We start from the raw sequence: 111,826 nt of genomic DNA, 5'->3' as shown, positions 1-111,826 counted from the left end.
TCGTGCCGAGCAGCAGCGTGGTCCCCATGTTGGTGCCGTTGCTGGGCGTCCCGTCCGCCATCGGGTGACGCACCTCGACACGCACATACGCGGAGAGCTGGGCCGTAGTGACCCACTTGTGGCTGCCCTGGCCCGAGGCGGGGAGGGTGACCTGTTGGGTCTGGCCTTCATCGGTGATGATCCGGAGCACCCCATTCGGAACGCCGGAGACATCAACACTGACGATAACCTGCGCGTCGGGGGCGACGTCCAAGCGCTCCCCGACACCCGCCTTGCGTCCGCCGGCGGCGACGGTGAGCTCCAGGGAAATATCGGCCGATTCGGCGATCCAACTGCGGCCGTTACGGATCCCGTCCAGTACCGCGTCATGGGAGAGCGCGGAGGCGTTTACGACGTTGTGCGGCAGGCCGATGACCTGGGGTGCGCTGTGGGCGTCGCTGTTGCCCATGGCCGGAACCCAGCGCGACCCCGTGCGCACGGAATGGGCGAGCATGCCGTCCCAGGTATTGATCGCGTACTCGTCGTCCGCGGTCCACGGGCCCGTCCACACTTCGACGGCGTCGGCGTCGTCATAGCCGAACTTCCAGCGGCACGCGACATACGGGCAGTAAGGGTGCGCCGGGACGACAAGGCCGCCGGAGGCGTGGATGTGCTGGGCTTCCTGTTCGAAGCCCTTGTCCCGGGCCCGGTAACGCCAGTCGATCCAGTCCCCGGCCTCGATACCGAGCGCCAGGTAGTGGCCGTTGCGGGTGGTGACTTCCTCACCAGTGAGGATGAGCAGGTCATCACCGGCCAGCGGACCCCAGACACCGTGGGAGGCCGGGGTGTTGTGGTCCGTGCTGATCATGAAATCGAGCTTCGCCGTGCGCGCTCCCGCTGCGACCTCGGCCGGGGTGCGCTTGCCGTCAGAGTAGATGGTGTGCAGGTGGGCATCGCCCCGATACCACCCGGCTCCCCGGCCTTTGACCTGCTTTGGCGGGTACTGCGGCTGGAACGGCTTGCCGTCGGGCCCGTAGTCGAGAGTGACGTTCACGGTGTAGTCCATGCCCTGTTCGGCCACCTGGTAGGGCCCCAACGCGATGTTCCAGGTGCCCTTACCGACAGGACCGGGAAGATAGCCGGGCGTGGCCTCGGCGGCACTGATGAAGAATTCGGTCCGGAATCCGCCGGACCAGCCGCGAAAACCCTTGCCGGCCAGGTCGGTGCCCTTCTCATCGAAGATCCCGATGTCGCAGGAATTGGACAGCAGCCCTGCAGCGACCGCTGGCTTGCTGTAGCTGTAGGAGACGCTGATCTTGTTGACCCCGGCAGGTACCTGCACCGGCAGGTACACAAAGTCAGCAGCGCCAGGGTCCAGATGGCCGGTGATGGTCTGGGTCTTGCTGGTGCCGGTATCTGCGGCCGCAAACGACATCGGCGCCAACGTCACCGCAGCACCGGCAAGGGCCGCGGCCAGGAAACCGCGGCGGGAAGCGGACAAGGAAACACTTTCGCCCTCATGGGCTTTACATGGTGAAGTCACCGCCTGAGTCTCATCATGCGGACTTAACCCGGGGCGCCGGGACAATGAACGGAACCTGAACCGCGGACATTAATTGGGAGCGGCCTAGCAGTTCTACCCCGTCGAATCGGGGCACGTGATAAACGAGGAGACGTCCTCGGTATCCCAAAAGCCGCTTGGTGACTCCTGAAAAAAGCGCTCCCGGTTCGCCATCTTCCGTTCATCACGCTGCAGCCAGCGGTTAACTACTCGGCGGTAACTATGGAGAGCACTTTAAGACCCCAACCTTAAGAGGCTTCCCCCATGGGCATATCCATCTCTCGACGCCTGCTCGCCACGGCCGCGTCCCTGGTCCTGTTAGCTGGTGCCGTCGCGGGCACCACTGCCGCACAGGCCGACGGCCGCAGCGGCACCCAGGGTTATAGCGGGTCCGGGCACCATGCCCCGGATACCGACCTGGCAGAAGACTTCAATGCCGTTACCCGCAACACGGACTGGCAGCAGACGTCGAGACTTAAACTAAATTTCCCCACCTTCCATACAGAGGGCATCGCCTACAGCCAGGACCATATCTTCCTCTCAGCGGTCCAGATTCTCGAGCCGACCACAAAGTTCCCCACGCCGCAGGGCGGTTACGACCGGACCCCCGGCAAGGGCATCGGCCACCTGTTCGTCATGGACAGGGCAGGCAACCTGCAAAAGGACATCACCCTAGGCGAGGGCGACATGTACCACCCCGGGGGCATCGACTTCGACGGCACCAATGTGTGGGTTCCCGTCGCCCAGTACCGGCCTGACAGCAGCGCAATCATCTACAAGGTTGACGCAGCCACCCTGGACGTTCACAAGCAGTTCGAGGTCAAGGACCACTTCGGCGGCATAATCTTCGACAAACAGACCGGCCACTTGGTGGGCAACACCTGGGGCTCGCGCCGATTCGCAGAGTGGGACCTTCAGGGCAAGGAACTATCCACGTGGGAAAACCCCAACTACTTCATCGACTACCAGGACTGCCAATACGTGCCCAACGCCAGAATGCTCTGCGCCGGGGTTACCAACCTCCCGCAGACACCGGCGGCCGGCGGCACCGGGGCCACCTACGAGCTTGGCGGCATGGCCATGATCGACCTCAAGTCGCACGGGGTTATCCGCGATGTGCCGTTCCAGAAGTGGTCCACGGCCGGGCACGTTGCCACCCGCAACCCGTTCAAGATGACCGCCGCGGGCAGCCACCTCACCATGAAGGTCGCACCCGATAACGGCGACGAAGGCAACGGCACGGAAATCCTCACCTACGAAGCCGACGTCGCCGCCGCCAAGTAACACCCACATCACCGGAAGCTCCCCGCGACAACGAAGGAACCCACATGCACTTTTCCAGGCGCAACTTCTTAGGGGTGGTGGCAGGTACAGCTGCCGCCGCCGTGGCCGGCGGCAGCACCTTGAGCGCAGCATCCGCAAGCACCCCGGGGTTACCGGCCCCGGACGCGTCCGGTATCGACCACATCATCGTGGTCATGATGGAGAACCGCTCCTTTGACCACTTTGTGGGCTGGATGCCGGGTGCGGACGGGAAGCAGGGCGGCCTTGGCTACACCGACCGCTACGGCATCCCGCACTCCACGCATCACCTGACGGACTTCCAGGGTTGCGGACACCCTGACCCGGACCACTCCTATGAAGGAGGCAGGATCCAGTACAACAACGGTAAAAATGACGGCTGGCTCCGCGCCGGCGAAAATGACGAGTTCGCCGTTGGGTACTACGACTCCACCGACCTGGACTTCTGGCGTCAGGCCGGCCCGGACTGGACCGTCTGCGACCGGTACTTCGCAGCAACCATGGCCGAGACCTACCCCAACCGCTTTTACCAGCACGCGGCGGCCACCGACCGCATCCACAACTCCACCGCCACCAGCACGCTTCCAACTATTTGGGACCGGCTCGCCGCAGCCGGCGTGTCCGGCAAGTACTACTACGGCGACATTCCATTCACGGCACTTTGGGGCACGAAGTACCTGGGCATCTCGCACCCTTACGCCGACTTCCTTTCGGACGCCAGTGCCGGAACTCTGCCTTCCGTGTCCTTTGTCGACCCCCGGTTTACCGATGAGGGCTCCGGCACCTCCGGGGACGACCACCCCCACGCCGACATCCGCTCAGGGGAGACATTCCTGACCGAGGTCTACAACGCCGTCACGTCCGGCCCCGGGTGGGCCAACACCCTGTTGGTGGTCAACTACGACGAATGGGGCGGCTTCTACGACCATGTGCCCCCGGCGACGGCCCCGGACACCAGCGCGGAGACGGCACTGCGGGGCTTCCGCGTTCCCAGCCTGGTGGTCTCACCCCTCGCCCGGCGCCGCTATGTCGCCCACGACATCTACGACCACACCTCGGTCCTAAAGGCCATCGAGTGGCGCTGGAACCTGGCGCCCCTCACTCCCCGGGACCAGGCCGCCCGGAACATCGCTGAAGTCCTGGACTTCAGCACGCCACCCAACCTCGCTGCTCCCACCTACCTCGTCCCGCCCTTCGTGGCTGGGCCGGCATGCACCCCGGTCGGTCCGCCGGAAGCCGAGGAATGGTCCGGCCTCAGAGACAAAGCCCTCGCCGATGGATGGAAACTCCCGTGAACCCCAGCACCCCAACACCACCAGCATCAACGGCCGTCTGCGAACGGCCCGGGCGGCGGCGTCGCGCCATGACACGCGTTGCGTTCATCGCCCTGGCCATGCTCGCAGCAGCCTGCCTGACGTACGGAATGCAGGTGTCCACGACCCGGGCCCCCGGCGGTGCCGCCGTAGCGGCGCCCGCTTCGTACCCGGGCTACCTGCCCGGAGCCAACCACGTCTTCGTCATCAACCTCGAAAACAAAGGCTACGACGAAACCTGGGGCCCGGCGTCGGCCGCTCCTTATCTCTCCCAGACGCTCCGCAACCAAGGGGTACTTCTGAACCAGTACTACGGGACGGCACACAACTCCCAGCCGAACTACGTCGCGCAGATTTCGGGCCAAGGGCCCAACGCGCAGATGCAGGCCGACTGCCAGACCTACTCACCGTTCTTGGGCACGGGCACAGCGAGCCCGGGACAGGCCGTTGGCGACGGTTGCGTCTTCCCGGACAGCGTCCCCACCGTCGCAGGCCAGTTAACGGATGCGGGCAAAACGTGGAAGGGCTACATGGAGGACATGGGTACCGCCTGCCGGCACCCTGCGCTGGGCGCCGTGGACGACACCCAGAAGGCAAGGGTGGGTGACCAGTACGCTGCGCGACACAACCCGTTCGTGTACTTCGCCGGGATCACCGGGTCCCCCGACTGCGCGGCGAACGACGTCGACCTGACCGCCTTGAAGACGGACCTCGCCTCGGCTGCCACCACACCAAACCTGTCGATGATCACCCCCAACCTGTGCCACGACGGGCACGACTCGCCCTGCGTCGACGGGCAGCCCGGCGGGCTGGCCAGCGCCGACGAATGGCTTAAACAGTGGGTTCCGGCCATCACCTCCTCCCCTGCGTTCAAAAAAGACGGAGTCCTGGTGATCACCTTCGACGAATCGGACGGTCCCCAGTCCGACGCCAGTGCCTGCTGTGGTGAGGGCCCAGGCCCCAACGCGGCCTTGCCCGGCATCACCGGCTTGGGCGGCGGAAGGGTGGGCGCCCTGGTGCTGTCCCCGTTCACCAAGGGCGGCACATGGTCCACTACGCCCTATAACCACTACAGCCTGCTGGCCAGCATCGAGGATACGTTTGGCCTGTCGTACCTGGGTTACGCCGGCGCACCGGGGCTGAACCGGTTCGGGCTCGACGTGTACAACGCTTCCAGCTAGCTCGCTGGCCATGCTGACGAAGTAAAGGACACCTTGGTAGACCTGTACCGCGAAGCTTGCGCCGTTTCGATCGCAATCTCCTGGGAGCAAATACAGAAAACGGGGCTAGGGCAGCTGTTCAAGCCGCAGGAGTGCCTGCGGCGTATGCCAGAGGACATTCTTCATCCATTGGCTTCCGAGTCCCCAGCTTTCGAGTACCTGAATCTGGTGGCTGTAGGAGTAGGGAATCGAAGGGAAATCCGTCCCGAAGACTACTTTGTGGGACAGTCCAGCAAGGGTGTCCACATAGCCGGCCGGGATTGGGGCGACCTGCTCCATGTAGGAGGTGCCCACCATGGTGGTGTCGAGGTAGACGTGAGGATTGTGTGCGGCAAGTTCGGCGAACTCCCGGTACTCCGGCAGGCCTGCGTGGGCGATGATGAGCACCAGTTCGGGGTACCTCTTGATGAGTTCGCGAATGGGTTCAGGTCCGGTGTATTCCCCGGCGTGCGGACCGTTACCGCAGTGGATGACGACCGGTGCACCGGAGTCCTCGATGAGCTTCCAGGCCGGTGCAAGCTCAGGGTCCAAGAGCGAGAACGCTCCGACCTGGATGTGGACCTTGAAGATCCGGGCTCCTTCTCTCAAACTCTGCGCGACGACGGTATCCACCCCTGGCTCTGGGTAAAACGTCGCGGAGTGGATGGCGTCCGGGTGGCTCGATGCGAATGCTGCCGAGTAGTCGTTGAGCCACTGCGCCATGCCGGGGCGGTGCGCATAGTTCAGGGTGGTGAATGCCTTCACTCCCATACCCCTCAGCGTCCGCACCCGTTCCTCTTCGGACGTGCGATAGGTGATGGGCCAGGCGGGAGCTCCGCTGTCCGCAACGCGATCAAAGAAAGCCCACACCTTTTCCAAGACCTGGGAAGGCATGAAATGCACATGGAGATCGATAATCCCCGACAAGCCCAGCGACTCGAGGTACGGACGGATCTCCATGTCTGACTGCGGTGCCAGAGCCAAGCCAAACCTCCTGCGTTCCATGTCCCATCGGCGTCCGGGCGTTACCACCCCCAATGGAGCCCGCCAAGCAAGAGGACTCCTGCACAGGCGTGGCAAACCGTTGCCCAGCCAAGCATATGTAAAGCGCCACACTACTATCGCTCATGTCAGGCACGGGCCAGGAGAAGTTGCCGACCCGCCTGCCCGCGCCTCACGGGACTGCATGTCCAGTCTTCAGGCTGGCTCATCTCGTTGGTCTCTCCAGGGTTGCGGTGGCAATCGCACTGGCAGGCCACGCCCCGGTCCGCGATGGAAGGGGTGTGACTCCTGCAGTCACAGATACTGTGGCGAGCGAAGCAGGGGTTAGCGCCGACCAGTGGCAGAGTGACTACCCAGGCTCTCGAAGGTAGCTTCTCCAGCCTCAGCGGAATCTCATCTGCCTGCGAGGCGGGGACAATGCCATCGCCCGTGTCGCCATGCGGACGCCCCACAGGGGCTGTTCTTCACATAGCGTGGGGGCAGGGGTTGCAGCTGCGCCCGGGACTGGAAGGCGGAGGACAAACATGGATTACATAAAGCTCGGCAACACGGGCATGGACATCTCGCCGCTTGCACTGGGATGTATGACGTATGGGGATCCCGGGCGGGGTCCCCATCCGTGGACGCTGCCTGAAAGTGAGAGCCGGCCGCTGATCCGCCAAGCCGTGGATGCCGGCATCAATTTCTTCGACACCGCGAACGTCTACTCCAACGGCTCCAGCGAGGAGATCGTGGGCAAGGCGCTGGCCGAGTTCACCCGTCGCGAGGAAATCGTTATTGCCACAAAGGTCCACGGCGTGATGCGACCGGGCCCGAACGGAAGGGGACTCTCGCGCAAGGCCATTTTCGCGGAGCTCGACGCCAGCCTGACCCGGTTGGGGACGGACTATGTGGATCTGTACCAGATTCACCGCTGGGATCCAGCCACGCCCGTCGAGGAAACGCTTGAAGCCCTGCATGACGTGGTCAAGGCCGGCAAGGTCCGCTACATCGGGGCCTCCTCGATGGCCGCATGGCAATTCAGCAAGGCCCTGTATCTGCAGCAGATCAATGGCTGGACCCGATTTGTGACGATGCAGGACCACTACAACCTCGTATACCGGGAGGAGGAACGCGAAATGTTTCCCCTCTGCGCCGACCAAAAGATCGGGGTCCTGCCCTGGAGTCCGCTGGCTCGGGGCAAACTGACCCGGGACTGGGACGAGAAAACCAATCGTTCGGAGAAGGACGAGTTCGGTAAGACGCTCTATAGTGCCGAGAGCGGCGACCGGGCGGTTGCCGACGCCGTGCGCGTCATTGCCGAACGCCGAGGGGTGCCGCGCGCCCAAGTGGCCTTGGCTTGGGTCCGCTCCAACAGTGTGGTCAGCGCGCCTATCGTCGGGGCGAGCAAGCCACAACATCTCCACGACGCTCTGAGCTCTCTCGAGCTAACACTCACACCGGAGGAAAAGTCCGAACTTGAAAATCCGTACGAGCCGCACGAAGTCGCGGGATACTGATCCCCCGGAACACCGTGGGAACTACGCGAACAGTGCGCGGGTAAGCCACTAACCCTTGTGCGCCAGACTACCCATCCTAAACAACTCATTTCAGGCTGGTGCACCTGGCGTCAAGCAGAGCGGTGAACCACACCGCCTTTTCGCAGTCGACACCGAACGGGCAAACCTACAGAAATGCTTAGGGCTAAAGGCGGTGACATGTGAAGTTGCATGAGCCCCTTGGCGCGGAACCCTCATTCCCGATGTCGTCCTGTTCACTTTCGCCGACTTTACATTGGGTTGACGTGCACGATGATGACCTGGGTGTCCTTGGCCCCGTCATATCGGAGGTCGTAGGTGACTTGGAGCCCGGTACTGGTGCCGGTGCCGATCGCGAATTCACTCTTCTGATCAGGCTTGGCGGAGATGCTCTGGATCCAGTCCTCAGCGGCTTCGTTGTTGATGCCGTAGCGGTCGACCCCGTCGCGGATGATGGTGGTGTACTCGTTAAGTGATTGGGCGGTGAGGAAGTAGGTGACCTCGCTGAAGTTTGAGCCGGTGTTCATGCCGTTCATGCGGAGTCGGTCTGTTTGTGCGGTGACCACGCCCGTGGGCCCTTCAATGATCACGGACATCGTGCCGTCCTTGATGCTGACATCCGGCGCCTGGCTGCTGCCATCTTCCAGCCCGACGCTGTCCTTGGAAAGCCAGCCGGTCGTCATGTCGAAACTGGCAGACTTCGAGGCCTTGATCTTCTCGATGCCGGCCTTGTCCAAAGTTGAAAAAGTCCTGGCTCCGGCGTCCGGCGCGTATGTGCCAGTGGGTGTGGGGCCCCCGTCAGTGGCTGCATTTGTGGCGGACGGCGTGGCCCTGCCGTAGGGCACAACGCAGCCGGTCAGCATCAGCGGCGCGGCAATCAGTACGGCAGCAAGGCGTTTCATCGTTCCCCCAGATTGATGATGTCTCGTCCCAGACTACCGGCCGCGTCCCGCAGCCCCTGCCGGCCAGCCCGGCTAGGCTCCTTGGATGACTGGCGAAGTTCGGAGTGTGTTTCTCAACGGCACGGTCGGATCCGGGAAGACGACGACGGCCGAAGCCCTGCACCGGCTTCTGACAGACGACGGACTCAGCAGCGCGATGGTGGACATGGATCAGCTCCGCCGATCCTGGCCGGCGCCGCCGGAGGACCAATTCAATCAGGAGCTTGCGCTCCGAAACCTACAGGCGGTCGCCGGGAATTACCGTTACAGCGGTGTCCGACGGCTGATCCTGGCCGGGGTTATTGAACGCGCAGCTGATGTTTATCGCTACCGTGAGGCTCTTGGTGGCGGCGAGCTATCGCTAGTCCGTCTGAAGCTGCCCATCAACACTGTCCATGAGCGGCTGCGTCATCGGCATGATGCTGGCGGCCCTGAGTTGATGTGGCATCTGGACCGCAGCGTGAAGCTGGAAGAGATCCTGAACGAGGCCCAGCTCGACACACATGTCGTCGAGCTGGGCACTGAAAGTCCCATGGAGGCAGCCGGCATCGTTCGCTCCCTCATCGGTTGGTAGTCCTCCTGCAGACCGGCATCAATGCCGGTCCTGGGACTTGGAGTTTGAAGTCTTGGCTGGTGAGCCAGCAGGGCCAGCTGGGTTGCCTGACATGGCCCGACCACAGCCACCAGCGCTGACTGGAGGACGCCTCGGGGATCTCGGCCTGATCGAAAAGCCGGCGCAGTACCGCTTCCTAATCTATGCCTCGGGCCGGGACCGGATGAGGGACCTGGTCGGCACAGAAGTGGTGGAGCGGTACCTGGTACGGGCCTGGCAAGCCGAATAGGCCTGCACGTCAGTCCTTCACAACTCTGCCCTACCGCTCCGAACGTTCGAGCTGCGGACTTTGTTTCGTCGTCTCCTCCGCAGCCTGGAAACAATGAGGATGAGGCCAAGAGTGGTGAAGACTGCCGTCAGGATCAGGCCGACACCACCGAGGAACTCGCTGTTGCTTTCATAGCCGAGCACGACTGCCTGCTCCGGGTCTTGTTCGCGGTACGCGACGGTGACCTGTTCACCGACGGATGGGTGCTGCTCATGATCCACGGGGGCATTGGCGTATCGGCTAACGCCGTCGGCCGCCACATACTCAACCGTGATGTCCCGGTTCGATGCCTTCCTGGCGTCACTGAAGTAGGTGATGGTCCCGGAGACCTGGACGCCAGTGCGGGCGAGCTCTTCGTCGGCATCAACCTGCTGATAGCTGGCCGCCATCAGGCCCGGCCCCGCCAGCATCAACACGGCAACGAACATCGCATTCACCATGCGGTGCAGGCGGGACTTGGGCTTTTTGTTCATGGCTTCAGAATTCGTCACGGACCTATTCTTCCGGACAGCGTCCACCCCCATAGCGGAGAAGTGGCTGCTGTACCCCGACAAAGGGGGCACCGGAGGGGGCCGTTCCCCCTCGACCGAGCCCTCAGGGCGGGCCTAATCTTTCCTCGCGGGACTCCGAAACAACAACGACCCCGGGAGCAGATCATGGCAGTAGCAATCATCATGGAGTTCGACGGATCAACCCTCGAACAATATGACGAGATTAACAAGAAGATGGGGTTGGCCCCCGGCGGTCCAGGTCCCGAAGGATCAATTTCCCACTGGGCCACCGCAACCGACAATGGCTTCCAAGTCACGGATGTCTGGGCGAGCCGCGAGCAGTTCGACGCCTTCGCCCGGGACACGATGGGGCCACTGAGCATGGAACTGGGATTCGCGGCGCCACCGAAGATGACCTTCCTCGACGTGCATAACTACTTCACCCCCAACACCACGGTCTGAAAGCTCCATTGGGCTCGCAGCTCTCAAACCCTGGAAAAGACGGGTCAGCCTAGCGAGATCCGGACAGATAGGGGACAGCCATGGATCTTTCCCTGGCAGCGGTGGTGTACATCGCGCCGCTCCCAACCGCAGAGCGCGCAGTGCGTTGCCGGACGCGCCAGTAGTGGCGCTCCGGGGATCCGATCCTGTGAGTGGACGAGTGGACCACTTCAGGAAGCGGATAGCAAGTATGTTGCACCGCGTAGCTTGGGCCATCGAACCTTTACACGTGCGTGCACTGACGTCCTAAAACGGGCATATTCCCGGTCCCACCCCCCCAATACATTTCCACCGACATGAAAACTCCGCTATTCCCCTGTCCGGATGAGGCCCTGCACGGGGCTTTGCTCCGCGGTCAACTCGCCAGCGACCTGCGCCAAAATCAGGACGCGGAGCGGGTCCTGGTGCATTAGTTCTTACTTCAGCTGCTGCAACATCTATTGCGTGTGCACTGCCGCTCTATTGCGTATGCACCGCTGCGCGCCCGTTAAGCGACAGCGATTTATGGTTTCCAGGGCGTGATGTGGACGTTGGCAAAAGCGCCGGTCCCCCACGTGGACCCACCGGGGCTGAGGTTGATGACATCGACAGTGACGCTGCCCGCGCGCAGGTCGAGGGCCCGGCTGGAAGGTTCGGCACAGGCGAACGCCTCGGAAAAGTGCACCGGGTCGACCGGAGCCCCCGGCTGATACTGGCTGAGGACGAGTCTGGCGTTGGTGGTGCCGCTGCAGGCTGTGGTGATGACGTAGGTCCCCCGCAGTGCTGAGCAGGGCCATGGCTGCCGGAACAACCCTCCAATAACCCCGGCGCACTCCCCAAGTTCTGACATAGCCCGAGCCTACGCCAGGCTGCTTCGTGTAAGGGTTACCCGCCCGGCTGTACCTTCAACGTAGGATCGACCCTAAATCAACACATTGGGGGACGCGTGATTTTTGCCGGAAAACAGTCATGTCGAAAGCGGAGCAGCTGGGATAGTTACCGGCGGCCGGGGCTTGTCCTCAATGCGGCTCCGGCGTGAATCACGACCAGCAGCAGCCGCCGTATCCCCCTCAACCGCACCGCCCTCCTCTAAGCCACGCCGAGTCGGCCCCGTATCAGCACCGGCCGTACTACGCAGACCCGCAGCCCGGGTGGCAGGGGCCGCCACCGCAGAAAAAGAAAAGCAGAACAGCCTGGATCGTCGCTGGAATTGTTCTGGTGGTGGTTCTGGCGTGCATCCTGGGATTCACAGCCTGTACAGCGCTCATGCAGAGCATCAACGGCGGTGGCGGCTCCCAGGCCGAGAAAGCCGCGGCGATGATGGCCCGGGCAGACAAGGTTCCGCAGAAGGACTGGGTCGAGGTCTACCGCGAGAACCCCAAGGTCGATCCCGGGTGTCTCTCCATCGACACCTCCTGCCTCCGGCTGAGCGCCAGGTGGACCGTGGACCACAAGGTCAGCCTTGACGAGGTGGCGGCCAGGTTCGGCATGAAGTCCGGAAAGGCCGGCCCGGTTTCGGGGCTGTACATGGGGTGCGTCAGGAAAGCGTTCGATGGCACCAGCGAGGAGTCGCTCTGCATCGACGAGTCCGCGGAAGGATCAGACTCCTACGACGTCACCATTCAGATGCGACATCACTAGGACCGCAGCTGAGGCACGAGTCCGCCAACGGCCCTTCTCGATCGGCCGGCACCTGTCAGCGAAAGCGGCCAGGAAGTCCCGGAGCTGAGCAGCTAATGCAACCGGCCGATCCCCGGCAAGTCCACTGACCATTGACCGCCGGCCAGGAACGTTCGGCTTTCAACCATTGGAATAGGCACTCGTGGCCCGACCGGGGAACAGAAATGATGTAGCTCACGCTCCGGCAAGGCCGGCCGACTGGAAAGAAGGAAACCATGTCCCTCAGCGTTGAGGAAATGAACAAGCAGCTCCCGGTGGCAAACGCGCTGCCCGGTGAGGCGGTCCCGTATTACATGGCGTCGGGCGAAGGCGCGCGCTACGAAATCAACGGCCAGTTGGTCACGGTCATCGCCCGCGCCGCCGACACCGGGGGCATCTTCAGCGCAGCCTACGTTTCCGGCGGCATGGGGTCCGAGTCCCCGTTCGTCAGCCACAAGATAGAGCACAAGACGCTCTATGTCTTCGACGGGATCCTGCATGTCTGGCTGCCGGGCGAAAGCCGCATCCTCACCCCCGGCGACTCCGTGGTCATCCCCCCGAACACCCCGCACGCCTACCGGATGGCCAGCCACTACACGCGCTTCCTGAACGGATGACGCCCGGCGGCGGCGAGAAGTACTACGAGCGGGTGGGCACCCCCATCGACTCCCATGTCCCGCCGGTCCGGCCCGGGCACAAGGCCAGCCTGCAGGAGCAGGCCGAGGTGGGAGCGGAGTTCGGCATCACCTTCCCCGACGTGGAGCGCGTGGCGCCGTCGTTCAAGCACGACGCCGGCCTGCCGCCCACGCAGAGCCCGTACTTCCTCAGTGCCGGCGAGGGTGAGCGGATGGTCAGCTACCAGACGATATTCACCTACTCTCCCGGCCCCCCAACACGGGTTCGAACTACTTCGCGGTCCACACCAAAGGAGCCAAGTCTCCCTACATTCCGCTGCACTTCCACTCGCAGCACACGGAAAACTTCCTGTGTACCGAGGGCCGGATGTGGCTCTACGCCAACGGCCGCGAAGTGCTCCTCACCAAGGGCGACTTCCTGCACGCACCCGCGGGGACCATCCACTCGTTCGCGCTCGATGCCCCTAACACCCAGATGGTGGGGTTCCTGACGCCGTCCGTGTTCAACGGTTTCTTCGAGTACTTCAACGAGCCCACCGAGGACTACATGTACACGGAGGGCGGGGAGCCCTACATGGACATGGAAGGCTTCGGTCGTGCCCAAGCCGAGATGGACCTGACCGTGGTGGGCCCTCCACCGCAGCGCCGCGCAGCCCTGGACATCCCCTAAGTCAATCCAACACAGAAGGCCCGGACTTCCGCGAGGAACTCCGGGCCTCCTGGTCTTTAAAACCCATCGATTGCTGAGTAACTGCCGTTTTGAAGCCCCAAAACGGCGTTATCTCAGCAATCGATAGGGGGGTGGGCTACGACGTGGTGGAGGTGGATTGCCTGACCAGTTCGCGGCCGTAGTCGTTGCCATTGGGGGTTCGTACCAATGTGTGCATGTGGAACGGGGCAGGTTGTTCGTTGCTCAGGAACACGCCGGTGTGGTGGTCCAGTTCCAGGATGACCACGGGGCTTTGCAGCGGAAGTAGAAGGCCTCGTCTCCTTCCCAGCCGCCAATCCAGCTGAAGAAGGTCTCGCCGTAGTGCTCCCGGATTTCCCGGCGGCGCGCGGCGCGGGGACGATCACTTTGACGCCCCGGTGCGGGCCGGCGTCGATCATGTCCGGTTCGGCCCCCATGAACACCGGCGAGAGTACCAGTTGCGAGCCTGCCACCAGGCAGTTCAGCACCGCGTGGTGTCCAAAAAGCTGCCACCCCCATGGTTCCGTCTCGGCGTACAGGGCGAAGTTGTAGCTGAACTCGTTCATGAGCAGCGGCAGCTCCACCAGGTCGCCCAGGAAGCCGTTGATCCGCATCAGGTTCCGCACCAGCTCAAAGCCGGCCGGGCTCAGCGAAGCCTTCCAGGCACAGGCCAGTGCGGGTATTCGGACGCACTTCCCGGGGTAGGCCACGCCTGGTCAGTACGCCGACCGCGCGTCGAAGGCCGCCGCTGATTCCCGCAGCAGACGTGCCACCGTGTCTACGGGGGTGCTGGAACGCCGGCGTCCGTCGAACCGCCGCAGGACAATCCGCCGTGTCCCCAGCCCGGGAACGTCAAGGATGTCCACCCCTTCATGGGCCACGCCGGCCAGCGCCAGCGTGGGCACGATGGCAATTCCTTCGCCGGCAGCGACCAGTGCCAGCGCCGTCAGCGTCTCCTGGTACTGGTGCGCAGTCTCCATACTGGCGCCCGTTGAATGGCGCAGCCGCCCCAATACTACGGAGTTCGCGGCCGCGGAATCCACCCCGAGCCAGGGAAGCGGCAGTCGGCCGAGGTCGACACTTTCAGTGCTAAGCAGCGCTCCGGTGGGCACCGCCAACCTCCACGGTTCATCCAGCAGTGGTTCCTCGGTCATTCCTGCCCCTAGTGAATGCTGGCCGGCGGTGGTGGAGTCGTGTTCCACCACCACGGCGTCGAGCTGGCGTTGCCGGAGCAGCCGCACCAGCGCGGGAAAATCATCCTCCACGATCCGGATCTGGAGCTGCGGATACTGGCTCCGCCACTCAGGCAGCCGGGGAATCACCACGGTGCGGATAAAGCTGGTGAAGCCGCCCAGCCGCACCACGCCTGAAATGTTGGCCCCGCTCTCCATTCGGGTCCGGGCGACGCTGAGGGCGCGTTCAATCTCTTCGCCGGCTTCTGCCATGGCGAGGCCTGCGGGAGTCAGCACGGATCCCTTTGGCGTGCGGACCATCAGCGCATGCCCGGTTTCCCGCTCCAGCTTTGTGATTTGCTGGGACACCGCGGAGGGCGTCAGGCGGAGTTCATCGGCGGCCGCAAGCACGCCGCCCGTTCGGGCAACAGCAAGAAGCACGAGCAGGCGGCGCGGGTCCATTTTCATGTTAAGTAGTTCTAAACCAGGCGTGCAGAAGAATGCAATTGAACTACATCTCCTTCGGCCGCCAGAATTGCCGTTAGGTAGCGACTTGGGAAGGGCATGATGGAACTGGTTTGGGAAATGGCCGGCTGGGCGGGCGCAGCGATGATTCTGAGCGCCTTCCTGTCGGTGTCCATGGGATGGCTGAAGGCAGGGAGGGCTTTCCAGACTGCGAACCTGGTGGGCGCCTGTGCTTTCATCCTGAACGGGGCCTTTCACGAAGCATGGCCGTCCGTTGCCACGAACGCTGCCTGGTTCCTGATTTCCGCCGTATCGCTCCTCAGGATGCGTGGCGGGGCCGGCAGGCCGGCAGCGCGCGAGGAACCGGCACTGCAGCTTCCCGGGGTTTCGGAAACCACTGGTCAACTTGCAGTCGTCGAAACGCCGCGGGCGGCCTGACCCATTCAGCACCGTCTGCACGGGCCGGGCGACGTGAAAGGTGCTACCCATAATTGGGGGCGACGGATCCTCTATGTAGCGTGCGGCCGGGAGGCAGACTGCCTTGTTCCCTGGCGGTTCGAGACACCGGGTTTATGAGACACACGGATCTCAGATGTGGCGACCATTTCCGTTGTCCGGTAGGGGATCCCGTTACCGGACGGCACCAGCATAGGCAGAGACTTTCAGACCGGAGTATTGCCTACGGGCTGTTGTGATCGACGATCGTAGGAAGCAACGCGTTGAGTGTCGTTAGAGCCGACTTGCAACGCTCGGGCCTCAGCGAGGTGCAAGTACAACTCGATCTGAACGTCCCCTACGCTCCATTCGGCTGCCCGGATCCCGCGCGGGTCTGTCCTCTCATCGGATGGCTGAGCACAAGAGCTTCATCGTCGCCCCACACGGCGGAGACTGCCTAATTGTGGCCTTGAGCGTGCAGCACGCCGCCCTCAGAACCAGGCGGTGATGGGATAACGCGGCGTCGCTTCGCCTTCCTGGACAGCTGCCGCCCAGAGAGATCATCGGTCCGAAGGCCTCCCAGTTGTCGAGCCGTTCCCGGCTGAACAGGTTGCCGCTGGCGTCCACGGCGTAAACCCCGAAAACCTCCCCGCCCGTCTGTGACAGCAAGACAGTCGTCTGCACCATTGGTGATGGTTCCCCTGGGAAGGTTGTCCCCGGCTCCTGCCACCAGGACGCAGCGCTCCTCCGGCAGTCCCGGCGCGAGGACCTCTTGACCGGGCAGGTACATGTCGAGGGCCGGTATGGAAGTCCTCGTCATGGAGCCCATGTGTGCGGTGGGCACGACCCACCTGCCCGCTCCCCGTTTACCGGTAGAGTCCAGATCATGACTTTGGGGGAAGCTACAGCCGAGCACACCGACGAAACGGCTCGGGCCTACGGGTACGCCCAGCGCCGGTCCTGGATTTTCTGGGCCTGGTGGTACGGCGCAGTCCTAGCCGGCACTGGGGCGGTCGACGCAGTTCTCCTGGCCATCTTCGGGCAGAACCCGGAGCGGGGCGTCACTATGGTGTTCATCGGCGCTGCCGTTTCGGTTCTCGGCTGGCTGGTCACCCTGGGTCTCCGCTTCTCCCGGAAGCCGCCCAAGCCGGCCACCGACCTTCTTCGCTTGGAGCAGGGCATCCGGATCAACCCCGGAGTGGTGAAATTTCTGGTCGTGGCTGCGGTCCTTATTCCGGTTGCCCTGGCCCTGTTCACGCCCAACGGCGCGTCCCCAGAGACCAGTCCGATTCTGGGGTTCATCGGCGCCTCCATCCTTGGCCTCGCGGCCGGCATGGCCCGCTCAGGGTGGCTCTTCAGGAACAGCAACGAGATTTACAGGCGATGGCTTCAGCGGCAACAACTGCCCCGGGGTTAGTCCCTCAGGTAGTTGACCCAGTAGTTAACGTTGTCTACCGCCCGGAGCCGAGCTGCGCCGAGATGACGACGTCCGCCACTGCAGTTTCCGCGATGAGTACTCCCAGGGTGGTTCGCCATGACTTCCTGGGTCGCACAGCAATCGAGGCAACGGAGGCTGCCATCACGGGGACCGGGAAGACCACTGCTGCAGCGAGAGCCCACCGGGACGTCGTGAGCCTGTCCTGCCAGTACGCGGCGGAATGCTGCTCCGAATACCAGTTGAAGCCGGCCATCCAGACGAAAAGTGTCGAGCCAACGGCGAGCAGGAGCATGATCGCGAGCATCATCGCCGTCACTTGCCCAGCTGGCGTCAGGTAGGGTGCCAGGAAACGAATCATTGGGGGAATGATGAAACTGATCCGATGCGCGCTGCTCTCCGGACTCTTGGCAGCGGTACTGTCCGGCTGCACGTACACAGATTCAGTCCAGGGGCAGGAGCCCCGGCCAGTCGAAACGTCTCCGTTTTCCTCCACTTCCCCGGCTGTGTCCGCCACGATGCAGGGGTCGTTCCAGTCCCTGGCCGCGGCTACGTCTGGCACAGCCACCCTCGAGGTCAACGAGACCGGCGCAGTTCTGCAGCTCGAGGACATGGCAACCGAACCTGGCAAGGATTTGCGCGTCATGCTCAGTCCCGGAACTCTTGCCGGCGGCGGAGGCGGGCTCGAACTGTCCTCGACGAGAATGATCGAGCTTGGCCCGTTCCGAACCGGCGGCATCCAGCGCTTCGAAATGGACGGGCCGATGTGGGCTGCCATGCAGGAACCGGTGCGAAGCGTGCTCATCTACGACTACTCGGCCAAGAACACGCGCGGAGCCGCGGTCCTTAGTGAAGAGAAGTGAAGGCTCGGGCTATCGCCGGGGTGAACCCTGCCCCGTGGACATCGGCTGCCGTGTGCATCATGGTCGTTGCGATGGCGCTGCTGGTTTTCGGCCTGTCCCAGGTCCCGCCGAAGCTGCTGCTGCCCGGCTATGCGGCAGCCTACCTGCTGATTGGGGTCTGCATCTTCGCTCCGCTACCCGGGATAGCCCGCTCAAGCCCCTGCAGCTGCTGAAGTTCCTTGGCCTCCTGGTGCTGAGCCTGGTGATCTTTACGTTCAACGCCATCTACCCGCTCCCCAGTGTGGGTCTGTTCGTGCTGCCGGTCTTCACGCTGGTCCGGCTCGCTTACCCGGCGTACCGGTCCCGGCCGCTGCAGGCCGGAGTCGAGTTGCTCCTGGGCGTCGCCACCGTCTGGATTGCCTTCGCCATCCCAACCCCTGAAGGGGCGTGGTCCTCGCCCTGGATTCACGCCAGCGGGGCCGCGACGGTGGGTTTGATGATCTCATTTTGGGCTTGGCGGCTCCCCGAGCGCGCAGGCCAGACACAGTTCAATAACAGGGCTGCCGTCTAGGTCAGAAGTTCTTGCTGCCAGCTCATCGTGGACGGACACTTGGTACACCGCGTTATGCAGCCAGCCCTACGGTAGCCACCACGAGCCGGGGCACCATGTTCAACGCTGATCATCACTCATCCCCCAATCTTCCGCTGCTGCGCCACGCACCTTCCCGGCGACTCCGGTCATGACCACGGCACAGTCGGTGGCGCTCATCTTCGTGGCCGCCTTCGTATGGATCGGTCTGACCCTGTTTGTTCTCCTGACGTTGCGCCGCAGGCGGAAAGGCTCCTCGGTCGTCGCTGCCGCCCCGCGGCCCCACTCCATAAGCTACCGGCCACACCGGCCGTGGCGGCGGGTCCGTTCCGTCACCAACCAGAGCCCCCTGCCACGACGCAGACTGCGGCTGCGCAGAATCCGCCATTGATCACTCAGCAAGGAAGCAATCATGGACGATCCTCGCCTACGTCGCCGGGTACATTGCGACGATGGGCGGAGCCTTCCTCCTCTACCTGCCGGTCATCATCTTGATCGTCGCCCTGCTCGTAGCCGGCGGCATCCTGCAGCTGTTACTGCTTCCGTTCATCGCCCTGGTCAGGAGGATCCGGCAAAGGCCGCCACCGGATCAGGACCCGTCCTGGTTCCTGGACCGCGGCCGTAAGGACGAGCTTGAGGACGGGACCAGAACGCAATGAACACTGGAGAGATGTCCGCAACGACAGTAGACAGCACCGCCCTATGCCGCAGTAACCGCATAGGGTGGAGCCCTGCATACCCGAAACGCAGGTCAAGAGAATGCCCCTAAGCTGATCGATATATGGGCAACCCGCTCCAGTAACAGGCCGCGATTGAAGACGTATCGTGGACGCATGTAGGTCCTCGTGCAAGTCATCGTGGCTGTAGTTCAGGACCCTCTCGAGGCTGTAGGTGACCTTCATTTGCACAAGAACTCAGGCGATCACCAGGACGAAGAGTGATCTCAGTCAAGCCGGTGCGGCCCAGATGGTGACCGGTAAGGGATCCCTTGTCGGGCACTCGCGTCGGCGATAAGCTCCTCAACCAAAACACTAAATCCATTCGATAGCAATACTGGTTTCCAGGGTTATGGTGAATAGGTGCCCCGTATACTGCACTTGCCTTTGCTGCCGCTTCTACTCGTGGCGACGTCTTCTCTTACCGCCTGCTACACGCCGTCGTGTTCGGCATCGCTTGAACCGAACATCCTCACGCTTGATTTCTCGGCGGTAGGACGGCACGCTGACGACTTGGAATTCGAGGTTGACTGTCCAGGTAAGACTGAGTGCTTTGAGAAATCTGCGGGGGTCCGATTTGACGCTGTCACCCAAAACGCCGTCGAGGTGTGGCCTGGGGTCAGCAGCGTCCACGTCGTTGTGTATGAAAAGGGCGGGGAGTCAGCAATTCTTGAGAAGACTCTAGATCCAGTCCCGTGGGATCCACCCACTAAGCCCAACAGCTGCCCGGTAGCTGGCAAGGCGGTGCTGACGCTTTAGGACGTACGAGTCCTTTCGCCTCACATGTAGGCATACGCGAGGAGCGGGGATAGACGCGTTCTTCCAGTTTCACGTAGCCGCACGGAAGAGGATCGTCTACGGGCATGCTTGAAAGAGCACTAATTCCGATCGCCCATCATCGGCTCTCACATCGCGAATCGCCGGGAACTGACCAACGGACTGGAAACCCAGTGCCTGGTGCATTCGAATGGGCGCCACGTTGTGTTCGTTCGCGAAGTAGTAAACGGTCGAGGACCGTGTCCATATCCACTCCATGCGTGCGCGGGTGAGTGCAGACCCGATCCCTCGCCGGCGGGAATTCGGAGGGACGACGACACCCCCTAAGTAATGGCCGGGCACTTTGCCATCCGGTTCGCCATGGAAGTAAGTCTTGGCGACGCCGACAACCTCATCTTGGATTGTCGCGACCAGCACGATCCGCTCGCTTAGCGGGGTAATCATTTCCGAAGTCCAGCGTGCACGGTCGCTGGCATCGCAGATCGCGCCCACATTTCCCAGGTCACCCAAGGTCGCCTCTCGAATCTGCATGTATCGAGCTTAGTAAGAGGGTTTGCCAGGGCCGCTACGGGATCCCTGATCGTGCAGTTCACTACTCCGGTTCAATTTGTGCCGGCAGGCAACGAACTTCTGCTTGCGTCAATCCAGGCCCAGTCACTTGCCTAGTTCTTTCGAGTAGCACATGGACGCTCCATCTCGGCGGTCTAACCTGAAGCCTCTGGACTCGTAGAGGCGCTGGGCATTCTGCTGGTGCGCACCGGTGTCCAGAACGATTTGTTTCCACCCCTCGCGGACTGCGGTTTCGATCGCCGTGCGGAGCAGGTTGCGTCCCAATCCCTGGCCACGAAACTCGGGGCGAAGGTACATCCGCTTCAGCGTTGTCACGCCGTCTTTGGCGGAAGTAAGCGCAACGGAGCCGACAACGGATGCCCCCATTCTGGCTACCCAAATATGACGATAGAACGCGGGCGGATCTGCCAGATCGGCATCTAGAACGGGATCATAGGAGTAACCGAACTCGGCGTGAACATCGTTGACCAGATTCACGAATCCGTCGTGATCCTCGTCCGAGTATGTTTTGAAGACGGGCATCTAAATGAACTCAATCTTCACCTGAATTGCCGGCCGCTAGCTAAAGGATCCTCTTCGGCAGAACCGGGTTTGAACGCCCATTAGCTGGTCACTTCACGCCAACAGGATGTAGCGGCGTTCCGGCCGACCTGCTGAATTGCGGACTTGAACGTCGCAAGTGGGAGTCCGGCCAGCATTTTCGTAGGAGGCAATCGCCCTCCTGTTATCGGCGATAACCCAGAGTTCCATAGGGGTCTGTGTTTTGGTCGAATGGGCCCGAAGATAGTCAAGGAGCTGTCGGGCAAGTCCCTTGCCCCACTCGTCCGGGTCAACCGCGAAGTAAAGCACTTCCGATACATCCTCATGCGGCAGAACAATCGAGAACGCGGCGGGACGCCTCCCGCTTTGCACCATAAGTAGCAACGCTCCGCTTTTTGATAGCGCTGATTCAATACCCGGTAACTTGTCTTCGAGCGGGGAAACAATGCGAAGCTGGTCCCGCGCGGCGGTGGCACGAGCCCAGATTTAGGAATGTTCAGTACTGGCCCTTGATGACGAAGTAGGAGCCGCGAATGGTGCCCGCGAGCTTGGACTTCTGCCGGGCGAACTTGAAGCCGGCCAGTTCCTCCGGCACCTCCATGCCGTCGGACAGTTTGAACCCGACCGCCCGCTTGCCGCCCTCCTCGAGGCCGTACATGACGTTGATGGAAAGTCCGGATTCATAGAAGACATACGCCATCCGGAGCCCGTCCACTTCGAAGGAAGCGACCTCCAAGGGCGTGGACGCGATTACCAGGTTCCGCTCCGAGGACAAGATGTTGTTGATGTACTCCAGCGTCTCCGGATCATCCTCCGCCGCGGTGACGGTGAAATCATGGTCGTATTTGTTCTTGTAGTAGCGCGCCTCGTTGGCACGCAGCCCGGCCAGCGCCTCCGCTACTGGCGACGATTCCAGACCGGTGGTGGACACGTTCTTGAAATCCACGGTGTACGGCATGAGTCCTCCTGGGTTGGGTCCTGTCCTGTCTGTCCTGTGCCACATCGTTGCAGATCAGCGAGCCTGTTGCATCCGGCACGCAGCCCCCGCATCACAGGGACCGGATGCGGCCCCCGCCGATGTCCACTTCGGTCAGCCGCACCGTTCGTCAGGGGTGGTGCGGCCAGTGGAAGGCCAAGTAGTCGCGGCCGCCGGACGTGCGGAGGATCATTCCGTGGCCGCCGTCGCTGGCCCACAAAGGTTCAGGGTGCTGAATCCAGGGACCCCTGACGGTTCCGCTCGTTGATTCGGCAATGCCCATGGCGTATCCGGCTTCGCCGTGGCTCGACCACAGCATCAGCAGGGTTCCCTCTGCGGAACGGGTGACGAACGGGGCCATGCAAGCAGCTCCCCCAACGTGCCAAGCCAAGGCTCCCGGTCCGCGTCTGTGAGCGGAATACCGGCGCCCATCTTTTCCTTGTTGGCGGCCGGGTGGAAGTCGTCGCCGTAGAGGAACGGCTTGCCCAGGCGGCGGCCCAGGAGGGCGCCGACGGTGGACTTGCCGCAGCCGGAGACGCCCATCACCACAAGGGGCGGAAACTGCGTGCTCCCCGGGCCTCCCCATCGCCGAAGCTGAGCAGCACCTTGCCGGAGCTGGTGGAATCCTTGGCCACCTCGAAGGCGTGCAGGGCATCCGCCAGCGGGAACTGGTGGGTGATGACGGGCTCGATGTGCAGGGAGCCGTCGGCGAGGGCAGCGATCACCTGGTCGATTTCATCGTTGAAGCGGAACGAGCCCCTGAGGTCCAGTTCGCGCGTGATGGCCAACGAAATGGGCACCGGCTGCATACCGGTGGGCAGCAGCCCCACCATTACTACGGTGCCGCCGCGCACCGCGCCCTGGATGGCCGAGGCCAGTCCGTGGTGGTTGCCGGAGGATTCGATCACGACGTCGGCCTCCACTGCGGCGATGGCTGCAGTGTCCGCGGCGTTGATCACTTGGTCAGCCCCCACGGCCGTGGCAATTTCCAGCGGCTTGAGGTGGAGGTCGACGGCGGTGATCCGGGCCGCGCCGGCACGCTTCAGGACGGCGACGGCGAGGGCGCCAATGGGGCCGGAGCCGATGACCAGTGCGGTCTTTCCGCGGACATCACCGGCGCGGGAGACTGCGTGCCAGGCGACCGAAGCAGGTTCGATCAGGGCCGCCGTGCGGAGGTTCGTGCCCTCGGGAAGGGGCCGGAGCATCCGCACCGGAAGTGTGACGTACCGGCTGAAGGCGCCGTCGGTGTGGGGGTAGCGGGCAGCGCTGCCCAGGTAGGTGCAGCCCGGCGAGAGGTTGGGCCGGTCCGCGGGATACTTCGCAGCGCCGGGGCCCGGGGTTGCGGGGTGGACGGCGACGGCGGTCCCGGCCAGGGGACCGGCGCCGTTCACTGCCGGGCGCACCACCACACCGGAGATTTCGTGGCCCAGGACCAGCGGGGCCTTGAGGATGGACTCCCCCGCGGCGCCGTGCAGCCAGTAGTGCAGGTCCGACCCGCAGATGCCGCCGTACAGGACCTCCACTACCGCTTCGTCGGGAGCCGGCTGGGGCAGCGGCACCTCGTCGATGCGCAGGTCACCGGCGGCGTGCGCCACCAGGGCCGGGCCGGTTTCCGGGAGTTCTTCAGTCATTGCAGCCACTAGACCACCACCGTCATTCCGCCATCAATGAAGATGGTCTGGCCGTTCACGAAGTTGGAGCCGTCAGAGGCCAGCCACACCACGGGGCCGGCCAGGTCCTCCACCGTGCCCCAGCGGTGGGCCGGGGTGCGCCCAAGGATCCAGGAGTTGAACTCCTCGTCGTCCACCAGGTTCTGCGTCATTTCGGTGTGGATGTAGCCGGGGGCAATCGCGTTGATCTGCAGACCGGAGGCGGCCCATTCGGCGGTCATGGCGCGGGTGAGGTTCCGCAGCCCGCCCTTAGCCGCGATGTACGGGGCGATGGTGGGACGCGCAAGGTCCGTCTGGACCGAGCAGATGTTGATGATCTTGCCCCGGCCGCGGCCGATCATGTGCCGGGCGGCTTCCCGGCCCACCAGGAACGCGCTGGTGAGGTCCGTGGAGAGGACGCGTTCCCAGTCCGCCACGTCCAGATCAAGCATGGGCACGCGGTGCTGGATGCCGGCGTTGTTCACCAGGATCTCCAGCGGACCCACGTTCTCCTCGATCCACAGGATGCTCCGGGCAGCGGCGTCGTCATCGGTCACGTCGAAGGCAACGCTGTGGATCCGGCCCGGCGGAAAATCCGCCGCCATGGCTGCGGCGGCATCCTTCAGCCGCTCCTCGTTGACGCCGTTCAGCACCACGGTGGCACCGGCGTCGGCCAGCGCCTTGGCAAGGGCCGAACCGATGCCCCTGCTGGAACCGGTGACCAGGGCTACGCGCCCGGTGAGATCAAACAACGCGCTCATGCGAAAGGTCCCTTCTGGACGAGGTTGTCCGGGGTTTGGCCGTCGGCCAGCGCCTGAAGCTGCTGCTTCAGCAGTTTGAGGATCCGGGGTTCGAAGGCTGAAGCGTTGCCACCAACGTGCGGGGTGATGAGGGCGTTCTCCGCCGACCACAGAGGATGGCCGGCGGGAAGCGGCTCGGGATCAACGACGTCGATGGCGCACTGCAGGCGGCCGGACACCACTTCGCGGGTCAGCGCCTCGGTGCTGATGACGGCACCGCGGCCCACGTTCACCACCAGGGCGCCGTCGGGCAGGGCGGCCAGGACTTCCTGGCCCACCAGGTTGTGGGTGTTGTCGTTCAGGGGAAGGACGGAGACCAGGATGTCGTGGTCTGCGGCGAGGGCCATCAGCTCATCCGGTCCATGGACCTGCCCGTCGGCGTCGGTGCGTGCCGTGCTTCCCACCCGGGTGAGGGTCACCTCGAAGGGCTCCAGGCGGCGGCCCAGTTCCTTGCCGATCCCACCGATGCCCAGCAGCAGGACTTTGCGGTCGGCCAGGGACTGTCGGCGCTGCGGCTTCCAGCTTTCAACCTGCTGGTCCTTGACGGCCTGGTCGATGCCGCGCAGCTTGGCGAGGATGAGGCCAACGGCCAGCTCCGCGGTGGCAGCTGCATGGACGCCCGAGGCGTTTGCCACTGCGGCGCCCGGACCGGCAGCCTCGCAGACGCCGTCGTACCCCGTTGACTGCGTCTGCACGAACGTAAGGTTCGGGACCGTGCCCAGGGAACCAAGCACTGCCCCGGCATTGATGTACGGGAGGATCACGCCGTCGATGCTGCCCAGGTCCTCCCCCGGGGCGTCCTTCATGTCCCAGACCACGCCGCGGAGGCTGCCGGGAAGCGGCGAAAGATCGGCCAGGAGCTGGGAGTCCGGAAAACTGACGGTGTGCACGTGCTGCATGTGGTGGAGCCTGTCGGTTGGTGGTGGATGGGGGGTGTCAGGTGGTGGGTTCGCGGCGGTCGAAGGTCAGGCCGCCGGGGACCTGGAAGGTGGGCATGAGTTCAAGCATGCCAACATTTACGTGCCGCGGCGTCTCAATGGCGTAATCGAGGGCGTTGACGATGTCATCGGTGGTGAGGGATTCGTAGCCCTCGTAGTAGGTTTGCCAGGCTTCTTCCATGGCTTCGGGGCTGCCGCCCATGTTCCGGCCGAAGATCTCAGTTTCGACCCGGCCGGGGCAGATTTCGGTGACGCGGATGCGTTTGCCCACGGTGTCGTTGCGGAGTTGGCGGGAGATCTGGTGCACGGCGGCTTTGGTGGCGTGGTAGACGGTGTGGCCGTAGAAGTTGTAGACCCCGGCGATCGAGCTGATGTTCACCACATGGCCGAGGTCGCGTTCGACCATGCCCGGCAGGACCAGGCGGGTGAGTTGCAGCAGGCCGCGGAGGTTGACGTCCACGAGTTCGTCGATGTCCTGTTCGGTGGAGTCCAGGATGTTGCCGGGCCGGGAGACGCCGGCGCAGTTGACCAGGACGTCCACTTTCAGGCCGCGGACGACGTCGGCCAGGGCGGGGGTGTCGGTCAGGTCCACCACGTGCGGGACTGCTCCGGTCCGGTCCGCCAGTTCAGCGAGGCGTTCTTCGTTGCGGGCCACCGCGTGCACGGTGAGGCCGCGCTTGGTAAGCCGTTCAGCGATGGCAGCCCCCATCCCGGTGGACGCTCCGGTGACAAGGGCAGTGGTGTAATCGGAAAGAGGCATTGTTGACATGAAATGGAGGCCCGCATCCTCATCCCACTGTTGTCAACACTAGAAAGAGAAAACGCCACGACCCGCGGAAACACCGTGCCCGAGGTGGGACTCAAACTATATTTTCGGCCTTGCAAACACTGGGTGCTCCCGAAAACACGCGGAATCCGGGAAAGTTCGAAGGCTCTACGAAGCAGTCCAAGACGAAGAGTGTGGACACCGTCCACACTTCCTTTTCGTTCAGCTCCATTTTCCTCCAACGGAAGTAGCCATATTGCAAGCAACACCCACGCCCTAGTGGTTATCGCGACGCGGTCCGGGCAACCCGACGTCGATCAAGCCGGTAGGGGCGATTCGTCGTCGGCGGCGGAGGCGGTCGATGCAGGCGTCGTGTCTGCAGCAAGGACCTGGCGGCGACGGTAGATCTGGATACCAATAGCCACCGGTATAGCAGTAACCGCGACTGCCCGCATCCACGGCCTGTCCAGAACATGACCAGTGACGGCATCCAGGGAAACCCGCCCCGGTCCCCCGATCGCAAAGGACGTGGCCGCAAGCCCGAGCACTGCCGGGTATTCCAGGCCTCCGTCCATGGCAAAGAAGCCGTTCGGCGCGTGAACGCTGGCAGCGACCCCCATGGTCGTGGCGGCAGCCGCTCCGGCCGCCGGCGTGGCGAAACCCAAAGCAAGCGCCAGTCCGGCACCCGCTTCGCCGAGACCGGCCAACATGGCACTGGTCTTCGCAGGGCGGAAGCCCATGGCATCCATGCCCTTGCTCGTCTCCTCAATACCGCCGCCGCCAAACCACCCGAAGAGTTTCTGCGACCCATGTGCGACGAGGACACCGCCAAGCGCGGCACGGAACAAGGTACGGGCCGCGGTAGTGGCTGCCGGCGTTACATTTTCATGACTCACGGTGATGAACCTCCCGGTCAATAATGCGGATCAAGCCTTCGGGCCATTCTAGGACAGCCCTTCCGGATCCCGTCGGCGACGTCGTCCTCGTAAGCCCTTGCTGCTCCTGGAGAGACTGCAGGGGCGACGCTGCCATGGCGACGGGGCACCCCGCTCACGGTACCTCTGCGGCGTGCTGGATCCGCGCGCCGTGGCAAGCGGATCCCTCCTCGTCCCCGGAATGGTGCTCCTGCCAGACGCAGGAGTCGACGTTCACCGTGTAGACCACGTGCTCGCCAAGTGCTTCTTGGGGACACGCGGGGCCGAGGGGCACCACACTCGGGATGTACGATGTAGCCCGCACCCCACGCGAGACAGTACATCCAGGGAGGCAGAATGAACACGGCTTTGTTAGAGGGCAAGGTCGCCATCGTTACTGGCGGCGGACGCGGACTCGGGCACGCAATGACACTCGGCCTGGCCCGCGCCGGCGCCTGCGTCGTCATCTCGGCCGCACGTGAGGGGCATGAAATCGGCAGGGTCGCCGATGAGATCAATGTGATGCTCGGAGTTCGCCGCGTGCTGGCGGTGCAAGCGGACGTAACCCAGGAAGCCGATTGCCGGCGCCTTGTCGACGAAGCACTCGCTACCTTCGGTGGCCTTCACATCCTGGTCAACAACGCCGGACGCGGCATGAAATACGTGAGCCCGACCTTTCTGACCGAACCTACGCGGTTCTGGGAAGTCGACAGTGACACCTGGCGGACTATTATCGACACCAACGTCAACGGTCCGTTCCTGATGACGAAGGCGGCCGTGCCGCACATGTTGCACCAGCAATGGGGCCGCATCATCAACATCACCATGAACCACCAGACCATGCGCCGCCCGGGCTTTTCGCCCTACGGCCCATCCAAGGCCGCGCTCGAATCCGAAACCGTAATTTGGGCACAAGACCTGGCCGGATCGGGCATCACTGTCAACGGTCTGCTGCCCGGCGGCGCCACGGATACGGGCATGATCCCCGATGGTGTGTCCGAAGCAGTGCGCAGCCAATTGCTCCGGCCCGAGGTGATGGTGGACCCGCTGCTCTGGCTGGCCTCAGAGTCCTCGGCAAATATCACAGGCACCCGCCTGGACGCGGCGCGCTGGGACAGCACCCTTACGCCTGACCGGGCCGCCGCAGCGGCGCTTGAAAACGCGGGCTGGGCTACCCAGTCGGCGGACTGATAGTTGATTCGCCGCCGCTCCCAGGTGATGGGCGCAGTGGTGCTTGAGAGCGGGCGTCCCGTGCTGGAGGGGCTCTAATACCTAGGCGGCAGCCATATTCTTCGGGCCGGGTTTACGGTTCTCTTGGCGTAATTGCCGGTAACGGTGACAGTGCAAGCAGACCCCCTGCCGGCCCCTGCTGAAATGTTACGGACCGGTAGCCCTCGACTTCCTTAATAAGGGTACTTAGTATTAAGGACCGGTACTACCAATTTCGCGAAGGGGTCGGCCAGCTGGTTCGCTAAAGCAGCCTTCCACCTTAAATTCTTGGACCTCCCGGCCATCTGGGTAGACCCAGAGGTCCCCTACACATCCCACTCCCCCGTGACTGACACGCGCTTACCTCGATGACGCGCGCCTTGGAGCGCACATGTGCGTGGCCGCGGGGTGGACATAGGAAGAGAGCGAACAATGAAGGCAGTAGTTTACAAAGGACCGAACGACGTCAGTGTCGAGGAGATCCCCGACGCCAAAATTGAGCACCCCGCCGACGTGCTGGTGCGCATCACCTCAGCGAACATTTGCGGCTCGGACCTCCACATGTATGAGGGCCGCACCAGCTTTGAACCGGGCCGCTCCTTCGGGCACGAAAACCTTGGGGAGGTGGTCGAAGTCGGACCGGCGGTGAGCAAGGTAAAAGTCGGGGAGCGTGTGGTGCTGCCGTTCAACGTCGCCTGCGGATTCTGCAAGAACTGCGAACGTGGCTTCACGAACTACTGCCTCACGATGCAGCCCGAACCAAAGCTCGCCGGCGCCGCTTACGGCTTCGCGGACATGGGGCCCTACCAGGGCGGCCAGGCCGAATACCTGCGCGTGCCATACGGGGACTTCAACTGCCTGCGCCTGGGCGAGGACGCGGCGGAGAAAGAACTCGACTACGTCATGCTCGCGGATATCTTCCCAACGGGCTGGCACGCCACGGAGATGGCCGGGGTTTACCCGGGCGACTCCGTTGTCATCTACGGTGCCGGTCCGGTAGGAATCATGGCCGCCTACTCAGCCATCATCAAAGGCGCCGGCAAAGTCATGGTCGTGGACCGCCAACCCGACCGCCTGAAGCTCGCCGAACAGATCGGGGCCATCCCTGTCAATGATGCCGAAGTAGATCCTGTCGAATTCGTTAAGGACCAGACCATGGGCTTCGGCGCAGACCGGGGCTGTGAATGCGTTGGCTACCAGGCGCACGATCCCGGCGGAACCGAACATCCCAACATGACCCTGAACCGGCTGGTGGACTCCGTGCGGTTCGTTGGCGGCCTCGGCGTGGTTGGCGTGTTCCTGCCCCAGGACCCCGGGGGCCCGGACAAACTCGAGCAGCAGGGCCAGGTGGCCTTCGATTACGGGAACTACTGGTTCAAAGGACAGACGATGGGCTCAGGCCAGTGCCCGGTCAAGAAGTACAACCGGGCCCTGCGTGACCTCATCGCCGGCGGAAAGGCCAGTCCCTCCTTCATCGTCAGCCACGAGCTGCCGCTTGACCAGGCCCCCGAGGGCTATAAGAACTTCGACAGCCGCGAAGACGGCTGGACAAAGGTCGTCCTGCACCCGGCCGGGGCCTGAGAGAGGCCCGGAGAGGAGAACGTCCATGTCGAAACGACCAATTCCAGGGATTTGGTATCGATGAAAGCAATGGTTTACCGCGGCCCGTATAAAGTACGGGTCGAAGAAAAAGACATTCCAAAAATTGAGCACCCCAACGACGCGATCGTGCGCGTCAGCAGGGGCGCCATTTGCGGCTCCGACCTGCATCTTTATCACGGCATGATGCCGGATACGCGGGTGGGGATGACCTTCGGGCACGAGTTCGTCGGCACCGTGCATGAGGTGGGATCCTCCGTGCAGAACGTGGCGGTGGGCGACCGGGTGATGGTTCCGTTCAACGTCTACTGCGGCTCCTGCTACTTCTGCGCCCGTGGCCTGTACTCCAATTGCCACAACGTCAACCCCAACGCGACGGCGGTGGGCGGCATCTACGGCTACTCCCACACCTGCGGAGGGTACGACGGCGGCCAGGCGGAATTCGTGCGGGTCCCCTTTGCTGACGTGGGGCCCTCGAAGATCCCGGACTGGATGGACGAGGAAGACGCTGTACTGCTCACCGACGCCTGCCCCACGGGCTACTTCGGTGCCCAGCTCGGGGACATTGCCGAAGGCGATACCGTGGTGGTGTTCGGCGCAGGCCCGGTAGGCCTGTTCGCGGCCAAGTCCTCCTGGCTGATGGGGGCAGGACGGGTGATCGTGGTTGACCACCTGAACTACCGGCTGGAGAAGGCCCGCAGCTTCGCCCACGCCGAGACGTTCAACTTCGCCGAGTACGACGACATCGTGGTGCACCTGAAGAAAGAAACCGACTACCTCGGTGCCGACGTCGTTATCGACGCCGTCGGAGCCGAAGCGGACGGCAACTTCCTCCAGCACGTCACCGCATCGAAACTCAAGCTGCAGGGCGGCTCCCCCGTCGCGCTCAACTGGGCCATCGACTCGGTCCGCAAAGGCGGCACAGTATCCGTAGTGGGCGCGTACGGGCCCATCTTCAGCGCAGTGAAGTTCGGCGACGCCATGAACAAAGGCCTCACACTGCGGATGAACCAATGCCCGGTCAAACGACAATGGCCACGCCTGTTCGAGCACATCCAAAACGGTTACCTCAAACCCAGCGACCTGGTCACGCACCGCATCCCGCTGGAACACATCGCCGAGGGCTACCACATGTTCTCCGCCAAGCTGGACAACATCATCAAGCCCCTCGTTGTCGCCGGCCAATCCTGAAGGGACAACACACCATGACAGAGCCAGCCACACCCTACATCCCCAACAAACGCCGGCCAATGAGGTCACCCGAAGACCTGCGGGCACAGATCCCGGGATGGGGTGCCGACCTCGACCCAGCCGACCGGCCCTCCTACCCCCGCGAGCAACCCGGCATCGAGACCGGCGCGCGCTGGGACTTCCCCGAACGCCAACCGGAAAAGTGGCCCCGGGAACGCTCCGTCGAGCACGCCTTCCTCCCGCCGGTCTTCGGAACCTCCGCCCCTCCCGCCGGGCTCTCCGGAGCCATCCGGCGATACGCCTACAAATACAGTGAAGGCCGGGCCGCGCACTGGCTGCTGCTGATCGGCGCTGACCGGGTGGACGCCTGGGAACACCACCTGAAGTCCCTCGCCACCCCGCACCCCGACAACCCCGTCACCGAAACCGGGGTAGTCAGCGAACTCCGCCGGGGTGGCTTGAGCTCACGCTCCGGGCAAAACCGCTCGGACGTGAACCACCAGTGGATGGACCCGATCATCGTCGCTGGCCCCTGGGTGATGGCAGCCGTAGGCATCGCAGCAGCCTACAAAACCCTAAGAAAGGAACGCACACAACCCGACACCCGCCCCGCCGCGAAGGCGGAAAGCCAGCACTAACAGCACCGAAGTGCGCCGATATCCTGCCGCGGTGACCCACGCGAAGTGGGCACCGCGGCAGGAGTCACCAAACAGCGGACTATCGGCCCCTCACTGTCAATCGAGTCTGGAGGGCAGCTTCTGCAATGTCGCACATTGACCGCAAGGCCCTGGTTTCAGCCGTCATCGGTCTAGTTACCGCACTCGTCCCGGCGCTGCTCGGCGCCCCCGAACTCGCGCCCTTAATCGGATGGTCTGTCGCCGGCGGCGTCTTCCTGACCTTGGCATGGACAAAGGCATGGCCCGCCGGTCCGGAGGCTACGGGTGAACTCGCCCGCCATGAAGGCCGATCTCGACGACTCGTTGACTCCCTCATCATCGGCGCCACGTTCGTCAGTCTCGTGGCAGTTGTCTTCGCCTTGATCCGAAGCCAGCAAAAGGATTTCATCGGCGTGACCGCAGCGCTCCTGGCAGCACTCGGCGTGGTGCTCGCCTGGGCACTCGTCAACACCGTCTACGCCTTCAAATACGCCCGGATGTACTACCTCGACGAAAACCACCACTTCCGCTTCAATCAGGACGAGGAACCGTCCTACAGCGACTTCGCCTACGCAGCCTTCTCAATCGGCATGTCCTACAACGCGAGCAACGTCAACGAGTCCTCCACCCCCTCCCGCAGGATCGCCATGGGCCACGCCCTGCTCTCCTACTTCTTCGCCACCTTCGTCGTCGCCGTGGCAATCAACCTCGTCGTCAGCCTCGGCCAGTCCAACTGACTGCGACAAGGGCTGGGCTTCGGTCCTCACTCACGCAACCCCTACTCCGGAAGTGCTCTGGGCGGGGAGGCAGCGACCTCCGCGTGGGTTTCCCTAGACGGAATGTTCAGTTGCCGGCCTGCCCCACGTACAACAAGTGTGGGTGCTATCGGTGTACGGTCCACCTCCCTGCCCTCCATGGCACCGACAAGCACTTCCATGCTCATCAGTGCCAATGCGGTGAAGTCCTGGCGGACGGTGGTCAGCGGTGGCAGGAAATCGTCTGAACCTTCAATATCGTCGAAGCCAACGACACTTACGTCGTCCGGGACGCGGACGCCAGTCTCGGCGAAAGCCCGGATGAGGCCGAGGGCGGTGTGGTCGCTGGCTGCGAAAATCGCTTGGGGCACCTTGCCCTCGCGGCCATCGGCCACGACGGCCCCATCTGCATCGAATGGGAGGACGCCGGCATGGACGCCTCCACGACGCCCCAAACCCGGCTACCGAGGAGGGATCGGCGGCCCAGCTTTACACCTCCCACTCAGTGAGACAACACTTCTCTTTGTGACTTCAACGAACCCGGCACCCGCCGACGGCATGATTGCGCGCGTCTCAATGATCCTTGACGTGTTCACCCCCGAAGAACCGGTGCTGACGGGAGGGGAAATCGCGCGCAGGGCGGGACTTTCCCGCGCCACCACGGCGCGGATACTCTCACAACTCGCCAAGCACGATTTCGTCAACCGGGTACCGTCCGGATACCAGATTGGCATCCGGTGCTTTGAACTGGGGCAGATGGCACAGCAGCCCAAGGACCTGCGGCGGCTAGCCCTGGGGACAATGTTCGACCTTCGGCGTGCCACCGGCCTGACGGTCCAGTTGGGCGTCCTGGAAGGTAACGACGTGGTCTATATCGAGATTCTGCGCGGCCAGTACCGGGACCTGACCATCCCCTCGCGGGTTGGCGGACGGGTACCGTCCTACGCGACCGCCGGCGGCAAGGCACTGCTTGCCCACTCGCCTGACCATCTGGTCGAGGGTCTCCTGAACGGCGAGTTGGAGAAGATCGGCCCTGGCACCATGACCCATCCACAGGAGCTTCGCGCCGAACTGGACCTGGCCCGGCGTGAGGGTATTGCCTACGAGCGGGAAGAATCCCACGCCGGCCTTGCATGCGCGGCCAGTCCCATCCTCCGCGGTGACGGGACGGCTGTGGCCGCCATCTCCATCACCGCGCCGGTAGGGGTGGTGGAAATGAGGCTGGTTGGTCCCGCTGTCCACGCAGCCACGTTGGGATTGAACCGCCAACTGGCGGCAGCGCCGCATTGGGCCACGTTATAAGTGCCTCATTCAGTGAGACGCAAATTTTGAACGACGGCGGCACGCACCAGATGCTTGTCACAGTCCCCGTGATCCGAACCACGGAGGTGTGAGAACCAAGCAAGGAGGAGTGACCGGTGAAGGCCGCAATCATGAACCAAGCAGGCGCACCGCTTGCAGTCGTCGAGCTTGATCTTCAGGCGCCTGGCCCGGGCGAGGTCCGTGTGCGCGTTGACGCGGCGGGCATCTGCCACAGTGATTACCACTACATGGTCCAGGACCTGGCGTGCCGGACACCGATCGTGCTGGGCCACGAGGGCGCGGGCATTGTCAAGGAAGTCGGGCCCGGGGTCACCCATGTCCAGCCCGGGGACAAGGTCATCCTGACCTGGCGGCCGAGTTGTGGCAGGTGCGAGTACTGCACCAGTGGCTCGCCTGCGCTCTGCCGCCTCGGCGCGGTGCACGCTACCCACAACGAACTGCTGCGCGGCGGAACGCGGCTGTCACACGACGGGCAGCCCGTCCACCACCTGATGGGGGTGTCCTGCTACGCGGAGGAATGCGTCGTATCCGGCGAATCCGTCATCAAGATCCCGCAGGAGGTTCCAGTCGATGTCGCAGCCATCATGGGTTGCGCAGTGGTCACGGGGATGGGCGTGGTGCTGAATGGAATGGGCGCTCCGGCCGGGGAATCGGTTCTTATCGTTGGAGCTGGCGGGGTGGGGCTTTCGGCGGTCATCGGCGCCGCAGCAGTCGGGGCGTACCCGGTGATCGTTGCCGACATTGACGACGAAAAGCTCGCGAAGGCGCGCGAGCTTGGGGCAACCCACACGATCAACACGCGCGAACGCGACCTGGCGGGGAGCGTGCACGAGATCACCGGCGGAGGCGCTCACTGGGCTGTCGAGGCCATCGGCCGGCCGCAGACCATCCGCGAGGCGGTGGTGGCACTTCGCCCCCGCGGCACGGCGTTCGTGGTGGGACTGTCCAACGCCGAATCCGAAATCAACGTGCCGCTGAACCAGGTGGTCCAGCAGGAAAAATCGGTGCGCGGAAGCCTGTACGGCTCTTCCAACCTCTCAGTGCAGATCCCCCAAATCCTGGACATGTACCTGGCAGGCCGCTTGCCGCTCGGTGCCCTCATCGGGGAGAAGTTCAGCCTGGACCGGATCAACGAAGCATTCGAATCCTTGACCAACGGAAACATCGGCCGTTCGGTGGTCCTGATGGGCAGCAATTAAGCAGATGGCAGAAGTCATGTCGTACCTACTCCCCTGGTACATGAATAGGTGTAGGCCACCGCTGGCCCACCCAAGGAAGCCGGAACGAGGACCACAAGAAGTCAGTCACAGCAAGCGGAAGTCCCCCCAGCTAGGGACTTGGACCGCCACCCCATCCGCCTGAATAGGCCACCGCGGCAGCCAGGCTAAAGCCCGGACCAATAGCGTCAGAGGCGCCCCAGCGCAAGCTTTGTCAACACATTAAAGCAAAAAAGCCCCTGACGAGGGGATATCCTGTGCCCGAGGTGGGACTCGAACCACATTCCCGCCATTGAAACAGAGGGAACCCGCGGAAATATGCGGAATTCGGGGCAGTTCGAAGGCTGTTTGGCCCCGTACGAGGTGAAATGTGTGGACATTGTCCGCACCCCCTTTCGGGGCGCTGGAGGGTTACCGCGGCACCAGATGCCTGGAGATCTCGGCGGCAGAGTCCAGCAAGTCGATAGTGCCCGCGGCGACTCCGACGACGATGTCGAACCCTTCATCCGTGGTGAAGTCATGCCGGTAACCGTTGATCCACAGCAGCAGCACCATGAGCGTCCACGCAGTCTGTTCGTTGCCATCGATGAGTGGATGGAATCGGGCGACCGACTCCAACAAGGCTGCCGCCTTCACCGCGAGCTCCGGATAAGCTTCCGCGCACGTACGGGTACAGGGCATTGGTGTGCCAACAATGATGAAGAAGACTCCTCGGCGACTGTGACCTGACCCGCCAAGGCAGTTGGGCCAGGGAAAAATTGGCGTCGGTTAGCACGTCCGATCAGAACTGCAGGGTCGGAACATTGCAGCTGAGGCAGCCCATGGCTTGCCCATTTTCGCGCAAGAGCATACCCAAGCCACTGCAACCATGGCGATCATCCATTCATCCTGATCACCGGGTCCCGGGGGTAGTTGGGCCAGCCCCAAGAAAGGGTAGTTTACGACTGTAAACAGGTATTGACGAGTGGTATAGCCGGGAGTATTTTGCCGCTGTGGAGTTCCGGGGGCCCACCTTATGGAAGGCACTCAGATGGCATGGCAACTTGAAGGCACGTACTTCGAAAACTGCAACTGCAACATGATCTGCCCCTGTACGACCTCCGGTCTTACCGAGCCCGGCACTAGGGACCGCTGCAACGTCATGCTGGCTTTCCACGTCGACAGGGGCGATGTCAACGGTGTTGACGTCAGCGGCCTGAACGTCGCCGTCGTCGCCGATGCTCCAGCCCTGATGAGCGACGGCGGCTGGCGAATGGGCGTGCTGATGGATTCAGCGGCTTCACAGGAACAAGCTGACGCCCTTGGCGCAGTGTTCGGCGGCCAACTCGGTGGACCAATGGAGGGCCTTAGTCCCTTGGTCGGAGAAATGCTGGGCTTGGAATCGCGGGCTATCACTTACGCCAATGACGGACGCGAGCACAGCGTCCAAATAGACGACGCCATCAACGTCAATATCGAGGACTTCGTTTCCCCCTTTGATGCCACTGGTGCCGGTGTCAAAGTCAGCGGGGTGGGCTTCCCCGCCGACACCTTGGCTGCAGGGCACGCAACCGCCTCCACCGTGAACATCTTCGGCCTGTCGTGGGACAACACGGGGAAGAACTCCTTCTCGGCTCCTTTCGCCTGGTCCGCCTGAGGTGCCAGGGCGCGCGTACCCGGCGGTCCGCAGCCAAGCTGCCCTGTTGGCGCTGCTTGGCTGCGCCTCCGCCGCCTGGTACTTCACCATCCTGGGACTCAGGGACATGCCTGCCGGGCCCGGGACGATGGGTCTTGAGCTTGGCGGGTTCCTCGCGACTTGGACTCTCATGATGGCCGCAATGATGCTGCCTGCGCTGGCACCATTGACCACCATCTACCTGCGGTCGATTCGCACGACCCGAAGCGCACTGGTCAGAGCGGGAAGAACCGCCGGACTCGTTACCGGGTACCTGGCGTCCTGGGCTCTCTTCGGAACTGCCGCTTTCGTCGCTGCACTGCTGGCCTCTCAGCTGGCAACGACGGCGCCCACGGTGGCGCCGTGGGTGGGGGCAGGGATAGTCGCGGCCGCAGGGGCTTACCAGCTCACGCCGCTTAAGGACTATTGCCTGAGGCAGTGCCGCTCACCGATCTCTTTCCTGCTCCACACGTCCAATTACCGCGGCCCGTTCCGGGACGTTCGTGTGGGCGCCTACCACGGCGTCTACTGCATCGGGTGCTGTTGGGGCCTGATGGTTGTACTGACTGCAGTCGGCCTATCTAACCTTGCCTGGATGGTCGTTATCGCCCTAACCGTGCTTCTGGAAAAGACCTGGAGCCAAGGCCGCACAGTAAGCAAAATCGTCGGTGCCGCGCTCATCGTCTTTGCGGTCTTCGTGCCGGAGAATCCCGCACTCCTGCCCGGACTGTATACTGCTGCACCAATGTAGATTCACCCCGCGCCGAGCGGATCGACCGAACCGGTCGAGGCAGTCGCAGGAAAGTTGGCAGGCCTGCCGCAGCGGCGGGAGCTGAGCCTCGACGTACACCAACCTCGCGTCTGGATCATCACGCATGCTGTGTCTATGTCCAGACCCTGATGTAGTCGATCCGGATGGCAGCGGCGGGTCCGTACACTGGTGACCCCGACCAGTAACCCACGTTGATGACCAGGAAGTGCGGGGCTGCGCCGTCGCGGGTTGCGTAGGACTGCACCAGCCTGCCGTCGAAGTAGATGTCGTTCCGGCCGGCTTTCCGGTGCAAGCCATAGGTGTGGAACTGCCCTGCCCAGCAGCCAGGGATGCTGGCAGTGGTATTGGTGGAGGGCGAATGGTAGTTGGAGTGCATCGTACCGGACAGGGGCTCGGCTATGTCGTTCTCGCCGTGGCCGGGCCAGGACTGTCCGGTTGTCCACCAGGCAGGCCAGTTGTGGATCGTAGTGCCGCAGGTTCCGGGAAAGAGGATCCTGGCCTCGTAAAAACCGAGCCCAAATGTGGCCCCTGCGTGCCCGGCGACCCCATCGCCGGGATTAGTCGAGACAAGCGCGCCCTTTCCGGGGCCGGACATCTGCAATCTCAACTCACCGCCCGTGACGCTCACATTGCCAGAGCATGTCAGGACCTTGTTCATCTTGGAGCCCGCGCAGTCCTTGAACCAGTACGGTGTCCAGACCGTCCGGTTCAACGTGTCGAAGTTGTCTTCAAACTGCAACGTCCAACTCCCAGGCACCCCAATTGGCGTCGTCAAAACGCTGACGGAGGATGAAACGGCCGCCGCTGATACTGCACCCACGGCGACAGGGGGCGGGGTGGTCGGCCCTGGCTCGCTGCCGGCGGCAAGTCCCACGCTGGCCGACAGCAGGAGGTTCAGGAGCCCTGCCGTGAGGCTCAGGCAAGCCTTGGCGATCCCCATACCACTCTCCCTCAGGTCCGATCCACGACACTGACCATTGGCCAGCAGCGGCTCGGCACGCGTATTCAAATCGAAAACTTGCCAGAAACTGCTTTCCTACAGGAGGGCTGGGGCCAATCCTCCAAAGAAGATGCCAATCGACGACTTCGTTCCCGATACCTGCATCGGTTCCACCCTGAACCTGGCTAAAGCCCGAAGATGGGGCGGGAGCCTCCGGCAGCAGCCAACATACACCGCCTCGGACCCCGCCATAAGGGTTCCCCGTACCGCATCCACGTTCTACGTCTCCCCGGATTGCTCCGGTAGGCTCCAGGGGGCTTGCCCCCTATGCCCCGACCCTGCTGCTGGGCCGGCACGAAAGCGGCCCCTCCTTCCGGAAAACCAACGGCGGCGGTGACCGATCTTCAGAGTCGCACGCCGCTACGGGCACCGCGATTTTTTGGGTATTCCCCTACGTCCCGGACGGGGGCAAACTGCGAATGCGCGGTCCCCCGCGCAATGATCACCTAGCAGGAGGGCGTTCCAATGAGCAGCTTAGAATCCTTCAGCGGAGTCGGCGTCTATGAGATGCAAAGTGCCGCGGCCAGGGAAGTCAGGCGCATCATGGCTGAGACCGGTGGCGACCGCCTCAAAGCCGACAAGATGGTGCTAACCAAACTCCACGAGCTCACATTCATCACCGAAAAGGAGTTGCCGGTGCTGAACCACATTTGCGAGCTCGGCCACGCGGCGGCTGGCGGGAAGCACGATGCTGCCAAGGCGTATCAGGAAGTCAAGAAAGCGTATGAGGAACTACTGGTCAAGGGCGGCGCGAGCCCGGTTACCCTCGCCTACGCTTCCGGAGCCGTCGGATCCTACGTGTCCGACGACGACGAGTCCGACGGGTCAACAGTGGTCTACAAGAAATCAGGCGGTAACTGGCAAGGCACCCTTGCCGGCGCCGGTGCAGTCATCGGTGGTTACTTTGGAGGTGCGGGCGGAGCCGCTGTGGGCGCCGCTATCGGAGGCGTGGTCGGCAAAATCGTCGACGACTGCTAAACCGGCGAAGCGACAACGAGCCCAGCAAGAGCGAACTGGAACCCTTTGACCTTAAACATCAATAGTAAGTAGCCTTACCAAGGGCGTGGTGTCCAGCAGTGGGCGTCGCGTCCCGTCCAGCCAGCTCAGCACCAGGCCCTGTTCCGGTTCTCTCCATTCGTCCAAACGGCAGAAGACTCCGGCGTCCGTGTCCTCCTGGACGGAAACCCGGACACCCGCCAGCCCGGCTACTTCTACCCCACCGCCCTCGGTGGCGACAACGACAACCCGCTGGTGGCCGTGGAACAGTTCGGGCCCGCCCTGCCGATCGCCAGGGGTGGGTGTACGGCTCCACCTCGGTCGTCTCTGTGGGGGCGTGATGTCCTTCAGCTCGTCGTCCCACTCCCCCAGGCCTTCACTGACTGAGAGCACCCGCGGCGATCCACCGGTTCCCGGCTGCGGCTGCGGGCTTCGTCGCCGGGTCGTGGGAGCTGATGGAGGCCAGGACTGCTTCAGCGTGCGGTCCGTTCATCCAGGGCATTTTCTCCAAGAGTGCGGCGGGGGCGCCGGGAGGCGAATGAGGTCGGATAGCGCTCTTGGAGGTGCTTTGCCACACGAAGGACTAGGTGTACTGCCCAGGGACGTTGGTTCGGTGAATGTGATGACTCGCTGGAGTCGTTGAGCCAAAGGTGAGGACCTCCGGTTGCACAGTGGAGTTGCTTAGACAACCGCTGCAGCGACCAGGAGGTCCTCATGTCCCACGCTAATGCCGCTTTGACTCCACGCCAACGTTTACGCGTCGCGCGTCTGGTCGTGGACCATGGCTGGCCGGTATCCCGGGCTGCCGAGCAGTTCAACTGCTCCTGGCCGACCGCGAAACGGTGGGCGGCCCGTTACGCCGCGATGGGTGAGGCAGGTATGGCTGACAGGTCCTCCCGCCCTTACAGGGTGGCGAACCGGACGCCGCAGCAGCTGGTGCGCAAAGTTGTGCACCTGCGCTGGAAGCAGCGGCTGGGCCCGGTCGCGATCGGAGCGAAACTGGCCATGCCGGCCTCGACGGTGCACGCGGTCTTGGTCCGGTGCCGACTGAACCGCCTTCATCACGTGGACAAGCGCACCGGAGAAGTCATCCGCCGCTACGAACACGAGACTCCCGGAGCGATGATCCATGTCGATGTGAAGAAGCTCGGCAATATCCCCGACGGCGGCGGCTGGCGTTACGTCGGCCGGCAGCAAGGAGGCCGGAACCGGGCAGGAACCCCGGACAAGCCGCGCAGCAGAAACCGCGAGCCGCTGATCGGGACCGCCTATGTCCACACGGTCATCGACGACCACTCCAGGGTCGCCTACGCAGAGATCCACAGCGACGAAACAGCGGCCACCGCAGTAGCGGTCCTGCAAAGAGCTGTATCCTGGTTCGCTGCCCGCGGCGTCACCGTCAAACGGGTCCTCTCCGACAACGGGGCGGCCTACAAATCACATCTCTGGCGCGACGCCTGCCGCGAGCTGGACATCAGGGCAAAGAAGACCCGGCCCTACCGCCCCCCAGACCAACGGAAAGATCGAACGCTTCCACCGAACCCTCGCCGACGGATGGGCATTCAAACGCTTCTACGCCACCGAATCAGCCCGCAGAAACGCCCTCCCGGCATGGCTGCACCACTACAATCACCACAGGCCCACACCGCAATCGGAGGCCACCCGCCCATCAGCCGCTTAATCAACCTGCCTGGGCAGTACAACTAGGCCTGCGGCAGAGACATCTCCACATTCTCGGCGGTGATATCGTCCGTGCAGACGGTCAAGTCAGTGTCGCTCTCCGGCATAAAAGTGGGGATTGAATGACGGACCGCCAAAGGAGCTCTTGCGAGCTGAAAGACCCAGTGCTTAACTGTTCGGTTAATAAACCTTTTGGGATATTAGCGGTATGGAGTTTGGCACGACTTCTGAGGATCGACTCGACCGTGCCTTCGCGGCCCTTGCGGATCCTACGAGGCGAGCAATCCTTTCCGTCCTGGCACGGGGTGACTCTTCGCCCATTACTCAGCCATCGTCGGCCGCGGCTTCCGGACACATGAAGGGCCAGAAGGTCGCTGCGCATGCCGCCGCGGCCAGCTACGCTCTGCACCTACTGCAGCGCAGCGCGCAGCCGCTCTGTGAGGTCGTCGAGGGATTCGCGCCATTGGGGTTCGTCGGCGCCGTCCCACAGTTCGGCCAGCTCGGACTGCTCCCCCGCGACCCGTTCGACAGCTTCAAGGGCCATTTCGACGTCCTCGGCGGTGATCTCGGGACCGTGGGCGGTGACCCAGTCGGCGACGTTCTCGGGCAGGTCGCCCAGCGGGTTGCCCTGGCTGGCGGCGGTGATCTCCGCGGCGGCGAGGGCAATCGCCCCGTCCGGCGCCTCGACATAGCCAAGGCCCGCCTTGGCCAGGGCCTTGCGTACGACGTCCGCCCCGCCGGCTTCGAGCTCCTCCAGCCAGTCCAGCGCGTCGTCGTTCTCAAACGGCAGATAACCCCATGCGCCCATCGTCGTCGTCCCTCTCGGTGGCTGGCTGCGTTCTGGCACCAATATGGCAGACCCTGGCGGTGACGCAAGGAATTCGGCCGTCTATTTGGACGAACAGTCATCTGGAACGAAGGTTACGGCCCCGCGGAGGGTGGTGACGGTTAGGCTGTGGCCAAGTGCTTGAGCCATCTGTTGAGACGAAAAGAGATGCCTTGAATTCTGCAAGGAAGACCGCGCTCACCGCGGGAGTGTTCTACCTCGCTACCTTTGCCAGCTCCGTTCCTGCCGTCTTCCTTCTGGGACCTGTGCTGAGCGATCCGAACTACGTCACCAGCGCCGGCAATGACACCAGCGTGATCTGGGGCTGCCTGCTCGATCTGGTCAATGCCGCAGCCTGCGTGGGCACCGCAGTGGCCCTGTTCCCAGTGGTTAGACTGCAGAATGAGAGCCTCGCGTTGGGCTTTGTCACCTCGCGCATGTTCGAAGCCGCCGTTATCGCCATCGGCGTCGTCAGCCTCCTGGCAGTGGTGACCCTGAGGCAGGCAGGAACTTCCGGAACGGACCACAGCTCACTGATCGCAGCCGCCCGGGCACTCGTGGACGTGCGGGACTGGACGTTCCTCATCGGACCCGGGATGGTCCCGGCCGTCAATGCACTGCTGCTGGGCTACCTGCTGTTCCGCTCAAGGCTCGTACCGCGCATCATCCCTGTGATGGGCCTCATCGGCGCCCCGCTACTGCTCATCTCAGCAATAACAACCATGTTCGGCATCAACGACCAGGTTTCCGTCATGTCGGCGGTTGCGACCCTGCCAATCTTCCTCTGGGAACTGTCACTGGGGCTCTATCTGACCTTCAAGGGATTCAAACCGGCAGCTGTCCTCGACGGGGCTCATTCGACACATTCTCGCCGGGGACGCATGTGACGACGTTGGACCAGCTTCTGGCGGTAGCCGCCCGTGTGCTGGTGGCCGGCCTGGCCGTCTTCCAGGGTGCGCTGATCGCGGGGCGCCCCGCTCGGAGCGACTCACCGCACGAACACGTCCTTCCAGACGGCCAGGCGACCGACGGCGGCGGCCAGCCCGACCGTTGCCCAGAGAGCCAAGGCCTCCAAGGACCAGCCGAACCCGAGCAGGGACCCCAGCGCCCAGAAGCTGAGTGTCGGGACCACGAAGAATGCGGCTACGTGGAGCCACTGGTTCCGGACGGGCCGGAGCAGGTGGCCAAGGATCCAGCCCAGGGGCAGGCCGATGACGAATGAGACGCCGTACCCGTACATCAGCACCATCAGGCCCAGGTTGAACCAGAACCCCTGCGAGGTCGCGGCGAGGACGGCGTACAGGCCGATAAGCCACAGTGTCGTGGTGATCGCCCACCCCTTGAAGAGCGCCGGACCGGTAAGGATCACGCCCCTTCGGAGCAATCCGGACCGGGCCAGCATCTCCTCATTGTGCGAGTAATGGGTCATCGTCGCCGCCACTTCGCATATAGCCCGTCAGGCCTTGGTCATCATTCGACAGCATCTTCGGGACCGACCACCAGGATCTTGTTGCCACATGTCAGCTGGAGCCCCTCCGTCGCTGCTTTAAGCCTGCAATTCGAGTCTTTCACACGTGGTCCTCCGGAGAGCTCGGGGGGCGCTGCGAACCCACTTGTAGTGGCGTGCGTCGTACTCGGTGTAGATGTCGACAGCTTCGCCGTCGAAGCCGTCCTGGGTGACCAGGACTGATTGTCCATCCGCTGCCGTGATTTTCACGGTGTCACTGACCCCGAATGCGCCACGCGCCGCAAACAGGAACATGAGTCCGAAGTACGGCGTGGCGGCAACGGCCGCCAAGCTAGCACTTTTAGGCAACATCTCAATCGGAAGGAGCCATATCGCGCCCCATGGGTCTCACGCCGTCGCCTTCGAAGACCTGGTCGACGTCCTCGTCACCGAATCGCCTGTCGCTTCGATGGAACGCCTTTCAACGATCCGAACGCCAAGGCTTGTGGCATTGATCCACGCCATTCAGTCGCTGCTAGCCAACGTAACCGATGTGCACCGCGATGCAGTCGAGTCGGCCATCGAGGCTGCAATTGCGCCACGGGCACATGCTAGGACCCTTGCCTGTAAGCCGGTCCTTTACCGGGCAACGGTTAACGCTGAAGCACTGCGACACCGTGGCCCGCTCTCCCTCTACGCTGAACCTGCAAGGGAATGTGCCTGCGACTTCGTCGGTGCAATACTGCATTAATGAACATCCAAGAGTGGTGGCCATCGGTCGACGCTGAAACACGCGACTGGCTCATCGAACACAACGGCGAGCCGCTGCCACCGGACGTAATCGCCGGCATCATGACGGCTACGGACGGCACAACCGCTTCCGATTGGTGGGCAGGCGAATCAGAAGACGGCCCCCAGCTTTCCGACCAGGCTGTGGATTGGATCGAGGCTACCGCCAACGACGAGGAAGCGACAGACGGCTAAAATCTTCTGCCGCGTCCGGCTGAGATGCGGCTAACCAGACAGCAGAACTCCGCCGTCAGAGGCTGAGGGAAGCACCCGTATGCTGTTCAGCCCCAGACTGCGCCGGATATGACCACAAGGAACCCACGCTCAGCCCAGCAATCAGCTACCCGCGAAAAGTACGCTGCAACTTTGGTGACTACCGACGCCAGCTCCTCGATGTAAAGCAGACGTAAGTGTGCACACCCTATACACCCCCTTTGACCTGACGAACCAAGCGTTCGCAGCTTCCGTGAGCCGCAAGAAGAGCCCTCCCAGGACGATTCCCGGCAGAGCCGCCGAAGTCATGTAGTACCCGTCGGCCGGACACATGAATAGGTGTAAGCAACCCATGGCTTACCCGAGAGAACCGGAACGAGGAACCCCAAGAACCGACTCAGAGCAGGCGAGAGCCCCCACCAGCCAGGGATTTGAACCCGCCACCCCCACACCTGAACAGACCACTGCGGCGGCCAGGCCAAAGTGCGCAACCGAAAACGTCAGCGCGACGCGACAACAAGCTTTGTACACACGTCAAAGCCTATTCGCCCCTGACGAGGGGATATCCTGTGCCCGAGGTGGGACTCGAACTACATTCCAACCCTTGCAAACACTGGGAACTCCCGAAAACACGCGGAATCCTGGCCAGTCCAAAGGATGTCTGGCCCAGTAGGAGACGAAAAGTGCGGACAGTGTCCACACTTCAACAGAGTAAGTCCCGAGCATCTCCAAGAACCATCCCGATCCGTGCTGACGTTGCTCTTCAGTCTCTCCCGGGAGACTTCTGTGTAAGGCGTTCGCCTGCCTCGCCGGCGCACCATGCATGCATTGCCGAAGCGGACAGAGTCCCAGCAATGGGTTTACATGGCCGGGTGGGAAGCCTAGCGGCGGCACCCAACCGGACGCCGCCGTCGTCGTCTTTAAGCTTCCGCTGCCCTACACGGCGGTGTATCCGCCGTCGGCATTGATGACGGATCCAGTCAGCGCCGACGAACTGTCGCCCGCGAGAAAGAGAACCACGTTGGCGATCTCCTCGGGCCGAAGCAGCCGCCCGATGGGTTGTTTGGAAATCATCTGGGAGCGTGTTTCTTCCGGTAGCTGGGTCAGCAACGCCGTGTCCACGTAGCCAGGTGACACGGCGTTGAACCGGATACCTTCCTTTGCGTACGTCAGCGCTGCCGAGCGGGTGAAGTTGACGACGGCTGCCTTTGCTGCGGAGTAGGCATTACTGTTCGGTTGCCCCACATGGGCCAGAATCGATGCCATATTGATCACTGAGGCTGTCCCCGGTCCTGCATAGCGGCGCCGACCCTCGAGGATGGTGGCCACGGCCCATTTGTTGCAGAGCGCCACGCCGCTGAGGTTGACGTCCAGGACGCGCTGCCACTTGGACAGGTCCAGTTCGTGAACGGCGGCCTTCACTTCCGGAATGCCGGCGTTAGCCACCAGGACGTCCAGGCTTCCGTAGGTAGCGGCCGCCGTTTCCATCAGGGCGCGGACCGACTCTTCGTCGGTCACGTCCGTGGGGACAAACTGCGCGTGCCCGCCACCGGCTGTGATCTTCGCAGCCACGCCGGCCGCCTCGCCGATGTCTCCGATGGTCACCGCGTAGCCAGCCTCCCCAAGCTTCAGGGCGATGGCTTCGCCGATCCCGGCGCCTCCTCCGGTAACCACCGCGGATCCAGCGCTATGCACGGTCCACCAGCTCGGAAGTCCGGCCGCGCGCGGCGGCGAGCTTGGCAATATCCCGGCCGGCCCGGTACCCGAAGACCAGGGCGGGGCCGATGTGGGAGCCGTAGCCTGGGTACCCGCCGCCGAAGACGCTCACCGCCGCCGAGCCGACGGCGATCAGCCCCGGAATGGCGGTGCCCTCCTCGGTTTCCACCTCGGAGGACCCATTGACGCCAATGCCGGCGAAGGTGCCCAGATCGCCCATCTGGATCTTGGCCGCGTAGTACGGCCCCTTGCCCACGATTGCCAGGTTGGGGTTGGGCTTGTGGTCCATGTCGCCGCGGAAGTTGTTGTACAGGGTGGAGCCGCGGCCGAATGCCGGGTCCTCGCCGCGTTCGGCAGCCGGGTTGAACTCAGCCACGGTGGCCTTGAGCCCATCGGCGTCGATGCCGAGCTTGCCGGCGAGCTCTTCCAGCGTGGCGCCTTTGACCAGGTAGCCAGTCTTGTAGAAGTAGCCGCGGGGCATGGGCCAGGGCTTGGCATAGCCGATGCCGTACTTGTGCATGGTCCTGGCATCGCCGATGACGTAACCGAAGGTCTTGTCCTCGTCTTGGTTGTGCCCGATCATGGCGCCGCCGAAGTCGTGGTAGCTGAGGGCCTCGTTGCCGAATCGTTTGCCGTGGCGGTCCACAGCGATCAGCCCTGGCAGCCCGATGGCCCGGAGGTGCGGGAAGAGCCGCTCCTTGCCGTTGAGGTATTGGAAGACCGTGACAGGCGCCCAGGAGCCCACGCTGAACACCGAGTTGTCGATATATCCGCCAGCGCTGAGCGCCAGGGTGGCGGCGTCGCCGCCGTGGCCCACGGTGGGAGTGAAGTGGTCGTCCCCGTCGGCGTCGTGCGGGAAGTACTGCCGGCGCAGTTCCTTGTTGCCTGAGAATCCGCCGGCAGCCAGGATGACCCCCAGCTTCGCGGTCACGGTGGCGGCACGCTGGCCACCTATGACCGCCCCGGTGACGGTCCCGGCGTCGTCCCTTGTCAGCGAAAGCGCCGGCGAGGAGTTCCAGAGCCGGACACCCAGGTCATCGGCACTTTTAACCATACGCGTCATCAGCGCATTGCCGTTGGACCGGAGCACCGGCCGCTTGTACCGGGCTGCGTCGAACCAGGTCCGGAGCAGCTTCTTCGCTACGTATACGAAGGATCTGAGCGACTGGTTGACGTGGAAGAACTCGTTGATATCCGGGCCCACCTGCGGCATGTAGCCGAACACCGTGTAGGAGCTCATGTACGGCTGCATCAGGAGGCGCTTGTCACCGAGGACGCGCGCGTCAACGTCCTGCGGCAGGATCGCCCGGCCGGAGAGCCTGGCCCCGGGCAAGTCCATCTTGTAGTCCGGGGATTTCTCCGGGTACGTGAACTTCACGTCGGTCTCGTCCTCGAAGAACGCGAGGGCCTCGGGCACGGTATCCAGGAAGCTGCGGACTCCGGCCTCGTTGAACGTGTCCGGTGCGAGGTTCTTCAAGTAGGTTTCCGCTTCCTCGCGGCTGTCCCCCTGTTCCACGCCCTGCTTGTTGCCGGGGACCCAGGCCCAGCCGGCCGAGATCGCGGTGGTTCCGCCGAAGTACTGCTCCTTCTCGGCGACAATCACGGTCAGTCCCTGCGATGCGGCTTTCAACGCTGCGGCCATCCCGGCCACACCGGACCCGATCACCAGGACATCACACACAACACTCTTACTCATGGTTCTTGCTCCGTTCAGTGGCTGCGCCTCGGTGCGGCAGCCGGGTGGAATGCCAGCCCCAGTACAGCGGTGGTGGGGAAGCACCACAGCCGCGATTACCATTGATCGGGAATCCCAAGGAGAATCAGTGGCCAATTCCGCATCCGGCGAGTCGATGATCGCCCGCTTTGTCAGGGTGGTGAGCGCGTTCGATGACCGCCACCAGACCATGACCGTCGCCGAACTGGCCCGCAGGACCGGGCTCCCGGTCACCACCACGTACCGGCTGGTCAACGAACTGCTGCACGAGCGCCTCCTGGAGCGCGAGCCGGGCGGCGCCGTGCATATTGGAACAAAAATGTGGGAACTGGCATCCCGCGGCTCCAAGATGGTGGGCCTGCGCGAGGCGGCGCTGCCGTTTATGGAGGACGTCCAGTCCGTGGTCCAGCACGCCACAACCTTGGGCATCCTGGATTCGGACGAGATCCTCTACATCGAACGCATCGGCACCCATGCAACGGTGGTGGACATTTCCAAAATCGCCGGCCGGCTCCCGCTGCACGCCACGTCGTCGGGACTGGTCTTGCTGGCCCACTCCCCAGCCGCCTACCAGGACAAAATCCTCGCCAGGCCGCTGTACAAATACACCGACACCACCCTCACGGAGCCGATGGTGCTGCGGCGCCACCTGGCCGATATCCGGCACCGGGGCTTCGCCGCCATGCCCGGCGTGATTGTTCCCGAGACCACCGGCATTGCCGTGCCGGTGTTCGGACCGGACAACACGGCAGTGGCAGCCCTGAGCGTCATCGTGCCGCGGACCGAGGAGAACGACTCCGCCCGGGTGCCGGTGCTTATGGCCGGAGCCCGCGGGGTTTCGCGCGCCCTGGGCTGGCGGGGCGAGCTCAAAGGAACTGTCCGCCGAAGCCAATGAAGCGACTGATTACCGTTCATCGGTAATCCTGTGGTTCCGCTCACAGCACTCCTGCCACGGTAGCTAAGGCGCAGCGACGAGGCTGCGGATTGACGAGGAGCGGAACATGAACATCACGCACGGACGGGTCGCCGGCAAGACGGCGGTCATCACCGGCGGCCGGGGGGACCTTGGCAGCGCCACGGCGGCGCTTTTTGCGGAACACGGCGCCCGGGTTGCCAGCCTGGACATGGCAGGGGCACCGGCCGTTGCAGCCCATGAAAACGTCCGGGAGTACGACGTTGACGTCACCAGCGAGGACAGCGTTGCCGAGGCGATCCGCCGCGTCACCGAAGACATCGGCGCACCGGACATCCTGGTCAACGCCGCAGGCATCATCGGGCCCGCCGGGCCGTCCCACACCGCCTCCGGCACGGACTTCGACACCATCTTCAACGTCAACGTCAAAGGCGTCTGGCTGATGACCAAGCATGTGGTCCCCGGCATGATCGAAAAGGGCGCCGGCAGCATCATCAACTTCTCCTCCATCCACGGACTCACCGGAGGCAGCAGCGTGCCCCTGTACCACGCCACCAAAGGTGCCGTCCGGCTGCTCAGCAAGTCCGATGCCGCCGCCTACGGAGCCCACGGCATCAGGGTCAACTCCATCCACCCCGGCTCCATGAACACGCGGATGAGCCGGCGCTCCGCGGAACAATCCACGGTTGGCCCCGAGGCGTACTACAAGCAGCTGCTCGGCTCCAACCCGCTGCCCCGGCAGGGGGAACCGGAGGAAATCGCCTACGGCGTCCTGTACCTGGCCTCGGACGAATCCCGTTTCACCACCGGTTCGGAACTCGTGATCGACGGCGGTTACACCGCGGTCTGAGCCGCCCACCCTTGCCGCACCGCCTCCTAACGCGCGGCACTGAACATCTCCCGAAAGGCATCACCATGAAAATCGTCAGTGGAACCGCAGCGGAAACGTACGACGTCGTCGTCGTGGGTTCCGGCGCCGGCGCCCTCACTGCGGGGGCCACCGCAGCCCGGGCCGGCAAATCTGTAATCATCCTGGAAAAGAGCGACCTGCTGGGCGGCACCTCCGCCGTGTCCGGCGGCATGCTGTGGGTGGCGGACAACCACCACGCCCGCGACGCGGGCGTCACCGATTCCAAGGCCGCGGCAGCCGATTATGTGCGTGCGGTGGCCAGGGGCCGCGGCCGCGGGGAACTGCTGGATGCAGCGTTGAACTACGGGGACCAGATGCTGCAGTTCGTGGAGGACGAGTGCGGCGTGCGCTTCATTTTCCTGGACAACTTCCCGGATTACCGCCAGGACCTGCCCGGCGCGCTCGACGGCGGACGCACCATCGAACCGGAACTCTTCAACAGCGGGGATGCCCTGGGTTCCCTCACCGCACATGTCCGCACGGACGGCCGCGCTCCGTTCACAATGCAGGAGTACGAGGCCTGGGGCGCTTTCACCAGGTTCCCCTGGGCGGAGCTGGACCAGCGCCAGAAAGACGGTTTTGTGGCGAAGGGCCAGGCGCTGGTGTCCATGCTGCTGGCCAGCCTGGTCCGGAGCGGTGCGGCCCTGGCCACGGGCGCCCGCGGGCACCGGCTGGTGACCGACGGCGGCCGGGTAACTGGCGTGGAGCTCGAAACCGGCGAGATCATCCGGGCCAACGACGGCGTGGTGCTGGCCACCGGGGGCTTCGAATGGGACAAGGCCCTGGCCGATTCGATGCTGGCCTCACGGCTGTACACCATGTGCTCGCCGCCTTCCAACACCGGTGACGGCCTGCGGATGTCCCAGCGTATCGGCGGGCAGACCCGCGGCACCCGCGAGGCCTGGTGGGCACCCATGTCGGTGACCGGCGATACCCGGGACGGGCAGCCGATCGGCACCCTCCTCCGGTTCGAACGCCAGGGCCCGGGATCCATCATGGTGAACCGGCACGGTCGCCGCTTCGCCAACGAATCCCAGAACTACAACGACCTGGCCCGGTGCCTGCAGTCGTGGGACTCCGCCGCGAACCAGACCCTCAACACCCCCGCCCATGTGGTCGTGGACCACGCCTACATGGAGCGCTACGGCATCCTGGCCCACCGCGCCGGCCAGCCCACGCCGGCCTACCTGACCGAGGCGGCCACAGTGGAAGAGCTCGCCATGAAGATCAACGTTCCCGTCCGGAACCTCGTGGAGACTGTGGCCCGGTTCAACGGCTTCGCCGCCCGGGGCGAGGATCCGGACTTCGGCCGCGGCGAGAGCGCCTACGACAAATACTGGGGAGACGCGGACAACGCCTACCCCAACCCGTCCCTGGCTCCGCTGCAGACCGGACCGTTCTACGCCATGGAGGTGGTCAACGGCGCGTTCGGTACCAACGGCGGCATCGCCACCGACGGGCTGGCCCGCGTGCTCGACGTCGACAACCGCCCCATCGAGGGCCTGTTCGCCGCCGGCAATACCACCGAGAGCGCCTACGCGGCCGGTTACCCCGGCGCAGGCGCCACCCTGGGGCCCATCATGACCATGGGTTACCTCGCCGGGCGGACCATCGCGGGCCAGGATCCCGAGTACGTCCCGGGCTCATTGGCTGGCGGCAACCACGCAGCGGAACTGGTAGGTGCCTGAGATGATCCGCCACACTGTCCTGTTCAAGTTCAAGCCGGACTTCCCACCGGAGGACAAGCAGACCTGGATCGCCGGACTCAACCGGATGCGCGGCAACATCCCGGGCATGCTCAATCTGGCACACGGACCGGATGTGCTCGGTACCGAGCGGTCCTTCGATTACGCCATCGTGGCGGACTTCGAAACCGTCGAGGACATCGCCGTGTACAACACGCACCCTCTCCACGAGCCGCTGAAGGCGTACTCGTTCCCCAACAGCCTGCACATCCTCTCGGTGGACTTCCACCTCGAAGATCCCCAGCCGGCTCCCGCCAAGACACCGTTGTCTTAAGGAGATTCACCATGCACATATCACCCGACACACGTACCGCCCCGCCGAAGACGCCGCGGAAGGCGGCCCTGGCATCCTTCCTGGGCAGCACGCTGGAGTATTACGACTTCTTCATCTACGGAACCGCAGCCGCCCTGGTGTTCCCGCACCTGTTCTTCCCGTCCGACGACCCCGCCGTCGGCCTGATCGGCGCACTGGCCACCTTCGGCGTCGCGTACGTGGCACGGCCGGTGGGCGGGCTGGTCATGGGCCATTTCGGCGACAAGCTGGGCCGCAAGAGGATCCTGCTGCTCACCCTGGGCATTATGGGCCTGGCCTCGCTGGGCATAGGCTGCCTGCCAACCTACGATCAGGTGGGGGTCTGGGCCCCCATCCTGTTGGTAGCAGGACGCCTGGCCCAGGGTTTCTCCGCCGGGGCTGAGTCCGCGGGCGCCTCCACCCTCACGCTGGAGCACTCCCCGGACGGAAAACGTGCCTTCTTCACCAGCTTCGTGATGATGGGCTACGCCTCCGGCATGGTCCTGGCCACCCTGGTGTTCATTCCGGTGAGTGCCCTGCCGCAGGACGCCATGATGAGCTGGGGCTGGCGCGTCCCGTTCTGGCTCTCCATCGTGGTCCTCGCCGTGGCCTACTGGGTGCGGACGCACCTCGACGAGACCCCCGTCTTCGAGGAAGCGCAGGAGCAGGAACAGGTCGCACCCATGCCCGTCAAGGAGGTCCTGAAGTTCCAGGCACCGGACGTGCTGCGCGTGGCGGGCATGTCCATCATGGTGGTGATGCAGACGGTGTTTACGGTCTTCGGGCTGGCCTACGCCACTTCCACGGCGGGCTTCGACCGGTCCTCCATCCTGACGGTCAACGCCGTCGCGATCGGGCTGTCCATGCTGGTGATGCCATTGGCTGCGACGCTCGCGGACCGGATCGGACGCCGTCCGCTGCTGCTGGCCGCCGCGATCGGATGTTCCGCAACGATTTTTGTATACTTCCTGGCGTTGTCCTCGGGCAACATCGTGCTGGTGTTCCTGGCCGCGTTCCTGAACATGACCGTGCTGTACTCGGCCTACAACGCCGTCTGGCCGGCCTATGTGGCCGAGCAGTTCGCCACTCCCGTGCGCTACACGGGCATGGCGCTGGGCAACCAGCTGGGCCTGGTGCTGGCCGGGTTCGCCCCCATGATCGCCAGCATGCTGCTGACGCCGGGCCTGACGGGCTGGATGCCCGTGGCTGTTTTTGCGACTGTCTGCATGCTCATTGCCGGCGTCTGTGTCTTTTACTCACGCGAGACGTACCGAACGCCCATTGAAAGCCTGGGCGCACCGTATCTCGAGGGCACTGCCTTGCGCCGGGAACAGCATGCCGCCGCCAAGGTGGAGGCGGGACTGGACAGCCCTGTCCGCTAGGCACCACACCGCAAAATGACAGTGCCCCCGTCGCCTTCGTGGCGACGGGGGCACTGTCATGGGAGCCTATTCCTCCGGGGCCAGGGTGACGGTCATCCCGTCCAGCCGGTCCTCAAACGCGACCTGGCAGGACAACCGTGAGCAGTCCTCCCTGAACCCTTCGGCGTCCACCAGCAGCTCGGCCTCGTCCTCGTTCCGTTCACCGAGGCTGGTGACGATGTCGCCGTCCAGGAAGACGTGGCATGTGGCGCAGGAGGCTGTGCCGCCGCAGGACGCCAGCACTGGGAGGTCGTGGTCCCGCAGGGCCTCCATCAGGCTTTGCTCCGGCTCCCACTGCACGGCGTGCTGCTGGCCTTCGCGGTCCACTACGGTCAGGGTGTTGGTACTCATCTGGTGCTCTTTTCTTGGAAGTCTTGCGGTTATCAGGCCAGTGCTGCTGCGGTTTGGCGGGCGTCAGAACGCGAATGTTCGCCGGTTGCGGTGTCCTCGAGTTTCACGGCCGGGTCCGCCACCAGGGCGGGGTCCAGCAGCCGCCCGGCGGGGATGAGTTTCTTGGCCGGGCGGAAATCGGCCAGTCCGCCCACGGTGTCCACGGCGGCCAGCCGGCCCTCGCGGAGGTACACCACAGAGAATTTCCCGGTGTCGGGATCCCCGCGCACGATGACTTCATCGTCCGGGTGCATCACCCCGGCGGTTTGCAGCCGGACACCGTGCTGGACGGTCCAGAACCACGGGACCTCCGCGGTCCGGGGCTGGCTGCCGAGGATGTCGCTGACCAGGGCCTCCGCCTGGGCATTGGCGTTCTGGATGGATTCCAGCCGTTGGCTGGCGCCGCTGAACGGGCTGGTGAACCGGGTGACGTCCCCGGCGGCGTAGATGCCCGGAATGTTGGTCCGGCAGTGTTCGTCCACCAGGACGCCGTCCCGGCAGGCCGCCCCGGCGGCTTCGGCGAGCTCCTGGTTGGGCAGCACACCGATGCCGGCCACCACCACGTCGGCCTCGAAGTGCCGCCCGTCTGACGTCACGACCCGTTCCACCCGGCCCTCCCCCTGCAGTTCGGTCACGGCGGCGCCGAATTCCAGGTTGACGCCCCGGTCCCGGTGGAGGCCCTCGAAGAAGGCGGACACGGGTGCGGAGGTCACCCGCTTCATCACGCGGTCCTGGAACTCCAGCACCGTGACGGAGCATCCGTTCTTGACGGCGGCCGCGGCCACTTCCATACCGATGAAACCGGCACCGATGATCACCACTTTCGCGCCGGGAACCAGCGCGCGCTGGATGGCCAGCCCGTCCTGGTAAGTCCGGAGGGCAAGCACCCCGTCAAGCTGTGCACCGGGCACGGGAAGCTCGCGGGCACGTGAGCCGATGGCGAGCACCAGCCGGTGGAACGGGAGCCGGCTGCCTCCTGCAAGGACCACTGCCCGGGCGGCGGGGTCAATCGATTCGACGGTATGCCCCGTGATGCGCTCCATCCCCCTGGCCTGGTAATAGTCTTCCTTGCGGAGGAGGGCTGTTTTGTCTCCGGAACCGGGCGTGAGCAGTTCCTTGGACAGCGGGGGCCGCTCGTAGGGCATCCCGTGCTGGGCATCGATGAGGACGATCCGGCCGTCCCAGCCGCCGGTCCGCAGGCCTGCTGCCACGGCAACGCCGGCGTGTCCGCTGCCGACAATAACGATAGGATCCGTGGTTTTCTCAGTCATTGTGCTCCTCCAGGAAGACGTGCATGCGGTGGGGGCCCGCGTTGGTGAGGTTGTTGCCGCGAACCCACTCAATCGGGTGGGCTGGGTCCAGCGTGACCGAGGCCAGGCGCTGGGCCAGCACTTCGGCGGTAATGGTGGTTTCGAGGTGGGCCAGGGGCTGGCCCAGGCAACTGTGCACGCCGTGGCCGAAGCCCAGGGATTTGCTGTTGTCGTGGTCCATGTCGAAGGTGTCGCCGTCGTCGAAGAGGTCCCGGCTGGCCGAAGCGTTGAGCAGGCGAACGATGCTGCCGGCGGGGATGGCCACCCCGGCCACTTCCACGGCTTCGGTGGTGATGCGGCTGGCGCGGTGGACGGCGCCGCTGTGCCGGGCCAGTTCCTCGGCGAACTGTGCGGCGTCGGCAGGGGTCTCGCGGATGCGGGTGAGCAGACCGGGCTGTTCGGCAAAGATGCGGAAGGCATTGGCCAGCAGGATGGTGGTGGTGTCGTGTCCGGCGATGAAGACGAACGAACACAGTTCCTTGGCTTCCTGTTCGGTGAGGATGCCTTCGTCCTTCCACATGCGGGCGATGTGCCCGCCCATGGACGGGCTTTCCTCCGCGTAGAGGCGCTCCAGGGTGTCTTTCAGGTAGGCCCAGAAATCGTGGGCGCTGTCCTTGTCGGTCCCCGTGCCCGGGGCGTTCCGGGCGAGCCGTCCGAAGTAGGAGAAGGTCTCATCGGACCAGAACTTCATCTTCTCGTAGTCCTGGGCGGGGACGTCCAGCAAGGCGGAGATGGTGGCCATGCTGAGCTGGATGGCGTACTCCTCCACCACTTCGCCGCCGCCCTTGGCGAGAAGATCGTCGAGCAGCGCGTTGGCCGTTTCCCGTATTCGGTCCTCAAACAGTTTGATGGCCTTGGGTGTGAAGGCGGTGGCCACAACCTTGCGCAGGCGGTTATGGTTCGGCGCATCGAAAAGCGTCAGGAAGGTCATCGGCGGCGGCGAGACCACTTCCGAAGAGAAGATCTTCGGGGCCCGGAAGGCTTTGCGGACATCCTCGTAGCGGGAAATGAAGTAGACATCTGAGACCGGTGACCAGCACCGGAGAACGGGCGCGTTCTCGCGCATCCACGTGTAGTGGGCGTAGGGGTCCTCCTGGGAGCCGTCGTCAACAACCTTGAACGGCTCCAGGCCGCTGGGCCACTGCAGTTCGTGGGAGTAGGGCAGGCTGCCTTCCTCGCTGCGTGGAAGGTGCGTGTCGAGCGTCGTTGCTGCGAACATCGTGGTCCTCTCATGTGGGGCTTCGTCACCGCCGGCCGGGCGGGGGTGATCGGGAGCGGGGAAACAAGTGAGGCGGGACCGGTCTGGCGCCTGTCAGGGCACCGCGAACAGGGCAACCGTTCGGCTGGTCCGCCGGCCCACGCCTCGTTTCCACTGTGAGGGGCGCCACGCGGGAAAGGTCGACTGCGTCCATTCAACGGACGCACTGGTTCGGAATTTTTTTGGCTACGCTCTCAGCCGTCGCTGCTGAACGAAGGCCGGCGAACCGGAGCCAGCGTCCGGGAAATTCCGCGGGCCGCCGTCATGAGGGCAGGCACGATGACCTGGACGTCGCCCTCATCACGCGGCACGATGGCGCTGAGCGCCGCCACAACGGAGCGTTCGGGCCCGAAGACAGGAACGGCGATGCCAAGCCATTCGGAAACCCCGATTCCCGGCAAGGCGACGAATCCCCGCTGCCTAACCTCAGCAAGATGCCGCCGGATGAGTCCGGGATCTGTTGGCGTTTCGTCGGTAAGCTTTGTCAGCCGCCCGGCGAGGAAGGTCTCCTGGAAGGCGGGCGAGGAATGGGCCAGCAGCACAAGGCCGGGTGAACACGCATTCAGCGGCAGACGGTCCGTGATCCGCGCAGCGTCCAGAATGGAATCCCGTGCCGACATGCGCTCGACGTAGAGGGCTGACCCCTGGTCCAGAACTGCCAGTGTGGTGTGCTGGCGGACAACGGAGAGAACATCGTCCATAAACGGCAGTGCGGCTTCGCGGACATCCATCGCCGATTGGGACCGAGTGGCAATTTCCCACATGCGCAACCCGATCTGCAGTTCACCGGAATCGGAGCGGCGGATCAGGCCGTAACCAATGAGTTCCTCAACGAGCCGATGCGCCGTGGATCGCGGCAGGCTGGTGCGGGCGGCCAGGCGCGACATCGTCATGGTCTGCCGGTCGCGGTCAAATGCCTCGAGGACACGGACCACCCGGCCGATCACCGAATCTCCACTGCGAGAATTGGCCACGCCATTGCCCTTTCCACGGACAGATTGGGACCCTGCCAGCCTTGGCAAACTGGCCGCGGGCCTTCAACTATACGTAGACCGCGTGGCCCCACCAATAATGGGGACTGCAAACCGGCGCTGCCAATCACGGGTAGCAGCGAAAACGTTTACGCCTGATTGTTGGCTTCGTCAGGGGCCGGTCCCCGGAGCGGTCTTAAATGAACCGCTTCCCGGTCCGACTTATGAGCATTCGGTGTTTGTCACCTCCCGGATGTTCGAGGCGGCTGTCATTGTTATTGGCGTCGTCTGCCTGCTGGCGGTCGTAACGCTCCGGCAGGCAGGAGCTTCCGGTGCAGATCCTGGCACGCTGGTTGGTGCCGGTCGGGCACTGGTGGCAGTGCGGGACTGGACGTTCCTTCTCGGGCCCGGGACGATCCCGGCCGTCAACGCGCTGTTGCTGGACTATCTGCTATTCAGGTCCCGGATGGTGCCGCGTATTATTCCCATCCTGGGACTCATTGGCGCTCCACTGCTGCTCGCCTCGGCTATCGCGACCATATTCGGCAACAATACCCAGGCTTCGGTTCTGTCGGCCGTTGCGACCCTGCCAATTTTCCTTTGGGAACTTTCCTTGGAAATCTACCTGACATTCGAAGGATTCAAACCCGCGCCGAACATAGCTCACGGTGGCGCCGTTACGGGGAGTTGAGGGCCACCGGTCGGAGTGGAGATACCCGTACCATCAGGGCTTGATCCTGACGTCGCGTCAGGTCCTAGGCTATGAAACATGGTGGAGACCGGCGGGCAGCTTTGGAGCATTGGCGAACTGGCCACATTGTGCGGGGTAACTGTCCGGACATTGCACCACTACGACCAGATCGGACTATTTCGCGCAACAGGGCGAACCGACTCCGGGCACCGGCGGTATTCGGAGGACGATGTTTGCCACCTCTACCGCATCAGGGCGCTACGGGCACTGGGCCTGTCACTGGAACATGTCCGCCAGATCCTGGCGTCATCGCCAAGCGATGTCGGCGCGGTGCGACAACTCCTCGCCGCCCAGTTGTCGGCACTACACCAACAAGCGGAACAGGCGCAGCGTCTCCAGCACCAAATCCAAGCCCTGCTCGACAACATGGGCAGCACCACGCCGGGGGCGGATCACTTCATAACAATTCTGGAAGGGATGACCATGTACGAGAAGTACTTCACCGAAGAACAGCGCACCGAACTGGCCCAGCGACGGGCTGAGCTCGGCCCGGTCGCCATCAACGATGCCAAGGCCGCCTTTGAAAGCCTTGTTGAAGAAGGCCTGGGCTACTTGTCCACAAATACCCCCGTGGACGACCCGGCAGTACGGGACTTTGCCAGTCGTTGGGATGAGCTCGGTTCCCAGTTCCACAGCAATGACGCGACCAAGACTGCGGCGCGGAGCATGTGGCAGGACAACAGTAGAGAGCTGAGCGCCAGGCTCCCATGGCCCGAAGACCGGATCCAGGAACTAGTCACCTATCTCCAACGGGTCCGAGACACGGGCTAGAGATGGACCTCCGGCTGCGTAGAATGTCAAGGTTTGTCAACGCCCAAAGTCAAACACGGCCTTGACCTGCGGAAACACTGTGCCCGAGGTGGGACTCGAACTACATTCCCGTCCTTGGAAAACACTACGAACCCGCGAAAACTTGCGGAATCCGGAGCAGTTCGCGGGCGGTACGAGGCACTCCGCTACGAAAAGTGTGGACATTGTCTACACCCTCCGCTGGGGCCAATTTCTCGAACTAGGCTGGTCGTCTTCTGGGCGAATTCATGCCCGCCGATCTGAATAGAAATTTCCATCTTCGGCAGCCGAGTCGGAAACGCCTCCTACCCGGCTAAAGGCAATCACTGGCCGTTAGCGCGGCCTGGGATCCAGCGCCGCCATTTCCGGGGCCTGGCTCCGCGCTTCATCCAGATACGCGTACGCAGTCACTCGGGAGATATCGAGGCGCGCGGCGATTCTCTCGACACCCTTCCGCATTTGAAGCACGCCCTGCTGATCCAGCTTCCTGAGCACAGCAATACGGTCATCGCGGCTCATTTGCTCCACAGGTTTTCCAATCTCACGGATGGCTTCTGCGATCATCACGTCCATCACAGCCACCAGGTCCCGGCCGAAGAACTCATTGGGCTGCTCGGCGGAGTTCGAGGACTCCTGCGGCAGCAGCCCGTCGAGAAGCGCTTGAGCTTTATGAATTGCGCTGAAGTCCACATTCACGCACAGTGCAGCGATGATTCGGCCGGCCGAGTTGCGGAAGTACACCGACGAGCAGCGCAGCTGTCGTCCGTCAGCCGTGATGCCACGGTAACCAAATGCATTGTGATCTCCGGACTGGTCGTGGAGCACCCCGACGCCCAGGCTCGAGGACGGGCCTCCGACCTCACGCCCCGTGACGTGGCCGTTTTCGATCGCCGCGATGGTGTGGCTGAGGTCGGGCTCCGGCGCCGAGAGGTCATGCAAAACTACTTCGCAACCTGGGCCGGCAGCGGCGGCCATGGCGTGCATCACAGGGCGAAAAACCTCAAGGATCTCATCCACGGAGTCATAGGTCCCCATACGAGCCAGGGAATTACTCGCCGCCGCGGCGGAGCTCGTTGTCGTCATCGCGTCCTCGCTCATAGCTCAGTCCTACAGTGCCATCCATCTCACATACAAATTGTAAGAATCATAGACAGAATGTTCAACGGCTGTTAGCTTGGACATCGCCGTAGCGGGTTGCGGCCCAACAAATTTCGCTGGCGGGCAAGGAGGCTCCCATGACTGAAACCAAGCACATGCAGGGAACATCGTGGAAAACGACGACATCGGCAAAGCAACGCCGGACCATAGCCGGTGGCGCCATCGGCACCTTGATGGAGTACTTCGACTACTACCTGTACGGTCTGGCGTCGGCTACCGTTTTCCCCGCAGTGTTCTTCCCTGAAGACAACCCGGTGGTGGGAACGCTGTCGTCCTTCGCCAGCTTTGCGTTCGGCTTTCTTCTGCGCCCTGTCGGCGGCCTGGTGTTCGGCCATATTGGCGATCGCGTCGGCCGCAAAACGACACTGATGATCACCGTCATCGGCATGGGAATCTCCACTGCAGCCATCGGCCTGATCCCCTCGGCAAGCGCCATCGGGATCGCAGCGCCGATTCTGCTTCTCCTCTTCCGCATGTTCCAGGGTCTCTTCGTCGGCGGCGAGATGGGCGGAGCGGCAACACTTGTCGTCGAGCACGCACCTGCTGGCCGACGCGGCCTTTACGGGGCGCTGCTCATCAGCGGTGCCGGGATCGCCAATGTGGCTTCAGCGGGTCTGATGGCTGCATTCGGGGCCGGTTCCCACTCGTTCTTCATCACGTGGGGCTGGCGGATCCCGTTTGTCTTTGCCCTGGTGCTCGCCATCGTTGCCATCGTGCTGCGCTCCAAGCTGGAAGAATCCGACGAGTTCAAAGAACTTGCCGCAACCCGCACTCTCAAGCGGGAACCCCGCAAATCGCCCCTCAAAGAGATCTTTCGGCACCCGAAGAACGCCATTCTGGGCATCCTTATCGGTCTCCCGCAAAGTATTGCCGGTTACATCGTGCTGACTTTCGGCCTCGCATACATGGTGTCCAAGGGAACCCAGGCACAGGTAGGATTCATCGGCACCATGATCGTCGGAGTTCTGCAGATTTTCGCCGCCCCCATGTGGGGAAGCCTGTCGGATAGGTTCGGGCGACGCAAAATCTACATCATCGGCTGCATCGGCTTTGCACTCCTTATATACCCCGCCCTCGCTCTCTACGGCACCCAGACAGCAATCCTCATCTGGCTGGGCATGATCATCGGATTTGTCATCCCCGGTGTTGCCATGCAGGGCACCCTCCAGACCATGCTCGTCGAGATGTTCGACGTCGAAGCACGCACCACGGGCGTCAACATTGGCTACCAGATTTCCAACACCATCGGAGGCGGTTTCGCGCCCCTCATCGCCACCGCCCTCGCCGCGGCCTTCGGCAGCGTGTGGCCGGTCGTCATCTATGCCGCCGTCATCGCCCTCGTCGGCGTTATCGCCACCGCGTACGCTTCGTTCCGCCCCGACGTCGAGAACGCAGGACGTCTGCATCCCATCACTTAGTCCGCCTGACTAAGGCACCGTCCACCCACGTAAGTTCAATCTCCTCACAGAAAAGGGTCCATCCATGACTTCCACGTCCAAAACAGCTTTCCACACGCCCAGGGCTCCGCAGCCGGCCGGCCCCTACAGCCAGGGCATCGAGGCCAACGGCTTCTTTTACACCGCAGGTTTTGGCCCGCAGGACCCGGCCACCGGAGCGGTCCCCGACTCTGTTGCCGATCAGACACGACAGGTGCTGCGAAATGTGCAGAGCATCCTCGCCGAGCGGGGACTCACGATGGACGACTGCGTCAAAACAACCGTGCACCTCGCGGATCTGGCAGACTTCGCCGAATTCAACGAAGCCTACGAGGAGTTCTTCTCCCAGCCCTATCCGGTGCGCACCACGGTCGGATCACAACTGGCCAACATCCTCGTCGAGATCGACGTCGTCGCCGCTGTCCCAGCAGCCAAGTAGAACCACGAAGGGCGAGCGATGACACGAGGGCTTTTCCTGGAGCAGCTAGGGACTGAACGTTTGTCCCCCCGCGATAAGGGAATCCCCAGCCGCGCCTTCGGCATGACGGTGACGGAGTTCCTCGCCACAGGGCCGCGGCTCTCGGAGTTCTGGACACCCATCGTCGCACTGGATGATGAGGCGATCCGGCACAACCTGGACCTGATGGCGCAGTGGTGCTCGGCGCGGGGGCTATCGCTCATGCCGCACGGCAAGACAACCATGGCCCCTGAACTGTGGCAGCGGCAGCTCGACACAGGAAGCATTGGCATCACCCTGGCCACCATGGGACAGGTCCGCACCGCGCGCTCCTTCGGGCTGGACTCCGTCATGCTTGCCAACGCCGTCGTCGACGAGCGTTCGCTGCGCTACCTCGCCGCCGAACTAGCCGACCCGCAGTTTCGCTTTGTCTGCTGGGCCGACTCAGTGGCGACGATGGAGAAGATGGAGTCCACCCTCCGTGACGCCGGCATCACCAGGCCGATCGACGTCTGCGTCGAACTCGGCGCGCCAGGCGGACGAACCGGTGCACGCACCGTCACCGAAGCGATCGAGGTCGCCAGGCGTGCGGCCGCTTCGGATGTCGTCCGCCTGGCCGGCGTCGCCGGATACGAGGGATCCCTCGGCCACGACCGCTCCGATGCGACATTGGACGCTGTGGGGGACTACCTCAAGCGGCAAGTTGAGCTGCACCAGGCGCTGAGCGGGCTCTACGACGACGGCCCCATCTTTGTCACCGCAGGAGGAAGCGCGTACTTCGACGTCGTCGCCGACGTCTACGGGAAGGCCATGGGAGCGGACCCCCGCACCCTCTGGACGCTCCGGAGCGGCGCCTACATCACCCACGACGACGGGTTCTACCGCCAGGTCTCCCCGCTCGACGAGGGAAAAGCAGCCTGCCAGCAGGATGATGGCAAGTTCCGCTCGGCAATGCGGGGCATCGCCCGCGTGGTCTCGCACCCCGAGCCAGGCCTCGCTCTCATCGATGGCGGCAAGCGCGACTTCCCCTTCGATGAGGGGTTGCCGATCCCCCGTCGAACTGCCGCAGACCTTGACGGAACCTGGACCCCGCTCATTGACGCATCGATCACCGCCATGAACGATCAACACAGCTACCTGCAACTCACCGGTCAAAACGTCGACCTAGGCGCGGTGATAGCGATGGGCCTGTCACACCCGTGCACGACGTTCGACAAGTGGCACTACTTGCCCATGACGGCGGGCCCGGAGAACGACCTTGTAGTCGAACTCATCCGCACCTTCTTCTGATAACCACCTTCGAAAGGGACCCCATTATGCGTTTCGTGATGCGCGGCGGAACAGTCGTCGACAGCGAGGGCATGCGCCACGCCGACATCGCGGTCCAGGACGGCATCGTCACCGAGGTGGGTGAGGTCCTTCCCACGCCGGACGATCAGATCCTGGACTGCCAGGGACGTTACGTGCTGCCCGGATTCATCGATGTCCACTCACATGCCGACGGATTCATCGAAGACGAGGCTGTGCAGCGTGCGCTGCTGAAGCAGGGGGTGACGACGGTTATCGCCGGGCAGGACGGCGTGTCCTACGCGCCAGGAAGCGGCGCCTACGCAAGCGAGTATTTCGCCGCCATCAACGGCGACCATCCGCACTACGCCGGCGGCGGCGTGGCCGCGTACCTGAAGGGGGTCGACGGAAGGTCCCGGCTGAACTTCGCTTATCTTGTACCGGGGGGAACGGTGCGCTCCGAAGTGTGCGGGCGATCGAGCGCCCCTGCCGACGAGTCGCAGAGGGCACAAATGGCCGCCCTCGTGGAAGAGGGCCTGCGGGAGGGCGCCGTGGGCCTTTCCACCGGGTTGGACTACGTGCCCGGAATTTTCGCCACGGCCGACGAGATCGCTGCATTGTGCGCTCCGGTGGCGGAAGCCGACGGAATCTACGTCACCCATATGCGCGGCGGGTACGAGGCGAACTCCGGCGCCGGTGTTTCCGAGATCGTCCACATCGCTGAGGCCTCGGGAGCGCGGGTGCACATCTCCCACTTTCACGCTGACGCGGACGTCGTCGACGAACAACTGCGATTTCTCGGCAGCTCCGGCGTAGACGCAACCTTCGACGCTTACCCCTACACCCGTGGATGCACGCTGCTGGCCATGCCGTTGCTGCCACCGCAGCTTTCCATCCTGCCGGCGGAGACTGTCGTCAGTGTCATCAGCGATCCCCTTGAGCGGGTGCGTCTGCGTCAGGACTGGTTCCCCCGGGTCCGGAACAACGCCAGCCTCGGACCCCAGTGGCCGTCAATGATCACCCTCGGTCACATCGCCGCACCAGAATTTGCATGGGCCCACGGACTCACACTTGAGGCCGCCGCCGCGCAAGCCGGCACCGACGCCATCGAATTCGCCCTGGACCTGCTGGCCGCTTCCGGCCTCGAGGTCAACGCCATCATGGCCGTGCCGCACCAGCGATCCGTAGCCGATCTCGCCTCCATCTTTTCCCAGGACGGCCACATGGGAGGATCTGACGGCATCTTCATAGGAGCCCACCCGCACCCTCGCGCACGCGGCACCTTCGCCCGCTACCTGCGGGAATATGTACGGGAAACTGCCACCTGGTCCTGGCCGCAAGCGGTGCAACACCTGTCGACGGGACCGGCAGCCCGTTTCAGTCTTGGTCAACGCGGCAGGATTGCCGCGGGCTGGGTCGCCGATCTTGTCGTCGTCGACCCCAGCACAGTCACCGATACTGCCACCTACGAAAGCCCCCTTGGTGAAGCAGCAGGAATCGACGACGTGCTCGTGGCCGGCCAACCAGTGCTGGCCGGCGGCAGGCTCGTGAAGAGCGCACCAGGCAAGGGCCTCCGCCGCGAACGCACCAAGAACTAGGAATATCAATGCCTCACACTCCCGTAGCAACAGCGCCTAACGAGGCTGCCCCACGCTTGATCACCATTGGCGAGACAATGATGATGCTCACCCCCGAATACGCCGAACCGCTGGCTACGGCACGGAACGTCTCCCTTCACCCAGGTGGAGCGGAATCGAACGTAGCCAGTCACGCAGCGCATCTCGGCGTTTCGTCAGCATGGGTAAGCATGCTGGGCGACGACGTTCTAGGACACCGTATCCGGCGCTCGGTAGCAGCACACGGCGTGGACACCCGCTGGGTCAACTTGGACCCGACGGCACCAACGGGTGTGTACTTCAAAGACCCAGGACACGGAGTGCTCTACTACCGCCGCGGATCCGCCGCCTCCCGAATGAACGCGGACACCCTCGCAGACGTCCCGCTCGAAGACGCCGCCATAGTCCATCTCTCAGGGATCACAACCGCACTGTCACAGTCCTGCGCCGAACTCGTAGATGCGGTATTCAAGCGAGTCACCCCCAGCGCCGCATCGTTAAGCTTCGACATCAACTACCGGCCTTCCCTCTGGCCCGCAGGCGCTGCTGCACCAGCCCTACGCGCCTTGGCGAACCGGGCAGACATCGTCTTTGTCGGCCTCGACGAAGCACAATCTCTTTGGGGCTGCACCACCGCACAGGAAGTCCGAACGGTCCTTCCCGCCGCCGAGCGGCTCATAGTGAAAGACAGCGACGTCGGCGCCACAGAATTCAGCGCCGGTTCACACACGTTCGAACCAGCCATCCCCACCGAGGTGATCGAGGCCGTCGGAGCGGGCGACGCGTTCGCAGCAGGCTACCTCTGCTCAGCACTCCGAGGCGATGACGCCCACGAACGACTGCGCGCGGGCCACGAACGAGCCCGCCTTGTGCTGCTTTCCACGAGCGACTTCATCGCCGACCCTGCCCCGTCCGCCCCAAGCTCCATCTATGCGGACACCACCGACTGAAAGGACCAAAACGACAATGATTGAAAACGAGCAGTTCACCGAGATATTCGCAACAGCACCGCTCATGGCAATCCTTCGAGGCATGGGGACCGAACGTAGTCTCGCTGTCGCGGCCACCGCTTGGGACCTCGGCATCGACGTCGTCGAACTCCCCATCCAGACACCTGAAGACATCCAAGCATTGACGACCGTCACCGCGGCCGCACGCGAAAGGGGAATGGTGGTAGGAGCCGGCACCGTCGTCTCCCTTGAGCACGTCCGGATTGCGTCGGACGCAGGGGCGGCGTTCACAGTGAGCCCAGGTTTTGACCTCGAGGTTGTCCGCGCCTCGTCAGAAGCTGGAATGCCGCCGATGCCGGGGGTGGCCACTCCGACTGAGGTGCAGATGGCACTGAAGTCGGGACTGACCTGGCTCAAGGCATTCCCTGCATCAGTGCTCGGAGCCTCCTGGATCCGCGCTATGCACGGACCATTCCCCCACGCCAAATTCGTTACGACCGGCGGCATGGACGCCGCAAACGCCGGCGAGTTCCTGCGAGCCGGAGCACGCGTCGTCGCTGTCGGCTCGGCACTGGAAGACTCATCCCAACTGCCCAAGCTCGCCGCCCTGCTCGAGAGCGACAGGCAGACCAAGTCCGGCCCGTTCTCGTGACATCGCAAAGCCACGTCCTGGCCTTCGTAGACGCGAAACTCGCCTACGAAATCGACGCCGTCGCAGCCGCCCAGGCGCAGGCCAGCGGCGGCGCCCTGATAATCGATACCCGCAAACAGCACTCTTGGAATCACGGTCACATCAAAGGCGCCCTGCACCTATCCGCCAACAGCCTCGACACGCAACTCGCAACCTTGCCTCGGGACCAAACGCTCATCGTCTACGGATGGGGTCCCGGCTGCAACGGCGCCACCCCCACCGCGCGCCGCCTGATCATCGAGGGGTTCAACGTACGCGAACTCATCGGCGGATACGAATACTGGATCCGGAACGGCTTCCCCGTCGAACAGGAGGGCCAGGTCGCACCTCGCAGGACCGACCCGCTGGTCACCGCTGAGACGCACCAGTACTAATCCAAGCACTGGAACAAGTCGTGAGGCCCTAATCACGGACGGCCACATCGCGACCAGCCAAGTTCGCTGCATCCACTTCGACGTTGTGTAAGTCAAGCTTTGTCAACAGTTAGAAGGCAAAAAAGACATTTGACTTGCGGAACCACTGTGCCCGAGGTGGTACTCGAACCGGACTCCGCGCCCCGCCCCGGAACCCCTGGCTTCCGCCGAAAGATAGGAAATCGGGGGCACTCCGGTACGGTCCAGTCCGAGACCTAAAGCGTGGTCACTGTCCAGGCCCCGCCGTTTGCCTTTCCCGACCACTCCTCTACCCCATCAGATGGAATTTTGCTGACCACGAGTCCCTAGCAGCCCCATGAAAGGTCTTTGGGGCTCCGCGAAGGGCGCTTCATGTGCAGTTAGCCGCCACGCCGTTCGGGATGGCCTGGGGGGAACCTGCAGTCGCGGAATTCTCGGCCGATCTCGCCGGGTCACGGCGGTCCTTCAGCCCATCCACACTCTCTTCTTGTATCGGTGGCTTCCTTGAGCCAGCGCTACGCCTCCAGCATGCGCGCGGCGACGAGCCCTACCGCGGTCACGTGAGCACGCCGTTCGGCAGCACGGCGTGCACCCCCCAGACCTGGTTGGCGACCTGGGTTACCCGCAGATCGACGACAGTGCCCGCGAGGGCGAGTGCCGTGGGCTTGTCGACCGAGTAGATCGTGGTCATCCAGGTCACCATGGCATCCAGAGCATCGCCCATCGCGAGGTTGAGGTCTTCGTTGAAGCCGAAGGTGATTTTGCCGCCGGGCGACTCGGCGTGGAGCGCCGCGACTGGCCGGTCCTGCGCGATCTCGACGATGGCCTCGGTGCGCATGGGGCACTCGATGGCTGTGCCGCCGACCTCGCCGTCGCCCTGGGCTGCGTGACCGTCGCCGAGATAGAGCAGCGCGTCGGGCACCGCGACCGGGATGTAGAGGGTAGAGCCTGCCACGAGCTCGCGGCAGTCGATGTTGCCGGCGGTCGCGGCGCGCGGAGGGATGGTCGAATGCTCGCCCTCTTCCGCGGGGGCGAGTCCCATCACCCCGAGGAATGGCGCGAGCGAACGGCGGAAGCCGCGGCTCTCCGTGGCCGTACCGAGCTCGCAGTCGAGGTCCCACAGCAGCCACGACGGCGCGTCCGTGCCGACTTCGAGCCGCTTGGTGATCGGGGATTCGCGGGCACCGGCGACGGTCCATCCCCATTCCCCCGGGCGGAGATCGACGAGGTGCAGCGCGAGCATGTCGCCCGGCACCGCTCCCCGAATCGCGATGGGTCCGGTGAGGCAGTGCCCCCGCCGCTCAGCGAACATGCGGGGTTGCTGCTCCCCCGGCGTCGTCTGCCGGGAAAGGTAGCCCGACGCGTCCAAGGAACCCACGACTATCGTGTCCCCCGGATCGACGACGAGCACCGGGCTGTGGGCCGGCGAATACGCGTCGGCGGTGGTTTCGGGGGCGGCGTGGAGCCCGTGGATCGCCATTCGTTTCCTTCATGAGCTGTTCGATTGTCGTCAGTGTGACACGGACGCCTGTGGCCGGCTGAAGCGTGGCAGTGCATCAAGCCGATCCTTAGGTGCACCTCGTAGCCTAACCGCTCCGGCCACGCCGCAGCCGCCGACCGAGCCCTGGCCTCCGGGTCACCAAACTCAGGATGTTCCGCCTCGACATGCCCTACTCAGTGTTCGCATGTGCGGCCGGCCGCCTCAGCGTTATCGACCCCCGCTGATCTGCCAGGACAAGGCAGACCACATCGAGAGCAATGTGGGTAGCTCAAATGTCAGCGACCGGCTCCTCGGAGCGGTCTTCGAACCGCCTCCCGGTCCGCCTTTTTGCACATTCGCTACGGTCATGTTGTCCCCACTCCCCCGGGCCATGAATACGGATAGGCCACCAACGGCCCACCCGACAAGACCGGAACGAGGAACCGCGAGAACCCACTCCCAGCAGGCGGAAGGCCCACCAGCCAGGGCCTTGAACCCGCCACCCCACACACCTGAACAGGCCACCGCGGCAGCCAGGCCAAAGCCCGCCAACCATCCGTCAGAGCGACGCGACCACAAGCTTTGTCAACACGCCAAAGCAAAAAAGCCTCTGACGAGGGAAACACTGTGCCCGAGGTGGGACTCGAACTACATTCCAGCCCTTGAAACTACAGGGAACGCCCGAAAACATATGTACTCAGAGCCAATCCCACCCATGTACTCCTGAGTCCGAAGGAAAAACTGTTGACACTGTCAACACTTGCGCCGGTTGTACAAACCCCCACCAACCTGGCTATCGCGGATTCCCTGCCAGCGCTTTGGAACGACTCCCATAAGACCCAACCGTCCACCGGATCTCGATCACGGTGACGGGTCGCGCCGCAAGTCCACGCCCTGGATATGGCTACACGAAGTTCCAAAGTTTTACCTGATCGGGTCCCGACTCTTCAAGGGTCGGGACCTTCGTCAGGAATGGCCAACGGATATGGGAATCTGATCGAGTAAGTAACCCTGAACAATACTCTTCAACACGCCAAAGTGGCTCCCGCAGGTCACCCTTGGACCCGTCCACGGACTGCCGTCCGTGCACGCTGACGCAGTCTCGCACGGACCTCGTCATGGATTGTAGTCGAAGTCCGGTCCGCGGTCTCCACTGAGACGACCAGAGCATAGCGAACAGCTTTGCCTCTTCCGAATCGCTCTGCGTCGTCCATGCACTCGACGTGAATGGGGAACGAGTCCCCCTCCCCGAACACCATCGCCCGGGTTCCTTGCACGATTTCGTGCTGAAGGCTTCCCTTCCTGGTCATGATGTGGTTTCCCTGGACGCGGTCCCCTCCAGCAAGATTCGTGTCGGGTGTGTCGAAGTAGACCTTCGCGCTCCGGTATCTGGTCAGCTGACCTACGGTCGGGACCATGTATGCCAGTGTAATCGTGAACCGATGCCATTCTGCCCGTGCGCTCAAAGATGGCGGTAGAGGAAGTTCGTAGGTCTGGCGCTCATCGCGTGCGATATGGCCCCCCGCAACGAGCACGGCCCTGTTGGTCGCGGCGACTCCTAGACGGGAGACGTCAAGCCGGCCGTAGCCAAGGATGGCTGTGAGCTGCCGACGGTCAAGGCCAAGTTCGCGCCCCAAACGGGCTTCCCAATCGCCCCAGCTTCCTGCATGGGCAAGGAGCGCGCGAACCAGCAAGGGGTGATATTGGGCATCGGGAAGCGGTGCATCCTCGGGGCTCGCGGTTCTACTTTCGAGCACGTCGAACAAGCGGCTGGCTTCGCGGGTGACCAAAGCGGTGGCGTTGCTGGAACCGATTGTAAAGTCGGTGTGGTCTGTTGCTCCATTCCTTCCAGGGGTAGCAACTTGAAGACCGGGTCCGGTCTGCCCCGTCGATGCCAGCTGCAGTGAAACTTCAGTAACGCCTGGCTGGACAATCGGGCGGACGTACAGAGCTCGTCCTCCCGCATGGTGTAGGTCGGGTTTGACAGAGCGATCAACACCGGGACCTGTCGCGGTGTAGTGAGCCGGCGCCCCGCGGTGTGTGATGTCCCAAGCAGTGTCCGGTATTTCCAAGTCGCCGAGCGAGTCGTCATGGACCGCTCCGATCGTCAGAGCGTTCATAGCGTCTCCGGGAGGCAGCATACCCCTCAGCAAAGTTGCTTCGTAAACGGCCCGGGTCGCTGCAGATCGAGCCGACTCTACATCATGTGCTGCCCCGGCTGGGATGGTTATCGAGTCCAGGTGATTACCAGCACTCACGACAAACAAAAGGTTATAGGTGAGTGCCAGCCAGTCGAGGAGCCGCCCGACGGGGCTCATTCTTCGGGTGAGGGCGCGAGCTGGTGCGCCGATGGACAGGTTTATCACGCGGACGCTTGCGGCGACTCCCTCCCCACCCTTTTCATCGACGTATAGGCGCCTGACGGCTTTGTGGAGCAAATCCGTAAACAGTCGGTTGGGGATGACCTGCTCGTGGTTGGGATTGAACTCATGGGGGCGCATGATGGGTCTAACGTACAGAGGCCGGTCAAGTGGTTCCTCACCTGCGGTGAGATCACCGTGGATGATTAGCGACGCCATGGCGGTGCCGTGGCTGCGCGCCGAAACGCTGTACTCCTCCTCGAGCCCGTCGGGATCATCAATCAGGAGACGGCCTGCAAGGGAGTTATGATTCGCGAAGGGCAGCCCGTCTAACAACGCAATACGTGGAAGTCCCGGCACTCGATCGGTCGGTGGAACATTGGTGGTCGTCACGGGCTCGAGTGTCGCCGGCTCTACGCTCATCGGAGTGAACGGGCTGACGAACATGATCTCGTTCGCCGTGAGGAGCCGGATAGCGGCAGCGCCGTCAGCGAGGACGGCCTCGACCTGCTGGATCGGCAGTTCTGCCAGCATCGCATGGTATTCGATCTCACCGATCTGCGATCGGTCGAGGATCTGCCCGCCGCTGCTGACAACGATCTCCTCGACGTGAGCCTCAGCGGCAGTTCGTTGAGCGGCATCCCGCCGAAACCACAACTCAATCTCGACGACAACAGTGCTGATCCATTGCCCGGCTGCTTCGAGGTCCTCTCGCCAGCGCTCCAGCAAGCCGGTTTCACGAACGCGGTCTTCGGGCCCCCATCGGCGGATCGAAGCCAATTGCTGAAAAGCGGATTTGAACTTTCCCAAACCGTGCTCAAATGACGCTGCCGGGTTTGCCTGCCACAGGGCAAACAACCGAAGTAACTCGTCAATCGCTTTGACGTTAGACATCACCAGATACAGCGAGTGCGAGACCGGCTTATCGGCAGTGTCAGTATTGCGCGCAGTCATGAAGAAGTCTTCGTCCGCATCAGCCAGGTCACCGAGGAGCTCAGTGAGGAACTCCAGACCTTCAACCCTGTTGATTGCGTTCCGGAAGTCCTTCACACTACCGGCAAGATCAAAAACGACCACGAGAGTGGGGTCGACTTCATCCGGCATATCCGGCGAAAGACGGGCCCGTTCCGCGTCGAATGCCGCCTTCAGTTCCCCAAACTTTGGTGTAAGCCGGTCGCCTTGCCGCTTAGCCGTGGGTTTGGATAGGCGCGGCATGTCACGCTGTGGCTGAGCCGGCCGTCTCCCCACCACCGGCGGACCGAATGCCAAAAGCGGTCGACTTTCCCCCATTTAAAGCTCCCCAGTCAATCTGTTAGGAGGCCTCTCCGATGTTCGAGGCGTTCCTGAACTATGCGTCTCAGGTTATTATCCGGTAACTCGAGTACCGCGCGACGCCGCACATCCAGTGCAAATTCCTCCAGCTCGGCGTAACTCGCCCCTGCAAGTTTGTCGGCCAGGGTCCGCGGAGAAAAGCCAAGGTCTCCGCCAAGTCGTGCAGCAAGTCGTTCCAGGAATCGTGTGGCCTGTGACCGGCCCGGTGGCTCCAACTCGGCCCTTATTTGGAATCGCCGCCACGCAGCGCGGTCAAGAAGCTCACTGTGGTTCGTGGCACCTACAAAGACAACGTGAGCCGGAAGCCTGTCTATCTGCAGCAGTAACGTCGAGACAACACGCTTGATTTCGCCGGTCTCGTGTTCGTCAGAACGCTCTTTTGCGATCGTGTCGAGTTCGTCAAAGAACAAGACACAACGACGCGTGCGCGCAAACTCAAACGCGTTATCAAGACGGGCGGCGGTCTCTCCGAGGAAACTAGACACGACCCCCTCGTACCGGATCACGTAGAAGGGAAGCATCAGCTCTGAGGCGATGGCTTCGGCGACACTGGTCTTGCCGTTTCCTGGAGGACCAGAGAGGAGAAGTCTGTTGCGTGGTTCAATTCCGTAGCTGCGGAGGAGGTCTGCGCGCTTCTGTTCCTCGAGGAGCTCTGACACGACGCGCTGTGGGACTGTGGCAAGTTCGAGTTCATTTAGACGTCGGTTTGGGACCACCTCTTGGACCAGGTCGCGGATCGCGGCGGCACGGTCGTCCCGAACGAGCCCCTGACCGGTAGTGGTTATGATCTCTGAGAGTCGGTCGGCCAGGAGATGGTGCTGGTTCGCTCGCTCCTCGGCGATGACCGCCTCAACGAGAACACGGAAACGATCCCGGTCACCGCGACGCTCAGCATCGACAAGGTCCAGCAGCAAGTCCGCGCGCGCCATACTGGTCCCCCTTTACTCGTTTCGTTGCCAAAATACTACTCGGGAACTTCGGTCTGCACGGTCAGGTAGAATCGGGCGCCCACCTTCTTTCGTCCGAGACCACCGACTGCTTTGACTTATTCTGTACATGCCCTTTTGGCGAAGACATGGAAGAGTCAGGGGCCAGTCCCATTTTCTGAAGCGTCGTAGGCACTCCAATTTGCAGTCGGCAAGCAGGCCCGAAAACGGCCTCGCCGCGTAGCTTGGGGTCGAGCTACAATCCTTGCCTCTGGGACTGCCTATTGCTGTTGATGTACTTTACGCGCGCTTCAGTGAGCATGCGAGTAACGTCAACCGTAGGTTTCCGGGCCCTCCCTGCCTCCCAGGCGACGACAGCCTCCTGGAAGTCCTCCGCCAGTACCTCTAACCGTTGAGGAGAACCGGTCACAGGGCGCATGTTTCGATGCTCCAAGCTCGACTCGAACACAGCATCGCGCACAATAGTCCGCCAAAGTCTGAGCTCAGTTCGAAGCGACTCATCAGTTAATTCGAATGTCCACCTCATGATTGCGACGGAATACTGCCGAGCCATCGTCAAAGCCTGAGGGTCTGCGTATTCCTCAGTGACGCGCTCAAGGGTAGCCACTGCATCAGCGGCGGCCGCAAGCGCTCGACCCCTACTGGCCTCATCAGCACTGGCATCCAGCTGCTCACGCAAAGCTTCGTCCTGGGAAGCGAGTTGCTCGTAAAACTGACTTTTCTGTGCCCTGAGCTGCAGCTCCAGCCGTTCTTCGTCGGACCTGGCCTGTGCAGCAAACTGGCGTCGCTGCAGCCCAAGAGTCCGTTTGAAAGCGATGTATGCGATTCCGGCACTCAGCCCAGCACCGGCGAACCCGCTAAGGAGAGTTCCCCACTGGCCGCGGGTAAACCCAATGAATGGGTCCGGTATGGCTTGGTCAAGGCGAATGCCCTGCACAGTCAGCCAGCAAGCAAATAGAACAACGAGGATCCATGGCAGCGTCAACCTCAAGAACCTCAGAGCGCACCACCCAATACGAAAACGTTCACCCCCGGATTCTATATACGGAGGGCCGAACGCCCGCATCCGACGAAGGGAGAAATGAGCCCCTTATGCCCAGGTCGTAGACCGGCGCTTCGACCGTACGTGCCAGCGCCGAACCTTGGCGGCCTTGCCGTGGTAGACCTTTCATGTCCGGTGGCCAACGTCGTGTCCGTTGTCGGAAAATCCGATTGGCTACTTTGTCTACTGGTCTTGGACGCTGAGAGTTACCCCGCGATGGCTGCAGTTCGCTTCAATCATGAGATCGAGGCCGGAGATAACGGCGGACAGCAGAACCGACACTTTGATCAGGGTGTGGGCCGCCCCGTCGTTCGCTGATGCAGTGGCCGATGCAGGACGAAAACGCCGACTTCAAGAGTGCTTTGATTGCTGCCGGGACTACGCACGCCGCCGCACCAACTGGAATCCTCCAACCAACGAAGACAAAAAATCGCTGAACAGGCGCGAGTTCGCTCTTACTTCTTCATCGCTTCGTTCCAGCATGTAGGTCGTGCACCGAAGCGATCTCGTCCCGTTGAACTCCTATTTGACAATCTTGACCCATGCGACCCGCAGCTTGGCCTGAGATTCTGCGCTGCTGATTTGACGAAACTGATTATTTAGGGAGACTATCTCCATGCGGGCGACGCTAGAGCCAAACTGATTGATGGTGGTCTCATCAACCTTGACCTCACTGCCGTAAGCCACGACGTACACCCGCGGATTCTCAAAAAGTGCTAGAAATTCATCCTCGGAAAAATCTGTGCGCTTCCGGCTCACAAGCCGCGAATGATGTTGCTTGAGTTTAGCCATCGTTCCGATGCGAAGATCATTTTCGATAATCTGAGCGGAGTTGATGACTTGGGAGCGCACATCGCGAACCTTTACGTCAAAGTTCCGCTTCACGTGCACTATATATGTTGTCGTCCCGTCCGAGACCAAGCCATCAAAGAGTTCAATGTTGTCAGTCAGGACCCTGTCACCGTTAATAAAAACCTGGGCCTTGCTCGCAGTCTCGTTATACTCGCCCTCCGAACGCTCCTGCTTCCATTCCCTCAAGCCAACACTCGCAGGGTCCAATTCCAGAGATGTCAAAATTTCGAGAAAATCCTTGGTTATCTGCTCGATATAGGTTGCATCCACTTCGTACCACTTACCGGCCAGAAGAAAATATGTCTTGCCGTCGTGACGAATCTCACCGTGGAGATGGTTCATAAGCGGCGCAGTGGTGGAGATACCCTGAAAATAGTCTGAATTTTCGGTCTGAATTATCACCGACGAAAAGTTGCTAAGGACGTTAACGGCGTCCACCGTCATGCGGCCAACGATATCGGACAATTCTGGTTGCGTGTCTTCTTCATAGAGGACCGCGTCACCTTGGATTACGGCGTAGGACGTGGCGTTGTCGTATAGGGAAGCCTCGACATGGGAGACCGTCATATTGGACCAGTCCTGCTTGACGAATATGCGATCCGCGAGAGCTTTCCTGAGTTTTTCGATCAGGTCCTTCTTTTTTCGCGGGTTCAGGACCTTGATGGCATCAAGCCCGGCCCAGGGGTCGTCGTTGGGAAGGGGCTCATCCGATTTAGCAGCTAGCCAGCGGATGAGGGCGATCAGCTTTTGAGGCGACTCAATGCGTGGTCCCAGCCGGATGGCGCTCGTGACATCCAGGCGGATTTTGGACTTCGGTCCGAATATGTCCTTCAGTACTACCTCGCCGAGCACGGAGGCCCGGAGCTGACCGCTAAGGGCCATCCATACGTTATCCAAGGACTCCGCGTACGTGATGCGACGAGGATCGCGGAAGTGAACATCACTCGCCAGCGTACTTCCAGTTATCTGGCTCGATTTCGCTCCCTTTATCTCTGCTTTGGCCACCCGACGACCAACCTCGATAGGAAACGAGATATCGATGAATCGCTCGAACGAGACGGCTGACTGACCTGCCGTGTAGGCGTAGAGTTCACCATCCACCGCCACGAAACAAACCAGGTGTTGCATTTGATTCTGGATATCTTCCAGCTCAATCCCAGATCCGTCGAAAAACTTGACCCAGCTACTCGTACTTGGACGCGTCTTCACATTCCGGTAGAGCTGTAGATCACATCCATCGAGCTCCGCGCTACCCTCCAGGGCATACGTTTCAACACCTTTGTCCTTGTTGTAACGGTTGATAAGTTTAGCTGGTAACTCTCTGGCAGAGAAAGATCCGCCAAAAAACTCGTTTGCTGCTTCCGAATCGATCTTATAGATCGGCGGAGTGATGCCTGTTTTTGCTGCCAAAGCATGTGCCCTTCAACATGGCCGGAAGCCATTCCCCCAACAATTGAACATATTGTACCAATGGGAACGAGCATGAAGGCGTACACAGCCGAGGGCGCGATTACGATGTTTTTTTAGCCTGGCGGAGAAGCTCGCTGTAGACTGAATTTTGAAACTTCTGCCAATCAATTCCTCCGTTCGTCGTTGATTGCGAAAATCAGAAGGAATGAAATCTTGCCATGCTCACCGCTTCTGCATCTGCCCAGGTCGGGTGTTAGGTGCCCCGAGGTTATCCCAGGAAGCGTTGAGGCCTTGAAGTCTTAGGACCGACGCCAGAACCAGCCACGCTTTCGCTTGGTTGGTGCGACTCCGGCTGTTTCCTCCTGCTGTGGCCGGACTCGCTCAGCACGCCGAAAGGTCGGTTGTTCGCCGAAGAGCAGGCTACGGACAGAGCTCCAGTCATTTTCACGCCAGGCATGCAGAAGCTCGAGCGTCGTCACAATGGGTTCAGTCTGTGCGGCCAGAAATTCAGGTCGTGCGTAGGGCTGGATGCTTCGTTCCTGAGGTGGCTTGCGTATTTGATGGTTGACGACTAACGCTCCACCGACGATCTGCGGTGAGGCCGGGAGATGAGCCCACTCACGAAGGTGTCGAACGAGGTCCTCATAGGCACGCTCAGGGGCATTACCGGATGCCGCCTTCACCTCGACGAGAACCGATGTGCCGGCGAAGGTGCATAGCAGATCGGCGTTTTTCGTGTCACCAAGCATCTCATCGACGTCAACAACAGCAATGCTGGCCGATTCGAATACCGTTTTCACGGCCTCCACGAGCCGTGCACCGGTTCCATAAAGCAGCCCTTCACGGATCGACGTCGCCGCCTCTTGAGCTGCGATCAACTCTTCTGTCAATGAGGACTTACGGGCTCGGTAGTCAACTTCGAGATCAGCAAGCGCGTGCCGGACGTCTCGCTCGCGGCGCGTCATGAGGGCCGGGTCACTGGCGAGATGACGTCGAGCGCGCTGCATTGCTCCCGGTACGAACTCCGGGAGCGCCTGCTCGGTGAGCCAACTAAGAAGCTGCGGCCAGGGTGCATCAGCTGGGACGATGTACCGACGTTCCACTCCATCAGGCGAGATCCAGACACCCACGACTGGTTCCCCAAGCTCCGTTTCGACTATAGGAATCAAGGTCCCCTGCGGTGGATGGTCTGGGCTCTGCCCAGAAGCTTGAACCAGCTTTGCTCCAGCTATTGTCAGGGTGTGCCACTGAGGGGCAGGGTTCAAGCTAGCTAACCGCAAGGCTAGTTGACGATCTGCGTCACGAATATCCTCAGCTGCCCGTACGTTGGCCCCCAGCCCAAGACGCCGTCCTACAATGCTCGAGTCCATGTGGCCGAGGATTACCGAGGCATCCTTCCGAAACAGGGATATTGTTCGAGGGTCATCCTCTTCGCCGCCGATGGGACTAATGACCATGGCCACTTCGCCACGGTTTGCCGCGCTCTCACGGAAACGGTCAAATTCGTCGGCTCCTTGGCCGTGAAAAGCGCTTGGAGCTATCGCTGCCGCGCAGTCAGCAGTATCGAGTCCGACCCAACGTGGTTCCAGCCCATGAGATGTCCAATCGAGGTCGTCACGGGCCACTGCCGGCCTGCGCTTATCCCGAAGCCATTGGTTAGCTTTGTTGCCGAACTTACGCTGGAGTTCTTCGATCTCGCTCCACCGCGCAGGTGCCTCAGAACCGACGTGGACTGGAATCGGCCGCTCAGTCATGCGTCCGGACTTTCGTGGAGGCAGCGTTAGCGCTGTTCTCTAGGTAAGACCGGCGTAGGTTCCCCCACCCTACTTTCCGACGATTCGTACACATATCTCCATTGGAGCATCCAGATTCTTGATGAGTGCAGATCGACACGAGTGTTGCGGACGTGCCCAAGAGCGAGGGGCCGGACCGCGGGTCGCGATGGCCAAGCCTCGAAGGCATGCCTTGTTCAGGCGGGCCAAAAGCCGAAAGATCGTAGCCCCGACGACTTCCGAAAAGTCAAGCTTTGTCAACAGTAGGAAGGCAAAAAGCCGCTGACCTGCGGAAACACTGTGCCCGAGGTGGGACTCGAACCCACACACCTTTCGATACCGCATTTTGAGTGCGGCGCGTCTGCCAATTCCGCCACTCGGGCGCGGAATACGAGGAGCGAAACTACGCCCACAGCTGACTGTGAGCAACGCGATCGCTTCACGTACGCGGAATTACTCTACATGCAGATAGGCTGAATTCCAGAATCGCGCCGCCGTCGCCGCAAACGAACCCCTGCAAGCCAAGTACAGCCGCGGTGGCACCTAAGATAGTGATGTCCCGCCGTACCTTTTCAAGGAGATCCCGTGACTGAACAGACGGAGTCCAAGCCCACGTCCCAGCCGGCGCGCCGCGTCATTGTGGCAGAGGATGAAACCCTCATCCGCCTCGACATCATCGAGATCCTGCGCGGTGAAGGCTATGACGTCGTGGGCGAGGCGGACAACGGCGAGAAGGCCGTCCAGCTCGCCGAGGAACTCAAGCCTGACCTGGTCCTCATGGACGTCAAGATGCCCGTCATGGACGGCATCTCCGCTGCGGAGAAGATCGTCAAGGCCCGCATCGCCCCCGTGGTGCTGCTGACCGCCTTCAGCCAGAAGGAACTGGTAGAGCGCGCCCGCGACGCCGGTGCCATGGCCTACGTGGTCAAGCCGTTCACGCCCGCAGACCTCATCCCGGCATTGGAGATCGCCCTCTCCCGCCACGAGGAAATCAAGGCCCTCGAAAGCGAAGTTTCTGACCTGCAGGAGCAGTTCGCCACCCGCAAGCTCGTGGAACGCGCCAAGAGCCTCCTGACCACCAAGATGGGCCTGACGGAACCGGAAGCCTTCCGTTGGATCCAGAAGACCTCCATGGACCGCCGCCTCAGCATGCGCGAGGTCGCCGAAACCATCATCAACCAGGTCAACTAGCGCGCTGGCCGGGCCCGGAGAGATTACGACGACGGCCCGGCCACCAACCAGGAACGGTCACCACAGCGACCGGTCACGAAGAAGCAAAGCAGCAAAAAGGACCCCTGCCAACCGGCAGGGGTCCTTTTCGGTGAAGCCTAGGCCTGGGCCTGGTTCTTCTTCTTCTTTTCCGGCCAGGGGCCGAGCTTCTCGCGGTTGCTGCCGGGCTCGCCGCCCTGGCTGCCGGCGTCGGCGAGGTCGCCCACCTTGTGAACCTTCAGCATGTTTGTGGAGCCGGCTTTTCCGGGAGGGGAACCGGCGGCAATGACCACGAGGTCGCCGTCGTCCACCAGGTCCATTTCCAGCAGGCTGCGGTCAACCTGGGACGTCATCTCATCGGTGTGGCCCACCATGGGGACCAGCACCGGCTGGATGCCCCAGGTCAGCGCGAGCTGGTTCCACACGTGCTCCACCGGGGTGAAGGCGAACACGGCCTTGATGGGCCGCAGGCGGGAGAGGCGCCGGGCGGAGTCGCCGGACTGGGTGAAGGTACAGATGTACTTCGCATCCAGCTGGTCGGCGATTTCGACGGCGGCACGCGTGATGGCGCCACCACGGGTCTTGGGCTTGGTCCCCAGCGGGGGAACGCGCTCCAGGCCATGCACTTCGGTGGACTCGATGATCCGGGCCATGGTCTTGACCGTCTCGATCGGGTACTTGCCCACGCTGGTCTCACCGGACAGCATGACGGCGTCAGCACCGTCCAGCACGGCGTTGGCGCAGTCGGACGCCTCTGCACGGGTGGGGCGCGGGTTGTCGATCATGGATTCCAGGACCTGGGTGGCCACGATGACCGGCTTGGCCCAGCGGCGCGCCAGTTCAACGGCGCGCTTCTGGACGATCGGCACCTCCTCCAGCGGCAGTTCCACGCCGAGGTCGCCACGGGCCACCATGATGGCGTCGAACGCGTCGATGATCTCGGGCAGCTGGTCCACGGCCTGCGGCTTTTCGATCTTGGCGATGACCGGCACGCGGCGGCCTTCCTCGTCCATGATCTCGTGAACGCGGGTGATGTCCGAGGCATCCCGGACGAACGAGAGCGCCACCAGGTCGACACCGCGGCGGATGGCCCAGCGGAGGTCATCCTCGTCTTTTTCACTCAGTGCGGGGACGTTGACTGCCACGCCGGGCAGGTTGATGCCCTTATTGTTGGACACCATGCCGCCGACGGTCACCTCGGCGACCACCTTAACGTCGTCGACCTCGATGGCACGCAGCGCCACCTTGCCGTCGTCGATCAGCAGGGCGTCGCCCACGTTGACGTCCTCGGTGAGGCTCTTCAGCGTGGTGGAGCAGATGTCCTTGGTACCCGGAACATCCTCGGTGGTGATGGTGAAGATGTCGCCAACAGCGAGGGCGTGCGGGCCGTCCACGAAACGGCCCAGGCGGATCTTGGGACCCTGCAGGTCGGCCATGATGGCCACTGCCTTGCTCAGGTCGGACGCGGCCTTGCGGACGTTCTCGTAGGTGTTGTCATGCACGGTGTAGTCACCGTGGCTCATGTTCATGCGGGCGACGTCAACGCCGGCCTCCAGCACCGCGAGGGTGTTTTCGTAGCTGGCAATTGCCGGGCCGAACGTAGCCACAATTTTTGCGCGTCTCATATACCTACCCTAGTGATCTCTTGCATTGGTTAAGTTGTCGGCGGGGTGAACCCTTGGTGCACCGCTAGAGGACGGCGATGGCGCGGTCAGTCGGCGCGACCGGCGCGGGAAGGATGGTGCTTCCCATCAGGTACTTGTCCACCGCGGCCGCGGCGGCGCGGCCCTCGGCGATGGCCCACACGATCAGGGACTGCCCGCGGCCGGCGTCACCGGCAACGAACACACCTTCGGTGTTGGTCATGTAGTAGCCGTCGCGTGCCACATTGCCGCGGCCGTCGAACTCAGCGCTGACCTGCTCGGTGATTCCGGCAGGTTCGGCGCCGGTGAAGCCCAGCGACAGGAACACCAGGTCCGCGGGGATGATCCGCTCGGTGCCGGCCTTGGGGAGGCGCTTGCCGTCGACGAACTCGGTCTCGGCCACCTTCACGCCGGTCAGCTTGCCGTTCTCGCCAACGAACTCGACGGTGGAGGCGAGGTAGGTGCGTTCGCCGCCTTCCTCGTGCGCGCTGGCCATTTCGAAGAGGGTGGGGAATGTCGGCCACGGCTGGTGGCTGGCACGCTCCGACGGCGGCTGCTTGCCGATGGCCAGGGTGGTCACCGACGCGGCGCCATGCCGGTGCGCCGTGCCCAGGCAGTCGGCACCGGTATCGCCACCGCCCAGGATCACCACGTGCTTGCCGTGGGCGTTGATCTGGTTCTCGATGGTTTCCCCGGCCACCGCGCGGTTGGCGGGCACCAGGTAGTCCATGGCGAAGTGGACGCCGTCCAGGCCGCGGCCCGGGATGGGCAGGTCGCGCGGAACGGTGGCACCCGTGCACACCACGACGGCGTCGTAACGGCGGCGCAGCTGCTCCCAAGTGACGTCCGTGCCCACCGAGACGCCGGTCCGGAAGCGGGTGCCTTCGGCCTTCATCTGTTCGACGCGGCGGTCCACCTGCTCCTTTTCCATCTTGAAGTCGGGGATGCCGTAGCGCAGCAGGCCGCCGATCTTGTCATCCCGCTCGTAGACGGCAACGGTGTGGCCAACGCGGGTCAGCTGCTGGGCCACGGCAAGTCCGGCGGGACCAGAACCGACCACGGCAACCGTCTTGCCGGTGAGGCGCGTGGGCGGCAGCGGGCTAACCCAGCCGTTGTCCCAGGCCTCGTCAATGATCGAGACTTCCACCTGCTTGATGGTCACCGCGGGCTGGTTGATCCCCAGCACGCAGGACGCCTCGCAGGGCGCCGGGCAAAGCCGGCCGGTGAACTCGGGGAAGTTGTTCGTGGCGTGCAGGCGCTCGATTGCTTCCTCGCCCTTGTCCCGCCACATGAGGTCGTTCCACTCAGGAATCAGGTTCCCGAGGGGGCAGCCCTGGTGGCAGAACGGGATGCCGCAGTCCATGCAGCGCCCGGCCTGGGCCTTCAGCGTGCCCTTTTCCTGGGCCTCGTAGACCTCTTTCCAGTCCATGATGCGGACGGGGACGGGACGGCGCGGCTGGGTTTCACGCTGGCGTACTTTCAGAAATCCGCGTGGATCAGCCACCGGTAACCTCCAGGATTCGAGACCATACTTCTTCGCCGTCGGGGTCGAGGCCCTCTTCGATGGCGTCGAGGCGGGTTTGCAGCACGGCCGCGTAGTCGCGCGGCAGCACCTTGGTGATGCGGGCAGCGGTGTCATCGAAGTTCTCGAGGAGGCGCGCCGCCAGCTGGGAGTCAGTTTCTTCCACGTGCTTGACCAGCAGGCCGTGGACAATGTCGCGGTCCTCGGCGTCCAGCTCGCGCAGCTGCAGCTCACCGGATTCCAGTGCCTGCTTGTTGACGCGCGTGGTCCGCAAGTCCAGGACGTACGCGGTTCCGCCGGACATGCCGGCGCCGAAGTTGCGGCCGGTGCGTCCGATGATCAGCGTCTGGCCGCCGGTCATGTATTCGCAGCCGTGATCGCCAATGCCTTCGACCACGGCGGTGGCACCGGAGTTGCGCACCAGGAAGCGTTCGCCCACCTGGCCACGCAGGAACAGCTCACCGCTGGTGGCGCCATAGCCGATCACGTTGCCGGCGATCACGTTGGTCTCCGCCTTGAACACGTTGGTGCGGTCCGGGCGGACGATGATCCGGCCGCCGGACAGGCCCTTGCCCACGTAGTCGTTCGAGTCACCGAACAGCCGCAGGGTGATGCCTGCCGGCAGGAAGGCGCCCAGGGACTGGCCCGCGGTGCCGTTCAGCGTGACGTCGATGGTGTCCGTGGCCAGGACATCGGTACCGAAGGTCTTGGTCACGACGTGGCCCAGCATGGTGCCCACCGAACGGTCAGTGTTGATGACGTCCACGGTGATCTTCACCGCGCTGCGGTCCGTCAGCGCTTCGGTGGCCATGGTGATCAGGCGCTGGTCGAAGTGCTTGTCCAGCTCGTGGTTCTGGCCGGTCATGTTGCGCAGCGGCGCGTCGTCGTCGAACTCCAGGCCGTGCAGGATCGGGTCCAGGTCCAGCCCGTCGGCCTTCCAGTGGTTGATGGCTTCCCGGGTGTCCAGCACCTCGGCGTGGCCGATGGCCTCTTCGAGGCTGCGGAAGCCGAGCTCGGCAAGGATCTCGCGGACTTCCTCGGCCAGGAACTCGAAGAAGTTGACCACGAACTCCGGCTTGCCGCTGAAGCGGGCCCGCAGCTCCGGGTTCTGGGTGGCAACACCCACGGGGCAGGTGTCCAGGTGGCAGACGCGCATCATGATGCAGCCTTCCACCACCAGCGGCGCGGTGGCGAAGCCGAACTCCTCGCCGCCCAGCAGCGCGGCGATGACGACGTCGCGGCCGGTCTTGAGCTGGCCGTCCACCTGCACCACCACGCGGTCGCGCAGGCCGTTGAGCATCAGCGTCTGCTGGGTCTCGGCGAGGCCGAGCTCCCAGGGAACACCCGCGTGCTTGAGCGAGTTCAGCGGCGAGGCGCCGGTGCCGCCGTCGTGTCCGGAGACAAGGACGACGTCGGCCTTCGCCTTGGTCACGCCGGACGCCACGGTGCCGATCCCGACTTCCGAGACAAGCTTCACGTGCACCCGGGCCGAGGGGTTGGCGCGCTTGGCATCGTAGATCAGCTGCGCGAGGTCCTCGATGGAGTAGATGTCGTGGTGCGGGGGCGGGGAGATAAGTCCGACGCCGGGAGTCGAGTGCCGCGTGCGGGCCACCCAGGGGTAGACCTTCTGCGCCATCAGCTGGCCGCCTTCACCGGGCTTGGCACCCTGCGCCATCTTGATCTGGATGTCGTCGGCGTTGGTCAGGTAGAGGCTGGTCACGCCGAAACGGCCGGACGCGATCTGCTTGACCGCGGAGCGGCGCTTCGGATCCAGCAGGCGCTCAACGTCCTCGCCACCTTCACCGGTGTTGGACTTGCCGCCCAGCTGGTTCATGGCGATGGCCAGCGTCTCGTGGGCCTCCTGCGAGATGGAGCCGTAGCTCATCGCGCCGGTGGAGAACCGCTTGACGATGCTGGAGACCGGCTCCACTTCCTCGAGGGGAACCGAGGGGCGGTTGTTCTTGAACTTCAGGAGGCCGCGGAGGGTCATCAGGTTGGTGGACTGGTCGTCCACGCCCTTGGTGTAGGCCTTGAAGATGTCGTAGCGGCGCTCACGGGTGGCGTGCTGAAGCCGGAAGACTGTCTCCGGGTTGAACAGGTGGGGTTCACCGTCGCGGCGCCACTGGTACTCGCCGCCGCCCAGCAGGGGGCGGTGCGGCTGCTCGATGCCGCCATCCGGGTAGGCCATCTGGTGGCGTGCGGAAACCTCGGCCGCGATGACGTCCAGGCCAACGCCGCCCAGCTGGGAATGCGTTCCGGCGAAGAACTCGTCCACCAGTTCCTGGCCCAGGCCCAGTGCCTCGAAGGTCTGGGCGCCGGTGTAGGAGGCAACGGTGGAGATGCCCATCTTGGACATGATCTTCAGGACGCCCTTGCCCAGGCCCTTGATCAGGTTGTAGACGCCGTCCTGCGGGGTCACCCCGGTGACGTCGCCGGCGGCGATGAGCTGCTCCACGGATTCCATGGCCAGGTACGGGTTGACGGCGGACGCGCCGTAGCCAATGAGCACGGCAACGTGGTGCGTTTCGCGGACGTCGCCGGCCTCAACCACCAGGGCAGTCTTGGTGCGGTTGGCACTGCGCAGCAGGTGGTGGTGCACGGCACTGACCAGCAGCAGCGACGGGATGGGGGCCCACTGGGCGTTGGAGTCACGGTCGGACAGCACGATGTACTGCACACCCCGGTTGATGGCGCCGGAAACCTGCTCGCAGATTTCGGTGAGCCGTGCACGCAGTGCGTTTTCGCCGCCTTCGGGCCGGTAAAGGCCGCGGACCTTCATGGCCACGCGGTTGCCGTCGGCGTCCTCAATGTTGGCGATCTTGGCCAGCTGGTCGTTGTTGATTACCGGGAACGGCAGCTGGACCTGGGCCTGGCGGACCTGCTTGGTGTCCAGCAGGTTGCCGTTGGGTCCGATGGCGCAGGTGAGCGAGGTGACCAGTTCTTCGCGGATGGCATCCAGCGGCGGGTTGGTCACCTGCGCGAAGGACTGCACGAAGTAGTCGAACAGCAGGCGCGGGCGCTTGGACAGCACGGCGACGGGAGTGTCGGAGCCCATGGCGCCCAGCGGCTCGGCGCCGGTTCGGGCCATGGGGCCCAGCAGGATCTTGAGTTCCTCGGTGGTGTAGCCGAAGGTGCGCTGGCGGATGTTCACGGATGCGGCCGTGTGCACCACGTGCTCACGCTCGGGCAGGTCGTTAAGGTCGATCAGGTTGTCCTTGACCCACTCAGCCCACGGGTTGGCGGCGGCGACCTCGGCCTTGACCTCTTCGTCGTCGATGATGCGTCCGGCCTCGGTGTCCACCAGGAACATCTTGCCCGGGGACACGCGGCCCTTCTTGACCACCTTGGAGGGTTCGACGTCGATCACGCCCACCTCGGAGGCGAAGACGATCAGGCCGTCCTCGGTGATCCAGAAGCGGCCCGGGCGCAGGCCATTGCGGTCCAGGGTGGCGCCGACCAGGTTGCCGTCGGTGAAGGAGACCGCAGCGGGGCCATCCCAGGGTTCCATCAGGAGGGAGTGGTACTCGTAGAAGGCACGGCGGGCCGGATCCATGGTGGCGTGGTTTTCCCAGGCCTCGGGGATCATCATCATGATCGAGTGCGTGATGGGGCGGCCGGAGAGCCAGAGCAGCTCCGCTACCTCGTCGAAGGACGCGGAGTCGGAGGCACCGGGGGTGCAGATGGGGTACAGCTCTTCCGGCGAGTCACCCAGCAGCGGGTTGGCCAGCTGGGACTGGCGCGCGCGCATCCAGTTCCGGTTGCCCTTGACGGTGTTGATTTCACCGTTGTGGGCGATGGTCCGGAACGGCTGCGCCAGCGGCCAGGACGGGAAGGTGTTGGTGGAGAAGCGCGAGTGCACGATCGCGAGCTTGGTCTTGAACCGTTTGTCGGAGAGGTCTGGGTAGAACGGCTCCAGCTGGGCGGTGGTGAGCATGCCCTTGTAGACGATCGTGCGGGAGGACAGCGACGGGAAGTAGACGCCGAACTTGTTCTGGGCGCGCTTGCGGATGCGCCAGGCGCGGGAGTCCAGTTCGTTGCGGTCCAGTTCCTCGCCGTTGGCCGATGCCAGGAAGGGCTGGGAGAAATACGGCATGCAGGCGCGGGCCATGGCGCCCACCAGGTCGGCGACCACGGGCACTTCGCGCCAGCCGAGGACCTTCAGGCCTTCGTCGGCGGCCAGGCCCTCGATGCCAGCCTTGGCGGCGTTGGCTTCCCGCTGCTCGGCAGGCAGAAAGGCCGTGCCGGCGACGTACTGTCCCGGAGCCGGCAGCTCGAACTCGGTGACGGCCCGGAAGAACTCGTCCGGAATCTGCAGGAGCAGGCCTGCGCCGTCGCCGGTACCTTCGTCGGCGCCCACGGCGCCGCGGTGCTCAAGGTTGCGCAGCGCGGTCAGCGCGGCGTCGACGATGTCGTATCCGGGCTCGCCACGCAGCGTCGCGATGATGGCGAGTCCGCAGGCGTCCTTCTCCTGCTCCGGGTTGTACAGCCCGGCAGCCTCCGGCATGGCTGCGAAGCGCTTGAACGGCGACAGTGCAGTCTCAGGCTGATCCGGTTCGGACCAGCTGGGAGTGTTAAGAGTTTGGGTCATGGGAGACGTCCTTCCTCCTGATCGTGCGTATGGAAGGGACACCGTTGGCCCCACTCGTCGGCGCCGCTGCGGTGGGCACAACAAAGTGTTGATTACTGGAAATTGTAGGTCAGCGCCGCCTGCGGAACTAAAGGTTACGCAGGCCCCTGCCCAGGGCAGCACCGGGTGCCATTTCTGACTTTCCGGACTGCCCCATGCCACGACATTGTGGTTGTTCGGGCCCTTCGAGCGGTGGCTCTGCTGCCCTGCCTGGCGGGCGCCCTACTTAACGGTGCCTGCCTCCGATGCGGGTCCGGTGGCTGTGCTGCCGGAGTGTCCGGCAGCAGTGGCATCCGTTCCGGGCTCTGGGCCTTCCGGTGCCGCCGCGGCGTCTTCCGTGGGGTCGGAAGCATGCCTGGAACCGCTGTGGTTATCAGGGAGATTACCACGCGAATCACTATCTGAGACACTGCGGTCCGTATCACGGACTTCATGACTGGCACCGGAGTCCGTGACGGCTTCCGCCGGCTTCTCCGACTGGTGGCCCGGGAGGTACACGGTGTCCGGATCCGGGCGGCCCTTGAGACCCAGGAGGATGAAGGCGATCAGTGCCGCGAGGAAGACGAAGATGCTTGTCCACACGTTGAGCCGTGTGGTGATTCCGAGGATGCTGATCTGCTCTGCGTCATCGATCCGCATCGCTTCGATCCAGACCCGGCCCAGGGTGTAGTACATGGCGTACAGCCAGAAGAGCCGGCTGCGGCGGAAGTGGAAGCGCCGGTCCAGTGCGAGCAGGATCAGGACGCCGGCCAGGTTCCACAGGGACTCGTAGAGGAAGGTGGGGTGGAACAGGGTGTCTGCGGGCATGCCTGCAGGAAAGTTGGGGTTGTTGGGATCGATCTGCAGGCCCCACGGCAAGGTGGTGGGTCCACCGAAAAGTTCCTGGTTGAAGTAGTTGCCCCACCGGCCGATGGCCTGGGCCAGGAGCAGGCCGGGTGCCGCGGCGTCAACGAAGGCGCTCAGCTTGACCCCGCTGCGCCGGCATCCGATCCAGGCGCCGACGGCCCCGAGGACGACGGCGCCCCAGATTCCCAGCCCACCGCGCTGGATTTGCGGGATGAGGGAGAGATCCCCGGTGCCGTCAAAGCCGGGACCGAAGTAGGCGTCCGGCGATGACACAACGTGGTACAGCCGGCCGCCGATGATGCCAAAGGGGATGGCCCAGATAACGATGTCCCAGACACTGCCTTCAGGGGCGCCGCGCTTGGCCCACCGCACGGATGTCAGCCACAGGCCGACGACGATTCCGGCCAGGATGCACAGCGCATAGGCGTGGATCCGCAGGCTGCCCCACGGCAGGGGGATGTCGAAGCCGGACCAGTCCGGGCTGGGGATGCTCGCCGGAACGAGCGCGGGAGCCACGGCGGCTGCCTGAAGGAGTGCCTGCATGCCTTAGGCCCCGCTTTCCCGGGCAAGGCCGGTGCTGAGGTCCTTGGTGAGGGTGGCCACTGCGTCCACGCCGCCGTCGCCAAGGGTCTTCACCAGGGCGGTGCCCACGATGACGCCTTCTGCGTAGGCGGCAATCTCACGTACCTGGTCGGCGTTGGACACGCCCAGGCCCACGCAGACGCGTTGCGCGCCGGCGCCATGTGCTGCGGAGACAACATCCTTGGCGGCGCTGCTTACCGAGTTACGGGCGCCGGTGACGCCCATGATGGAGACTGCGTAGACGAAGCCGCGGCTCGCATCCACAGTGCGCTGCATGCGCTCCGGGGTGGAGGACGGCGCCACGAGGAAGACCCGGTCCAGGCCGTACTTGTCCGAGGCTTCCATCCATTCGGCGGCCTCATCGGGAATGAGGTCGGGAGTGATGAGTCCCGCTCCCCCTGCCTCGGCCAGCCGGCGCGAGAACTCGTCCACGCCCATGCGGACTACGGGATTCCAGTAGGTCATGACCAGGACGGCGGCCTCCGTCTGGCTGGTGATGCCGGCAACCACGTCGAACACCTGGCTCACGTGGAAGCCCTTGGCAAGCGCCTCGGTGGTGGCGGCCTGGATGACCTGGCCGTCCATGACGGGGTCCGAATACGGGATGCCGATTTCGATCAGGTCGGCGCCGTTTCGGGCCGCGGCGATGCCGGCGGCGATGGATTCCTCGACGCTGGGGTAGCCGGCGGGCAGGTAGGCGATGAGGGCGGCGCGGCCCTGGGCCCGTGCCCTGTTAATGGCCGCTGCCGACTTGCTGGTGGTCCCTGCCTGGCTGGCGATGTCTGCGCTGCTCACAGCTGCTCCCCCTCTTTGCCGATTTCGGATTCGGCGGAATTCTTGTCCAACAGGTCAAACCATTCGGCGGCGGTGGCCACGTCCTTGTCGCCGCGTCCGGACAGGTTGACGATCACGATCTTGTCGCCGGCGGAGGCCGGGTCTTCGGCGGCGAGCCGCTGGCCCACCTTGATGGCCCCTGCCAGCGCGTGCGAGGACTCGATGGCCGGGATGATGCCTTCGGTGCGGCAGAGGAGGCGGAAGGCTTCCATGGCTTCGCTGTCGGTGATGGGCTCGTAGCTGACCCGGCCAATGTCGGCCAGGTAGGAGTGCTCCGGGCCGACGCCCGGGTAGTCCAGGCCGGCGGAAATTGAGTGCGACTCGATGGTCTGCCCGTCGTCGTCCTGCATCAGGTAGGAGCGTGCGCCGTGCAGCACGCCGGGCTTGCCCAGCGTGATGGTGGCCGCGTGCCGGCCGGTATCGACGCCGTCGCCGCCGGCCTCGAAGCCGTAGATCTTCACGGAAGGATCGTCCAGGAAACCGTGGAAGATGCCGATGGCGTTGGACCCGCCACCGATGCAGGCGCACACGGCGTCCGGGAGGCGTCCCTCCTGTTCAAGGATCTGGGCGCGGGCTTCGTCGCCAATCACCTCGTGGAAGTACCGGACCATGGCGGGGAACGGGTGGGCGCCCGCGGCGGTGCCCAGCAGGTAGTGGGTGGTGGAAACGTTGGCCACCCAGTCGCGGAGGGCGTCGTTGATGGCGTCCTTGAGGGTCTGCGATCCGCTGGTGACGGGGATGACCTTGGCGCCCAGCAGTTCCATCCGGGCGACGTTCAGCGCCTGGCGGCGACAATCCTCCGCGCCCATGTACACCACGCATTCCAGGCCCATCAGGGCTGCAGCGGTGGCGCTGGCCACGCCGTGCTGGCCAGCGCCGGTTTCGGCGATGATGCGGGTCTTGCCCATGCGCTTGGCGAGCAGGGCCTGGCCCAGGACATTGTTGATCTTGTGCGACCCGGTGTGGTTCAGGTCCTCGCGCTTGAGGAACACCCGCACTCCCCCGGCGTGCTGGGAAAACCGCTTGGCTTCCGTCAGCAGGGACGGACGGCCGGAGTAGTTCTTGTTCAGGTCCGCGATCTGGGCCACGAACTCAGGATCGTCCTTGGCCTTGTTGAAGGTCTCTTCAAGTTCGTCGAGGGCGGCGATGAGGGACTCGGGCATCCATCGCCCGCCGTAGTTGCCGAAGTACGGCCCCGGGGCGTGGCGGAGGGATCCGCCCTGCAGGAATGCTTCCGCGGTGTTGTTGTCAGCGTTTCCTGAGGGTGCTTGAGCCATCAGTCCTGTCCTCTTCGAAGTTAGCGGTCAAAAAGTTCTTTATGGTCCGGCGTGGAACCGGAGTGCGACCCTGCGGGGCCGGCTGGCGGCCCCACAGGATCAGGTACGCGTAAGTGCATCAGTCCCGGGCAGCGATGGCGGCGGCACCCGCGGCAGTGAATTCAGCGATTCGTTCGCGCGGGGTGGCGTGGCTTACCAGCGCCTCGCCCACCAGTATCGCGTTGGCCCCGCTGGCGGCGTAATGCGTGACGTCGTCAGCGTCACGGACGCCGGATTCGGCGACCACGACGGCCTCAGCAGGGATCTTCCCCGCCAGTGAGGCAAAAACTGAACGGTCGACGTCGAGCGTCTTCAGGTTGCGTACGTTGACGCCGATGATGCGCGCCTTGGCCGCGACGGCACGCTCGATCTCTTCTTCCGTGTGCGTCTCCACCAGCACGTTCATGCCAAGTTCGTGGCTGAGGGCGCTGAATGCGGAGAGCTGGGCGTCCGAAAGGGCCGCCACGATCAGGAGGATGAGGTCGGCACCGTGGGCGCGGGCTTCCCAGATCTGGTACTCGTCGAGCGTGAAGTCCTTGCGCAGCAAGGGGGTGTCGACGGCGGCCCGCACGGCGTCGAGGTCGGCCAGCGACCCGTTGAAGCGGCGCTGCTCGGTGAGCACGCTGATGACGGAGGCACCGCCGTCGGCGTACTGCCTGGCGAGCGACGCCGGATCCACAATGCTGGCGAGATCGCCCTTGGAGGGGCTGCGGCGCTTGATTTCGGCAATGACCTTCAGCTGTTCCCGGGTTGGGGAGGTGCCGCCGAGCGCCGCCCAGGCGTCGCGGGCAGGTGCCGCGGCCTGGGCCAGGTCCTTCAGCTCAGCCAGGGAAACAAGCCGCTTCCTGGCCTCCATATCCTCCCTGACACCGGCGTTGATGTCGTCGAGAACAGTCGCCATCAGTGGCCGGAGTTCTTCAGCTTGCTGCCTTCGACGCCGTAACCTGCCTTGCGCATGATGTACCCGAGGATCAGGCCGATCACCATGACAACGGCGCCGCCGATGAAGATGGGGGTGCTGGCAATGACGAAGGCGATGGCTGCGATGAGGGCGCCTACGAGCATGACGATGACGCAGGTCCAGGCGGCCGGGCTGTTGCCGTGGCCCAGTTCCTGGCTGTGGTCAATGGCGCCGGGGGCAACCGTGCGGGTGCCTGACTTGGAAACGGACGCAGGTGCTTTGCTCATGGAAAATCTCCTCAGGATGGATACTGCTTACATTCTGCCATTTTTTGGCTGCCGTCCGCGTACCGCCGGGCTTCAACGCCCGGTCCGGTGCCGGCGGCCCCGGCCCTAGGTGGGGTCCTCGCCCCGGGAAAGCCGGTCCCAGCTGTCGATCTCGTCCACGGGGCCGGCCGGTGCAGCCCCCCCGGCAGTGCCCGGGGCGTCGTATTTGGTGCGCGTCTTCCAGTAATGCGACACGGGCAGGATCAACAGGGCCGCCAGGGCCAGCAGGCAGCCGGCGACGACGGCGAGCACGGGGAAGGCGGTGACCTCAATGTGCGCCTGGCTGCCGGAAACACCGGTGGCCCCCGCGATGGTTCCCTGCGCCGCCGCGAGCGGATCAGCCAGGACCATGGCCGCGGCGGTCACCACCCCGGCTGAAGCAAGAAGGATGATCGCGGTGATGACCCAGCGGGCGATCCTGCCGGCGATGGCCGCTGCGAGGCCGCCGGCCAGGGCAACCAGGGCCAGGGCCGTCACGGTGGTGGCGGCCTTGCTGCCCTGCACCTGGATCGCGTTCTGGGTTGCTGCCGCCTGGCCCACCTGGTTGGGGTCGAGCGTGGCGGTCATCCAGGTCTGCGTGGTGGTTCCAAACGCGGCAAGTGCCAGGAGGGTGATCAGCAGCACCACGTTGGACTTGCGCGCCCACACAGGCACGGCCCGGGGCTTCGGGGACTTGGCCGCTTTCCCTGCCTGGCCTGGCTTGCCCGGCTTATCTGCGTTGCCTGGGTGGCCGGGGGCGACTCCGGAGCCGGACATCAGGAATCCGCCCCGCCGGGAAGGGATTCCGCGGAGATGTTGTGCAGGGAGCCGGCCGTGTGAACGGCGCGCAGCGGCGCGGCGGCCTTGTTGACGGTTTCCAGGGCCTCGGTGGGGTTCACTGAGTCCGCCACGATGCCGCCGCCGGCCTGGACGTAGGCGCGCCCTTCCCGGATCAGGGCGGACCGGATGGCGATGGCCATGTCCATGTCACCGGCGAAGTCCAGGTAGCCCACCACACCGCCGTAGATGCCGCGGCGGTGCGGTTCCAGCTCGTCGAGGAGCCGCAGGGCACGCGGCTTGGGCGCTCCGGAGAGGGTACCGGCGGGGAACGTGGCCTTCAGGACGTCGTACGCCTTGGCCTGCGGGGAGAGCTGGCCCACCACGGTGGATACCAGGTGCATGATGTGGCTGAAACGCTCCACTTCCATGAACTGGGTGACGTCCACCGTTCCCGCCACGCAGACCTTGGAGAGGTCGTTGCGGGAGAGGTCCACCAGCATCAGGTGCTCGGCGCGTTCCTTCTGGTCGGCCAGGAGTTCCTCGGCCAGGGCCTTGTCAGCTTCCACGGTCTTCCCGCGGGGGCGGGAGCCGGCGATGGGGTGGGTGATGACTTCCTCGCCGGTCACCGTGACCAAGGCTTCCGGGGAGGACCCGACGATGGAGTACTCCCGGCCCTCGGCGTCGGCCAGGCTGAAGATGTACATGTACGGGCTGGGGTTGGTGTTGCGCAGCACGCGGTACACGTCCAGTGCGGACGCGTTGCATTCCATCTCGAACCGGCGCGAGATGACCACCTGGAAAACCTCGCCGTCCACGATGGCTTCCTTGCCGCGGTCCAGCGCTGCGAGGTATTCGGCTTCATCCCAGCGTTCCTGCACGCTGGAGGCAAAGTCCAGGGCCGCAGGCTCCAGCACGGAGACCGGCTGCACCACGGGCGCGCTGATCTTGGCCAGGAGTTCCTTGACCCGGGCCACGGCGTCGTGCCAGGCCTCGTCGACCCGCTCGGAGCTGTTGTCGAAGTTGATGGCGTTGGCGATCAACAGCACCGTGCCGTCCACATTGTCATGCACAGCCATGTCGGTGACCAGGTTCAGGGCCATTTCCGGCAGCTGCAGGTCATCCTCGGGCGGGCTGACCAGCCGTTCCCAGTGCCGGACGGTCTCCCAGCCAAGGAAGCCCACCAGGCCGGAGGTGAAGGGCGGCAGTCCTTCGAAGCGGTCGGTGCGCAGGGCGTCGATGGTGTCACGGATGGCGTCCACGGGGCTCCCGCTGACGGGCACACCGGCAGGGGGCTCGCCGAGCCAGTGCGCCTGGCCATCTTTCGTGGTCAGCGTTGCGCGGGACCTGGCGCCGATGAAGGAGTAGCGGGACCAGGCGCCGCCCACCGCCGCCGATTCCATAAGAAAAGTGCCGGGCTGGCCCTGCGCCAGCTTCCGGTACAGGCCGATGGGGGTTTCGGCGTCGGCAAGGACCTTGAGCCTGACGGGGATGACGCGGCTGTGGCCGGCGAGTTCCCGGAATTCCTCAAGGCTTGGGCTGATGGTTCCAAGGTCCTGCATGGCTATGCTTGTCCGCCTGTTCTTCGAAAGGGCCGGCCGTGCCGGCTCCTTGGGTGTGCTTGCTGGGTGGCCGCAGCGTTGAAGGCGCCGGCCGGGGCAGCGGTTCTACCTAGCCCGCGTGGCCTTCCACCACGGCCAGTTCCCTGCCGTCGAAGCAGGTGCGGGTGCCCGTATGGCAGGCGGCGCCCACCTGGTCGACGCGCACCAGCAGTGCGTCGCCGTCGCAGTCCATGGCCAGGGATTTGACCCACTGGACGTGCCCGGAGGTATCGCCCTTGCGCCAGTACTCCTGGCGTGAGCGGGAGTAGAACGTCACCCGGCCGGTGGTCATGGTGCGGTGCAGGGCTTCATCATCCATCCAGCCGAGCATCAGGACTTCGTTGGTGTCGTACTGCTGCACCACAGCTGCCACCAGGCCTGCGGCGTCGCGCTTCAGTGCCGCGGCAAGCTCTTCCGGAAGGGGGCTGGCCGGCGGAGCTTCAACGGACGACGACGGCACGTGGGACACGCCGGATCCTGCGGTTTGGACGGGGGTTGGCTGCTCAGACATCGGGTCAAGTCTAGTGCCTTCGCGCACCCGCTCTCCTGTTGTGAACAACGGCACGCCACCGGCCGCTGCAGTGCTGCCCAACTCCACAGCTCTCGTGCTAGTTTCACAAGTGATGCATTTCGTCGAACCGTCCCGAGAAGTCCTGGCCGAAACCCTGCTTGCGGCCGGCCCTGATGCGCCCACGCTGTGCAAGGGCTGGCGCACCAGGGACCTTGCCGCGCACCTGTACCTGCGCGAGCGGAAGGCCGCCGTCGGGCTGGGCCTGGTCATCAAGCGGCTTGCCAAAGCGTCGGACCAGGCAACCGCCAAGTTGGCTGCCAAGCTCACCAGTAACGAGGACTACGCCCGGCTGGTGAACACCTTCCGCGCGGGGCCGCCTGCGCTCTCTCCGATGAGCATCAAGGCGCTGGACGAGAGCGCCAACCTGATCGAGTACTTCGTACACACCGAGGACGTCCGGCGCGCCGTGGACCGGTGGGCCCCCAGGGCACTCGATGAGGCCTACTCCGATGCGCTGTGGGACGAACTCGTGAAGCGCGCCGCCATCCTGTACCGCGGCGTGGACCTTGGCATTGTGCTGGTCCGCCCGTCCGGTCCGCGCCACGTCGCCAAGCGCGCTCCTGTTTCCGTGGCCATTGTCGGCGAGCCGGGCGAACTGCTGATGCACGCCCACGGCCGCACCCGCCACGCCCTGGTCACCTTCGAAGGCCAGCCGGACGCCGTCGCCCTCCTCCAATCCGCCGAAGTAGGACTTTAAAGACAAGGCCGGGTCACTCTCCGTGACCCGGCCTTGTTTTTCTGCGGCTGCTATTACCGGACTTCGAAGCCGGCTTCGCGGATGGCGTCCTTGACCTGGTGCATCATGTTGTCCGGGCCCCAGTGGAAGATGGAGGCGGCCAGGACGGCGTCGGCCCCGGCTGCCACAGCGGGCGGGAAGTGGGCAGGTTCCCCCGCCCCGCCGGAGGCGATGATGGGAACCTTGACGGCGGCCCGGACCAGCTTAATCAGCTCGAGGTCGAAGCCGTCCTTGGTGCCGTCGGCGTCGATGGAGTTCAGCAGGATCTCTCCCACCCCGCGGTCCGCTGCTTCCCTGGCCCATTCGATCGCGTCGATCCCGGTGCCGGTGCGCCCGCCGTGGGTGGTCACTTCGAATCCCGACGGCGTGGGCCGGGATCCGGGTCGGGCGCGCCGGGCGTCCACGGACAGGACGAGCACCTGGGAACCGAAATGCCGGGTGATTTCGTCGATGACGTCGGGCCGGGCCACGGCCGCGGTGTTGATGGAGGCCTTGTCGGCGCCGTAGCGCAGGAGCTTGTCCACCTCAGCCACGCCGCGGACGCCGCCGCCGACCGTGAGCGGGATGAAGACCTCCTCGGCAGTGCGGCGGACCACGTCGAAGGTGGTCTCGCGGTTGCCGGAGGAGGCGGTGACGTCAAGGAACGTCAGTTCGTCGGCACCGGCATTGTCATAGCGGTGGGCGAGCTCAACGGGGTCGCCGGCGTCGCGGAGGCCCTCAAAGTTGACGCCCTTGACCACGCGCCCGGCGTCGACGTCGAGGCAGGGAATGACCCGTACTGCTACTGCCATGGGAACTCCTGGATGTTTTGCGAGGCTGTTGGGGGTCGCCGCTAATCAGACGCTGATCAGATGCGGCAGGCGTGGATGCTGCTGACCAGGATGGCGCGGGCACCGAGGTCGTAGAGTTCGTCCATGATCCGGTTGGTTTCCTTCTTGGGAACCATGGACCGGACAGCCACCCAGTCGGAGTCGCGCAACGGGGAAACGGTGGGCGATTCGAGGCCGGGCGTAAGGCTGGCGGCCTTCTCCACGAGTTCCTTGCGGATGTCGTAATCCATCAGCACGTACTGGCGCGCCACCAGGACACCCTGGAGGCGGCGGATCAGGACTTCGATCTCCTTGGCCGTGCCGTTGGCGGCGCCCCCGTTGCCGGTGCGCCGGATAAGGACCGCCTCGGACTTGAGGATGGGGTCGCCGAAGATTTCCATCCCGGCGGCCTTGAGGGTGTTGCCGGTTTCCACGACGTCGGCGATGGCGTCAGCGACGCCGAGCCGGACGGAAGACTCAACGGCGCCATCGAGGCGGACCACCTTGGCGTTGATGCCGCGTTCGGCAAGGTAGTTGCGCAACAGGCCGTCGTAGCTGGTGGCCAGGCGCTTGCCTTCAAGCTCGGCGGCGGAGCTGAAGTCGCCCACCGGCCCGGCGAAGCGGAAGGTGGAGGCCGCGAATCCCAGCGGAAGCAGCTCTTCGGCTTCCACCTCGGCGTCCAGCAGCAGGTCGCGGCCGGTGATGCCAACGTCGAGCGTTCCCTGGCCCACGTACACGGCGATGTCACGGGGGCGGAGGAAGAAGAACTCAATGTCGTTGTCGGGGTCCACCATGACCAACTCGCGGCTGTCGCGCCGCTGGCGGTATCCGGCTTCGGAAAGCATGGCGGAGGCGGCTTCGGACAGGGAGCCCTTATTGGGGACGGCTACTCGCAGCATGGGAAATTCTTTCTGGATTGATTTGTCTAGGTGTTCAAGCAGTGCAAGCCACGGCAGGAACCGGCGGAAAGATCGCGCCGGACCGGTGGCTACAGATGCTTGTAGACGTCTTCCAGGGTCAGGCCTTTGGCGAGCATCAGAACCTGCAGGTGGTACAGCAGCTGGGAAATTTCCTCGGCCGCGGCTTCATCGGATTCATATTCGGCAGCCATCCATACCTCGGCTGCTTCCTCAACGACTTTTTTGCCGATGCCGTGAACACCGGACTCCAATTCAGCGACGGTGCGGGAGCCTTCCGGGCGGGTGGCTGCCTTCTCGCTGAGCTCAGCGAACAGCGTCTCGAAATTCTTCACGCCCTCCAGCCTACTTGCTGCGGCCGCGCGGGCGCTTCCCGGGCCCTTGCATGACGGGCGCGATGTGGCAGAACACACACCGCGCCCGTCGGCTGGAGCGTTTAGCTGCGGTACTGCTTGAGGACGACGGCGGTGGCCAGCGCTGCCGTCACGGCTTCGTGGCCCTTGTCTTCCTTGGAGCCGGGCAGGCCCGCGCGGTCCAGGCCCTGCTGCTCGTTGTCGCAGGTGAGCACGCCAAAGCCCACCGGCACTCCGGTGGAGACGCTGACGTCGGTGAGGCCCGACGTCGCGGCCTGGCAAACGTAGTCGAAATGCGGGGTTCCGCCGCGGATGACGACGCCGAGGGCAACCACGGCGTCAAAGTGCGGTGCCAGCCGCGCGGCAGCCACCGGGAGCTCAAAGCTGCCGGGAACCCGCAGGACGGTGGGCTCGGCGATGCCGGCGTCCTTGGCCGCCCGGAGCGCGCCGTCCAGGAGCCCGTCCATGATTTGGGTGTGCCAGCTGGCTGCGATGATCGCAAGCTTCAGCTGTGAGGTCTCGGCCGGGTTGAGGGTGCTCAGGTCGATGTCGGGGGCGCCGTGTCCGCTCATGGGTTCTTCTGTTCCGTTCGTTCTTGGAGACGTCAGTCTTGTTCGTGGTCGTAGGGGGTTTCGGGGGCCGGCACGGAAACGGGAGCCACCTGCGTGTCCAGCAGCAGCCGGTGTTCCATGCGGTCCTTCTTGGTGCGCAGGTACCGGATGTTCTGTTCGCGGGAAGGTACCTCGGTGGGCACCATTTCCACGACCTTCACCCCGGCCTTGGCCAGCCTGTTCTGCTTGTCCGGGTTATTGCTCAACAGCCGCACCTCGTGCAGGCCCATTTCCGCGAGGATCTGGGCTGCGGCCTTGTAGCACCGTGCATCAACGGGCAGGCCCAGCTGCTCATTGGCTTCAACAGTGTCGAAGCCCGCTTCCTGCAGCGCGTAGGCCTTGATCTTGTTGGCCAGGCCGATGCCGCGGCCTTCCTGGCCCCGCAGGTAGAGCAAGGTGCCGCCGTTGTCCCGGATCAGTTCCAGTGCGAAGGCAAGCTGTTCACCGCAGTCGCAGCGGTAGGAACCGAAGACATCGCCTGTCAGGCACTCGGAGTGCAGGCGCACCAGGGGAGCTTTTCCGTCGGTGGGAGGATTGGGGGAACTGACAGCCAGGTGCTCAACGCCGGTCACGAGGTCCGTCCATGCCTGCGCAACGAAGTCGCCAAAGGCGGTGGGGAGTTGGACGATGGGCCCTCCGCTGACGGGATGGGGCGCTTCACCGGACACCGCGTGGGGCTTCCGGTGGCCGTCCTGCTGGCTGTCGTCGCTGGCTGCCGCTGCCGTCATGGCTTCTCCTTCTCTTCGCCCGGGACCGCCCGGGCATCCTCTTGCGGGGCTCCCCCGGCCCCGGCTTCAAGATACGCCACCAGGTCCTCGATGGAGATGAGGGGGCACCCATGTTCAGCTGCGAACGAACGGAGCCCGTCCAGGCGCATCATTTCACCGTCGTCATACACCACTTCCGCGATTACCCCGACAGGCTCCAGTCCAGCCAGGCGGCACAGGTCCACTGCGGCCTCCGTATGGCCCTGGCGTTCCCGCACACCTCCGTCAACTGCCCGGAGCGGGAAAATATGCCCCGGACGGGTCACGGAGGCAGGAACGGCGTATGGGTCCGCGAGGATGCGGGCGGTCAGGGCGCGGTCCGTTGCAGAGATGCCGGTGCTGACACCGGTGGCGGCGTCGCAGGAGACGGTGTAGGCGGTGCCCTTCGCGTCCTCGTTGACGGCCGTCATGGGAGGCAGGGCCAGGGCGTCTGCCCGGTCTCCGGTTAGCGGCACGCAGATGACGCCGGAGCTGTACCGGATGGTCCAGCCCATCAGGGCCGGGGTGGCGTGCTGGGCGGCGAAGATGATGTCGCCTTCGTTCTCCCGGTCCTCGTTGTCGACAACCAGCACGGGCCGGCCGGCAGCCATGGCGCGTACGGCGTCTTCGATGGAGTCCAGTCCCCTGGCCGGTGCGGCCGGTGCTGCGGCGGACGCGGGTCCGGCGGCAATGTTGGATTCCAGGTGTACTGCGGCGTTCACCGTGCACCTCCCGTGATGGCTGCTTCGGTCCCGGCTGCCGCACCCGTGCCGCTGAAGGCAAGCAGGCGTTCGGTGTATTTGGCCAGCACATCCACTTCCAGGTTCACCCGGCTGCCGGTGGTCTTGGTGCCCAGCCCGGTTTCGGCCAGGGTGGTGGGAATCAGGCCCACTTCGAACCACGGCTCCTGCTCGGCTGCCGGGCTGACTGCCGTCACCGTAAGGGAGACGCCGTCGATCGCGATGGAGCCCTTTTCGGCAATGTAGCGGGCCAGGTTGGCGGGCACGCCAAAGCGCAGGCGCTCCCAGTTTCCCTGGGGTTCGCGTTCCAGCAGGACGCCCACGCCGTCCACATGTCCCTGCACCACGTGCCCGTCCAGGCGGCCGCCGGCGGGAACGCAGCGCTCCAGATTAACGGTGTCCCCAGCGGCAAGCTCGCCGATGGTGCTGCGGACCAGAGTCTCGCCCATAACGTCCACGCTGAAGTCCTTGCCATCGATTTCGGTGGCGGTGAGGCAGACTCCGTTGACGGCGATGGAGCCGCCCAGTGCCAGGCCCTCGGTGGAGCCGGGCGCATGCAGGCGGAGGGTGGCGCTGGTGTCGCCGTCACGCTCAACGGACAGCACCTGCCCCTGCTCGGCAATAATTCCGGTGAACATCAGTAGCCTCCCTGGGCTTGCTCCGCGGTGGCGCGGGTTGGTTGGTGGTCGAGTGCAACTTTGCGCTGGGGTCTGAGGTGCAGTCGAAGGTCCCGGCCCAGCATGCGGACCGCACCGCCATCGGACGGGTCCCATTCCCACTGCTGGGCGTCGGGAAGGCTGGTGATGCCCAGTCCATTCAACGAGGGGGTGCCGGATCCCAGCAGGGTGGGCGCCAGGTACACGATGAGTTCATCCACCAGGCCCGCCGCGAGGAAAGAGCTGAGGATGCTGGAGCCGCCCTCCACCATCACGTGCCGGGTGCCGGCGTCGTACAGCATGGACAGCGCCTCCCGCGGGTCCCGCGTGGGAAGGTGCACGGCAAGGCCGTCGTCGCCGTGGATGGCGGCGTCCTCCGGAATCCCGCGGAGCCCCATGACGGCCCGGACTGGCTGCTTTGCCGCCGGGTTGCCCTCGGTGTCCCGGGCGGTCAGCCGGGGGTTGTCCACCAGTACGGTCTGGGTGCCCACCAGGATTGCGTCGATGCGGCTGCGGATCCCGTGGTTGTCCGCCAGCGATTCGGGGCTGGAGATCCATTGGCTGGTGCCATCTTCCGCGGCGATCCGGGCGTCCAGCGTCTGGGCGATGTGGAGGGTAACGAAGGGGCGCTTGGCTGCCACCGCTTCAAACCACTGGCGGTTAAGGTCCAGCGCTTCGTCTGCGCCAAGGCCACTCCGCACCCGGACACCGGCCGCGCGCAGGGTTGCGGCACCACCGGCGGCGGGGTCATGGGGGTCGTCGACCGCGTACACCACGTCAGTGATCCCGGCGCCGATGATCGCCTCCGTGCACGGACCGGTGCGGCCCACGTGGTTGCAAGGCTCCAAGGTGACCACCATGGTGCAGCCGGAGAGATCCAGGCCGACGGCGGCAGCCCGGGCAATGGCGTCGGCTTCGGCATGCGCCGTGCCGGCTCCGCGGTGGTAACCCGTGACGAGTTCCCGTCCGTCAGGACCGACGACGACGGCACCCACCAGGGGATTTGCGCCGCGGGGTCCCTCCAAGGCTGCTTGGAGGGCATGTTCCATGGCCCCGGTTTCTTCTGCAGTGAAGGCCGTGACCACCCCGGCTCCAGGCTGCAGTTCCACGGCGCCCGTCATGCGGCGGCCGTTGCTGGCTGCATGGATCCGGAATGTGGGCCTGCCATCGAAGCGGCAGGAGTTTCGGCGTTAAAGAGCCATCGCTTGGGGTTCATTCGTGTGTCGTTCCTTCCCTGTCGAACCGCGATGGCTCCGGGGATACGACAGCAGAACGCTGCGCAGCGCAAGGGCTGCACAGATACAGCTGTACGTGCTTCTCTCATCCAGACTTTAACTGTCGGTACCGGAATTCCACCGGTTCAACCGTCCGCCGGGATCCTCGGGGAGAGGACACCGACTCGCGGGTCGCGGACTGTCACCGCCGGTTCGGACTTACACCGACCCCGGAGCACGTATGTGTGTTGTTATTGTGCCACAACCGGCAGGGGCTCCCGGTTATTCCGTCGCCGCACGTAATGTGCGGGCACCTCTGGTGCGCAGCAGGTCGATGGCGGCGGCGGGATCCTCGGCGCCGTATACGGCGGAGCCTGCCACGAAGACATTAGCGCCGGCCTCAGCGGCGCGCTCAATGGTTTCCTCGGTGATGCCGCCGTCCACCTGGATGGCAACATCCGCTCCGGAGCCGTCCACGGCCGCACGGGCCCTGCGGATCTTCGGCAGGGTGATGTCCAGGAAGGCCTGGCCGCCGAAGCCCGGTTCCACCGTCATGATGAGCAGCATGTCCAGCTCCGTCAACATGTCCAGGTACGGCTCCACTGGAGTTGCGGGGCGAAGGGCCATTCCCGCTTTGGATCCCCTGCTGCGCAGTTCCCTTGCCAGCTTGATGGGGGCAATGGACGCCTCGGCATGAAACGTGACGGAGGCCAGGCCGGCGTCCGCGAATCCCGGTGCCCAGCGGTCGGCATCGGCAATCATGAGATGGGCGTCGAGCGGAACCGGGCTGACGGCCTGGATGCGCTGTACGACGGGCAGCCCGATGGTCAGGTTGGGAACGAAGTGGTTGTCCATGACGTCCACGTGTACGGCGTCGGCATTGCTGATCCGCTGCAGTTCGGCTTCAAGGTTGACGAAGTCGGCGGAGAGGATGCTCGGGTTGATGCAGCATTGCGTCAAGGGTGTGCCTTTCGCTGAAGGTGCGGTGTCTTAGGAAACAAGCGCTTTTCCGGTCAGGAGCGCTTTGTTCAGGCCTTCTTCTTGATCAGGGCCAGGAACATGGCGTCGGTGTGGTGGATGTGCGGCCAGAGCTGGGCCGTCATGTCGTGCCCGGCGTTGAGCTTGCCGGTCAGGCTGACGGCGTCAAGGGCGGCCCCGGCGTCGAGGAGTTCCAGGTCATCGCGCTTGCGCAGCACGTCCGCCACAACCGCGGTGGTCTCGGCCGGATGCGGCGAACAGGTCACGTAGGCCACCACTCCCCCGGGACGGACCGCCGCCAGGGCCGAGGCCAGCAGTTCACGCTGCAGCGGGCCGAGGTCCGTGATGTCCTTGGGCGAGCGCCGCCACCGGGACTCCGGCCTGCGGCGCAGGGCTCCCAGGCCGGTGCAGGGTACGTCCACCAAAACACGGGTGTACCGCCCCGGCTGCTCGGTCCCCACTTCCCGGCCGTCACCGGTGCGGACCTGCCAGCTGTCGTGCGGAACGGCGGACAGGGCCTGGCTGACGAGCTTTGCCCTATGCGGCGCGGGTTCATTCGCAAGCAGCGTGGCACCGCGCTGGCGCGCCAGGGCACCAAGGAGCGCAGCTTTTCCACCGGGGCCGGCGCAGAGATCGAGCCACGCCTCATCTGGAGTGGACGGAACCGTTGCTTTGACCGGCGCCGCGCCGTCCGCGCCTGCATCCCCTGCTGCCGCACCGAGGTCCACGGCAGCAAGGGCCCTGGCCACCAACTGGGAACCAACGTCCTGCACCCGCGTGGTGCCGGCGCGTACGGACGCGAGGCGGCCCAGGTCACCGCCGCTGGAGAGCGCCGAACCTTCCACCAACTCGCCGGGGGCGGCACCACTTTCCAGGGCTTCGTCCAGGCTGCCCAGCCCGGGAAGGGCCACCAGGTTGACCACCGGGGCGGCATTGTCAGCTTCCAGCAGGCTATCGATTTCGGTGGCGGGCCGGCCGTGGGCCACCAGCGACTGGCGCATGGCCCGGACGATCCATTCGGGGTGGGCGAACCGGAGCGCGGCAATCTTCGTCTGGTCGGTTTCCCCCTCCACCAGCAGGTCCAGCCACTCTTCAAGGGTCCGTGCGGACACCTTCCGGAGGACCGCGTTGATCAAGGCGGAAGGACCGGCGCCGATGACGGCGCGGGCCAGCCCCACGGTCTGGTCCAAGGCTGCGTGTGCCGGGACCCGCATGGCCAGCAGCTGGTGCACGCCGATGCGGAGGGCGTCCAGGACGGCTGGATCCAGTTGGGAGAGGGGCCGGTCGACGCACCGTGCCAAGATGGCATCGTACGTGCCTTGGCTGCGCAGGGCTCCGTAGCTCAGCTCGGTGGCAAACCCCGCATCACGTTTGTCCAGGTGGTGGTGCCGGATCCGCGCGGGCAGCACCAGGTTGGCGTAGGCGTCCTCCTCTGCCACCGCGCGGAGTACTTCGAAGGCCACCAGGCGGGCGGGGTCGGCGCGCCTGGTCCGCTGCGACGGAGCCTGCTCTGTGAAGCTCCGTTGCGGCCCGCGGTTGCGTTCACGTCCCTTGGCGTTGCGCCTGCTGGTGTCCCTGGGTCCGCCCTTGCCGCGGCCGCCGGCGGATGCCCCGCTGCTGCCCTGGCCGTTCCGCCCGGCGCCGCCCCGTCCTCCGGTGCTGCCTTGTCCGCCTGTGTTGCCGCCGGAGCTGCTCATTCGAACACCACACTTTCCAGAGAAGCCATGCCGCGTGCCCAGTCGGCTGCGGCCATCATCTTTTTCCCGGCGGGCTGGATCCGGGTGAGTTCCACGGCATGAGAACCCGTTCCCACCAAAACAACCTTCCCGTGGAGCGCCACCGCGCCCGGGGCCAGTTCGGCGACATCCGGCCGGAGCCGGACAGGCTCAAGTTTGACCCGTTGCCCGTCGAGAAGGGTCCAGGCTCCGGGCTCCGGGGTAACGCCGCGTGCCTGCCTGCTGATGGCCAGCGCGGGATGGGTCCAGTTAAGGTGGCCGTCCTCCAGGGTCAGCTTCGGCGCGAGCGACACCTCGCCGGCCTGCGGCTGGGGGAAGGCCTTTCCGGCGTCGATGGCCGACAGTGTCTGTGCCAGCAGCACGGCGCCGCTGTGGGACAGCCGTTCCAGCAGGTCACCTGCGGTGTCCTGGGGTTTCACGGCTTCCGTCAGGGTGCCGAAGACAGGGCCTGTGTCCAGGCCTTCCTCGAGTTGGAAGGTAACAGCGCCGGTGACGTCGTCGCCCGCGATGACAGAGCGCTGGACGGGGGCTGCTCCGCGCCAGGCGGGCAGCAGGGAGAAATGCAGGTTCACCCAGCCGTGCCGCGGGATGTCCAAAGCTGTGGGCGGAACCAGTCCGCCGTAGGCGACAATGGCGGCAACGTCCGGCTGCACGGCGGAGATTTTGGCGATGGCCTCCGCGTCCACGCGGGCAGCGTGAATGACATCGATGCCCAGTTCAGCAGCCCGCCGCGCAACGGGCGACGGCGTCAGCACGCGTTTGCGGCCGACCGGCGCATCGGGACGGGTAAGGACGGCGACGACCTCGAAGCCGCCGTTCACCAGTGCGTCCAGGGATGGGACAGCGACGGCGGGGGTCCCCGCAAAGAGGACCCTCACCCGGCTGCGCCGAAGCTGGAGCCGGGGGTGGTGTTTCCGCCAAAGCTTGACCCGCCGAAACTCGACCCCACGCTCTTGGCGCGCTTGGCCGTGGTGCGCTCGGTCACGGCATCGTAATTGGCGTTGCGGATGGACCGCAACGCAGCCTTCCGGTCCTCGCCCTCAAGCCGGTCGGTGTAGAGGATCCCGTCCAGGTGGTCGTTCTCATGCTGGAAGCAGCGTGCCAGCATGCCCTCCCCTTCGATGGAGACCGGGGTGCCATGCATGTCCACGCCGGTGACCCGCGTGGACCGGAAGCGGCGGACCGGGAACCCTAGCCCCGGAATGGAGAGGCAGCCTTCCACGTGGTCCGGCTGGTAGTCCTCGCTGTTCTCCAGGACCGGATTGATGATGTGCCCTTCGACGCCGTCAATGCGGTAGGTGAAAACGCGCTTGCTGACGCCGACCTGCGGGGCGGCAAGTCCGGCGCCGTCCACGTCTTCCATGGTCTCGGTCATGTCGGCGACCAGTTTGGCCAGCTCGGGTCCGAATTCCGTCACAGGATCGGCGACTGTGCGGAGCACAGGATCGCCGATGATGCGGATATTCAGAATAGCCATGCGCTGTTTGTCCTCACGGTTGGCGGCAATTGGAACTTATCCAGTTTAGGTGCAGTCGTGGTGCCTGCACGGAGCTAGGCCGTGCGGGCCTGGGCCAGCGGCGGCGGTGCGATAGGCAGCAGCGCCGTGCCGGCACTGATGGTGTCAGCGTTCAGTTCCCAGACCCGCCGCAGCGCGCAGAACTTCCACCAGTGGTGCTTGAGGACCTCTGGGTTGGCACGGACGGGCCGGACCTCTGTCTCGCCGATGGCAACGGCCAGCAGGACCGGGTTCTCCCCATACTTCCAGGGCTCCCAGGTTCCCGCCTCCGCATCCACCAGGCTCTCTTCCGCCTTCATCCCCGCCACCAGCTGCATGACCACTTTGTCGTCCAGGGGCTTGACCAGCCCGTCCCGGGTGGTGCCCTTGGTCTTGTAGTCGATCAGGCAGATGCGTCCATTGATACGCGCTACAAGGTCCAGGGTTCCGGCGTAGCCCACGGAATCGTTCCACACCGTGATCTCAGGCGCGATGGGCTCCACCCGGAAAAGTTCCCACCACTCGTCGAAGCGGACCGCGAAAGCTTCCTCGCCGTTGGCGGCCAGGGCTTCGCGGGCCTCCTTCATGGTGTGCGGGCGCCCAAGCGCGCGCAGTGCCACCTGCTCGCAGTAGTTGTGGACGCGGTCCCCCCGCCTGGCCGCATCATCCCGGTAGGTTTCGGCAGCCTTGGCGGCGCGGTTGACGGCCTGCTTGATCTTGGCCGGGCTCCCCAGGCAGTCCGAGAGCAGCGGATCATTGGCCAGGCTGCTGGCACCCATGTAACCGAACCAGCCGTCGAGGCCATGCGGCTGCTGGCTGATCACGGTGGTGATGGAAGGCACGGCAAACTGCTCAGACGTTGACCGTGCGTACATCCGGCCGTATTCGGTGGCGTGGGCGAGAAGCGGATCAGTCATACAAAAGACTCTTTCACAGGGGGCCGACAAAAGCTCCGGGGGCCGGAGCTGCACACGAAAAAGGTCCGTTTCCGCTGCTGATGAGCGGAAACGGACCTCTGCGGTGGGCGATACTGGGTTCGAACCAGTGACCTCTTCGGTGTGAACGAAGCGCGCTACCACTGCGCCAATCGCCCCGATGCATTTGAATGCTAGCCCACCTCTGCCCCATTTCAAAAATCGGCTGCAGCACCCTGACGCACCCCCGTAAAAGTGCCTCCAGCAGCCCTGCTCACGCGCAGCCCGTCCACAGGGGCCGCCAGCCGCCGTCGTGAATTACACGCCTGTAAGTAGCTGGTCCCGCGGAATCACGCGGAAGTAGTGGCTATGCGACTCCGGGCGGGCAGAGCGATTTGGAGTTTCCCGGAACCTCCTATATTGTTTTTACTCGTTGGAACGCGAGGAAATGCCGGAAACGGCAAGGAATCAACCCTCCAAAATGCGGACGTAGCTCAGCTGGTAGAGCACCACCTTGCCAAGGTGGATGTCGCGAGTTCGAATCTCGTCGTCCGCTCGCAGGACACTGTCACAGCAAACATTCTTCGGAATTGACGCTAACACGGTGGGTTGGCCGAGAGGCGAGGCAGCGGCCTGCAAAGCCGTATACACGGGTTCGAATCCCGTACCCACCTCGGTGAAAACCATGGATTCCGGATCTTTCGGATTCAATGGGCGATTGGCGCAGCGGTAGCGCGCTTCCCTGACACGGAAGAGGTCACTGGTTCGATCCCAGTATCGCCCACTGGCAAGGAAACTTGCCCGCAGTGCCACCGGGTTACCGGGGCAAACTGCACACGCGGACGTAGCTCAGCTGGTAGAGCACCACCTTGCCAAGGTGGATGTCGCGAGTTCGAATCTCGTCGTCCGCTCTCTTTTTATCCCACCTGCCGGTCTTCCGGTTCCGGGCGATTGGCGCAGCGGTAGCGCGCTTCCCTGACACGGAAGAGGTCACTGGTTCGATCCCAGTATCGCCCACCACGACAAGCAGCTCTCCGGAGCTGCTTTTTTCGTTTCCCCGCATCCGCTGCAGGCGAACGAAATTCCCTTGGCACCCCTTCTCCGCCCCGATAGGATCGAATGCGCGAGGAGCGACCTGGCTCCGCGATAGAAGGGAGGTGCTCGTGGGTTTGATTGACGATCTAAAGGGCAAGGCTCAGGGTCTCATCCGCGGCAACGAGCAGGCCATCAAGGACGGCATCACCAAGGCCGGCGATTTCGTCGACACCAGGACCGGCGGCAAGTACGCAGGCCATGTCGACAAGATCCAGGATGGCGCTTCCAAGCTCATTGACAAGAACGGAACCCCGGGCCAGGCACCTGCCGCCGGGCAGGTTCCCCCGGCAGCTCCTGAAAATCCGGTTCCACCGGTGGACAGGGCTCCGTAAAGGATTTGGCCAGGGCCTTGCCCCTGCACGTCAAGGGGGCGCGGGTCCCGCCGGGAGGCGGCGCCCGCGCCTTTGGCGTTTAAAAGCCTGTTTACCTGCGGCCCGGTTGACGCCGGAGACAGCAGGGCCGCTGTGATTCCCGCTTCATGATGCCCCACCGGTAACCTGCCGGTATGCCCAAGTCCCCCGCACCCTCAGCCAGCGCACCGGCCGGATTGGCCCGGATCGATTCCCGGCCGCTTGTTGCGGGGATCGTCACCGCCCTTGTGGGCTTCACGTCGTCGTTCGCCGTCGTCCTGGCCGGACTCAAGGCGGTGGGTGCTGATCCCGGCCAGGCCGCATCCGGACTGCTGGCCCTGACGATGGCTGTCGGGCTGGGCGTCCTGGGACTTGCCTGGCGCTCCCGCGTGCCGGTCACGCTTGCTTGGTCCACGCCCGGCGCGGCCCTGCTTGCTGCGTCGGGAATGCCCGACGGCGGGTGGCCGGCCGCCGTCGGGGCCTTCATCGCCGCCGGGCTGCTGCTCGCCCTGACCGGATTGGTGCCGGCGCTCGGCAGGGTGATGGCGAGGATCCCGTCATCCCTGGCCCAGGCGATGCTGGCCGGGGTCCTCTTACAACTCTGCCTGGCCCCTTTCAAGGCGTTAGGCACCGTGCCCATGTACGTAGCGCCGGTGATTCTCTGCTGGCTGCTGATGATGAAATTCGCTCCGCGCTGGGCCGTGCCCGCAGCCCTGCTCGTGGCACTGGCCGTGATCGGTATTTCCCTGGCCTCCGCCGGGCCTTCGGCGGATGTGGACCCCCTGCTGCCGGCACTCGAGTGGACAACGCCCGCTTTCAGCCTGCAGGCCCTGGCAGGGATAGCCATCCCGCTGTTCGTGGTGACCATGGCCTCGCAGAACGTGCCCGGCGTAGCGGTGCTGCGTTCCTTCGGGTATGAAACACCCTGGCGGCCGGCCATGCTGGTCACGGGAGCGGGAACTGTTGCGGCGGCGCCATTTGGCGGCCACGCCATCAACCTCGCGGCGCTGAGCGCGGCGCTGGCCGCCGGCGAGGAAGCCGGCGCGGACCGCAGCAGGCGGTGGGTGGCCGGCTTCACGTCCGGACTGGCCTACCTGGTGCTGGCCGCCTTCTCCACCGCACTGGTCTCCGTGGTGAACCAGGCGCCGGCGGGAATGCTCGAAGCCGTGGCGGGTCTGGCCCTGCTGGGGACCCTGGCCTCGGCCATCTCCGCCGCCCTGGCAGATCCCCAGGACCGCATCGCCCCCGCCGTCACCTTTTTGATGGCAGCTTCGGGCCTGGCCTTTGCCGGCATTGGCTCAGCATTCTGGGCACTCCTGGCCGGCCTGGTGGTCCGTGCAACTCTGGTCAGCCGGCAGAAGCCGGAACGCAGCGGCGGCGAATCGGGAACCCGCTAAGAAGGCTCGTGGTTCTGGCCTTCGCGGGCCAGCGCGGTGAGGCGGGAGACGGCGCGGAAGTACTTTTTCATGTACCCGCCGGTCATCATTTCCTCGGTGAACAGCTTGTCGAACGGAACGCCGCTGGCCAGGATGGGCACGTCCTTGTCGTAGAGCCGGTCCGCCAGCACCACGAAGCGCAGCGCTACGGCCTGCTCCGTGATGGTCTCCACGTTGCGCCACACCACGCCGTCAATACCGGCGATCAGTTGGCGGTAGCGGCTGGGGTGCACGCCGGCGAGGTGGTGGATGAGCGTGGAGAACTCGTCCTGGGCCACGGTCTTGCCATCGAACTCCGCCTTCATGTGGGCACTGAGCTCGCTGTTCCTCAGCGGGGCCGGTGCCGCGGGGAGGCCACGGTGCCGGAAGTCCTCCCCGTCGATGCGGATGACGTCGAACTGGTCTGCCAGGACCTGGATTTCGCGCTGGAAGTCCACTGCAGCGAACCGGCCGTCGCCCAGGGAACCCGGCAGGGTGTTGGAGGTGGCGGCAAGCTTGACGCCGGCGTCGGCCAATTCGCGCATGAGCCGGGACATCAGGACGGTGTCGCCCGGATCGTCCAGTTCGAATTCGTCAATGCAGACCAGTTGATAGCTGCTCAAGGCGTCTACTGTCTTGCGGAAGGACAGGGCGCCCACCAGGTTGGTGTACTCCACAAAGGTGCCGAAAGCCTTGGGTCCCGGGGCGGCGTGCCACAGGGAGGCGAGCAGGTGGGTCTTGCCCACGCCGAAGCCGCCGTCCAGGTAGATGCCTGCCCTGGAATCGTCCTTCTTGCCGAACAGCTTCTTGAAAAGCCCGCCCCCGTTGCCCGACCCCACGCCGTCGGCAAATCCCTGGAGGGCGCGTACGGCGGCGGCCTGGCTGGGCTGCTTGGGGTCCGGGCGGTAGCTCGAAAAGGAAACCTCCCCAAACCGCGGCGATGGGTAGAAGCCCTTTAAGAGTTCGTCCACCGAAACTGCCGGGGTGCGGGCGGCAAGCTGTTCGATCTGTACCAAGGTGGTCCGTTCTGCTGGTGGTTGGTCCCCAGAAAGGATACCGGCAATGCGGACTCAGCCCGGGCGGGAGGCCGTCCTGCCGCCCCGCCACGTGATGAAGGCAACATTTCCCCCTATTAACGGAATACGGACAACGTCCCTAGCGCTGGCTAGGGTGGGAAGAGGTTCCAACGCATGTTCCGCGGTTTCCCGTGCTCTTACTGAAAGGCCAAGCCATGCCCTACCCGGTTGAACAGAATGAGAAGTTCGCAGCCTACGCCCGCCCGGAGCGGCTCGTTTCCACCGAGTGGCTCGCGGCCGCCATCAGCAACGGCGCAGTGGCCAACGGCGAGCTCATCGTGGTCGAATCCGACGAGGACGTGCTCCTGTACGAAACCGGCCACATTCCCGGTGCCGTGAAGATCGACTGGCACACGGACCTGAACGACGAAGTGTCCCGCGACTACGTTGACGGCGCCGCCTTCGCAGAACTGGCCGCGTCCAAGGGAATTTCGCGGGACAGCACCGTAGTCATCTACGGCGACAAGTCCAATTGGTGGGCCGCCTACGCTCTCTGGGTGTTCACGCTCTTCGGCCACAAGGACGTCCGGCTGCTCGACGGCGGCCGGGACAAGTGGGTTGCCGAAGGCCGCGAACTGACCAGGGACAAGCCAACGCCTGCCCGCGGCGACTACCCCGTAGTCGAACGCGATGACGCCCCCATCCGGGCCTTCAAGGACGATGTCCTGGCACACCTGGGCAAGCCGCTCATCGACGTCCGCTCCCCCGAGGAATACACCGGCCAGCGCACCCACATGCCGGCTTACCCGGAAGAGGGCGCGCTGCGCGGCGGACACATTCCCACGGCCGCGTCCATCCCGTGGGCCCGCGCCGCCGCCGCCGACGGCACCTTCCGCAGCCGGGAGGAACTGGAGGCCATCTACCTTGGCGAGGCCGGCCTGTCCGAGGGTGATGACGTGGTGGCCTACTGCCGCATCGGCGAACGTTCCAGCCACACCTGGTTCGCCCTTAAGTACCTCCTGGGCTTCGATTCCGTCCGCAACTACGACGGATCCTGGACCGAGTGGGGCAACGCCGTGCGCGTACCCATCGTCAAAGGCGCCGAGCGCGGGTCCGTACCCGTCGCCGTCGGAGCCTGACCCACCGCTCCCCCGCGTAGACTTGGACCGATGACTACACAAGCTTTGCCTTCCGCCCTCGCGGCCATCGTGGACGACTTCCAGGCCCTGTCCGAACCCGAGAGGCTGCAGCTGCTGCTGGAGTTCTCGGAAGGACTGCCGGAGCTCCCCGACCGGCTCAAGGACCACCCTGAGCTCCTTGAGCAGGTGGTGGAGTGCCAGTCGCCGCTGTTCCTCACCATCGAGACAGAGGCCAACGACGCCGGTCCCGC

General features: G+C 64.0%; 108 protein-coding genes, 7 tRNA genes, 4 pseudogenes and 1 riboswitch (2 of these 120 running past the window's edge). Of the genes and pseudogenes, 54 read left to right on the top strand and 65 right to left on the bottom strand.

All coding sequences use genetic code 11. The features are described from left to right. Positions 1–1,480, bottom strand: the 5' portion of a protein-coding gene (locus JCQ34_RS08625) for a CehA/McbA family metallohydrolase (protein WP_286403764.1). Its footprint begins 41 nt before the window's first position; only the first 1,480 of its 1,521 coding nucleotides appear in the window; the start codon lies at positions 1,478–1,480; its stop codon lies beyond the left edge, outside the window. 324 nt (positions 1,481–1,804) lie between these two features. On the opposite strand from JCQ34_RS08625, the gene JCQ34_RS08620 reads away from it, so the two are divergent. From JCQ34_RS08620 to JCQ34_RS08610, 3 genes are all read left to right on the top strand, one after another. After that, complete coding sequence (locus tag JCQ34_RS08620) at positions 1,805–2,824, top strand: DUF6454 family protein (RefSeq protein ID WP_286403762.1); 1,020 nt, start codon at positions 1,805–1,807, stop codon at positions 2,822–2,824. A 77-nt stretch (positions 2,825–2,901) separates the two neighbouring features. Continuing rightward, positions 2,902–4,137: an alkaline phosphatase family protein gene (locus tag JCQ34_RS08615; protein ID WP_286403759.1), complete on the top strand. Its 1,236-nt coding sequence runs from the start codon at positions 2,902–2,904 to the stop codon at positions 4,135–4,137. A gap of 68 nt (positions 4,138–4,205) precedes the next feature. Next, the gene (locus JCQ34_RS08610; RefSeq protein WP_286403757.1) at positions 4,206–5,336 is read left to right on the top strand and encodes an alkaline phosphatase family protein; all 1,131 of its coding nucleotides are present in this window, start codon (positions 4,206–4,208) and stop codon (positions 5,334–5,336) included. A 105-nt stretch (positions 5,337–5,441) separates the two neighbouring features. On the opposite strand, the gene JCQ34_RS08605 is transcribed toward JCQ34_RS08610, so the two are convergent. Continuing rightward, entirely contained in the window at positions 5,442–6,338 is an 897-nt protein-coding gene (locus JCQ34_RS08605) for an amidohydrolase family protein (RefSeq protein ID WP_286403755.1), read from the bottom strand. Between the two features lie 542 nt (positions 6,339–6,880). On the opposite strand from JCQ34_RS08605, the gene JCQ34_RS08600 reads away from it, so the two are divergent. Next, positions 6,881–7,855 (top strand): aldo/keto reductase, encoded by a 975-nt coding sequence (locus JCQ34_RS08600; protein ID WP_286403753.1) that lies wholly within the window; start codon positions 6,881–6,883, stop codon positions 7,853–7,855. A gap of 269 nt (positions 7,856–8,124) precedes the next feature. Here JCQ34_RS08600 and JCQ34_RS08595 read toward each other — a convergent pair whose 3' ends face one another. Further along, the gene (locus JCQ34_RS08595; protein ID WP_286403750.1) at positions 8,125–8,775 is read right to left on the bottom strand and encodes a hypothetical protein; all 651 of its coding nucleotides are present in this window, start codon (positions 8,773–8,775) and stop codon (positions 8,125–8,127) included. 85 nt (positions 8,776–8,860) lie between these two features. Between JCQ34_RS08595 and JCQ34_RS08590 the strand changes: the two genes are divergently transcribed. Then, positions 8,861–9,388 carry an AAA family ATPase gene (locus JCQ34_RS08590; protein WP_286403747.1) on the top strand — a complete coding sequence of 176 codons (528 nt, stop codon included), beginning with the start codon at positions 8,861–8,863 and terminating at the stop codon, positions 9,386–9,388. 285 nt (positions 9,389–9,673) lie between these two features. Here JCQ34_RS08590 and JCQ34_RS08585 read toward each other — a convergent pair whose 3' ends face one another. Further along, entirely contained in the window at positions 9,674–10,186 is a 513-nt protein-coding gene (locus JCQ34_RS08585) for a DUF3592 domain-containing protein (protein WP_286403745.1), read from the bottom strand. 165 nt (positions 10,187–10,351) lie between these two features. On the opposite strand from JCQ34_RS08585, the gene JCQ34_RS08580 reads away from it, so the two are divergent. Next, positions 10,352–10,648 (top strand): hypothetical protein, encoded by a 297-nt coding sequence (locus tag JCQ34_RS08580; RefSeq protein ID WP_286403743.1) that lies wholly within the window; start codon positions 10,352–10,354, stop codon positions 10,646–10,648. 541 nt (positions 10,649–11,189) lie between these two features. On the opposite strand, the gene JCQ34_RS08575 is transcribed toward JCQ34_RS08580, so the two are convergent. Then, on the bottom strand, positions 11,190–11,516 hold the full coding sequence (locus tag JCQ34_RS08575; protein ID WP_286403741.1) for a hypothetical protein: 327 nt from the start codon (positions 11,514–11,516) through the stop codon (positions 11,190–11,192). A 416-nt stretch (positions 11,517–11,932) separates the two neighbouring features. Between JCQ34_RS08575 and JCQ34_RS08570 the strand changes: the two genes are divergently transcribed. The 3 genes from JCQ34_RS08570 (at position 11,933) to JCQ34_RS08560 (ending at position 13,630) form a co-directional block, all read left to right on the top strand. Beyond that, positions 11,933–12,307 (top strand): hypothetical protein, encoded by a 375-nt coding sequence (locus JCQ34_RS08570; RefSeq protein WP_286403738.1) that lies wholly within the window; start codon positions 11,933–11,935, stop codon positions 12,305–12,307. 254 nt (positions 12,308–12,561) lie between these two features. After that, positions 12,562–12,942 carry a quercetin 2,3-dioxygenase gene (locus JCQ34_RS08565; protein ID WP_286403736.1) on the top strand — a complete coding sequence of 127 codons (381 nt, stop codon included), beginning with the start codon at positions 12,562–12,564 and terminating at the stop codon, positions 12,940–12,942. A 250-nt stretch (positions 12,943–13,192) separates the two neighbouring features. Beyond that, on the top strand, positions 13,193–13,630 hold the full coding sequence (locus JCQ34_RS08560) for a quercetin 2,3-dioxygenase (protein WP_350310819.1): 438 nt from the start codon (positions 13,193–13,195) through the stop codon (positions 13,628–13,630). A 136-nt stretch (positions 13,631–13,766) separates the two neighbouring features. Here the strand turns inward: JCQ34_RS08560 and JCQ34_RS08555 are convergent, their stop codons facing one another. From JCQ34_RS08555 to JCQ34_RS08545, 3 genes and pseudogenes are all read right to left on the bottom strand, one after another. Beyond that, positions 13,767–13,916 (bottom strand): DUF3500 domain-containing protein, encoded by a 150-nt coding sequence (locus JCQ34_RS08555; RefSeq protein WP_286403734.1) that lies wholly within the window; start codon positions 13,914–13,916, stop codon positions 13,767–13,769. A gap of 172 nt (positions 13,917–14,088) precedes the next feature. Next, a pseudogene (locus JCQ34_RS08550) lies at positions 14,089–14,262 on the bottom strand (DUF3500 domain-containing protein); the annotation flags it as partial. Positions 14,263–14,364: 102 nt separating this feature from the next. Next, positions 14,365–15,288, bottom strand: a complete 924-nt coding sequence (locus tag JCQ34_RS08545; protein WP_286403733.1) for a LysR family transcriptional regulator — start codon at positions 15,286–15,288, stop codon at positions 14,365–14,367. Between the two features lie 99 nt (positions 15,289–15,387). Between JCQ34_RS08545 and JCQ34_RS08540 the strand changes: the two genes are divergently transcribed. Together JCQ34_RS08540 and JCQ34_RS08535 are read left to right on the top strand one after the other, a co-directional pair. Next, positions 15,388–15,723 carry a CBU_0592 family membrane protein gene (locus JCQ34_RS08540; RefSeq protein ID WP_286404387.1) on the top strand — a complete coding sequence of 112 codons (336 nt, stop codon included), beginning with the start codon at positions 15,388–15,390 and terminating at the stop codon, positions 15,721–15,723. A gap of 883 nt (positions 15,724–16,606) precedes the next feature. Further along, entirely contained in the window at positions 16,607–17,137 is a 531-nt protein-coding gene (locus JCQ34_RS08535; RefSeq protein WP_286403732.1) for a hypothetical protein, read from the top strand. Between the two features lie 34 nt (positions 17,138–17,171). Here the strand turns inward: JCQ34_RS08535 and JCQ34_RS08530 are convergent, their stop codons facing one another. Further along, a complete protein-coding gene (locus JCQ34_RS08530) occupies positions 17,172–17,465 on the bottom strand; it encodes a hypothetical protein (protein WP_286403730.1) in 294 nt (97 codons plus the stop codon). A gap of 58 nt (positions 17,466–17,523) precedes the next feature. Between JCQ34_RS08530 and JCQ34_RS08525 the strand changes: the two genes are divergently transcribed. The 4 genes from JCQ34_RS08525 to JCQ34_RS08510 all read left to right on the top strand — a co-directional run bounded on the left by JCQ34_RS08525 (position 17,524) and on the right by JCQ34_RS08510 (position 19,245). Beyond that, entirely contained in the window at positions 17,524–18,018 is a 495-nt protein-coding gene (locus JCQ34_RS08525; RefSeq protein WP_286403727.1) for a DM13 domain-containing protein, read from the top strand. Next, positions 18,015–18,230, top strand: a complete 216-nt coding sequence (locus JCQ34_RS08520; RefSeq protein ID WP_286403725.1) for a hypothetical protein — start codon at positions 18,015–18,017, stop codon at positions 18,228–18,230. Before JCQ34_RS08525 ends, JCQ34_RS08520 begins: the two co-directional genes overlap by 4 nt. 29 nt (positions 18,231–18,259) lie before the next feature. Further along, positions 18,260–18,568 (top strand): hypothetical protein, encoded by a 309-nt coding sequence (locus JCQ34_RS08515; protein ID WP_286403722.1) that lies wholly within the window; start codon positions 18,260–18,262, stop codon positions 18,566–18,568. Between the two features lie 470 nt (positions 18,569–19,038). Beyond that, positions 19,039–19,245: a hypothetical protein gene (locus JCQ34_RS08510; RefSeq protein ID WP_286403720.1), complete on the top strand. Its 207-nt coding sequence runs from the start codon at positions 19,039–19,041 to the stop codon at positions 19,243–19,245. A 912-nt stretch (positions 19,246–20,157) separates the two neighbouring features. Here JCQ34_RS08510 and JCQ34_RS08505 read toward each other — a convergent pair. The 11 genes from JCQ34_RS08505 to JCQ34_RS08460 all read right to left on the bottom strand — a co-directional run bounded on the left by JCQ34_RS08505 (position 20,158) and on the right by JCQ34_RS08460 (position 27,214). Beyond that, a complete protein-coding gene (locus tag JCQ34_RS08505) occupies positions 20,158–20,610 on the bottom strand; it encodes a GNAT family N-acetyltransferase (protein WP_286403717.1) in 453 nt (150 codons plus the stop codon). 123 nt (positions 20,611–20,733) lie between these two features. After that, entirely contained in the window at positions 20,734–21,126 is a 393-nt protein-coding gene (locus JCQ34_RS08500; RefSeq protein ID WP_286403715.1) for a GNAT family N-acetyltransferase, read from the bottom strand. A gap of 138 nt (positions 21,127–21,264) precedes the next feature. Then, on the bottom strand, positions 21,265–21,564 hold the full coding sequence (locus tag JCQ34_RS21070) for a GNAT family N-acetyltransferase (RefSeq protein ID WP_350310818.1): 300 nt from the start codon (positions 21,562–21,564) through the stop codon (positions 21,265–21,267). Between the two features lie 121 nt (positions 21,565–21,685). Continuing rightward, positions 21,686–22,147, bottom strand: a complete 462-nt coding sequence (locus JCQ34_RS08495; protein ID WP_286403711.1) for a phage tail protein — start codon at positions 22,145–22,147, stop codon at positions 21,686–21,688. A gap of 148 nt (positions 22,148–22,295) precedes the next feature. After that, entirely contained in the window at positions 22,296–22,526 is a 231-nt protein-coding gene (locus tag JCQ34_RS08490; RefSeq protein WP_286403708.1) for a hypothetical protein, read from the bottom strand. Next, on the bottom strand, positions 22,484–22,708 hold the full coding sequence (locus JCQ34_RS08485) for a hypothetical protein (protein WP_434738939.1): 225 nt from the start codon (positions 22,706–22,708) through the stop codon (positions 22,484–22,486). The genes JCQ34_RS08490 and JCQ34_RS08485 overlap by 43 nt, the downstream gene beginning before the upstream one ends. Beyond that, entirely contained in the window at positions 22,708–23,796 is a 1,089-nt protein-coding gene (locus tag JCQ34_RS08480) for an L-idonate 5-dehydrogenase (protein ID WP_286403706.1), read from the bottom strand. Before JCQ34_RS08480 ends, JCQ34_RS08485 begins: the two co-directional genes overlap by 1 nt. An 8-nt stretch (positions 23,797–23,804) precedes the next feature. Next, positions 23,805–24,575 (bottom strand): SDR family oxidoreductase, encoded by a 771-nt coding sequence (locus JCQ34_RS08475; protein WP_286403703.1) that lies wholly within the window; start codon positions 24,573–24,575, stop codon positions 23,805–23,807. Next, positions 24,572–25,513 (bottom strand): 2-hydroxyacid dehydrogenase, encoded by a 942-nt coding sequence (locus tag JCQ34_RS08470; RefSeq protein WP_286403700.1) that lies wholly within the window; start codon positions 25,511–25,513, stop codon positions 24,572–24,574. Before JCQ34_RS08470 ends, JCQ34_RS08475 begins: the two co-directional genes overlap by 4 nt. A 37-nt stretch (positions 25,514–25,550) precedes the next feature. Continuing rightward, entirely contained in the window at positions 25,551–26,312 is a 762-nt protein-coding gene (locus tag JCQ34_RS08465; RefSeq protein ID WP_286403697.1) for an SDR family oxidoreductase, read from the bottom strand. A gap of 323 nt (positions 26,313–26,635) precedes the next feature. Continuing rightward, entirely contained in the window at positions 26,636–27,214 is a 579-nt protein-coding gene (locus JCQ34_RS08460; RefSeq protein ID WP_286403694.1) for a DoxX family protein, read from the bottom strand. A 375-nt stretch (positions 27,215–27,589) separates the two neighbouring features. On the opposite strand from JCQ34_RS08460, the gene JCQ34_RS08455 reads away from it, so the two are divergent. The 5 genes from JCQ34_RS08455 (at position 27,590) to JCQ34_RS08435 (ending at position 32,624) form a co-directional block, all read left to right on the top strand. Beyond that, positions 27,590–28,423: an SDR family NAD(P)-dependent oxidoreductase gene (locus JCQ34_RS08455; protein ID WP_286403692.1), complete on the top strand. Its 834-nt coding sequence runs from the start codon at positions 27,590–27,592 to the stop codon at positions 28,421–28,423. 450 nt (positions 28,424–28,873) lie between these two features. Next, entirely contained in the window at positions 28,874–30,022 is a 1,149-nt protein-coding gene (locus tag JCQ34_RS08450) for a glutathione-independent formaldehyde dehydrogenase (protein WP_286403690.1), read from the top strand. 60 nt (positions 30,023–30,082) lie between these two features. Continuing rightward, positions 30,083–31,231, top strand: coding sequence for a zinc-dependent alcohol dehydrogenase (locus tag JCQ34_RS08445; RefSeq protein WP_286403687.1), 1,149 nt, complete (start codon positions 30,083–30,085; stop codon positions 31,229–31,231). 14 nt (positions 31,232–31,245) lie between these two features. Next, on the top strand, positions 31,246–31,869 hold the full coding sequence (locus JCQ34_RS08440; protein ID WP_286403683.1) for a hypothetical protein: 624 nt from the start codon (positions 31,246–31,248) through the stop codon (positions 31,867–31,869). Positions 31,870–31,994: 125 nt separating this feature from the next. Then, positions 31,995–32,624, top strand: a complete 630-nt coding sequence (locus tag JCQ34_RS08435; protein ID WP_286403681.1) for a DUF1345 domain-containing protein — start codon at positions 31,995–31,997, stop codon at positions 32,622–32,624. Between the two features lie 41 nt (positions 32,625–32,665). Here JCQ34_RS08435 and JCQ34_RS08430 read toward each other — a convergent pair. Beyond that, positions 32,666–33,025, bottom strand: a pseudogene (locus JCQ34_RS08430) (substrate-binding domain-containing protein); the annotation flags it as partial. Between the two features lie 142 nt (positions 33,026–33,167). Here JCQ34_RS08430 and JCQ34_RS08425 point away from each other — a divergent pair. Then, positions 33,168–33,944, top strand: coding sequence for an IclR family transcriptional regulator (locus JCQ34_RS08425; RefSeq protein ID WP_286403679.1), 777 nt, complete (start codon positions 33,168–33,170; stop codon positions 33,942–33,944). A 116-nt stretch (positions 33,945–34,060) separates the two neighbouring features. After that, positions 34,061–35,164: a zinc-binding dehydrogenase gene (locus tag JCQ34_RS08420; RefSeq protein WP_286403677.1), complete on the top strand. Its 1,104-nt coding sequence runs from the start codon at positions 34,061–34,063 to the stop codon at positions 35,162–35,164. A 429-nt stretch (positions 35,165–35,593) separates the two neighbouring features. Here the strand turns inward: JCQ34_RS08420 and JCQ34_RS08415 are convergent, their stop codons facing one another. Further along, the gene (locus JCQ34_RS08415) at positions 35,594–35,863 is read right to left on the bottom strand and encodes a type II toxin-antitoxin system death-on-curing family toxin (protein WP_286403674.1); all 270 of its coding nucleotides are present in this window, start codon (positions 35,861–35,863) and stop codon (positions 35,594–35,596) included. Positions 35,864–36,212: 349 nt separating this feature from the next. Here JCQ34_RS08415 and JCQ34_RS08410 point away from each other — a divergent pair, with 349 nt between their 5' ends. Beyond that, a complete protein-coding gene (locus JCQ34_RS08410; RefSeq protein WP_286403671.1) occupies positions 36,213–36,818 on the top strand; it encodes a DUF1326 domain-containing protein in 606 nt (201 codons plus the stop codon). Positions 36,819–36,864: 46 nt separating this feature from the next. Further along, positions 36,865–37,587: a DUF2182 domain-containing protein gene (locus JCQ34_RS08405; protein ID WP_286403669.1), complete on the top strand. Its 723-nt coding sequence runs from the start codon at positions 36,865–36,867 to the stop codon at positions 37,585–37,587. 133 nt (positions 37,588–37,720) lie between these two features. Here the strand turns inward: JCQ34_RS08405 and JCQ34_RS08400 are convergent, their stop codons facing one another. Next, entirely contained in the window at positions 37,721–38,203 is a 483-nt protein-coding gene (locus tag JCQ34_RS08400) for a glycoside hydrolase family 16 protein (protein ID WP_350310812.1), read from the bottom strand. Positions 38,204–39,073: 870 nt separating this feature from the next. On the opposite strand from JCQ34_RS08400, the gene JCQ34_RS08395 reads away from it, so the two are divergent. From JCQ34_RS08395 to JCQ34_RS08385, 3 genes and pseudogenes are all read left to right on the top strand, one after another. Further along, on the top strand, positions 39,074–39,586 hold the full coding sequence (locus JCQ34_RS08395) for a hypothetical protein (protein ID WP_286403666.1): 513 nt from the start codon (positions 39,074–39,076) through the stop codon (positions 39,584–39,586). Positions 39,587–39,745: 159 nt separating this feature from the next. Further along, positions 39,746–39,901 (top strand): annotated as a pseudogene (locus tag JCQ34_RS08390) (aldehyde dehydrogenase family protein); the annotation flags it as partial. Between the two features lie 417 nt (positions 39,902–40,318). After that, positions 40,319–41,311: pseudogene (locus JCQ34_RS08385) on the top strand (IS481 family transposase). A gap of 382 nt (positions 41,312–41,693) precedes the next feature. On the opposite strand, the gene JCQ34_RS08380 reads toward JCQ34_RS08385, so the two are convergent. Beyond that, positions 41,694–42,092 (bottom strand): DUF4259 domain-containing protein, encoded by a 399-nt coding sequence (locus JCQ34_RS08380; RefSeq protein WP_286403664.1) that lies wholly within the window; start codon positions 42,090–42,092, stop codon positions 41,694–41,696. A 191-nt stretch (positions 42,093–42,283) separates the two neighbouring features. Here JCQ34_RS08380 and JCQ34_RS08375 point away from each other — a divergent pair, with 191 nt between their 5' ends. Further along, the gene (locus JCQ34_RS08375) at positions 42,284–42,997 is read left to right on the top strand and encodes a DUF4386 domain-containing protein (RefSeq protein WP_286403661.1); all 714 of its coding nucleotides are present in this window, start codon (positions 42,284–42,286) and stop codon (positions 42,995–42,997) included. A gap of 101 nt (positions 42,998–43,098) precedes the next feature. On the opposite strand, the gene JCQ34_RS08370 is transcribed toward JCQ34_RS08375, so the two are convergent. Both JCQ34_RS08370 and JCQ34_RS08365 read right to left on the bottom strand, forming a co-directional pair. Further along, on the bottom strand, positions 43,099–43,539 hold the full coding sequence (locus JCQ34_RS08370; protein WP_286403658.1) for a hypothetical protein: 441 nt from the start codon (positions 43,537–43,539) through the stop codon (positions 43,099–43,101). 117 nt (positions 43,540–43,656) lie between these two features. Continuing rightward, positions 43,657–43,908, bottom strand: coding sequence for a hypothetical protein (locus tag JCQ34_RS08365; RefSeq protein WP_286403655.1), 252 nt, complete (start codon positions 43,906–43,908; stop codon positions 43,657–43,659). A 399-nt stretch (positions 43,909–44,307) separates the two neighbouring features. Between JCQ34_RS08365 and JCQ34_RS08360 the strand changes: the two genes are divergently transcribed. Continuing rightward, positions 44,308–44,541, top strand: a complete 234-nt coding sequence (locus JCQ34_RS08360) for a hypothetical protein (protein ID WP_286403652.1) — start codon at positions 44,308–44,310, stop codon at positions 44,539–44,541. 954 nt (positions 44,542–45,495) lie between these two features. Here JCQ34_RS08360 and JCQ34_RS08355 read toward each other — a convergent pair. Both JCQ34_RS08355 and JCQ34_RS08350 read right to left on the bottom strand, forming a co-directional pair. Then, the gene (locus tag JCQ34_RS08355) at positions 45,496–46,254 is read right to left on the bottom strand and encodes an SDR family NAD(P)-dependent oxidoreductase (RefSeq protein WP_286403649.1); all 759 of its coding nucleotides are present in this window, start codon (positions 46,252–46,254) and stop codon (positions 45,496–45,498) included. Next, on the bottom strand, positions 46,247–47,971 hold the full coding sequence (locus JCQ34_RS08350) for an FAD-dependent oxidoreductase (RefSeq protein WP_286403645.1): 1,725 nt from the start codon (positions 47,969–47,971) through the stop codon (positions 46,247–46,249). The genes JCQ34_RS08355 and JCQ34_RS08350 overlap by 8 nt, the downstream gene beginning before the upstream one ends. 127 nt (positions 47,972–48,098) lie before the next feature. Here JCQ34_RS08350 and JCQ34_RS08345 point away from each other — a divergent pair, with 127 nt between their 5' ends. The 5 genes from JCQ34_RS08345 (at position 48,099) to JCQ34_RS08325 (ending at position 53,231) form a co-directional block, all read left to right on the top strand. Then, entirely contained in the window at positions 48,099–48,884 is a 786-nt protein-coding gene (locus JCQ34_RS08345; RefSeq protein ID WP_286403641.1) for an IclR family transcriptional regulator, read from the top strand. A 106-nt stretch (positions 48,885–48,990) separates the two neighbouring features. Beyond that, positions 48,991–49,752 carry an SDR family NAD(P)-dependent oxidoreductase gene (locus tag JCQ34_RS08340; protein WP_286403639.1) on the top strand — a complete coding sequence of 254 codons (762 nt, stop codon included), beginning with the start codon at positions 48,991–48,993 and terminating at the stop codon, positions 49,750–49,752. A gap of 65 nt (positions 49,753–49,817) precedes the next feature. Beyond that, positions 49,818–51,500 (top strand): FAD-dependent oxidoreductase, encoded by a 1,683-nt coding sequence (locus tag JCQ34_RS08335; protein ID WP_286403637.1) that lies wholly within the window; start codon positions 49,818–49,820, stop codon positions 51,498–51,500. 1 nt (position 51,501) lies between these two features. After that, entirely contained in the window at positions 51,502–51,831 is a 330-nt protein-coding gene (locus JCQ34_RS08330) for a Dabb family protein (RefSeq protein ID WP_286403634.1), read from the top strand. Between the two features lie 11 nt (positions 51,832–51,842). Next, the gene (locus JCQ34_RS08325; protein WP_286403631.1) at positions 51,843–53,231 is read left to right on the top strand and encodes an MFS transporter; all 1,389 of its coding nucleotides are present in this window, start codon (positions 51,843–51,845) and stop codon (positions 53,229–53,231) included. Positions 53,232–53,297: 66 nt separating this feature from the next. Here JCQ34_RS08325 and JCQ34_RS08320 read toward each other — a convergent pair whose 3' ends face one another. The 4 genes from JCQ34_RS08320 to JCQ34_RS08305 form a co-directional block, all read right to left on the bottom strand. Beyond that, entirely contained in the window at positions 53,298–53,621 is a 324-nt protein-coding gene (locus JCQ34_RS08320; protein WP_286403628.1) for a 2Fe-2S iron-sulfur cluster-binding protein, read from the bottom strand. Between the two features lie 32 nt (positions 53,622–53,653). Beyond that, positions 53,654–54,931 (bottom strand): NAD(P)/FAD-dependent oxidoreductase, encoded by a 1,278-nt coding sequence (locus tag JCQ34_RS08315; protein ID WP_286403626.1) that lies wholly within the window; start codon positions 54,929–54,931, stop codon positions 53,654–53,656. Beyond that, positions 54,924–56,189 (bottom strand): cytochrome P450, encoded by a 1,266-nt coding sequence (locus tag JCQ34_RS08310; RefSeq protein WP_286403625.1) that lies wholly within the window; start codon positions 56,187–56,189, stop codon positions 54,924–54,926. Before JCQ34_RS08310 ends, JCQ34_RS08315 begins: the two co-directional genes overlap by 8 nt. Before the next feature lie 233 nt (positions 56,190–56,422). Next, positions 56,423–57,202, bottom strand: coding sequence for an IclR family transcriptional regulator (locus JCQ34_RS08305; protein WP_286403622.1), 780 nt, complete (start codon positions 57,200–57,202; stop codon positions 56,423–56,425). Between the two features lie 232 nt (positions 57,203–57,434). On the opposite strand from JCQ34_RS08305, the gene JCQ34_RS08300 reads away from it, so the two are divergent. Together JCQ34_RS08300 and JCQ34_RS08295 are read left to right on the top strand one after the other, a co-directional pair. Beyond that, complete coding sequence (locus JCQ34_RS08300) at positions 57,435–57,890, top strand: DUF4386 domain-containing protein (protein WP_286403619.1); 456 nt, start codon at positions 57,435–57,437, stop codon at positions 57,888–57,890. Between the two features lie 78 nt (positions 57,891–57,968). Continuing rightward, positions 57,969–58,721, top strand: a complete 753-nt coding sequence (locus JCQ34_RS08295; protein WP_286403616.1) for a MerR family transcriptional regulator — start codon at positions 57,969–57,971, stop codon at positions 58,719–58,721. 351 nt (positions 58,722–59,072) lie between these two features. Here the strand turns inward: JCQ34_RS08295 and JCQ34_RS08290 are convergent, their stop codons facing one another. Further along, on the bottom strand, positions 59,073–59,837 hold the full coding sequence (locus tag JCQ34_RS08290; protein ID WP_286403613.1) for a helix-turn-helix transcriptional regulator: 765 nt from the start codon (positions 59,835–59,837) through the stop codon (positions 59,073–59,075). Between the two features lie 137 nt (positions 59,838–59,974). On the opposite strand from JCQ34_RS08290, the gene JCQ34_RS08285 reads away from it, so the two are divergent. From JCQ34_RS08285 to JCQ34_RS08255, 7 genes are all read left to right on the top strand, one after another. Beyond that, positions 59,975–61,315: an MFS transporter gene (locus JCQ34_RS08285; protein ID WP_286403610.1), complete on the top strand. Its 1,341-nt coding sequence runs from the start codon at positions 59,975–59,977 to the stop codon at positions 61,313–61,315. Between the two features lie 64 nt (positions 61,316–61,379). Beyond that, entirely contained in the window at positions 61,380–61,772 is a 393-nt protein-coding gene (locus JCQ34_RS08280; RefSeq protein ID WP_286403607.1) for a RidA family protein, read from the top strand. 60 nt (positions 61,773–61,832) lie between these two features. Next, complete coding sequence (locus JCQ34_RS08275; protein WP_286403604.1) at positions 61,833–63,080, top strand: alanine racemase; 1,248 nt, start codon at positions 61,833–61,835, stop codon at positions 63,078–63,080. Positions 63,081–63,106: 26 nt separating this feature from the next. Then, positions 63,107–64,675 (top strand): N-acyl-D-amino-acid deacylase family protein, encoded by a 1,569-nt coding sequence (locus tag JCQ34_RS08270; RefSeq protein WP_286403601.1) that lies wholly within the window; start codon positions 63,107–63,109, stop codon positions 64,673–64,675. Between the two features lie 8 nt (positions 64,676–64,683). After that, positions 64,684–65,643: a sugar kinase gene (locus tag JCQ34_RS08265; RefSeq protein ID WP_286403598.1), complete on the top strand. Its 960-nt coding sequence runs from the start codon at positions 64,684–64,686 to the stop codon at positions 65,641–65,643. A gap of 16 nt (positions 65,644–65,659) precedes the next feature. Then, the gene (locus JCQ34_RS08260; RefSeq protein ID WP_286403595.1) at positions 65,660–66,295 is read left to right on the top strand and encodes a bifunctional 4-hydroxy-2-oxoglutarate aldolase/2-dehydro-3-deoxy-phosphogluconate aldolase; all 636 of its coding nucleotides are present in this window, start codon (positions 65,660–65,662) and stop codon (positions 66,293–66,295) included. After that, positions 66,292–66,708 carry a rhodanese-like domain-containing protein gene (locus JCQ34_RS08255; protein WP_286403592.1) on the top strand — a complete coding sequence of 139 codons (417 nt, stop codon included), beginning with the start codon at positions 66,292–66,294 and terminating at the stop codon, positions 66,706–66,708. Before JCQ34_RS08260 ends, JCQ34_RS08255 begins: the two co-directional genes overlap by 4 nt. A gap of 574 nt (positions 66,709–67,282) precedes the next feature. Here the strand turns inward: JCQ34_RS08255 and JCQ34_RS08250 are convergent. The 6 genes from JCQ34_RS08250 to JCQ34_RS08225 all read right to left on the bottom strand — a co-directional run bounded on the left by JCQ34_RS08250 (position 67,283) and on the right by JCQ34_RS08225 (position 78,304). After that, on the bottom strand, positions 67,283–68,206 hold the full coding sequence (locus JCQ34_RS08250) for an acetamidase/formamidase family protein (protein ID WP_286403590.1): 924 nt from the start codon (positions 68,204–68,206) through the stop codon (positions 67,283–67,285). Between the two features lie 1,052 nt (positions 68,207–69,258). Next, positions 69,259–71,781 (bottom strand): S8 family peptidase, encoded by a 2,523-nt coding sequence (locus JCQ34_RS08245; RefSeq protein ID WP_286403588.1) that lies wholly within the window; start codon positions 71,779–71,781, stop codon positions 69,259–69,261. An 89-nt stretch (positions 71,782–71,870) separates the two neighbouring features. Continuing rightward, positions 71,871–72,827: an AAA family ATPase gene (locus JCQ34_RS08240; RefSeq protein WP_286403585.1), complete on the bottom strand. Its 957-nt coding sequence runs from the start codon at positions 72,825–72,827 to the stop codon at positions 71,871–71,873. Between the two features lie 1,582 nt (positions 72,828–74,409). Beyond that, positions 74,410–76,149 (bottom strand): DUF6119 family protein, encoded by a 1,740-nt coding sequence (locus JCQ34_RS08235; protein WP_286403583.1) that lies wholly within the window; start codon positions 76,147–76,149, stop codon positions 74,410–74,412. 299 nt (positions 76,150–76,448) lie between these two features. Next, positions 76,449–77,279, bottom strand: a complete 831-nt coding sequence (locus tag JCQ34_RS08230; protein WP_286403580.1) for a hypothetical protein — start codon at positions 77,277–77,279, stop codon at positions 76,449–76,451. Between the two features lie 943 nt (positions 77,280–78,222). Further along, a tRNA-Leu gene (locus JCQ34_RS08225) sits at positions 78,223–78,304 on the bottom strand. A gap of 202 nt (positions 78,305–78,506) precedes the next feature. Here JCQ34_RS08225 and JCQ34_RS08220 point away from each other — a divergent pair. Next, positions 78,507–79,112: an ANTAR domain-containing response regulator gene (locus tag JCQ34_RS08220; protein ID WP_009358190.1), complete on the top strand. Its 606-nt coding sequence runs from the start codon at positions 78,507–78,509 to the stop codon at positions 79,110–79,112. A 137-nt stretch (positions 79,113–79,249) separates the two neighbouring features. Here JCQ34_RS08220 and pyk read toward each other — a convergent pair whose 3' ends face one another. The 11 genes from pyk to hisI all read right to left on the bottom strand — a co-directional run bounded on the left by pyk (position 79,250) and on the right by hisI (position 94,595). Further along, positions 79,250–80,755 (bottom strand): pyruvate kinase, encoded by a 1,506-nt coding sequence (gene pyk, locus JCQ34_RS08215; RefSeq protein ID WP_286403577.1) that lies wholly within the window; start codon positions 80,753–80,755, stop codon positions 79,250–79,252. Between the two features lie 64 nt (positions 80,756–80,819). Continuing rightward, complete coding sequence (locus JCQ34_RS08210; protein ID WP_286403574.1) at positions 80,820–82,277, bottom strand: glutamate synthase subunit beta; 1,458 nt, start codon at positions 82,275–82,277, stop codon at positions 80,820–80,822. After that, complete coding sequence (gene gltB, locus JCQ34_RS08205; RefSeq protein ID WP_286403571.1) at positions 82,270–86,883, bottom strand: glutamate synthase large subunit; 4,614 nt, start codon at positions 86,881–86,883, stop codon at positions 82,270–82,272. The genes JCQ34_RS08210 and gltB overlap by 8 nt, the downstream gene beginning before the upstream one ends. 261 nt (positions 86,884–87,144) lie before the next feature. Further along, on the bottom strand, positions 87,145–88,311 hold the full coding sequence (gene lgt / locus JCQ34_RS08200; RefSeq protein ID WP_286403569.1) for a prolipoprotein diacylglyceryl transferase: 1,167 nt from the start codon (positions 88,309–88,311) through the stop codon (positions 87,145–87,147). 3 nt (positions 88,312–88,314) lie between these two features. Continuing rightward, on the bottom strand, positions 88,315–89,145 hold the full coding sequence (gene trpA, locus JCQ34_RS08195) for a tryptophan synthase subunit alpha (protein WP_286403566.1): 831 nt from the start codon (positions 89,143–89,145) through the stop codon (positions 88,315–88,317). Next, on the bottom strand, positions 89,142–90,461 hold the full coding sequence (gene trpB / locus JCQ34_RS08190; RefSeq protein ID WP_286403563.1) for a tryptophan synthase subunit beta: 1,320 nt from the start codon (positions 90,459–90,461) through the stop codon (positions 89,142–89,144). Before trpB ends, trpA begins: the two co-directional genes overlap by 4 nt. Before the next feature lie 118 nt (positions 90,462–90,579). Beyond that, positions 90,580–91,401 (bottom strand): indole-3-glycerol phosphate synthase TrpC, encoded by an 822-nt coding sequence (trpC, locus tag JCQ34_RS08185; RefSeq protein WP_286403559.1) that lies wholly within the window; start codon positions 91,399–91,401, stop codon positions 90,580–90,582. Then, on the bottom strand, positions 91,401–91,688 hold the full coding sequence (locus JCQ34_RS08180) for an HGxxPAAW family protein (RefSeq protein WP_286403556.1): 288 nt from the start codon (positions 91,686–91,688) through the stop codon (positions 91,401–91,403). The genes trpC and JCQ34_RS08180 overlap by 1 nt, the downstream gene beginning before the upstream one ends. Positions 91,689–91,793: 105 nt before the next feature. Next, positions 91,794–92,483, bottom strand: coding sequence for a Trp biosynthesis-associated membrane protein (locus JCQ34_RS08175; protein ID WP_286403553.1), 690 nt, complete (start codon positions 92,481–92,483; stop codon positions 91,794–91,796). After that, entirely contained in the window at positions 92,483–94,045 is a 1,563-nt protein-coding gene (locus tag JCQ34_RS08170; RefSeq protein WP_286403550.1) for an anthranilate synthase component I, read from the bottom strand. The genes JCQ34_RS08175 and JCQ34_RS08170 overlap by 1 nt, the downstream gene beginning before the upstream one ends. 109 nt (positions 94,046–94,154) lie before the next feature. Continuing rightward, complete coding sequence (gene hisI, locus JCQ34_RS08165) at positions 94,155–94,595, bottom strand: phosphoribosyl-AMP cyclohydrolase (RefSeq protein ID WP_286403547.1); 441 nt, start codon at positions 94,593–94,595, stop codon at positions 94,155–94,157. A gap of 112 nt (positions 94,596–94,707) precedes the next feature. On the opposite strand from hisI, the gene JCQ34_RS08160 reads away from it, so the two are divergent. Beyond that, positions 94,708–95,352, top strand: coding sequence for a TIGR03085 family metal-binding protein (locus JCQ34_RS08160; RefSeq protein ID WP_141940969.1), 645 nt, complete (start codon positions 94,708–94,710; stop codon positions 95,350–95,352). 53 nt (positions 95,353–95,405) lie between these two features. On the opposite strand, the gene hisF is transcribed toward JCQ34_RS08160, so the two are convergent. From hisF to JCQ34_RS08090, 14 genes are all read right to left on the bottom strand, one after another. Next, a complete protein-coding gene (hisF, locus tag JCQ34_RS08155) occupies positions 95,406–96,182 on the bottom strand; it encodes an imidazole glycerol phosphate synthase subunit HisF (RefSeq protein ID WP_286403544.1) in 777 nt (258 codons plus the stop codon). 56 nt (positions 96,183–96,238) lie between these two features. Then, positions 96,239–97,099 (bottom strand): ATP phosphoribosyltransferase, encoded by an 861-nt coding sequence (gene hisG / locus JCQ34_RS08150; protein ID WP_142134150.1) that lies wholly within the window; start codon positions 97,097–97,099, stop codon positions 96,239–96,241. An 89-nt stretch (positions 97,100–97,188) separates the two neighbouring features. After that, the gene (locus JCQ34_RS08145) at positions 97,189–97,452 is read right to left on the bottom strand and encodes a phosphoribosyl-ATP diphosphatase (protein ID WP_009358176.1); all 264 of its coding nucleotides are present in this window, start codon (positions 97,450–97,452) and stop codon (positions 97,189–97,191) included. Between the two features lie 101 nt (positions 97,453–97,553). Continuing rightward, complete coding sequence (gene ribH, locus JCQ34_RS08140) at positions 97,554–98,042, bottom strand: 6,7-dimethyl-8-ribityllumazine synthase (protein WP_018770776.1); 489 nt, start codon at positions 98,040–98,042, stop codon at positions 97,554–97,556. A 32-nt stretch (positions 98,043–98,074) separates the two neighbouring features. Next, complete coding sequence (gene ribA / locus JCQ34_RS08135; protein WP_286403540.1) at positions 98,075–98,809, bottom strand: GTP cyclohydrolase II; 735 nt, start codon at positions 98,807–98,809, stop codon at positions 98,075–98,077. Next, positions 98,806–99,519 (bottom strand): 3,4-dihydroxy-2-butanone-4-phosphate synthase, encoded by a 714-nt coding sequence (gene ribB, locus JCQ34_RS08130; protein WP_286404378.1) that lies wholly within the window; start codon positions 99,517–99,519, stop codon positions 98,806–98,808. The genes ribA and ribB overlap by 4 nt, the downstream gene beginning before the upstream one ends. A 26-nt stretch (positions 99,520–99,545) precedes the next feature. After that, on the bottom strand, positions 99,546–100,205 hold the full coding sequence (locus tag JCQ34_RS08125) for a riboflavin synthase (protein WP_286403539.1): 660 nt from the start codon (positions 100,203–100,205) through the stop codon (positions 99,546–99,548). After that, positions 100,205–101,344 carry a bifunctional diaminohydroxyphosphoribosylaminopyrimidine deaminase/5-amino-6-(5-phosphoribosylamino)uracil reductase RibD gene (gene ribD / locus JCQ34_RS08120; protein WP_286403538.1) on the bottom strand — a complete coding sequence of 380 codons (1,140 nt, stop codon included), beginning with the start codon at positions 101,342–101,344 and terminating at the stop codon, positions 100,205–100,207. Before ribD ends, JCQ34_RS08125 begins: the two co-directional genes overlap by 1 nt. A 186-nt stretch (positions 101,345–101,530) precedes the next feature. Then, a riboswitch (FMN riboswitch) is annotated at positions 101,531–101,680 on the bottom strand. Positions 101,681–101,719: 39 nt separating this feature from the next. Continuing rightward, positions 101,720–102,397 (bottom strand): ribulose-phosphate 3-epimerase, encoded by a 678-nt coding sequence (rpe, locus tag JCQ34_RS08115; protein WP_286403536.1) that lies wholly within the window; start codon positions 102,395–102,397, stop codon positions 101,720–101,722. Between the two features lie 68 nt (positions 102,398–102,465). Then, entirely contained in the window at positions 102,466–104,112 is a 1,647-nt protein-coding gene (locus JCQ34_RS08110) for an RsmB/NOP family class I SAM-dependent RNA methyltransferase (RefSeq protein ID WP_286403534.1), read from the bottom strand. Next, entirely contained in the window at positions 104,109–105,029 is a 921-nt protein-coding gene (fmt, locus tag JCQ34_RS08105) for a methionyl-tRNA formyltransferase (RefSeq protein ID WP_286403532.1), read from the bottom strand. The genes JCQ34_RS08110 and fmt overlap by 4 nt, the downstream gene beginning before the upstream one ends. Continuing rightward, positions 105,026–105,628 (bottom strand): peptide deformylase, encoded by a 603-nt coding sequence (def, locus tag JCQ34_RS08100; protein WP_286403531.1) that lies wholly within the window; start codon positions 105,626–105,628, stop codon positions 105,026–105,028. The genes fmt and def overlap by 4 nt, the downstream gene beginning before the upstream one ends. Positions 105,629–105,702: 74 nt before the next feature. Then, complete coding sequence (locus JCQ34_RS08095) at positions 105,703–106,563, bottom strand: cytochrome (protein ID WP_286403529.1); 861 nt, start codon at positions 106,561–106,563, stop codon at positions 105,703–105,705. A gap of 104 nt (positions 106,564–106,667) precedes the next feature. Further along, a tRNA-Val gene (locus tag JCQ34_RS08090) sits at positions 106,668–106,739 on the bottom strand. Between the two features lie 304 nt (positions 106,740–107,043). Between JCQ34_RS08090 and JCQ34_RS08085 the strand changes: the two genes are divergently transcribed. The 7 genes from JCQ34_RS08085 to JCQ34_RS08055 all read left to right on the top strand — a co-directional run bounded on the left by JCQ34_RS08085 (position 107,044) and on the right by JCQ34_RS08055 (position 109,402). Further along, positions 107,044–107,116: transfer RNA gene (locus tag JCQ34_RS08085), tRNA-Gly, on the top strand. A gap of 47 nt (positions 107,117–107,163) precedes the next feature. Continuing rightward, positions 107,164–107,234, top strand: a tRNA-Cys gene (locus tag JCQ34_RS08080). 38 nt (positions 107,235–107,272) lie between these two features. Beyond that, a tRNA-Val gene (locus JCQ34_RS08075) sits at positions 107,273–107,344 on the top strand. A 54-nt stretch (positions 107,345–107,398) separates the two neighbouring features. Then, a tRNA-Gly gene (locus tag JCQ34_RS08070) sits at positions 107,399–107,471 on the top strand. A 34-nt stretch (positions 107,472–107,505) separates the two neighbouring features. Next, positions 107,506–107,580, top strand: a tRNA-Val gene (locus tag JCQ34_RS08065). Between the two features lie 143 nt (positions 107,581–107,723). After that, positions 107,724–107,987, top strand: a complete 264-nt coding sequence (locus JCQ34_RS08060) for an antitoxin (RefSeq protein ID WP_043449520.1) — start codon at positions 107,724–107,726, stop codon at positions 107,985–107,987. A gap of 173 nt (positions 107,988–108,160) precedes the next feature. Beyond that, positions 108,161–109,402: a benzoate/H(+) symporter BenE family transporter gene (locus tag JCQ34_RS08055; protein WP_286403526.1), complete on the top strand. Its 1,242-nt coding sequence runs from the start codon at positions 108,161–108,163 to the stop codon at positions 109,400–109,402. Here the strand turns inward: JCQ34_RS08055 and zapE are convergent. Then, a complete protein-coding gene (zapE, locus tag JCQ34_RS08050; protein WP_286403524.1) occupies positions 109,399–110,436 on the bottom strand; it encodes a cell division protein ZapE in 1,038 nt (345 codons plus the stop codon). The two genes, JCQ34_RS08055 and zapE, sit on opposite strands and share 4 nt — an antisense overlap. A gap of 215 nt (positions 110,437–110,651) precedes the next feature. On the opposite strand from zapE, the gene JCQ34_RS08045 reads away from it, so the two are divergent. Both JCQ34_RS08045 and JCQ34_RS08040 read left to right on the top strand, forming a co-directional pair. Next, positions 110,652–111,575 carry a sulfurtransferase gene (locus JCQ34_RS08045; protein WP_286403522.1) on the top strand — a complete coding sequence of 308 codons (924 nt, stop codon included), beginning with the start codon at positions 110,652–110,654 and terminating at the stop codon, positions 111,573–111,575. A gap of 30 nt (positions 111,576–111,605) precedes the next feature. After that, positions 111,606–111,826, top strand: the 5' portion of a protein-coding gene (locus tag JCQ34_RS08040) for a SufE family protein (protein ID WP_286403520.1). The gene runs 241 nt beyond the window's last position; only the first 221 of its 462 coding nucleotides appear in the window; its start codon is at positions 111,606–111,608; the stop codon falls past the right edge of the window.

The organism is Pseudarthrobacter defluvii (genome assembly GCF_030323865.1).
In the GTDB taxonomy this organism is placed as follows: Bacteria; Actinomycetota; Actinomycetes; order Actinomycetales; family Micrococcaceae; genus Arthrobacter; species Arthrobacter sedimenti.
The sequence above is the reverse complement of the archived record's forward strand: the minus strand, read 5'-3'. Positions and strand labels throughout refer to the sequence as shown.

Excerpts from the sequence above, each read along its gene's own strand:
- def (WP_286403531.1), bottom strand. The coding sequence starts at position 105,628 with ATGGCTATTCTGAATATCCGCATCATCGGCGATCCTGTGCTCCGCACA.
- pyk (WP_286403577.1), bottom strand. The coding sequence starts at position 80,755 with ATGAGACGCGCAAAAATTGTGGCTACGTTCGGCCCGGCAATTGCCAGC.
- JCQ34_RS08360 (WP_286403652.1), top strand. The coding sequence starts at position 44,308 with ATGAACATCCAAGAGTGGTGGCCATCGGTCGACGCTGAAACACGCGAC.
- JCQ34_RS08125 (WP_286403539.1), bottom strand. The coding sequence starts at position 100,205 with ATGTTCACCGGAATTATTGCCGAGCAGGGGCAGGTGCTGTCCGTTGAG.
- ribH (WP_018770776.1), bottom strand. The coding sequence starts at position 98,042 with ATGAGCGGACACGGCGCCCCCGACATCGACCTGAGCACCCTCAACCCG.
- JCQ34_RS08180 (WP_286403556.1), bottom strand. The coding sequence starts at position 91,688 with ATGAGCAAAGCACCTGCGTCCGTTTCCAAGTCAGGCACCCGCACGGTT.
- JCQ34_RS08540 (WP_286404387.1), top strand. The coding sequence starts at position 15,388 with ATGGAACTGGTTTGGGAAATGGCCGGCTGGGCGGGCGCAGCGATGATT.
- JCQ34_RS08435 (WP_286403681.1), top strand. The coding sequence starts at position 31,995 with ATGTCGCACATTGACCGCAAGGCCCTGGTTTCAGCCGTCATCGGTCTA.
- JCQ34_RS08280 (WP_286403607.1), top strand. The coding sequence starts at position 61,380 with ATGACTTCCACGTCCAAAACAGCTTTCCACACGCCCAGGGCTCCGCAG.
- JCQ34_RS08325 (WP_286403631.1), top strand. The coding sequence starts at position 51,843 with ATGCACATATCACCCGACACACGTACCGCCCCGCCGAAGACGCCGCGG.
- JCQ34_RS08245 (WP_286403588.1), bottom strand. The coding sequence starts at position 71,781 with ATGCCGCGCCTATCCAAACCCACGGCTAAGCGGCAAGGCGACCGGCTT.
- JCQ34_RS08490 (WP_286403708.1), bottom strand. The coding sequence starts at position 22,526 with ATGGCCCCGTTCGTCACCCGTTCCGCAGAGGGAACCCTGCTGATGCTG.
- JCQ34_RS08485 (WP_434738939.1), bottom strand. The coding sequence starts at position 22,708 with ATGGGCGTCTCCGGCTGCGGCAAGTCCACCGTCGGCGCCCTCCTGGGC.
- JCQ34_RS08580 (WP_286403743.1), top strand. The coding sequence starts at position 10,352 with ATGGCAGTAGCAATCATCATGGAGTTCGACGGATCAACCCTCGAACAA.
- JCQ34_RS08250 (WP_286403590.1), bottom strand. The coding sequence starts at position 68,206 with ATGGCGATCCACGGGCTCCACGCCGCCCCCGAAACCACCGCCGACGCG.
- JCQ34_RS08590 (WP_286403747.1), top strand. The coding sequence starts at position 8,861 with ATGACTGGCGAAGTTCGGAGTGTGTTTCTCAACGGCACGGTCGGATCC.
- JCQ34_RS08350 (WP_286403645.1), bottom strand. The coding sequence starts at position 47,971 with ATGAGTAAGAGTGTTGTGTGTGATGTCCTGGTGATCGGGTCCGGTGTG.
- JCQ34_RS08575 (WP_286403741.1), bottom strand. The coding sequence starts at position 11,516 with ATGTCAGAACTTGGGGAGTGCGCCGGGGTTATTGGAGGGTTGTTCCGG.
- JCQ34_RS08450 (WP_286403690.1), top strand. The coding sequence starts at position 28,874 with ATGAAGGCAGTAGTTTACAAAGGACCGAACGACGTCAGTGTCGAGGAG.
- ribD (WP_286403538.1), bottom strand. The coding sequence starts at position 101,344 with ATGACGGGCGCCGTGGAACTGCAGCCTGGAGCCGGGGTGGTCACGGCC.
- JCQ34_RS08160 (WP_141940969.1), top strand. The coding sequence starts at position 94,708 with ATGCATTTCGTCGAACCGTCCCGAGAAGTCCTGGCCGAAACCCTGCTT.
- JCQ34_RS08265 (WP_286403598.1), top strand. The coding sequence starts at position 64,684 with ATGCCTCACACTCCCGTAGCAACAGCGCCTAACGAGGCTGCCCCACGC.
- JCQ34_RS08270 (WP_286403601.1), top strand. The coding sequence starts at position 63,107 with ATGCGTTTCGTGATGCGCGGCGGAACAGTCGTCGACAGCGAGGGCATG.
- JCQ34_RS08370 (WP_286403658.1), bottom strand. The coding sequence starts at position 43,539 with ATGACCCATTACTCGCACAATGAGGAGATGCTGGCCCGGTCCGGATTG.
- hisF (WP_286403544.1), bottom strand. The coding sequence starts at position 96,182 with ATGGCAGTAGCAGTACGGGTCATTCCCTGCCTCGACGTCGACGCCGGG.
- JCQ34_RS08095 (WP_286403529.1), bottom strand. The coding sequence starts at position 106,563 with ATGACTGATCCGCTTCTCGCCCACGCCACCGAATACGGCCGGATGTAC.
- JCQ34_RS08290 (WP_286403613.1), bottom strand. The coding sequence starts at position 59,837 with ATGAGCGAGGACGCGATGACGACAACGAGCTCCGCCGCGGCGGCGAGT.
- JCQ34_RS08045 (WP_286403522.1), top strand. The coding sequence starts at position 110,652 with ATGCCCTACCCGGTTGAACAGAATGAGAAGTTCGCAGCCTACGCCCGC.
- hisG (WP_142134150.1), bottom strand. The coding sequence starts at position 97,099 with ATGCTGCGAGTAGCCGTCCCCAATAAGGGCTCCCTGTCCGAAGCCGCC.
- JCQ34_RS08455 (WP_286403692.1), top strand. The coding sequence starts at position 27,590 with ATGAACACGGCTTTGTTAGAGGGCAAGGTCGCCATCGTTACTGGCGGC.
- hisI (WP_286403547.1), bottom strand. The coding sequence starts at position 94,595 with ATGTCTGAGCAGCCAACCCCCGTCCAAACCGCAGGATCCGGCGTGTCC.
- JCQ34_RS08525 (WP_286403727.1), top strand. The coding sequence starts at position 17,524 with ATGATGAAACTGATCCGATGCGCGCTGCTCTCCGGACTCTTGGCAGCG.
- trpB (WP_286403563.1), bottom strand. The coding sequence starts at position 90,461 with ATGGCTCAAGCACCCTCAGGAAACGCTGACAACAACACCGCGGAAGCA.
- gltB (WP_286403571.1), bottom strand. The coding sequence starts at position 86,883 with ATGACCCAAACTCTTAACACTCCCAGCTGGTCCGAACCGGATCAGCCT.
- ribA (WP_286403540.1), bottom strand. The coding sequence starts at position 98,809 with ATGACGGCAGCGGCAGCCAGCGACGACAGCCAGCAGGACGGCCACCGG.
- JCQ34_RS08340 (WP_286403639.1), top strand. The coding sequence starts at position 48,991 with ATGAACATCACGCACGGACGGGTCGCCGGCAAGACGGCGGTCATCACC.
- JCQ34_RS08530 (WP_286403730.1), bottom strand. The coding sequence starts at position 17,465 with ATGATGCTCGCGATCATGCTCCTGCTCGCCGTTGGCTCGACACTTTTC.
- JCQ34_RS08330 (WP_286403634.1), top strand. The coding sequence starts at position 51,502 with ATGATCCGCCACACTGTCCTGTTCAAGTTCAAGCCGGACTTCCCACCG.
- JCQ34_RS08535 (WP_286403732.1), top strand. The coding sequence starts at position 16,607 with ATGACTTTGGGGGAAGCTACAGCCGAGCACACCGACGAAACGGCTCGG.
- JCQ34_RS08505 (WP_286403717.1), bottom strand. The coding sequence starts at position 20,610 with ATGCAGATTCGAGAGGCGACCTTGGGTGACCTGGGAAATGTGGGCGCG.
- JCQ34_RS08570 (WP_286403738.1), top strand. The coding sequence starts at position 11,933 with ATGCAGAGCATCAACGGCGGTGGCGGCTCCCAGGCCGAGAAAGCCGCG.
- JCQ34_RS08480 (WP_286403706.1), bottom strand. The coding sequence starts at position 23,796 with ATGACTGAAGAACTCCCGGAAACCGGCCCGGCCCTGGTGGCGCACGCC.
- trpC (WP_286403559.1), bottom strand. The coding sequence starts at position 91,401 with ATGGCGACTGTTCTCGACGACATCAACGCCGGTGTCAGGGAGGATATG.
- JCQ34_RS08440 (WP_286403683.1), top strand. The coding sequence starts at position 31,246 with ATGACAGAGCCAGCCACACCCTACATCCCCAACAAACGCCGGCCAATG.
- JCQ34_RS08315 (WP_286403626.1), bottom strand. The coding sequence starts at position 54,931 with ATGACTGAGAAAACCACGGATCCTATCGTTATTGTCGGCAGCGGACAC.
- JCQ34_RS08610 (WP_286403757.1), top strand. The coding sequence starts at position 4,206 with ATGACACGCGTTGCGTTCATCGCCCTGGCCATGCTCGCAGCAGCCTGC.
- JCQ34_RS08470 (WP_286403700.1), bottom strand. The coding sequence starts at position 25,513 with ATGCAGCACGTGCACACCGTCAGTTTTCCGGACTCCCAGCTCCTGGCC.
- JCQ34_RS08620 (WP_286403762.1), top strand. The coding sequence starts at position 1,805 with ATGGGCATATCCATCTCTCGACGCCTGCTCGCCACGGCCGCGTCCCTG.
- JCQ34_RS08510 (WP_286403720.1), top strand. The coding sequence starts at position 19,039 with ATGGGCGGAGCCTTCCTCCTCTACCTGCCGGTCATCATCTTGATCGTC.
- JCQ34_RS08465 (WP_286403697.1), bottom strand. The coding sequence starts at position 26,312 with ATGCCTCTTTCCGATTACACCACTGCCCTTGTCACCGGAGCGTCCACC.
- JCQ34_RS08380 (WP_286403664.1), bottom strand. The coding sequence starts at position 42,092 with ATGGGCGCATGGGGTTATCTGCCGTTTGAGAACGACGACGCGCTGGAC.
- JCQ34_RS08175 (WP_286403553.1), bottom strand. The coding sequence starts at position 92,483 with ATGTCCGGCTCCGGAGTCGCCCCCGGCCACCCAGGCAACGCAGATAAG.
- JCQ34_RS21070 (WP_350310818.1), bottom strand. The coding sequence starts at position 21,564 with ATGGTGCAAAGCGGGAGGCGTCCCGCCGCGTTCTCGATTGTTCTGCCG.
- JCQ34_RS08295 (WP_286403616.1), top strand. The coding sequence starts at position 57,969 with ATGGTGGAGACCGGCGGGCAGCTTTGGAGCATTGGCGAACTGGCCACA.
- JCQ34_RS08400 (WP_350310812.1), bottom strand. The coding sequence starts at position 38,203 with ATGTCCGGCCCCGGAAAGGGCGCGCTTGTCTCGACTAATCCCGGCGAT.
- JCQ34_RS08445 (WP_286403687.1), top strand. The coding sequence starts at position 30,083 with ATGAAAGCAATGGTTTACCGCGGCCCGTATAAAGTACGGGTCGAAGAA.
- JCQ34_RS08395 (WP_286403666.1), top strand. The coding sequence starts at position 39,074 with ATGAGCAGCTTAGAATCCTTCAGCGGAGTCGGCGTCTATGAGATGCAA.
- JCQ34_RS08285 (WP_286403610.1), top strand. The coding sequence starts at position 59,975 with ATGACTGAAACCAAGCACATGCAGGGAACATCGTGGAAAACGACGACA.
- JCQ34_RS08335 (WP_286403637.1), top strand. The coding sequence starts at position 49,818 with ATGAAAATCGTCAGTGGAACCGCAGCGGAAACGTACGACGTCGTCGTC.
- JCQ34_RS08320 (WP_286403628.1), bottom strand. The coding sequence starts at position 53,621 with ATGAGTACCAACACCCTGACCGTAGTGGACCGCGAAGGCCAGCAGCAC.
- JCQ34_RS08545 (WP_286403733.1), bottom strand. The coding sequence starts at position 15,288 with ATGAAAATGGACCCGCGCCGCCTGCTCGTGCTTCTTGCTGTTGCCCGA.
- JCQ34_RS08565 (WP_286403736.1), top strand. The coding sequence starts at position 12,562 with ATGTCCCTCAGCGTTGAGGAAATGAACAAGCAGCTCCCGGTGGCAAAC.
- JCQ34_RS08595 (WP_286403750.1), bottom strand. The coding sequence starts at position 8,775 with ATGAAACGCCTTGCTGCCGTACTGATTGCCGCGCCGCTGATGCTGACC.
- JCQ34_RS08055 (WP_286403526.1), top strand. The coding sequence starts at position 108,161 with ATGCCCAAGTCCCCCGCACCCTCAGCCAGCGCACCGGCCGGATTGGCC.
- JCQ34_RS08475 (WP_286403703.1), bottom strand. The coding sequence starts at position 24,575 with ATGAGCGCGTTGTTTGATCTCACCGGGCGCGTAGCCCTGGTCACCGGT.
- JCQ34_RS08110 (WP_286403534.1), bottom strand. The coding sequence starts at position 104,112 with ATGAGCAGCTCCGGCGGCAACACAGGCGGACAAGGCAGCACCGGAGGA.
- JCQ34_RS08260 (WP_286403595.1), top strand. The coding sequence starts at position 65,660 with ATGATTGAAAACGAGCAGTTCACCGAGATATTCGCAACAGCACCGCTC.
- JCQ34_RS08415 (WP_286403674.1), bottom strand. The coding sequence starts at position 35,863 with ATGCCCTGTACCCGTACGTGCGCGGAAGCTTATCCGGAGCTCGCGGTG.
- lgt (WP_286403569.1), bottom strand. The coding sequence starts at position 88,311 with ATGCAGGCACTCCTTCAGGCAGCCGCCGTGGCTCCCGCGCTCGTTCCG.
- JCQ34_RS08310 (WP_286403625.1), bottom strand. The coding sequence starts at position 56,189 with ATGTTCGCAGCAACGACGCTCGACACGCACCTTCCACGCAGCGAGGAA.
- JCQ34_RS08170 (WP_286403550.1), bottom strand. The coding sequence starts at position 94,045 with ATGCAGGACCTTGGAACCATCAGCCCAAGCCTTGAGGAATTCCGGGAA.
- JCQ34_RS08240 (WP_286403585.1), bottom strand. The coding sequence starts at position 72,827 with ATGGCGCGCGCGGACTTGCTGCTGGACCTTGTCGATGCTGAGCGTCGC.
- JCQ34_RS08410 (WP_286403671.1), top strand. The coding sequence starts at position 36,213 with ATGGCATGGCAACTTGAAGGCACGTACTTCGAAAACTGCAACTGCAAC.
- JCQ34_RS08600 (WP_286403753.1), top strand. The coding sequence starts at position 6,881 with ATGGATTACATAAAGCTCGGCAACACGGGCATGGACATCTCGCCGCTT.
- JCQ34_RS08495 (WP_286403711.1), bottom strand. The coding sequence starts at position 22,147 with ATGCCGTACACCGTGGATTTCAAGAACGTGTCCACCACCGGTCTGGAA.